At 67.2% G+C, this 108,380-nt stretch carries 116 protein-coding genes, 1 tRNA gene and 1 riboswitch (2 of these 118 running past the window's edge); of the genes, 52 read left to right on the top strand and 65 right to left on the bottom strand.

Features of this window, described 5'->3' with window-relative positions; all coding sequences use genetic code 11:
- Nucleotides 1–1,226 carry the 5' portion of a putative DNA modification/repair radical SAM protein gene (locus ACZ1H8_RS09310; protein WP_465181022.1) on the bottom strand. 22 nt of this gene lie to the left of the window's left edge, so the window shows 1,226 of its 1,248 coding nt (coding positions 1–1,226); the start codon lies at nucleotides 1,224–1,226; its stop codon lies beyond the left edge, outside the window.
- A 96-nt stretch (nucleotides 1,227–1,322) separates the two neighbouring features.
- Here ACZ1H8_RS09310 and ACZ1H8_RS09305 point away from each other — a divergent pair, with 96 nt between their 5' ends.
- Nucleotides 1,323–2,522, top strand: a complete 1,200-nt coding sequence (locus ACZ1H8_RS09305) for a hypothetical protein (protein ID WP_465181021.1) — start codon at nucleotides 1,323–1,325, stop codon at nucleotides 2,520–2,522.
- On the opposite strand, the gene ACZ1H8_RS09300 is transcribed toward ACZ1H8_RS09305, so the two are convergent.
- The 9 genes from ACZ1H8_RS09300 to ACZ1H8_RS09260 form a co-directional block, all read right to left on the bottom strand.
- Nucleotides 2,523–2,927: a hypothetical protein gene (locus ACZ1H8_RS09300; RefSeq protein WP_465181020.1), complete on the bottom strand. Its 405-nt coding sequence runs from the start codon at nucleotides 2,925–2,927 to the stop codon at nucleotides 2,523–2,525. It lies immediately after the preceding gene.
- Between the two features lie 62 nt (nucleotides 2,928–2,989).
- Nucleotides 2,990–3,526, bottom strand: a complete 537-nt coding sequence (locus ACZ1H8_RS09295; RefSeq protein WP_465181019.1) for a demethoxyubiquinone hydroxylase family protein — start codon at nucleotides 3,524–3,526, stop codon at nucleotides 2,990–2,992.
- A complete protein-coding gene (locus ACZ1H8_RS09290) occupies nucleotides 3,523–4,020 on the bottom strand; it encodes a disulfide bond formation protein B (RefSeq protein WP_465181018.1) in 498 nt (165 codons plus the stop codon). The genes ACZ1H8_RS09295 and ACZ1H8_RS09290 overlap by 4 nt, the downstream gene beginning before the upstream one ends.
- 3 nt (nucleotides 4,021–4,023) lie before the next feature.
- The gene (locus ACZ1H8_RS09285) at nucleotides 4,024–5,349 is read right to left on the bottom strand and encodes a S41 family peptidase (protein ID WP_465181017.1); all 1,326 of its coding nucleotides are present in this window, start codon (nucleotides 5,347–5,349) and stop codon (nucleotides 4,024–4,026) included.
- A 106-nt stretch (nucleotides 5,350–5,455) separates the two neighbouring features.
- A complete protein-coding gene (locus ACZ1H8_RS09280) occupies nucleotides 5,456–6,634 on the bottom strand; it encodes a murein hydrolase activator EnvC family protein (protein ID WP_465181016.1) in 1,179 nt (392 codons plus the stop codon).
- A gap of 4 nt (nucleotides 6,635–6,638) precedes the next feature.
- Nucleotides 6,639–7,061, bottom strand: coding sequence for a 23S rRNA (pseudouridine(1915)-N(3))-methyltransferase RlmH (locus tag ACZ1H8_RS09275; protein WP_465181015.1), 423 nt, complete (start codon nucleotides 7,059–7,061; stop codon nucleotides 6,639–6,641).
- Between the two features lie 24 nt (nucleotides 7,062–7,085).
- Nucleotides 7,086–7,466 carry a ribosome silencing factor gene (gene rsfS, locus ACZ1H8_RS09270; protein WP_465181014.1) on the bottom strand — a complete coding sequence of 127 codons (381 nt, stop codon included), beginning with the start codon at nucleotides 7,464–7,466 and terminating at the stop codon, nucleotides 7,086–7,088.
- 8 nt (nucleotides 7,467–7,474) lie between these two features.
- Complete coding sequence (locus tag ACZ1H8_RS09265; RefSeq protein ID WP_465181013.1) at nucleotides 7,475–8,104, bottom strand: nicotinate-nucleotide adenylyltransferase; 630 nt, start codon at nucleotides 8,102–8,104, stop codon at nucleotides 7,475–7,477.
- Nucleotides 8,101–9,360 carry a glutamate-5-semialdehyde dehydrogenase gene (locus ACZ1H8_RS09260; RefSeq protein ID WP_465181012.1) on the bottom strand — a complete coding sequence of 420 codons (1,260 nt, stop codon included), beginning with the start codon at nucleotides 9,358–9,360 and terminating at the stop codon, nucleotides 8,101–8,103. Before ACZ1H8_RS09260 ends, ACZ1H8_RS09265 begins: the two co-directional genes overlap by 4 nt.
- Before the next feature lie 47 nt (nucleotides 9,361–9,407).
- Here ACZ1H8_RS09260 and ACZ1H8_RS09255 point away from each other — a divergent pair, with 47 nt between their 5' ends.
- Nucleotides 9,408–10,448: a DUF3667 domain-containing protein gene (locus ACZ1H8_RS09255; protein WP_465181011.1), complete on the top strand. Its 1,041-nt coding sequence runs from the start codon at nucleotides 9,408–9,410 to the stop codon at nucleotides 10,446–10,448.
- A gap of 100 nt (nucleotides 10,449–10,548) precedes the next feature.
- Here the strand turns inward: ACZ1H8_RS09255 and ftsH are convergent, their stop codons facing one another.
- The 5 genes from ftsH to ptsP all read right to left on the bottom strand — a co-directional run bounded on the left by ftsH (nucleotide 10,549) and on the right by ptsP (nucleotide 17,890).
- A complete protein-coding gene (gene ftsH, locus ACZ1H8_RS09250) occupies nucleotides 10,549–12,522 on the bottom strand; it encodes an ATP-dependent zinc metalloprotease FtsH (protein WP_465181010.1) in 1,974 nt (657 codons plus the stop codon).
- 71 nt (nucleotides 12,523–12,593) lie between these two features.
- Nucleotides 12,594–13,583 carry a tRNA lysidine(34) synthetase TilS gene (gene tilS / locus ACZ1H8_RS09245; protein WP_465181009.1) on the bottom strand — a complete coding sequence of 330 codons (990 nt, stop codon included), beginning with the start codon at nucleotides 13,581–13,583 and terminating at the stop codon, nucleotides 12,594–12,596.
- Between the two features lie 15 nt (nucleotides 13,584–13,598).
- Nucleotides 13,599–14,531 (bottom strand): tetratricopeptide repeat protein, encoded by a 933-nt coding sequence (locus ACZ1H8_RS09240; protein ID WP_465181008.1) that lies wholly within the window; start codon nucleotides 14,529–14,531, stop codon nucleotides 13,599–13,601.
- A 64-nt stretch (nucleotides 14,532–14,595) separates the two neighbouring features.
- The gene (locus tag ACZ1H8_RS09235; protein WP_465181007.1) at nucleotides 14,596–15,504 is read right to left on the bottom strand and encodes a helix-turn-helix domain-containing protein; all 909 of its coding nucleotides are present in this window, start codon (nucleotides 15,502–15,504) and stop codon (nucleotides 14,596–14,598) included.
- Between the two features lie 103 nt (nucleotides 15,505–15,607).
- Nucleotides 15,608–17,890 (bottom strand): phosphoenolpyruvate--protein phosphotransferase, encoded by a 2,283-nt coding sequence (gene ptsP, locus ACZ1H8_RS09230; RefSeq protein WP_465181006.1) that lies wholly within the window; start codon nucleotides 17,888–17,890, stop codon nucleotides 15,608–15,610.
- Between the two features lie 149 nt (nucleotides 17,891–18,039).
- Here ptsP and ACZ1H8_RS09225 point away from each other — a divergent pair, with 149 nt between their 5' ends.
- Entirely contained in the window at nucleotides 18,040–18,381 is a 342-nt protein-coding gene (locus tag ACZ1H8_RS09225) for a PadR family transcriptional regulator (RefSeq protein ID WP_465181005.1), read from the top strand.
- Nucleotides 18,378–19,328, top strand: a complete 951-nt coding sequence (locus ACZ1H8_RS09220; protein ID WP_465181004.1) for an HAAS signaling domain-containing protein — start codon at nucleotides 18,378–18,380, stop codon at nucleotides 19,326–19,328. Before ACZ1H8_RS09225 ends, ACZ1H8_RS09220 begins: the two co-directional genes overlap by 4 nt.
- A 56-nt stretch (nucleotides 19,329–19,384) precedes the next feature.
- On the opposite strand, the gene ACZ1H8_RS09215 is transcribed toward ACZ1H8_RS09220, so the two are convergent.
- Nucleotides 19,385–20,404, bottom strand: a complete 1,020-nt coding sequence (locus ACZ1H8_RS09215) for an NAD(P)H-dependent flavin oxidoreductase (RefSeq protein ID WP_465181003.1) — start codon at nucleotides 20,402–20,404, stop codon at nucleotides 19,385–19,387.
- A 57-nt stretch (nucleotides 20,405–20,461) separates the two neighbouring features.
- Nucleotides 20,462–21,715, bottom strand: coding sequence for an aspartate kinase (locus ACZ1H8_RS09210; RefSeq protein WP_110150672.1), 1,254 nt, complete (start codon nucleotides 21,713–21,715; stop codon nucleotides 20,462–20,464).
- Nucleotides 21,716–21,773: 58 nt separating this feature from the next.
- Between ACZ1H8_RS09210 and ubiG the strand changes: the two genes are divergently transcribed.
- Nucleotides 21,774–22,505 (top strand): bifunctional 2-polyprenyl-6-hydroxyphenol methylase/3-demethylubiquinol 3-O-methyltransferase UbiG, encoded by a 732-nt coding sequence (gene ubiG / locus ACZ1H8_RS09205; RefSeq protein WP_110150671.1) that lies wholly within the window; start codon nucleotides 21,774–21,776, stop codon nucleotides 22,503–22,505.
- 21 nt (nucleotides 22,506–22,526) lie between these two features.
- Here the strand turns inward: ubiG and ACZ1H8_RS09200 are convergent, their stop codons facing one another.
- Both ACZ1H8_RS09200 and ACZ1H8_RS09195 read right to left on the bottom strand, forming a co-directional pair.
- Nucleotides 22,527–23,105, bottom strand: coding sequence for a carbohydrate binding domain-containing protein (locus ACZ1H8_RS09200; RefSeq protein WP_110150670.1), 579 nt, complete (start codon nucleotides 23,103–23,105; stop codon nucleotides 22,527–22,529).
- 98 nt (nucleotides 23,106–23,203) lie between these two features.
- A complete protein-coding gene (locus tag ACZ1H8_RS09195) occupies nucleotides 23,204–23,554 on the bottom strand; it encodes a GFA family protein (protein WP_110150669.1) in 351 nt (116 codons plus the stop codon).
- Between the two features lie 118 nt (nucleotides 23,555–23,672).
- On the opposite strand from ACZ1H8_RS09195, the gene ung reads away from it, so the two are divergent.
- Both ung and ACZ1H8_RS09185 read left to right on the top strand, forming a co-directional pair.
- Nucleotides 23,673–24,368 carry a uracil-DNA glycosylase gene (gene ung / locus ACZ1H8_RS09190; RefSeq protein ID WP_110150668.1) on the top strand — a complete coding sequence of 232 codons (696 nt, stop codon included), beginning with the start codon at nucleotides 23,673–23,675 and terminating at the stop codon, nucleotides 24,366–24,368.
- The gene (locus ACZ1H8_RS09185) at nucleotides 24,365–24,985 is read left to right on the top strand and encodes a hypothetical protein (RefSeq protein ID WP_110150667.1); all 621 of its coding nucleotides are present in this window, start codon (nucleotides 24,365–24,367) and stop codon (nucleotides 24,983–24,985) included. The genes ung and ACZ1H8_RS09185 overlap by 4 nt, the downstream gene beginning before the upstream one ends.
- A gap of 3 nt (nucleotides 24,986–24,988) precedes the next feature.
- Here ACZ1H8_RS09185 and ACZ1H8_RS09180 read toward each other — a convergent pair whose 3' ends face one another.
- Nucleotides 24,989–25,600 carry an LON peptidase substrate-binding domain-containing protein gene (locus ACZ1H8_RS09180; RefSeq protein ID WP_110150666.1) on the bottom strand — a complete coding sequence of 204 codons (612 nt, stop codon included), beginning with the start codon at nucleotides 25,598–25,600 and terminating at the stop codon, nucleotides 24,989–24,991.
- Nucleotides 25,597–26,508 carry a tetratricopeptide repeat protein gene (locus tag ACZ1H8_RS09175; protein WP_219994372.1) on the bottom strand — a complete coding sequence of 304 codons (912 nt, stop codon included), beginning with the start codon at nucleotides 26,506–26,508 and terminating at the stop codon, nucleotides 25,597–25,599. Before ACZ1H8_RS09175 ends, ACZ1H8_RS09180 begins: the two co-directional genes overlap by 4 nt.
- A gap of 191 nt (nucleotides 26,509–26,699) precedes the next feature.
- Between ACZ1H8_RS09175 and ACZ1H8_RS09170 the strand changes: the two genes are divergently transcribed.
- The 4 genes from ACZ1H8_RS09170 to ACZ1H8_RS09155 all read left to right on the top strand — a co-directional run bounded on the left by ACZ1H8_RS09170 (nucleotide 26,700) and on the right by ACZ1H8_RS09155 (nucleotide 29,327).
- Nucleotides 26,700–26,774, top strand: a tRNA-Gly gene (locus ACZ1H8_RS09170).
- A 57-nt stretch (nucleotides 26,775–26,831) separates the two neighbouring features.
- The gene (locus ACZ1H8_RS09165) at nucleotides 26,832–27,404 is read left to right on the top strand and encodes an Imm63 family immunity protein (RefSeq protein WP_465181002.1); all 573 of its coding nucleotides are present in this window, start codon (nucleotides 26,832–26,834) and stop codon (nucleotides 27,402–27,404) included.
- Nucleotides 27,405–27,515: 111 nt separating this feature from the next.
- Nucleotides 27,516–28,967, top strand: coding sequence for a S41 family peptidase (locus ACZ1H8_RS09160; protein ID WP_465181373.1), 1,452 nt, complete (start codon nucleotides 27,516–27,518; stop codon nucleotides 28,965–28,967).
- A 132-nt stretch (nucleotides 28,968–29,099) separates the two neighbouring features.
- The gene (locus ACZ1H8_RS09155) at nucleotides 29,100–29,327 is read left to right on the top strand and encodes a DUF2061 domain-containing protein (RefSeq protein WP_110150664.1); all 228 of its coding nucleotides are present in this window, start codon (nucleotides 29,100–29,102) and stop codon (nucleotides 29,325–29,327) included.
- Nucleotides 29,328–29,417: 90 nt separating this feature from the next.
- On the opposite strand, the gene thiC is transcribed toward ACZ1H8_RS09155, so the two are convergent.
- From thiC to ACZ1H8_RS09115, 8 genes are all read right to left on the bottom strand, one after another.
- Complete coding sequence (gene thiC, locus ACZ1H8_RS09150) at nucleotides 29,418–31,265, bottom strand: phosphomethylpyrimidine synthase ThiC (protein ID WP_465181001.1); 1,848 nt, start codon at nucleotides 31,263–31,265, stop codon at nucleotides 29,418–29,420.
- 42 nt (nucleotides 31,266–31,307) lie between these two features.
- Nucleotides 31,308–31,417: riboswitch (TPP riboswitch) on the bottom strand.
- A gap of 34 nt (nucleotides 31,418–31,451) precedes the next feature.
- Nucleotides 31,452–31,952: a DUF2569 family protein gene (locus tag ACZ1H8_RS09145; RefSeq protein ID WP_465181000.1), complete on the bottom strand. Its 501-nt coding sequence runs from the start codon at nucleotides 31,950–31,952 to the stop codon at nucleotides 31,452–31,454.
- Nucleotides 31,953–32,025: 73 nt separating this feature from the next.
- Nucleotides 32,026–32,904, bottom strand: a complete 879-nt coding sequence (locus ACZ1H8_RS09140; protein ID WP_465180999.1) for a MipA/OmpV family protein — start codon at nucleotides 32,902–32,904, stop codon at nucleotides 32,026–32,028.
- A 71-nt stretch (nucleotides 32,905–32,975) separates the two neighbouring features.
- Nucleotides 32,976–33,404: a DUF2141 domain-containing protein gene (locus ACZ1H8_RS09135; protein WP_465180998.1), complete on the bottom strand. Its 429-nt coding sequence runs from the start codon at nucleotides 33,402–33,404 to the stop codon at nucleotides 32,976–32,978.
- Nucleotides 33,343–34,119: a sterol desaturase family protein gene (locus ACZ1H8_RS09130; RefSeq protein ID WP_465180997.1), complete on the bottom strand. Its 777-nt coding sequence runs from the start codon at nucleotides 34,117–34,119 to the stop codon at nucleotides 33,343–33,345. The genes ACZ1H8_RS09135 and ACZ1H8_RS09130 overlap by 62 nt, the downstream gene beginning before the upstream one ends.
- Nucleotides 34,120–34,161: 42 nt before the next feature.
- A complete protein-coding gene (locus tag ACZ1H8_RS09125; protein WP_465180996.1) occupies nucleotides 34,162–34,752 on the bottom strand; it encodes a DUF2585 domain-containing protein in 591 nt (196 codons plus the stop codon).
- A gap of 1 nt (nucleotide 34,753) precedes the next feature.
- The gene (locus tag ACZ1H8_RS09120) at nucleotides 34,754–35,488 is read right to left on the bottom strand and encodes a hypothetical protein (protein WP_465180995.1); all 735 of its coding nucleotides are present in this window, start codon (nucleotides 35,486–35,488) and stop codon (nucleotides 34,754–34,756) included.
- Between the two features lie 45 nt (nucleotides 35,489–35,533).
- A complete protein-coding gene (locus ACZ1H8_RS09115) occupies nucleotides 35,534–36,073 on the bottom strand; it encodes a TetR/AcrR family transcriptional regulator (protein WP_465180994.1) in 540 nt (179 codons plus the stop codon).
- Nucleotides 36,074–36,194: 121 nt separating this feature from the next.
- On the opposite strand from ACZ1H8_RS09115, the gene ACZ1H8_RS09110 reads away from it, so the two are divergent.
- The 5 genes from ACZ1H8_RS09110 to ACZ1H8_RS09090 all read left to right on the top strand — a co-directional run bounded on the left by ACZ1H8_RS09110 (nucleotide 36,195) and on the right by ACZ1H8_RS09090 (nucleotide 41,106).
- On the top strand, nucleotides 36,195–36,821 hold the full coding sequence (locus ACZ1H8_RS09110; RefSeq protein WP_465180993.1) for a glutathione binding-like protein: 627 nt from the start codon (nucleotides 36,195–36,197) through the stop codon (nucleotides 36,819–36,821).
- A 127-nt stretch (nucleotides 36,822–36,948) separates the two neighbouring features.
- On the top strand, nucleotides 36,949–38,112 hold the full coding sequence (gene crtY / locus ACZ1H8_RS09105; protein ID WP_465180992.1) for a lycopene beta-cyclase CrtY: 1,164 nt from the start codon (nucleotides 36,949–36,951) through the stop codon (nucleotides 38,110–38,112).
- Nucleotides 38,109–39,587, top strand: coding sequence for a phytoene desaturase (locus ACZ1H8_RS09100; protein ID WP_465180991.1), 1,479 nt, complete (start codon nucleotides 38,109–38,111; stop codon nucleotides 39,585–39,587). The genes crtY and ACZ1H8_RS09100 overlap by 4 nt, the downstream gene beginning before the upstream one ends.
- Nucleotides 39,584–40,165 carry an LOG family protein gene (locus tag ACZ1H8_RS09095; RefSeq protein ID WP_465180990.1) on the top strand — a complete coding sequence of 194 codons (582 nt, stop codon included), beginning with the start codon at nucleotides 39,584–39,586 and terminating at the stop codon, nucleotides 40,163–40,165. Before ACZ1H8_RS09100 ends, ACZ1H8_RS09095 begins: the two co-directional genes overlap by 4 nt.
- Entirely contained in the window at nucleotides 40,162–41,106 is a 945-nt protein-coding gene (locus ACZ1H8_RS09090; protein ID WP_465180989.1) for a phytoene/squalene synthase family protein, read from the top strand. The genes ACZ1H8_RS09095 and ACZ1H8_RS09090 overlap by 4 nt, the downstream gene beginning before the upstream one ends.
- A 10-nt stretch (nucleotides 41,107–41,116) precedes the next feature.
- On the opposite strand, the gene ACZ1H8_RS09085 is transcribed toward ACZ1H8_RS09090, so the two are convergent.
- Nucleotides 41,117–41,353 carry a hypothetical protein gene (locus ACZ1H8_RS09085; RefSeq protein WP_465180988.1) on the bottom strand — a complete coding sequence of 79 codons (237 nt, stop codon included), beginning with the start codon at nucleotides 41,351–41,353 and terminating at the stop codon, nucleotides 41,117–41,119.
- 93 nt (nucleotides 41,354–41,446) lie between these two features.
- Here ACZ1H8_RS09085 and ACZ1H8_RS09080 point away from each other — a divergent pair, with 93 nt between their 5' ends.
- A complete protein-coding gene (locus ACZ1H8_RS09080) occupies nucleotides 41,447–43,282 on the top strand; it encodes an ABCB family ABC transporter ATP-binding protein/permease (protein WP_465180987.1) in 1,836 nt (611 codons plus the stop codon).
- A gap of 18 nt (nucleotides 43,283–43,300) precedes the next feature.
- Here the strand turns inward: ACZ1H8_RS09080 and ACZ1H8_RS09075 are convergent, their stop codons facing one another.
- Nucleotides 43,301–43,954: a glutathione S-transferase family protein gene (locus tag ACZ1H8_RS09075; protein WP_465180986.1), complete on the bottom strand. Its 654-nt coding sequence runs from the start codon at nucleotides 43,952–43,954 to the stop codon at nucleotides 43,301–43,303.
- A 96-nt stretch (nucleotides 43,955–44,050) separates the two neighbouring features.
- On the opposite strand from ACZ1H8_RS09075, the gene ACZ1H8_RS09070 reads away from it, so the two are divergent.
- Entirely contained in the window at nucleotides 44,051–44,989 is a 939-nt protein-coding gene (locus ACZ1H8_RS09070; RefSeq protein WP_465180985.1) for an alpha/beta fold hydrolase, read from the top strand.
- On the opposite strand, the gene ACZ1H8_RS09065 is transcribed toward ACZ1H8_RS09070, so the two are convergent.
- The 3 genes from ACZ1H8_RS09065 to ACZ1H8_RS09055 all read right to left on the bottom strand — a co-directional run bounded on the left by ACZ1H8_RS09065 (nucleotide 44,976) and on the right by ACZ1H8_RS09055 (nucleotide 47,719).
- Complete coding sequence (locus tag ACZ1H8_RS09065) at nucleotides 44,976–45,860, bottom strand: hypothetical protein (RefSeq protein ID WP_465180984.1); 885 nt, start codon at nucleotides 45,858–45,860, stop codon at nucleotides 44,976–44,978. The genes ACZ1H8_RS09070 and ACZ1H8_RS09065 overlap by 14 nt on opposite strands.
- Nucleotides 45,861–45,903: 43 nt before the next feature.
- Nucleotides 45,904–47,364: an ATP-binding protein gene (locus tag ACZ1H8_RS09060; RefSeq protein WP_465180983.1), complete on the bottom strand. Its 1,461-nt coding sequence runs from the start codon at nucleotides 47,362–47,364 to the stop codon at nucleotides 45,904–45,906.
- Between the two features lie 79 nt (nucleotides 47,365–47,443).
- Nucleotides 47,444–47,719 carry a GNAT family N-acetyltransferase gene (locus ACZ1H8_RS09055; protein WP_465180982.1) on the bottom strand — a complete coding sequence of 92 codons (276 nt, stop codon included), beginning with the start codon at nucleotides 47,717–47,719 and terminating at the stop codon, nucleotides 47,444–47,446.
- Between the two features lie 42 nt (nucleotides 47,720–47,761).
- On the opposite strand from ACZ1H8_RS09055, the gene recQ reads away from it, so the two are divergent.
- Genes recQ through ACZ1H8_RS09020 form a run of 7 tightly spaced genes read left to right on the top strand, consistent with a single transcriptional unit; the run spans nucleotide 47,762 to nucleotide 53,865 of the window.
- Nucleotides 47,762–49,531, top strand: coding sequence for a DNA helicase RecQ (gene recQ / locus ACZ1H8_RS09050; RefSeq protein ID WP_465180981.1), 1,770 nt, complete (start codon nucleotides 47,762–47,764; stop codon nucleotides 49,529–49,531).
- A gap of 1 nt (nucleotide 49,532) precedes the next feature.
- Entirely contained in the window at nucleotides 49,533–49,991 is a 459-nt protein-coding gene (locus tag ACZ1H8_RS09045) for a hypothetical protein (RefSeq protein WP_465180980.1), read from the top strand.
- Nucleotides 49,988–50,431 carry a hypothetical protein gene (locus ACZ1H8_RS09040; protein WP_465180979.1) on the top strand — a complete coding sequence of 148 codons (444 nt, stop codon included), beginning with the start codon at nucleotides 49,988–49,990 and terminating at the stop codon, nucleotides 50,429–50,431. The genes ACZ1H8_RS09045 and ACZ1H8_RS09040 overlap by 4 nt, the downstream gene beginning before the upstream one ends.
- A gap of 12 nt (nucleotides 50,432–50,443) precedes the next feature.
- On the top strand, nucleotides 50,444–50,872 hold the full coding sequence (locus ACZ1H8_RS09035; protein ID WP_465180978.1) for a protein tyrosine phosphatase family protein: 429 nt from the start codon (nucleotides 50,444–50,446) through the stop codon (nucleotides 50,870–50,872).
- Nucleotides 50,869–51,228 (top strand): hypothetical protein, encoded by a 360-nt coding sequence (locus ACZ1H8_RS09030; protein WP_465180977.1) that lies wholly within the window; start codon nucleotides 50,869–50,871, stop codon nucleotides 51,226–51,228. Before ACZ1H8_RS09035 ends, ACZ1H8_RS09030 begins: the two co-directional genes overlap by 4 nt.
- Before the next feature lie 41 nt (nucleotides 51,229–51,269).
- Nucleotides 51,270–52,217 (top strand): sterol desaturase family protein, encoded by a 948-nt coding sequence (locus ACZ1H8_RS09025; RefSeq protein WP_465180976.1) that lies wholly within the window; start codon nucleotides 51,270–51,272, stop codon nucleotides 52,215–52,217.
- Between the two features lie 40 nt (nucleotides 52,218–52,257).
- Nucleotides 52,258–53,865: a GMC family oxidoreductase gene (locus ACZ1H8_RS09020; RefSeq protein ID WP_465180975.1), complete on the top strand. Its 1,608-nt coding sequence runs from the start codon at nucleotides 52,258–52,260 to the stop codon at nucleotides 53,863–53,865.
- A 108-nt stretch (nucleotides 53,866–53,973) separates the two neighbouring features.
- Here ACZ1H8_RS09020 and ACZ1H8_RS09015 read toward each other — a convergent pair whose 3' ends face one another.
- The 5 genes from ACZ1H8_RS09015 to ACZ1H8_RS08995 all read right to left on the bottom strand — a co-directional run bounded on the left by ACZ1H8_RS09015 (nucleotide 53,974) and on the right by ACZ1H8_RS08995 (nucleotide 57,527).
- Entirely contained in the window at nucleotides 53,974–55,317 is a 1,344-nt protein-coding gene (locus ACZ1H8_RS09015) for an ammonium transporter (protein WP_465180974.1), read from the bottom strand.
- A gap of 14 nt (nucleotides 55,318–55,331) precedes the next feature.
- The gene (locus ACZ1H8_RS09010; protein WP_346247570.1) at nucleotides 55,332–55,670 is read right to left on the bottom strand and encodes a P-II family nitrogen regulator; all 339 of its coding nucleotides are present in this window, start codon (nucleotides 55,668–55,670) and stop codon (nucleotides 55,332–55,334) included.
- A gap of 145 nt (nucleotides 55,671–55,815) precedes the next feature.
- Nucleotides 55,816–56,022: a putative signal transducing protein gene (locus ACZ1H8_RS09005; protein ID WP_465180973.1), complete on the bottom strand. Its 207-nt coding sequence runs from the start codon at nucleotides 56,020–56,022 to the stop codon at nucleotides 55,816–55,818.
- Nucleotides 56,022–56,573, bottom strand: a complete 552-nt coding sequence (locus ACZ1H8_RS09000) for a pyridoxamine 5'-phosphate oxidase family protein (protein ID WP_465180972.1) — start codon at nucleotides 56,571–56,573, stop codon at nucleotides 56,022–56,024. The genes ACZ1H8_RS09005 and ACZ1H8_RS09000 overlap by 1 nt, the downstream gene beginning before the upstream one ends.
- A 24-nt stretch (nucleotides 56,574–56,597) precedes the next feature.
- Complete coding sequence (locus ACZ1H8_RS08995) at nucleotides 56,598–57,527, bottom strand: DUF5996 family protein (RefSeq protein ID WP_465180971.1); 930 nt, start codon at nucleotides 57,525–57,527, stop codon at nucleotides 56,598–56,600.
- Between the two features lie 63 nt (nucleotides 57,528–57,590).
- Between ACZ1H8_RS08995 and ACZ1H8_RS08990 the strand changes: the two genes are divergently transcribed.
- Nucleotides 57,591–57,836, top strand: coding sequence for a type II toxin-antitoxin system CcdA family antitoxin (locus ACZ1H8_RS08990; protein ID WP_465180970.1), 246 nt, complete (start codon nucleotides 57,591–57,593; stop codon nucleotides 57,834–57,836).
- Nucleotides 57,836–58,132, top strand: coding sequence for a CcdB family protein (locus ACZ1H8_RS08985; RefSeq protein WP_465180969.1), 297 nt, complete (start codon nucleotides 57,836–57,838; stop codon nucleotides 58,130–58,132). Before ACZ1H8_RS08990 ends, ACZ1H8_RS08985 begins: the two co-directional genes overlap by 1 nt.
- On the opposite strand, the gene tldD is transcribed toward ACZ1H8_RS08985, so the two are convergent.
- Nucleotides 58,133–59,560 (bottom strand): metalloprotease TldD, encoded by a 1,428-nt coding sequence (tldD, locus tag ACZ1H8_RS08980; RefSeq protein WP_465180968.1) that lies wholly within the window; start codon nucleotides 59,558–59,560, stop codon nucleotides 58,133–58,135.
- A gap of 16 nt (nucleotides 59,561–59,576) precedes the next feature.
- Nucleotides 59,577–59,813: a zinc-finger domain-containing protein gene (locus ACZ1H8_RS08975; RefSeq protein ID WP_465180966.1), complete on the bottom strand. Its 237-nt coding sequence runs from the start codon at nucleotides 59,811–59,813 to the stop codon at nucleotides 59,577–59,579.
- Nucleotides 59,814–59,877: 64 nt separating this feature from the next.
- Here ACZ1H8_RS08975 and ACZ1H8_RS08970 point away from each other — a divergent pair, with 64 nt between their 5' ends.
- Both ACZ1H8_RS08970 and nadB read left to right on the top strand, forming a co-directional pair.
- Nucleotides 59,878–60,801 (top strand): ABC transporter ATP-binding protein, encoded by a 924-nt coding sequence (locus ACZ1H8_RS08970; protein WP_465180965.1) that lies wholly within the window; start codon nucleotides 59,878–59,880, stop codon nucleotides 60,799–60,801.
- Nucleotides 60,794–62,380: an L-aspartate oxidase gene (gene nadB / locus ACZ1H8_RS08965; RefSeq protein ID WP_465180964.1), complete on the top strand. Its 1,587-nt coding sequence runs from the start codon at nucleotides 60,794–60,796 to the stop codon at nucleotides 62,378–62,380. Before ACZ1H8_RS08970 ends, nadB begins: the two co-directional genes overlap by 8 nt.
- An 8-nt stretch (nucleotides 62,381–62,388) precedes the next feature.
- On the opposite strand, the gene ACZ1H8_RS08960 is transcribed toward nadB, so the two are convergent.
- Genes ACZ1H8_RS08960 through hemC form a run of 5 tightly spaced genes read right to left on the bottom strand, consistent with a single transcriptional unit; the run spans nucleotide 62,389 to nucleotide 66,518 of the window.
- Nucleotides 62,389–62,913 carry a GNAT family N-acetyltransferase gene (locus ACZ1H8_RS08960; RefSeq protein ID WP_465180963.1) on the bottom strand — a complete coding sequence of 175 codons (525 nt, stop codon included), beginning with the start codon at nucleotides 62,911–62,913 and terminating at the stop codon, nucleotides 62,389–62,391.
- Nucleotides 62,913–64,097, bottom strand: a complete 1,185-nt coding sequence (locus ACZ1H8_RS08955; RefSeq protein WP_465180962.1) for an acyl-CoA dehydrogenase — start codon at nucleotides 64,095–64,097, stop codon at nucleotides 62,913–62,915. The genes ACZ1H8_RS08960 and ACZ1H8_RS08955 overlap by 1 nt, the downstream gene beginning before the upstream one ends.
- 33 nt (nucleotides 64,098–64,130) lie before the next feature.
- Nucleotides 64,131–64,970, bottom strand: a complete 840-nt coding sequence (locus ACZ1H8_RS08950; RefSeq protein ID WP_465180961.1) for a hypothetical protein — start codon at nucleotides 64,968–64,970, stop codon at nucleotides 64,131–64,133.
- Between the two features lie 31 nt (nucleotides 64,971–65,001).
- Nucleotides 65,002–65,664 (bottom strand): uroporphyrinogen-III synthase, encoded by a 663-nt coding sequence (locus tag ACZ1H8_RS08945; protein ID WP_465180960.1) that lies wholly within the window; start codon nucleotides 65,662–65,664, stop codon nucleotides 65,002–65,004.
- Complete coding sequence (gene hemC, locus ACZ1H8_RS08940) at nucleotides 65,661–66,518, bottom strand: hydroxymethylbilane synthase (RefSeq protein ID WP_465180959.1); 858 nt, start codon at nucleotides 66,516–66,518, stop codon at nucleotides 65,661–65,663. Before hemC ends, ACZ1H8_RS08945 begins: the two co-directional genes overlap by 4 nt.
- Before the next feature lie 97 nt (nucleotides 66,519–66,615).
- On the opposite strand from hemC, the gene tsaD reads away from it, so the two are divergent.
- From tsaD to ACZ1H8_RS08925, 3 genes are read left to right on the top strand one after another with little or no spacing between them, the layout of a single operon-like run.
- On the top strand, nucleotides 66,616–67,641 hold the full coding sequence (gene tsaD / locus ACZ1H8_RS08935; protein ID WP_465180958.1) for a tRNA (adenosine(37)-N6)-threonylcarbamoyltransferase complex transferase subunit TsaD: 1,026 nt from the start codon (nucleotides 66,616–66,618) through the stop codon (nucleotides 67,639–67,641).
- Nucleotides 67,638–68,615, top strand: a complete 978-nt coding sequence (locus ACZ1H8_RS08930; RefSeq protein WP_465180957.1) for an NAD(P)H-dependent glycerol-3-phosphate dehydrogenase — start codon at nucleotides 67,638–67,640, stop codon at nucleotides 68,613–68,615. Before tsaD ends, ACZ1H8_RS08930 begins: the two co-directional genes overlap by 4 nt.
- Entirely contained in the window at nucleotides 68,612–69,145 is a 534-nt protein-coding gene (locus ACZ1H8_RS08925) for a DUF1697 domain-containing protein (protein ID WP_465180956.1), read from the top strand. The genes ACZ1H8_RS08930 and ACZ1H8_RS08925 overlap by 4 nt, the downstream gene beginning before the upstream one ends.
- Here ACZ1H8_RS08925 and ACZ1H8_RS08920 read toward each other — a convergent pair.
- Nucleotides 69,142–69,306: a DUF1674 domain-containing protein gene (locus tag ACZ1H8_RS08920; protein WP_465180955.1), complete on the bottom strand. Its 165-nt coding sequence runs from the start codon at nucleotides 69,304–69,306 to the stop codon at nucleotides 69,142–69,144. The two genes, ACZ1H8_RS08925 and ACZ1H8_RS08920, sit on opposite strands and share 4 nt — an antisense overlap.
- A gap of 45 nt (nucleotides 69,307–69,351) precedes the next feature.
- On the opposite strand from ACZ1H8_RS08920, the gene ACZ1H8_RS08915 reads away from it, so the two are divergent.
- From ACZ1H8_RS08915 to purH, 4 genes are read left to right on the top strand one after another with little or no spacing between them, the layout of a single operon-like run.
- Nucleotides 69,352–70,623: an RsmB/NOP family class I SAM-dependent RNA methyltransferase gene (locus tag ACZ1H8_RS08915; RefSeq protein WP_465180954.1), complete on the top strand. Its 1,272-nt coding sequence runs from the start codon at nucleotides 69,352–69,354 to the stop codon at nucleotides 70,621–70,623.
- Between the two features lie 35 nt (nucleotides 70,624–70,658).
- Complete coding sequence (rpe, locus tag ACZ1H8_RS08910; protein ID WP_465180953.1) at nucleotides 70,659–71,318, top strand: ribulose-phosphate 3-epimerase; 660 nt, start codon at nucleotides 70,659–70,661, stop codon at nucleotides 71,316–71,318.
- On the top strand, nucleotides 71,315–73,048 hold the full coding sequence (locus ACZ1H8_RS08905) for a heparinase II/III family protein (protein ID WP_465180952.1): 1,734 nt from the start codon (nucleotides 71,315–71,317) through the stop codon (nucleotides 73,046–73,048). Before rpe ends, ACZ1H8_RS08905 begins: the two co-directional genes overlap by 4 nt.
- Before the next feature lie 50 nt (nucleotides 73,049–73,098).
- Nucleotides 73,099–74,688, top strand: a complete 1,590-nt coding sequence (gene purH / locus ACZ1H8_RS08900; RefSeq protein ID WP_465180951.1) for a bifunctional phosphoribosylaminoimidazolecarboxamide formyltransferase/IMP cyclohydrolase — start codon at nucleotides 73,099–73,101, stop codon at nucleotides 74,686–74,688.
- Nucleotides 74,689–74,760: 72 nt separating this feature from the next.
- On the opposite strand, the gene ACZ1H8_RS08895 is transcribed toward purH, so the two are convergent.
- From ACZ1H8_RS08895 to ACZ1H8_RS08875, 5 genes are all read right to left on the bottom strand, one after another.
- The gene (locus ACZ1H8_RS08895) at nucleotides 74,761–76,269 is read right to left on the bottom strand and encodes a lipopolysaccharide biosynthesis protein (protein ID WP_465180950.1); all 1,509 of its coding nucleotides are present in this window, start codon (nucleotides 76,267–76,269) and stop codon (nucleotides 74,761–74,763) included.
- Nucleotides 76,270–76,351: 82 nt separating this feature from the next.
- A complete protein-coding gene (polA, locus tag ACZ1H8_RS08890; protein ID WP_465180949.1) occupies nucleotides 76,352–79,108 on the bottom strand; it encodes a DNA polymerase I in 2,757 nt (918 codons plus the stop codon).
- A 58-nt stretch (nucleotides 79,109–79,166) separates the two neighbouring features.
- Complete coding sequence (locus ACZ1H8_RS08885; RefSeq protein ID WP_465180948.1) at nucleotides 79,167–79,862, bottom strand: 2OG-Fe(II) oxygenase; 696 nt, start codon at nucleotides 79,860–79,862, stop codon at nucleotides 79,167–79,169.
- Nucleotides 79,863–79,916: 54 nt separating this feature from the next.
- Nucleotides 79,917–80,945, bottom strand: coding sequence for a serine hydrolase (locus ACZ1H8_RS08880; protein WP_465181372.1), 1,029 nt, complete (start codon nucleotides 80,943–80,945; stop codon nucleotides 79,917–79,919).
- Nucleotides 80,946–81,238: 293 nt separating this feature from the next.
- A complete protein-coding gene (locus ACZ1H8_RS08875) occupies nucleotides 81,239–82,039 on the bottom strand; it encodes a DUF72 domain-containing protein (RefSeq protein WP_465180947.1) in 801 nt (266 codons plus the stop codon).
- A gap of 108 nt (nucleotides 82,040–82,147) precedes the next feature.
- Here ACZ1H8_RS08875 and ACZ1H8_RS08870 point away from each other — a divergent pair, with 108 nt between their 5' ends.
- Genes ACZ1H8_RS08870 through ACZ1H8_RS08860 form a run of 3 tightly spaced genes read left to right on the top strand, consistent with a single transcriptional unit; the run spans nucleotide 82,148 to nucleotide 85,144 of the window.
- The gene (locus ACZ1H8_RS08870) at nucleotides 82,148–82,612 is read left to right on the top strand and encodes a cupin domain-containing protein (RefSeq protein ID WP_465180946.1); all 465 of its coding nucleotides are present in this window, start codon (nucleotides 82,148–82,150) and stop codon (nucleotides 82,610–82,612) included.
- Nucleotides 82,609–83,772, top strand: a complete 1,164-nt coding sequence (locus ACZ1H8_RS08865; RefSeq protein ID WP_465180945.1) for a Gfo/Idh/MocA family protein — start codon at nucleotides 82,609–82,611, stop codon at nucleotides 83,770–83,772. Before ACZ1H8_RS08870 ends, ACZ1H8_RS08865 begins: the two co-directional genes overlap by 4 nt.
- Before the next feature lie 19 nt (nucleotides 83,773–83,791).
- Nucleotides 83,792–85,144, top strand: coding sequence for a Gfo/Idh/MocA family protein (locus ACZ1H8_RS08860; protein ID WP_465180944.1), 1,353 nt, complete (start codon nucleotides 83,792–83,794; stop codon nucleotides 85,142–85,144).
- A gap of 61 nt (nucleotides 85,145–85,205) precedes the next feature.
- Here the strand turns inward: ACZ1H8_RS08860 and ACZ1H8_RS08855 are convergent, their stop codons facing one another.
- Nucleotides 85,206–85,517 carry a hypothetical protein gene (locus ACZ1H8_RS08855; RefSeq protein WP_465180943.1) on the bottom strand — a complete coding sequence of 104 codons (312 nt, stop codon included), beginning with the start codon at nucleotides 85,515–85,517 and terminating at the stop codon, nucleotides 85,206–85,208.
- Nucleotides 85,518–85,636: 119 nt separating this feature from the next.
- On the opposite strand from ACZ1H8_RS08855, the gene ACZ1H8_RS08850 reads away from it, so the two are divergent.
- Nucleotides 85,637–85,921 (top strand): hypothetical protein, encoded by a 285-nt coding sequence (locus tag ACZ1H8_RS08850; RefSeq protein ID WP_465180942.1) that lies wholly within the window; start codon nucleotides 85,637–85,639, stop codon nucleotides 85,919–85,921.
- A complete protein-coding gene (locus ACZ1H8_RS08845) occupies nucleotides 85,922–86,251 on the top strand; it encodes a DUF6445 family protein (RefSeq protein ID WP_465181371.1) in 330 nt (109 codons plus the stop codon). It begins immediately after the preceding gene.
- Between the two features lie 26 nt (nucleotides 86,252–86,277).
- On the opposite strand, the gene ACZ1H8_RS08840 is transcribed toward ACZ1H8_RS08845, so the two are convergent.
- Nucleotides 86,278–87,507 carry a UbiH/UbiF/VisC/COQ6 family ubiquinone biosynthesis hydroxylase gene (locus ACZ1H8_RS08840; RefSeq protein WP_465180941.1) on the bottom strand — a complete coding sequence of 410 codons (1,230 nt, stop codon included), beginning with the start codon at nucleotides 87,505–87,507 and terminating at the stop codon, nucleotides 86,278–86,280.
- A gap of 114 nt (nucleotides 87,508–87,621) precedes the next feature.
- On the opposite strand from ACZ1H8_RS08840, the gene ACZ1H8_RS08835 reads away from it, so the two are divergent.
- The 4 genes from ACZ1H8_RS08835 to ribA all read left to right on the top strand — a co-directional run bounded on the left by ACZ1H8_RS08835 (nucleotide 87,622) and on the right by ribA (nucleotide 92,727).
- Nucleotides 87,622–89,955 (top strand): DNA translocase FtsK, encoded by a 2,334-nt coding sequence (locus ACZ1H8_RS08835; protein ID WP_465180940.1) that lies wholly within the window; start codon nucleotides 87,622–87,624, stop codon nucleotides 89,953–89,955.
- 81 nt (nucleotides 89,956–90,036) lie between these two features.
- Nucleotides 90,037–90,657: a LolA family protein gene (locus tag ACZ1H8_RS08830; RefSeq protein WP_465181370.1), complete on the top strand. Its 621-nt coding sequence runs from the start codon at nucleotides 90,037–90,039 to the stop codon at nucleotides 90,655–90,657.
- A gap of 238 nt (nucleotides 90,658–90,895) precedes the next feature.
- Entirely contained in the window at nucleotides 90,896–91,684 is a 789-nt protein-coding gene (locus ACZ1H8_RS08825) for an exodeoxyribonuclease III (RefSeq protein ID WP_465180939.1), read from the top strand.
- Nucleotides 91,681–92,727 carry a GTP cyclohydrolase II gene (ribA, locus tag ACZ1H8_RS08820; protein ID WP_465180938.1) on the top strand — a complete coding sequence of 349 codons (1,047 nt, stop codon included), beginning with the start codon at nucleotides 91,681–91,683 and terminating at the stop codon, nucleotides 92,725–92,727. Before ACZ1H8_RS08825 ends, ribA begins: the two co-directional genes overlap by 4 nt.
- A gap of 24 nt (nucleotides 92,728–92,751) precedes the next feature.
- On the opposite strand, the gene ACZ1H8_RS08815 is transcribed toward ribA, so the two are convergent.
- Together ACZ1H8_RS08815 and ACZ1H8_RS08810 are read right to left on the bottom strand one after the other, a co-directional pair.
- Nucleotides 92,752–93,414 carry an HAD family hydrolase gene (locus ACZ1H8_RS08815; RefSeq protein ID WP_465180937.1) on the bottom strand — a complete coding sequence of 221 codons (663 nt, stop codon included), beginning with the start codon at nucleotides 93,412–93,414 and terminating at the stop codon, nucleotides 92,752–92,754.
- Nucleotides 93,411–94,079: a YggS family pyridoxal phosphate-dependent enzyme gene (locus ACZ1H8_RS08810; protein ID WP_465180936.1), complete on the bottom strand. Its 669-nt coding sequence runs from the start codon at nucleotides 94,077–94,079 to the stop codon at nucleotides 93,411–93,413. The genes ACZ1H8_RS08815 and ACZ1H8_RS08810 overlap by 4 nt, the downstream gene beginning before the upstream one ends.
- 22 nt (nucleotides 94,080–94,101) lie before the next feature.
- Here ACZ1H8_RS08810 and ACZ1H8_RS08805 point away from each other — a divergent pair, with 22 nt between their 5' ends.
- The gene (locus ACZ1H8_RS08805) at nucleotides 94,102–94,608 is read left to right on the top strand and encodes a thiamine phosphate synthase (protein WP_465180935.1); all 507 of its coding nucleotides are present in this window, start codon (nucleotides 94,102–94,104) and stop codon (nucleotides 94,606–94,608) included.
- Here ACZ1H8_RS08805 and ACZ1H8_RS08800 read toward each other — a convergent pair.
- Nucleotides 94,605–95,291, bottom strand: coding sequence for a hypothetical protein (locus tag ACZ1H8_RS08800; protein ID WP_465180934.1), 687 nt, complete (start codon nucleotides 95,289–95,291; stop codon nucleotides 94,605–94,607). The genes ACZ1H8_RS08805 and ACZ1H8_RS08800 overlap by 4 nt on opposite strands.
- A 209-nt stretch (nucleotides 95,292–95,500) precedes the next feature.
- On the opposite strand from ACZ1H8_RS08800, the gene ACZ1H8_RS08795 reads away from it, so the two are divergent.
- From ACZ1H8_RS08795 to holA, 4 genes are read left to right on the top strand one after another with little or no spacing between them, the layout of a single operon-like run.
- On the top strand, nucleotides 95,501–95,932 hold the full coding sequence (locus ACZ1H8_RS08795) for a DUF3576 domain-containing protein (protein ID WP_465180933.1): 432 nt from the start codon (nucleotides 95,501–95,503) through the stop codon (nucleotides 95,930–95,932).
- A 21-nt stretch (nucleotides 95,933–95,953) separates the two neighbouring features.
- On the top strand, nucleotides 95,954–98,491 hold the full coding sequence (gene leuS / locus ACZ1H8_RS08790) for a leucine--tRNA ligase (RefSeq protein ID WP_465180932.1): 2,538 nt from the start codon (nucleotides 95,954–95,956) through the stop codon (nucleotides 98,489–98,491).
- The gene (lptE, locus tag ACZ1H8_RS08785) at nucleotides 98,488–98,982 is read left to right on the top strand and encodes an LPS assembly lipoprotein LptE (RefSeq protein ID WP_465180931.1); all 495 of its coding nucleotides are present in this window, start codon (nucleotides 98,488–98,490) and stop codon (nucleotides 98,980–98,982) included. Before leuS ends, lptE begins: the two co-directional genes overlap by 4 nt.
- Entirely contained in the window at nucleotides 98,979–100,001 is a 1,023-nt protein-coding gene (gene holA / locus ACZ1H8_RS08780; RefSeq protein ID WP_465180930.1) for a DNA polymerase III subunit delta, read from the top strand. Before lptE ends, holA begins: the two co-directional genes overlap by 4 nt.
- Nucleotides 100,002–100,025: 24 nt before the next feature.
- Here holA and ACZ1H8_RS08775 read toward each other — a convergent pair whose 3' ends face one another.
- The 6 genes from ACZ1H8_RS08775 to ACZ1H8_RS08750 form a co-directional block, all read right to left on the bottom strand.
- The gene (locus ACZ1H8_RS08775) at nucleotides 100,026–100,925 is read right to left on the bottom strand and encodes a ParB/RepB/Spo0J family partition protein (protein WP_465180929.1); all 900 of its coding nucleotides are present in this window, start codon (nucleotides 100,923–100,925) and stop codon (nucleotides 100,026–100,028) included.
- A complete protein-coding gene (locus tag ACZ1H8_RS08770; protein ID WP_465180928.1) occupies nucleotides 100,922–101,704 on the bottom strand; it encodes a ParA family protein in 783 nt (260 codons plus the stop codon). Before ACZ1H8_RS08770 ends, ACZ1H8_RS08775 begins: the two co-directional genes overlap by 4 nt.
- Nucleotides 101,701–102,324, bottom strand: a complete 624-nt coding sequence (gene rsmG / locus ACZ1H8_RS08765; protein WP_465180927.1) for a 16S rRNA (guanine(527)-N(7))-methyltransferase RsmG — start codon at nucleotides 102,322–102,324, stop codon at nucleotides 101,701–101,703. Before rsmG ends, ACZ1H8_RS08770 begins: the two co-directional genes overlap by 4 nt.
- Nucleotides 102,321–104,162, bottom strand: a complete 1,842-nt coding sequence (gene mnmG / locus ACZ1H8_RS08760) for a tRNA uridine-5-carboxymethylaminomethyl(34) synthesis enzyme MnmG (RefSeq protein ID WP_465180926.1) — start codon at nucleotides 104,160–104,162, stop codon at nucleotides 102,321–102,323. Before mnmG ends, rsmG begins: the two co-directional genes overlap by 4 nt.
- 95 nt (nucleotides 104,163–104,257) lie before the next feature.
- Nucleotides 104,258–105,538, bottom strand: coding sequence for a tRNA uridine-5-carboxymethylaminomethyl(34) synthesis GTPase MnmE (mnmE, locus tag ACZ1H8_RS08755; RefSeq protein WP_465180925.1), 1,281 nt, complete (start codon nucleotides 105,536–105,538; stop codon nucleotides 104,258–104,260).
- Entirely contained in the window at nucleotides 105,538–105,768 is a 231-nt protein-coding gene (locus tag ACZ1H8_RS08750; RefSeq protein ID WP_465180924.1) for a DUF6489 family protein, read from the bottom strand. The genes mnmE and ACZ1H8_RS08750 overlap by 1 nt, the downstream gene beginning before the upstream one ends.
- Nucleotides 105,769–105,828: 60 nt before the next feature.
- Here ACZ1H8_RS08750 and ACZ1H8_RS08745 point away from each other — a divergent pair, with 60 nt between their 5' ends.
- Complete coding sequence (locus ACZ1H8_RS08745) at nucleotides 105,829–106,281, top strand: methylated-DNA--[protein]-cysteine S-methyltransferase (protein ID WP_465180923.1); 453 nt, start codon at nucleotides 105,829–105,831, stop codon at nucleotides 106,279–106,281.
- Nucleotides 106,278–106,988 carry a dienelactone hydrolase family protein gene (locus tag ACZ1H8_RS08740; RefSeq protein WP_465180922.1) on the top strand — a complete coding sequence of 237 codons (711 nt, stop codon included), beginning with the start codon at nucleotides 106,278–106,280 and terminating at the stop codon, nucleotides 106,986–106,988. The genes ACZ1H8_RS08745 and ACZ1H8_RS08740 overlap by 4 nt, the downstream gene beginning before the upstream one ends.
- Nucleotides 106,989–107,008: 20 nt before the next feature.
- Here the strand turns inward: ACZ1H8_RS08740 and ACZ1H8_RS08735 are convergent, their stop codons facing one another.
- Entirely contained in the window at nucleotides 107,009–107,725 is a 717-nt protein-coding gene (locus tag ACZ1H8_RS08735) for a YjbE family putative metal transport protein (RefSeq protein WP_465180921.1), read from the bottom strand.
- Nucleotides 107,726–107,875: 150 nt separating this feature from the next.
- On the bottom strand, nucleotides 107,876–108,380 hold the 3' end of the coding sequence (gene rho / locus ACZ1H8_RS08730; protein WP_346247626.1) for a transcription termination factor Rho. It continues 752 nt past the right edge of the window; only the last 505 of its 1,257 coding nucleotides appear in the window; the start codon falls outside the window, past its right edge — the gene reads right to left on this strand; the stop codon is at nucleotides 107,876–107,878.

Genomic DNA, 108,380 nt, shown 5'->3' with positions numbered 1-108,380 from the left:
TGCTCGCGCTTCGGCGCGACCAGCGGGCGAAGGTCTGCCCGGTCCGACAGCGCGACCGGGCGCCAGTCGTCGGCGACCAGAAAGGGTCGAACCTTGGCGATCGACGCGGTCAGCCGCGCGACATCGGCGAGGCGCAGCCGACGCCAGCGCCGGGTCGCCAGGACCGCATCGACCGCCTTCACGCCCAGGCCCGGCACGCGGAGCAGCGCCTCGCGCGGGGCGCGATTGACGTCGACCGGGAAGCGATCGCGAAAGCGCAGCGCCCAGGCGAGCTTGGGATCGATGTCGAGCGGCAGCATGCCCGTCGCCGGATCCGCGGCATCCGCCACCTCGCTCGCCTTATAGTCATAGAAGCGCATCAGCCAGTCGGACTGGTAGAGCCGATGCTCGCGCATCAGCGGTGGGCGGCGCAGCGGAAGTACCGCGCTGGCATCGGGGATCGGGCTGAACGCCGAATAATAGACCCGACGCAGGTTGAACCGGCCATAAAGACCCGATGCGCGCTGGATGATATCGCCGTCGGTGGCGGCATCGGCCCCGACGATCATCTGGGTCGACTGGCCTGCCGGCGCGAATCGGGGCGCAGCCTTGTAGCGTTTCCGCGCATCGCCCAGATCCTCGATCGCGCTGCGCACGTTGCGCATCGCCCCCTCGATCCGCGGCGCCGATTTCTCGGGTGCCAGCCGGGTCAGGCCGGCAACGGTCGGCAGTTCGACATTGATCGACACCCGGTCGGCATAGAGCCCGGCCTGATGGACCAGTTCGGGATCGGCATCGGGGATCGTCTTGAGATGGATATAGCCGCGAAAATCGTGATCCTCGCGCAGGCTTTGCGCGACCCGGACGATCTGCTCCATCGTGTAATCAGGCGAGCGGATGATGCCCGAGGACAGGAACAGGCCTTCGATATAGTTGCGCTTGTAGAAATCGAGCGTGAGCCGGACGACTTCCTCCGGCGTGAACCGCGCCCGTCGCACGTTCGAGCTCTTGCGGTTGATGCAATAATGGCAATCGAACACGCAGCTGTTGGTCAACAGGATCTTCAGCAGGCTGATGCATCGGCCATCGGGCGCATAGGCGTGGCAGATGCCCATCCCCTCGGTCGAGCCGATTCCCTTGCCGCCCGCCGAATTGCGCTTGGTCGTCCCCGACGAGGCGCAGGACGCGTCGTACTTCGCGGCATCGGCGAGAATCGCAAGCTTCTGTCGGAGGTCGAGTTGCGCCATATGTTCTTTCTATGTTCTTGAAATTGCAATGTCCAGCCATGGTGGACGCGGCCCGGCGCACCGGCTAACCGAACGGTCATGGTGTGGGACCGGACGATGAAGCTGCTGATGCTCGCTCTGGCGCTGACCTGCGCCGCGGGATGGCTGTTCAAAACGCATTGCACCCCCGGCGGCTGGACGATGTCCGAGCAATATTCGACCGGCTGCTACAGCGACGCGGTGCCGTTCTGGGACGGGCGCGGCGTTTCGGCCGGCGCCCTGCCCTATTTCGACGCGCGGATGGAATATCCGGTGCTGACCGGCGGCCTGATCTGGGTCGAAGGGCAGGTCACAAGGTTGCTGTTCGGCGCGCGCGCCAATGCGGCGCATTTCCTGTTCGTCGTCACGCTGGTGAATGCGCTGATCGCGGCGCTGCTGCTGTTGTGGTTCCGGCGCGAAGGCATGGACGACCGGCGGCTCTGGGCCTGGGCGCTGGCGCCACCGCTGTTCCTCTATGTCGGGCATAATTGGGATTTGCTGGCGATCGGCTTCGCCGTCGGGGCGATGCTGCTGGCGCGGCGCACGGCACTGCCGGAGGCCGCGGCGGTGGCGGGCCTGGGACTGGCAGCCAAGCTCTACCCCGTGCTGATGCTGCCGCTGCTCGGGCTCGGTGCGTTGTTCAGGTCGAGGACGGGCTGGGTCCGGCGGCTGCGCGATGCGCTGCTGGTGACGATCGCCGCGGTTGGCGCCTGGGCCGCGGTCAACCTGCCGGTGATGGCCGGAGCGTTCGACAACTGGACCGAATTCTACCTTTTCTCGCAGGCGCGGTCGGGCACTGCCGCTTCGATCTGGGAGATCATGGGCGTCCAGGGATGGTGGGCGACGACGATAGCCGAGCGCAACCTCTATGCCGCGATCGCCTTCCTGATCGGTGCGGCGGCGATCATCGTCTTTGGCTGGCGGATGCATCGCGACCGACTGTGGATCCTGTTCACGCCGCTGCTCGCCTGGTTCATGCTGACCAACAAGGTCTATTCGCCGCAATTCGACCTGTGGCTCTACCCGATGCTGCTGATGACCGCGCCGCGGCTTCGCGCCGTGTGGATCTTCGTGGCCGCAGGGGTCGCGGCCTATTTCGCCGAATTCTGGTGGTTCGCCTCGACCGAGCAGGCATGGCCGTATTTCGTGGTGCCCGGCCATATCGCGATCGCCGCAGGCGTGCGGGCAGCGGCGATGATCTGGCTGATCGTCGAGATGGTCCGGCTGCCGCCGCCGCAGTGGATCCTGCTCGAGCCCGCCGCCGAAGCGGCGCGCTGATCAGGGCAGCGGCAGGACGTTGGCCGCTTCCGCGCGCTGACGCGCCTCGCGCCGAGCCTGGGTCGCCTGACGCACGAAGCAGCCGGTGGCGCTGTTGGCGCCGACCGTGCTGCAGCTGCCGGTGCCGATGTCGCCAGCGGTCAGCGCGTCCTGCTGCCGCACTGCCCAGCTCTCGCGCGCCTGGGGACGCACTTCGGCGTCGCGCAGGTTGGACGGGATGCGGAACCGCTCGGCCTCGTCCAGCCGCTGGCACACGACGATTTCCTCGCCGCTGCTGTTGGTCGGGCATTTGTCGTTGCCGTAGATCACCAGCACGCCGTTGGTCGACGCGTTCTGCGCCAACGCGGGGGCGGCCCAGAGCAGGGGCGCCCCGATCAGGGCGGCAAGGGTGATCTTGTTCAGCATCGCTCTTCCTCTTTGTCGCACCTCGGGACGATCTTGTGTCTCCCTAGTTGAACGACCGCGGATCAAATTCGTTTCGACAGCCCGATCGCCACCCGGCACCCCAGGCGGATCGCACCGGTCAGCAGCGCATAGGCGGGCGCCTGCTCCGCGCCGCCGGCGATCGCCGCATCCAGATGCTCGAGCTCCTCGTCGCGGAACTCGGCGACTGCCTGGCGCAGCTCGGGGTCGCTGTCGCCCAGCGTGTCCAGCTGCTGCTGGTAATGCCGGTCGATCTCGGTCTCGACCGCTGCCGTACAGGCCATCGCCGCCTCGGTCCCGATCGTCGCAGTGACCGCGCCCAGCGCGAAGCCGGCGACGTTCCAGAAGGGCTGAAGCGCGGTCGGGCGCACGCCGCGCCGCGCCATCATCGCATCGAAGAATGCGCGGTGGCGCTCCTCCTGCGCCGCCATGCCGGCAATCGCGCTGGCCGCCGGTGCGCGGTCGCCCATGATCGCCAGCTGACCGCCATAGATGCGGGTGGCGCCGAACTCGCCGGCCTGGTCGACCCGGATCATCGCCGAAACGCTTTCGCGCCGGTCGCCGGGCTTCCAGCCGCTCATGCCGGCAACCGCGGGCGACGCACCGCCAGCAGGAAGATGGCGATCGCGCCGCCGATCGACAGGATCGCATTATATCCGGCCATCGAGATGCCGAACAACGTCCACTGCGCCGCATCGCAGCGGACCATCGGTCCCTTGCGGATCTGGTCGATGATCGAGTCGGCGCTCATGCCCGGGGTCAACGACGAGGTGCAGCCGGTGATCCCCTGCCACCAATGATATTCGACGCCGGCGTGGAAGACGCCGATGCCGCCGCTGACCGCGATCAGCACCGCGGCGAACAGCACCAGGGTCATCAGCAGCGGACGATTGCGCGTGACCAGGAACGACGCCGCGGCGACCACCACCGCCGCGTAATGCGGCCAGCGCTGCCAGTGGCACATCTCGCACGGGTGCAGCCCGCCGAGATATTGCGAGCCGAGCGCGCCGGCCAGCAGCGCGAGCGGGAGCAGCAGCGCGAGGCCGCGGGCGAGGATCAGGCCGTCGGTGCGCATCGCCTACTTCTTCGCCATGCGGCCGGCGCCGCCGGTGCGCGCGATCGTCTCGATCGCATAATGGAGCTGGAAGTCCTCGATCCCCTTCTTCTTCAGCTCCTCCGCGGTCGCGGTGAAGCGCGGATCGTCCTTGCTGTCCTCTTCGAGCAGCTTGTCGTCGGCCTTGGCGGTGTTGATCAGGTGACGCCGCAGATCGGCCTCGCGCAGCACCGGCCGGCTCTTGTAGTCGGGGTCGGACAGCTGCGGCACCGCCAGGTCGGGCTTGATCCCGCCTTCCTGAACCGAGTGACCCGAGGGGGTGTAGTAGCGCGCCGTGGTCAGGCGCAGCGCGCTGCGCGGTCCCATCTGCAGGATCGACTGGACCGATCCCTTGCCGAAGCTGCGTTCGCCCATCACCACCGCGCGGTGATGATCCTGGAGCGCGCCGGCGACGATCTCGGAGGCCGAGGCGGTGCCCGCATCGACCAGCACGATCACCGGCAGCCCCTTGGCGAGATCGCCCGGCACCATCGATTCGGCATAATAGCGTTCGATATCGCTCTTCTCGCGTCCGCGCTGCGACACGATCTCGCCGCGGTCGAGGAAGATGTCGGACACGCCGATCGCCTCGCTCAGCAGCCCGCCGCCATTCTCACGCAGATCGACGACATAGCCGAGCGGCTTGTGGCCCAGCTTCTTCTCGATCTCGGCGATCGCGTTGCGCGTGTCGGTCGTGGTGGTCGCGGTGAAGGTGTTGATGTTGATATAGCCGACGCCCTCGCGGACTTCCCACTTCACCGGCTTGGTGACGATCACCTCGCGCACCAGGGCGAAGGTCATCGGCTTGTCCGCGCCCGGCCGGACGACGGTCAGCGTGATCTTGGTGCCCGGCTTGCCGCGCATCTGCTGGATCGCCTCGTCCAGCGTGCCGCCGACGATGAACTTGCCGTCGATATGGGTGATGAAGTCGCCCGACTTGATCCCGGCGCGCGCCGCCGGCGTGTCCTCGGTCGGGGCGATGACCTTCACCGCGCCGTCTTGCTCGGTCACGACCAGGCCGAGGCCGCCATATTCGCCCTCGGTCTGGATCTTCAGATTGTCGAAATCCAGGCCGTCGGCGAACGAGCTGTGCGGATCGAGCGCGGACAACATGCCCTGGATCGCACCGTCGACCAGCTTCTTGTCGTCGACCTTGTCGACATATTCGGCCTTCACCCTGTTGAAGACCTCCATGAAGATATCGAGTTCGCGATAGGTCGACGAATCGACCCCCGCCATCGCACTCGTCGCGATCGGAGCAAGCGCCAGGGCGCTGACGGCGGCGGTGACCTGAAGAAACGGACGGATCATGTACGCACTTTCGGTGGAAACGCTAACGGTGTCTTAGCGGGATATAGTGGCTTTTGGTGGGCGCGGCAAAGGCGGGAATGTCCCCGAGTCGCACAGGCGGGCCGCGTCAATCGAGCATGCGGGCGATGTCCATCGGCCGCCCCTGCCGCCGCAGCTCGACCGTCAGCCGCGGGGCATCGCCCCCGACCTGCCCCAGCGCGGCACCCGCAGCGATCGTCTGGCCCGGCTTCACCGCGATCCGCGCCAGCCCGGTGACCAGCGACGTCCAGCCCCGGCCATGATCGATGATGACGATTCCGCCATAGCCGCGGAACGGCTGGGCATAGAGCACTCGCCCGGCCGCAGGGGCGAGTGCCCTGGCATTTGCCGCCGGGATCAGCGTCAGGCCGCGCGCTCGGACGCCGGAGGGCGACAATTCGCCGAACCCCGTCTCGATCCTGCCGGCGACGGGCAGGCGATAGGCTGAGCAGTGGGCCGGCGCGGCGGCGCGCTCGCCCGGCTGGAGCGGTCGCGGCAGCGGGCCCGGCAGGGTCGCAAGGTCCTGCTCGAGCGCCTGGGCGTCGGTTCCCGCCTCGATCCGGTCGACCAGATCGCGCGCCTCCTCGCCCAGTGCGATAGCGCGGTCCGATTCGACCAGCGCGCTGCGGCCCAGCTGTCCGGCACGCAGGCGGTGGTCGGCCTCCAGCCGGACGAGCGCGATTCGCTGCTGTTCGACGCGCGCCCTGCCCTCGCGCAGACTGGCGACCGCGGCGACCGCCTCGCTGCGCAATGCCCGCGCCCGGCCGAGATCGGCGCGGACGGCCGCGGTGCGGCGCTCGACCACCGGCATGACCGTGCCGAGGACCGCGCGGACATGGACCATATCCTCGGTCGATCCGGGCTGGACCAGGGTCAGCACCGCCGGGCGGCGCGCCATCGACTGGAGCGCAGCGACCAGGCGGACCACCGTCCCCTGACGCTCGCCGAGCTTCTGTCGCTGCGCGGCGAGTTCGCGGTTCGCAATCGCGACCCGGGCCTGTGCCGCGGCGATATCCGCCTGGGCCGCCTTGATCCGCTCGGCCGCTGCCGCCTCGCTGGCGTGCGCTCGGGCGGCGGCATCGCGTTCGCCGGCTGCCTGGCGGTCGAGCTGTTCGGACCTCTGCTGGGCGGCGCGCGATGCGGCATCCGCCGCGGCCAGTCGCTGCCTCTGCTCGGTCAGGCTGGGGACCTGCGCGCTGACGACGGCGCCAAGCCCCAGCATCCCGGCGAGCGACGCGGCAAGCACGATGCTGCGCAACGGCCCCACCGGCTCAGCCTTCGCGGTGATAGGGGTGATTGGCGAGGATCGAGACCGACCGCCATAACTGCTCGGCCAGCATCGCCCGCGCCATCATGTGTGGCCAGGTGGCGCGGCCGAAGGACAGCAGCAGGTGCGCCTGGCTGCGCTCCTCGTCGCCGAACCCGTCCGCCGCCCCGATCATGAAGCGCGTCTCGCGAATGCCGTCGTCGCGCCACGCGCCGATCCTGGCGGCGAGCGCCCTGGACGGCAGATTCTCGCCCAGTTCGTCGAGCAGGACCAGACGCGCCGCCCCGTCGAGCGGCGGGATCTTGCCGCCCGTATCGGGCAGTTCGGTGACCCGCGTCGGCCAGTTGACCCGCTTCAGATAGCGGTCGACGAGCTCGGCCTCAGGACTGCGCCCGATCCGGCCGCGCGCGACGATATGCAGCAGCATCGGCGGCCCCGCCCCCGGTCGGGATCAGGCCTGGCCCGCGTCGCCGAACGCCCACATGCGCTCGAGATTGTAGAAGCTGCGCACTTCGGGCCGGAACAGGTGGACGATCACGTCCCCGGCGTCGATCAGCACCCAGTCCGCTGTCGGCAGGCCTTCGACCCGCGCGGAACGGCCGAACTCGGCCTTGATCTTCTCGGCCAGCTTCGTCGCCATCGAGGCGACCTGCCGGGTCGAGCGACCGCTGGCGATCACCATGTAATCGGCGATGCTGCTCTTTCCCGCGAGCGGGATCGAGACCGTTTCGACGGCCTGATCGTCGTCGAGCGACGAGAGCACGAGCTGATGCAGCGCCTCGACGCTGCCATCGGCATCGGGACCGTTCGTCGCATGGGGGTGTGTGGCCAAGAGGACTCCTAGGGGTTCGACCGGTGTGTGCCTTGTGATTCTGGAGACGGCGAAACATAACGCCGGTGCCAGGCGGGATCGGCAGCCCGAAGGCTTGTTGCCGAAGTCGGATCAGGGCGGAAGCGCAACAGCACGAGTGCCGGCAATCTCCAACGCGTCCAGCTCTTTGCCTGGCCTGCGGGCCGCACAGCGCGCCGCAGCCAACTCATCGCAACACTTGCGTGAGCATCGCCATCATAACCCGGACGGGCAATCACCGCAATCGGAACCTGCCGGGCAATATCGCGCCAGTCCCGCCACTTGTGAAACTGCGCCAGATTGTCCGCACCCATCAGCCAGATAAAGCGATGCTTGGGATAGATACGCGGCAATTTGCGCAGCGTGTCCGCAGTATATCGCGTCTTCAACCGTTTCTCGACCGCAGTCGCGCGGATCGGTGCATGACGCGCCATCCGCCGCGCAGATGCCAGCCGCGCCTCGAACGGCGCCATGCCCTTTTCGGGCTTCAGCGGGTTGCCCGGCGACACCATCCACCAGACCTCGTCGAGGCCCAGTGCGCGCAGCGCGTGGAGCGAGATCGCACGATGTCCCTTGTGCGCGGGGTTGAACGACCCGCCGAGCAGACCGACGCGCTTCAAGGCCGAATCTGACCCGTTCCCCGCACCACCCATTTATAGGTGGTGAGCCCTTCCAGCGCGACCGGACCGCGCGCGTGCAGCCGCCCGGTCGAGATGCCGATCTCGGCGCCCAGGCCGAACTCGCCGCCGTCGGCGAACTGGGTCGATGCGTTCCACATGACGATCGCGCTGTCGACGCCCGCCAGGAACCGCTCGGCGCGCGCCTCGTCGTCGGTGACGATCGCATCGGTATGGTGCGATCCGTGCGCAGCGATATGCGCCATCGCATCGTCCAGGCCATCGACCAGCTTCACCGCCAGGATCGAATCGAGATATTCGGTGTCCCAGTCGGCAGCATCCGCGGCCAGCGCGCGCGGCTCGATCGCGCGAACCTCGTCATCGCCGCGCAATTCGCATCCGGCATCGGCCAGCGCGGCCAGCACCGGTGCGGGATCGGCAAAGGCGCGATCGATCAGCAAGGTCTCGGTCGCACCGCAGATGCCGGTACGACGCATCTTGGCGTTCAGCGCGATCTCGCGCGCCATGGCGGGATCGGCTGCGCCGTCGATATAGCTGTGGTTGATCCCGTCGAGATGCGCGAGCACCGGAACGCGCGCCTCGGCCTGGACGCGGGCGACCAGGCTCTTGCCCCCGCGCGGCACGACCAGGTCGATCAACCCCTCCGATCGGAGCATCGCCCCCACCGCGGCGCGATCGGTGAACCCGACCAGCTGGATCGCGTGCGCCGGTGCGCCGGCCTCGCCCAGCCCGCGGGCGAGCGCCGCGTGGATGGCGCGATTGCTGTGGATCGCCTCCGAGCCGCCACGAAGGATCGCGGCATTGCCCGACATGAAGGCAAGGGCGCCTGCGTCCGCGGTCACATTGGGACGGCTTTCATAGATGATCCCGATCACCCCGATCGGCACCCGGACACGGGTCAGCACCATCCCGTTGGGCCGCTCGGCGCGGTCGATCACCTGCCCCACCGGATCGGCCAGGCCGGCCACCGCCTCGATCCCCGCAGCCATCGCCTCGACCCGACCGGCATCCAGGCGCAGGCGATCGAGCAGTGCGGGGGTCAGGCCATTCGCCTCGCCGGCCGCCATGTCGGTGGCATTCGCCGCCAGGATTGCGGCACTGTCGGCCCTAATAGCGGCGGCCGCGGCGCGCAGCGCCTGCGCCTTTTCCCTGCTCGGCATGGCGGCAAGACGCGTGGCGGCGGCGCGCGCACGCGTCGCCAGTTCGGTCATCAGCGACTGCGGATCGATCCCGGACATGGGGCTGGCCGCTAGCACGTCGCCGCCGAAGCTGGTAGCAAAAGCGCATGGGGGAATTCGAAGCTGCTGGCGAACTCGTCACCGGGGCCATGATCGGCCGCGCCGTGGAACCGCATTCGGGGGAAGGCCATGGCCATGACCCGCTCTGCCTCAACTGCGGCACCGCACTGATCGGCAATCACTGCCATCGCTGCGGCCAGCCGGGGCATGTCCACCGGTCGCTCGGCGCGATCGGGCACGAGATCCTGCACGGCGTGGCCCATTTCGAAGGCAAATTGTGGCGCACGCTGCCGCTGCTGTTCTGGCGGCCGGGCGAATTGACACGGCGCTATATCGCCGGAGAGCGGGCGCGCTTCGTGTCGCCGATGGCGCTGTTCCTGTTCTCGATATTCACCATGTTCGCCGTGTTCCAGATTGCCGGGATCCAGACCCCGACCGACCTTGGCAACATGAATGCCGGCACGGCGATTTCCGAATTGCGTGCCAAGGCGGTCGAGAACCGGGCGAACGCGATCGCCTCCCGCGACAAGCGGGCGGCCGACGATCCCAAACGCGCCAGATACGAGCAGCGCATTGCCGAAGCCGACGCGACCATCCGCCAGCTCGACGCAATCCCCCAGGAAGTCCGCAACGATGCGCCCGAAGTCCACACCAACATCAAGAGTTTCGACAAGGGAATCAGCAAATGGCGCCAAAACCCCTCGCTGATGCTCTACAAGCTCCAGACCAACGTCTATAAATTCTCCTGGCTGCTGATCCCGCTGTCGCTGCCGTTCGTATGGATCCTGTTCTTCTGGAAGCCCGAATATAGGCTGTACGATCACACGGTCTTCATCACCTATTCGATCGCGTTCATGTCGCTGCTGTTCATCATCCTGACGATCGCCAGCGCGATCGGGGTGCAGGCGGGGTGGATCATGGCGGCGGGACTGTTCGTGCCGCCGCTCCATATCCTGCGCCAGATGAAGCAGGCCTATCGGCTCGGCTGGGTTTCGGCCGTCATCCGCACCGTCATCCTGTGCTTCGGCATTACGCTGGTCGTCGGCATCTTCCTGACCATCCTCGTGACGCTCGGGTTGTTCGGCTGAGCGCACGAGCACGGGGCAGTCGAACACGCCGGATATGAAAAACCCCTCCGCGAGCCAGTCGCGGAGGGGTTTTTCAGTTCAGCATCGGATGGGGCCTGGATCAGGCGCCCTGGGGTGTCGGGTTGCCGAACGGTCCCGGACCCTTGGGCCGGCGGATCTTCGGAACCAAGGTGCCGCCCGCCGCGACCGGAGCGACCGGCGCACCCGGATCGCTGCGGCCGATTTCCTCGCCGGCGACCAGTCGCTTGATCTCGTCGCCGGTCAGCGTCTCATATTCGAGCAGCGCGTTGGCGAGCGTATGGAGCTGATCGATATGATCGGTCAGCACCGTCTTGGCGCGGTCCAGACCGCCCTCGACCAGCCGCTTGATCTCGGCATCGATCAGCTGCGCAGTCTCGTTCGACATCGCCGCCGGACGGCTCATCTGATAGCCGAGGTAGCTGTCGTCCGAACCGCCATATTCCAGCGGACCGACCGCGTCGGACATGCCCCAGCGCGTGACCATCGAACGCGCCAGACGCGTCGCCGACTGGATGTCGCCCGAGGCGCCCGAACTGACCCGGTCATAGCCGAAGATCAGTTCCTCGGCGACGCGGCCGCCCATCGCGATCGACAGATGCGCATACATCTGATCGCGATGCAGCGAGTGGCTGTCGCGTTCCGGCAGGCGCATCACCATGCCCAGCGCACGGCCGCGCGGGATGATCGTCGCCTTGTGGATCGGATCGGACGCCGGCTCGTGGATCGCGACGATCGCGTGGCCCGCCTCGTGATAGGCGGTCATGCGCTTCTCGTCCTCGGTCATGAGCATCGACTTGCGCTCGGCGCCCATCATGACCTTGTCCTTGGCCTCCTCGAACTCACTCATCGCGACGAGGCGCTTGCCCCGGCGCGCGGCGAGCAGCGCAGCCTCGTTGACGAGGTTGGCCAGATCGGCGCCTGAGAAGCCCGGCGTGCCGCGGGCGATGACCCGGGGATCGACGTCGGGTGCCAGCGGCACCTTCTTCATATGGACCTGAAGGATCTTCACCCGGCCCTCGATGTCCGGGGTCGGCACCACGACCTGGCGGTCGAAGCGGCCCGGACGCAGCAGCGCAGGATCGAGCACGTCGGGACGGTTGGTCGCGGCGATGATGATGATGCCCTCGTTCGCCTCGAAGCCGTCCATCTCGACCAGCAGTTGGTTCAGCGTCTGCTCGCGCTCGTCATTCTGGTTGCCGATGCCGCCGCCGCGCGAGCGGCCGACCGCGTCGATCTCGTCGATGAAGACGATGCACGGTGCCGACTTCTTGGCCTGCTCGAACATGTCGCGCACGCGGCTGGCGCCGACGCCGACGAACATCTCGACAAAGTCCGAGCCCGAGATGGTGAAGAAGGGCACGCCCGCCTCACCCGCGATCGCGCGGGCGAGCAGCGTCTTGCCGGTGCCGGGCGAGCCGACCAGCAGCGCGCCCTTGGGGATCTTGCCGCCCAGGCGGGCGAATTTGGTCGGGTCCTTCAGGAACTCGACGATCTCCTGCAGCTCCTCGCGTGCCTCGTCGATGCCGGCGACGTCGTCGAACGTGACCTTGCCTTCCTTCTGCGTCAGCAGGCGCGCGCGCGACTTGCCGAAGCCCATCGCGCCCGAGCCCGAATTCTTCTGCATCTGGCGCAGCACGAAGAAGGCGATGCCGAGGAACAGCAGGAACGGCAGCGACTGATAGAGCAGGATCATCCAGAAGCTGGGCGTCTCTTCAGGGCGCGCCGTGATCTGGACATTCTTCTTCAGCAGGCGGTCCACCAGCTGGGGATCGCCCGGGTTGATCGTCCGGAACTTGCTGTCGTCGCTCAGCGTGCCGCTGATCGAACGCTCCGCGATGCTGACGTCCTTGACCTGGCCACCATCGACCTTCTGGACGAAGGCCGAATAGCTGATGCCGGTACCCGCAGGCTGGGCCGCGCCGTTGCCGAACAGGTTCACGAACAGCGCGAGCGCCGCCAGGATTCCTACCCAGATCAGCAGGCTTTTCATCCAGGGGCTGCCGCCCGGAGTCTCGCCGCCGCCGCCGCCATTCTGCTTATCGTTGTCGTTCATTCGGTTCTGATACCTTCTGCGTCGACTTCAAGATAGGCACGAGACGGTCAATGGCAATGCAACAACGTCGATCAGTGTGATCGGTGCGGCGGGGCCGGCCGAAAATGCCAGCTGCCGCGCACAGCCCGCGCCTGGACTCCCGCAATCGTAGCGACCCCGCCTGACCGCAGCATGGCGATCAACCGATCCAGCCCCTGGTCGCGCCACGGCGCATGCGCGCCCCGCGCCGCGCGAACCTGATCGACCGCGCGGTGCGCCAGCCGCCGGCACAGCTCGCGCGGCAGGTCACCCGGGTCCAGCCACACCTCGCCGCCCTCCAGCCGCAGTCTAAGTTCCGCCTCGCGATCGGTCGCCCAGGCGATCGCTTCCTCGGCATCGCGCAAGTTGGTCGCCGAATGCGCCAGCCGCTGCGCCAGAAGCTCGGGGGTTGCGGCGATCAGCGCGCGCATCCGGCTGCGATCGAATCGCGGATCGTGGTTCGAGGGGTCCTCCGCGGCAACCAGGCCGGCCTCGCGCACCACCCGCGCCAGTTCGCATCGCGCCCAGCCCAGCAGCGGTCGAACGAGGCTCACGCCCTCACCCAGCGGCCGCACCGCGCGCATCGCCGCGAGGCCGCCGACACCCGCGCCGCGCCGTGCGCGCATGAGAAAGGTTTCGGCCAGATCGTCGCGCTGATGCGCGACCGCGACCCAGCGACTGCCGCCCGCTGCGGCCCAGTCGAGCAACGCCGAGTAGCGGGCGTCGCGCGCCCGTTCCTGGAGATTGCCCTGCGCCTGCCAGCCGGCCGGTAGCGACAGGGTCGAATGCGGGACGCCGAGCGCGGCGCACTGCGCTGCCACCGCCCTCGCCTCTTCGGCGCTTTCGGGCCTCAGACCGTGATCGACGGTCGCGGCGCGAATCGCATCCGGCCACGCTGCCGCAGCAAGCAGCAGCATCGCCAGACTGTCGGCGCCGCCCGACACCGCCAGCCCCAATGGGGCCGCGGCGGTCGGCGAACCGCCGGTCAGCGCTTCCAGATCGGTGCGGAACCGCGCGACCAGCCCAGGATCGGGCTGCGTCACGTCAGCCCCACCGGCTCACTTGCACTTGTGGCGGGTGCGGCCGGCGGCGACGCCCGACTTGATCTCGGCGGAAACCGAGCTGCCATAGCTTTTCTCGAGTTCGCCATAGACGCGGCAGATCTCCGCCGACGGCTTGTTGAGCTTTTCCAGCGCCTGGGCGAGGTAGAACAGGCTGTCCGGGGCACGCTCGCCCTTCGGGTTCTTCGAATAATTGTCGAAGAAGGTCTTGGCCGCCAGGCTCGGCGCGCCGGCATCGAGATAGGCACGGCCCAGCAGATTCAGCGCATAGCTGGCGCGGCGATGATTCGGATGGGCGGTCGCGACCGCCTCCAGCTCCTTGCGCGCCTCGGGATAGAATTTCGCCTCCCACAGGCGATAGCCATAGAGATAGCCATTCTCCGCGGGGTCGGCGCCATTGGGCTTCTGGATCGCCGCAAGCTGCTCGGCGCGCGCGCCGGTCGGCCGCGCGGGCGCGGGGACCGAGGGCGCCGCCACGCTGCCGCCGCCTGCATTTGCACCGCCGCCCGACATGCCGTCGCCGCCACCCTGAACGGGCGCTGCGGCCGCGGAACTCTCCAGCGCGCGGATTCGCGCGTCGGTGCTGCGCCTGTAATCGGCAAAGGCGTCTTCGAGCTGCCGGATACGATTCTGGTTCTGCTCGGTCTGGCCGGTCAGCGACTGAAGCTGGCTTTCCATCGCCGAGACGCGCTGGGTCAGGTCGGCGATCGGGCTGCTTGCGGGCACGCCGGGAAGCTCCGCGGGCGCCTGTTCGGGGCGGATCTGCGGCTCGACGGTCGCGCCGGCGCCGCCCGGGAACACCTTGCGCTGCACCGCGCGCATCTCACGCTCGAGACGGTCGACCCGGCCTTCGATCGACGACTGGGCATGAGCGGTGCCGGTAAGCCCGAGCACGGAAGCCAGTGCGGCGGCAGCAATCAGAAAACGCATCTTCACATCCCCGGGGGAGTATTCTGGAACAATGTCAATGGCATGGCCAAGCTGTCGCGGCGGTTTACGGCGCAGGCGTGGCTGCCGGCGACGGAGCGGCCGCCGGTACCGGCGCCACGACCACCGCCGGGCCGGAGGCAAGCGGCGGACGCGGCGTCGGCCGGGCGGCGGTCGGAGTCGGGCTGGCCGACGCCGCCCCGCCCTGACCGCGTGCCGACAGCGCAGCCGCGCTCACCTCGACCTCCACCGTTTGCGCCGTGGCGCTCAGCGGCGGGACGTTCGATCCGTTGAGCGTCACCTGGATCCGGTCGGGACGCGCGGTCCGCGCCCGCGGCTGCTGTGCGTCGGCAGGCACGTCGTACCGCTCGCCCTTAGCCATTTCCTTCTGGAACAGCACGTTGCCGCTGGCGTCGGTCACCTTCAGCCACACGGGATCGGTCGCGATCAGCGACACCTGACCGGCGCCGGACTGGACCGGTGCGGTCTCGTTCGCCGGCTCGGGCGCGGTATCGACCAGATTGTCGATCGTCTCCGGCGCCGGCGCGGTCGCGCGGAACAGGTCGGTGCCATAATAGAGGCCGGCCGCGACCGCGATTAGCACCGCGACGATGACCGTCACCCAGACCAGGCCATTGGGTGCGCTGCGCGTCGGATCGCGCATCTCGTAGGACGGAACGGTCGAGATCCGGTCATAGCTGGTATGCGTCAGTTCGCCGCGCAGGTCGCGCGCGATCGCCACCTCGTCGGCGCCGACGGCGCGGGCATAGGCCTTGGCGAAGCCCAGCGCATAGGTCGACGAGGGCAGCGATCCGTAGTTCGAGCTTTCGATCGCCTCGAGATGGCGTTGCGGGATGCGCGTCGCCGTCGCGACGTCGGAAAGACTCATGCCCTTCGCCTCGCGCGCGGCGCGCAGCTTCTCGCCCACGGTGGTGGGAAACAGCTGGGCCTGGGATTCGGGCTGCTCGCCTTCCATTCATCTCTCCGGCGGAAGGGGTTTCTGCTGCTCCGCCCTGGGGCGCGGTGTCACCCACGGGCACGCGGCTGTCAACGCCGCGTTCATCGGATCGGCCGTCGGTTCAGGCCAGTTCGACCGAATGGTCGGCGGCCCAGCCCTCGAGCGACTCGCGCAACGACCCCTGCGGCCGGGCCAGCGCATTTTCCATATGTTCGAGCAACTTGGCCCGGTCGAGCGAGCGGACCATTGCCTTGACCGGTCCGACCGCGGCGGGGCTGATCGACAGCCGGTCGATGCCGAGCCCGAGCAGCGCCATCGCCTCCAGCGGCCGCCCGCCCATCTCGCCACAGACCGCGACCTGAACGCCGGCCGCCTGCGCCTGCACCGTCACCCGCTTCATGAATCGCAGGATCGACAGGCTGAGCCAGTCGTAGCGCAGCGCCAGCCGGGGGTGCGCGCGGTCGGCCGCGAACAGGAACTGGGTGAGATCGTTGGTGCCGATCGACAGGAAATCGATCTTGGGCAGCAGGATGTCGAGCACCTCGGCCAGCGCCGGCACCTCGAGCATCGCGCCATAGCGGATCTCGGCCGGCATCTTGCGCCCGCGCGACGCCAGCCACAGCCGCTGCGCCTCGAACAGGGCATGCGCCTCCTCGAACTCCCAGGGCTCGGACACCATCGGGAACATGATGTTCAGCGTGCGGCCGGCCGCCGCCTCGATCAGCGCACGCGCCTGTGCCTTCATCAACCCGTCGCGCGACAGCGCCAGCCGCAGCGCGCGCCAGCCCATGGCGGGGTTCTCTTCCTCGCCATTCTCGTCATGGTTGAGATAGGGCAGCGCCTTGTCGCCGCCGATATCGACGGTGCGGAAGGTCACCGGGCGATCGCCCGCGGCGTCGAGCACCGATCGGTAGAGCTTCTGCTGGTCCTGCTGGCGCGGCAGCGTCGCCGAGACCAGGAACTGGAATTCGGTGCGGAACAGGCCGATCCCGTCGGCGCCGGTCAGGTCGAGCGCCGCGACATCGTCGCGCAGCCCGGCATTGACCATCAGCGTGACGCGGTGCCCATCTGCGGTTACCGGCGCCTCGCCGCGCAGCTGTGCGAAGGCCGCACGGCGCTTCTGGCTGAGTTCCAGCTTCGCCTCGAACGCCTCTTCGGTTGCCGCGGTCGGGCGGATGAACAGGCTTTCCTCGCCGACGTCGAGCAACAGCATGTCGCCCTCGGCGATCAGCTTCTTGACGTCACGTACCCGGCCCAGCACCGGAATGCCCATCGCACGTGCCACGATGGTGACGTGCGCGGTCAGCGACCCTTCCTCCAGCACCACGCCCTTCAGCCGCCGCCGGTCATATTCGAGCAGTTCGGCCGGCCCCAGGTTGCGCGCGATCAGGATCGAATCCTGGCGCAGCCCCATCTGTGCCGCAGTGCCCAGCTGGCCCGACACGATCCGGATCAGCCGGTTCGACAGATCCTCCAGATCGTGCATCCGGTCGCGCAGCAGTGGATCGTCGATCTCGCGCATCCGCATCCGGGTGCGCTGCTGGACCCGCTCGATCGCCGCTTCCGCGGTCAGGCCGGAATCGATCGCCTCGTTGATGCGACGGCTCCAGCCCTCGTCATAGGCGAACATCTTGTACATCTCGAGCACCTCGTCGTGCTCGCCGCCCACGCCGAATTCGGCCTGGCTCGCCATGCGGTCGATCTGCTCGCGCATCTTGTCGAACGCGGCATAGACCCGGTGGCGCTCGGCCTCGGTATCCTCGGCCACGGTATGCTCGATGACGATGCGCGGCTGGTGATAGACCGCGACACCGCTCGCCATGCCCTCGACGATGCGGAAGCCGGAAACCCGGACCGCCGCGGTCGACTGCATCCGCGTCGTCGCGCCGGTGCCGGAGGCCACGTCGATCAGGTCGGCATTGGCGATCAGCTCGGACAGCACCATCGCGACGGTCTGCAGCGCCTCGATCTCGACATCGTCATATTTGCGCGCGGCGGCATGCTGCACCGCCAGCACGCCCACCGCCCGTTCGCGCCGGATGATCGGGACGCCGGCAAAGCTGTGATATTTCTCTTCGCCCGTCTCGGGACGATAGGCGAAGTCGGGATGCGACGCCGCCTCGTCGAGGTTGAGCGTCTCGACATTGCCGGCGATCGTTCCGACCAGCCCCTCGCCCATCGCGAGCTTGGTGACGTGGACCGCCTCCTGCGCCAGGCCGCGCGTCGCGAAGAGTTCGAGCACGCCTTCGCGCAGCAGATAGATCGAGCAGACCTCGCTATCCAGAGCCTCGCCGATGATGTTGACCACGGCATTCAGCTTGGCTTGCGCGGGAAGACGCTTCGCCATCACGTCGTGAAGACGCGTGAGGATTTCGCGTGCGGAAGCGACTGCGCTCAGGGCCATGGCGGAAGCGCTAACAGATCATGTCGCCTGCTGCCAATGCGCCTGTTCGTTTCATGCAGATATGGCGCAATTCGCGCATGCTCCGGTCGGGCTTGCATCCTTATACTGTTTGTCATACAGTATGTGCTACACAGGATGCGAGACACAGCATGCCGATCGAGGAAGACCTTTTCGAAAAACTGCGCATCGAGCTGCGCCGCGGATCGCTGGTGATCGCGGTGCTCGGCGCGCTGCGCGAGGAACGCTACGGCTACACGCTGCGCCAGAGCCTGGAGGATGCCGGGCTGCCGATCGAGGAAAGCGCGCTCTATCCGCTGCTGCGGCGGCTGGAGGCACAGGGCCTGCTGACCAGCGAGTGGCGCGAGGAGGGCAAGCGCAACAAGCGTTTCTACCGACTGAACGCGGACGGGACCGAGGTGCTCGCCCAGCTTCTCGCCGAATGGAACGCGATCTCCACCTCGATCCTGCGTCTTACGGAGAAGGACCAATGACCGATCTTGTCGACCGCTATCTGTCGTCCGTCCGCCGCAACCTGCCCGCGTCGAAGGCGGACGATATCGTGGCCGAACTGCGTGACGTGCTGGCCAGCCGGATCGAGGATCGCGAGGCGGCGCTCGATCGCCCGCTGCGCAGGGACGAGGTTGCCGCGATCCTGAAGGACTTCGGCCATCCGCTCGCCGTGGCCGCGGGCTACAAGCCGAATCAATTTCTGATCGGGCCCGAGATCTTCCCCTTCTACCTGTTCACCATGAAGGTCGTCGGGGCGGTGGTCATCGCGCTGATGGTCGCGATGGGCGTTGGCGACCTCATATTCGGCAATGCCCCGGTGGTTCGCGCGCTCGTCCGGGCTGCGGCCGGTGTCGGGGATGCGGCGCTGTCGGCGGCGGCGATCGTCACGCTCGTCTTCGCCGTTCTGGAGCGCACGGGTTTCGCCGCCGACCATGTCCGCAACTGGCGCCCCGACCAGCTGCCGCCCGCCGACCGTCCCGCACCCGGCCGGTGGGAATCGGCGATCGAGATCGGCATCGGCATCGCCTTCATCCTGTGGTGGACGGGCAGCTTCGCCCTGCCGATCCCCGCCAATCGGGGCGGGCTGGTTCTGGAGGCAGCGCCGATCTGGGCCGACTATTACTGGCCGATCCTGGCGCTGGCAGTGATCCAACTGGCGATCGCGCTGGTCAAATGGCTACGGCCCGGCTGGCGCGTCGTCCGCCTCGTACTGGGCATGGTCAATGCGATCGCGACACTGATGCTGATCGCCGGCCTGCACCGCGCCGGCAGCTGGGTCGTCGTGCGGGCCGCCACGATGGACCCGGCCGAGGCCGCACGCGTGGCCGAAAGCGTCAATCTGGCGCTTGGCATCGGCATGGTCGCGGTGGCGGTGGTGATGATCGTCACCACGCTCGTCGATTTCCGGAAGGCGGCGCGCGGCCGCTAAGCACCGCAAAGTCCGGACGGCCCGCTCCTGAAACGGAGCGGGCCGTTCGTATCGGCTCAGGCCGCGCGCTTTTCCAGTGCGTGCGCGGCTTCCGCCATCAGCGTCGCCAGAATGTTGGCCAGCGGCTCTTCCTTCGTCACCATGCCGACCGACTGTCCCGCCATCAGCGAGCCATTGTCGACATCGCCGTCGATCACCGCGCGGCGCAGTGCGCCGGCCCAATAATGCTCGATCTGGAGCTGCGCTTCCATCATCTCGACCTTGCGCTCGTCCAGCGCCTGAGCGACCTCGCGCTGCTTGGCGGTAAACAATTCTGTCGAGGCATTCTTCAGCGCGCGAACCGGAATCACCGGCAATCGCGGATCGATCTGGACGCTGGCGACCGCGTCGCGCGCCGAGGCGCGGATGAACGCCTTCTTGAAATTGGGGTGGGCGATGCTCTCGCTGGCACAGACGAAGCGCGTGCCCAGCTGGACGCCGGCGGCGCCCATGTCGAGATAGCCGGCGATCGCCTCGCCGCGGCCGATGCCGCCGGCGACAAACACCGGGACCTGCGACGCGATGTCGGGCAGGATCTCCTGCGCCAGCACACTGGTCGAAACCGGGCCGATATGGCCGCCGGCTTCCATGCCTTCGACCACGAGCGCGTCGACGCCCGAGCGGACCAGCTTCTTGGCCAGGCTGAGCGCCGGGGCGAAGCAGATCAGCTTCGCGCCGTTCGCCTTGATCGCGTCGAGCGAGCCTGCGGGCGGCAGCCCGCCGGCGAGGACAATATGGCTGACCTGATGCCGGTTGCAGACCTCGATCAGGTCGAACAGCTGCGGGTGCATCGTGATCAGGTTCACGCCGAACGGCTTGTCGGTCAGCGCCTTGGTGCCGGCGATTTCCGCGTCGAGCAGCTCGGGCGTCATCGCACCGCATGCGATCAGGCCGAACCCGCCAGCATTGGACATGGCGGCGACGAGGTTGCGTTCCGACACCCACGACATCGCGCCGCACATGATCGCAACCTGGCTTCCCAGGAACTCGACACCGCGCGCCATCCGGCGCGTCAGTCTTTCTTGGCCGACACTCATTGCTTCATTCTAATCCCGTCATTGAAGTCCGGCTTTCGCCGGGATGACGGGAGGCCGTCAAGCCGCCGCGTCGTCAGCGTCCAGCCCATAGGCGGTGTGCAGCACGCGAACCGCCAGCTCGGTCTCGTCCTCGTGGATCAGCACCGACACCTTGATCTCCGACGTGGTGATCGCCTGGACGTTGATACCGCGGTCGCCCAGCGTCTTGAACATCGTCGCCGCGACACCGGCATGGCTGCGCATGCCCACGCCGACCACCGACACCTTCGACACGCGGGTATCGTGCAGCAGTTCGGCGAAGCCGATCGCCTCGCGCTGCTTCTCGAACACGTCCAGCACGCGGGCCAGTTCGGCCTGGGGCGCAGTGAAGGTCACGTCGGTCGACCCGGTCGAATGGGCGATGTTCTGGACGATCATGTCGACGTTGATGTTCGCCTCGGCAAGCGGGGTGAAGATCGACGCCACCGCGCCGGGCCGGTCGGGCACCGCGGTCAGCGTGATCTTCGCCTCGTTCTTGTCATAGGCCACGCCGGTGATGAGCTGGCGTTCCATGTCGTCAATCTCCTCTTCGCCGACGATCAGCGTGCCGGGTTCGCTGGCGCCATCGGCGTCGACGAACGAGGACAGCACCTGGACGCGGACTTTTTCCTTCATCGCGAGACCCACCGAGCGCGTCTGGAGCACCTTGGCCCCGACGCTGGCGAGCTCGAGCATCTCTTCATAGGTGACACGCTTCAGCTTGCGCGCGCGCGGAACGATGCGCGGGTCGGTCGTATAGACCCCGTCGACATCGGTGTAGATGTCGCAGCGATCGGCCTTCATCGCCGCCGCCATCGCCACCGCCGACGTGTCCGACCCGCCACGGCCCAGCGTGGTGACGCGCTCTCCGGCAGCCAGCCCCTGGAAACCGGGGATCACCGCCACCTCGCCCGCTGCCAGGCTGGCGTCGAGCGCGGTCGTGTCGATCTCGGCGATCCTGGCCGAGGCATGGCCGTCCGAGGTGCGGATCGGCAGCTGCCAGCCCAGCCAGCTGCGCGCCTTCACCCCGATCGACTGCAGCGCGATCGCCAGCAGGCCCGAAGTGATCTGCTCGCCCGACGAGACGACCACGTCATATTCGCGCGGATCGTAGAGCGACGAGGCTTCGCGGCAGAAATTGACCAGCCGGTCGGTCTCGCCCGCCATGGCCGAGACGACGACGGCGACTTCATTGCCCGCATCCCATTCGCGCTTCACGCGCGCGGCAACGCTGCGAATTCGCTCGATCCCCGCCATCGAGGTGCCGCCGAACTTCATCACGATACGTGCCATGGTCTGGTCTTGCTTCCGGGCCCTTGGGATCAGAGAGCCGGGCTGATAGGAGCGGGCCATGGCAAACGCAACCATAGCAACCATTGACCCGCGTGAAGCTGAGCATTTCGGCCGACTCGCCGCCGATTGGTGGAACCCCAAGGGCTCGTCGGCAATGCTGCACCGGCTCAATCCGGCGCGGCTCGCCTATCTGCGCGACGCGATCGACGATCATTGGGGCGGCGATACCGGCGGTTTCTCGCCGCTGGCCGGGCGCAGCGCGCTCGATGTCGGCTGCGGCGCCGGCCTGTTGACCGAACCGCTGGCGCGAATGGGCGCGCGCGCCACCGGGCTGGACGCTGCGCCGGAGAATATCGGCGCCGCCCGCGCCCATGCCGAGGCGGCCGGGCTCGAGATCGACTATGTCGCGGGGGGCATCGAGGCGCTGGCCGGGCGCAGCTTCGACCTGGTCGTGTCGATGGAAGTGATCGAACATGTCGCCGACGTGCCCGCCTTCGTTGCCGGGCTCGCAGGCGCACTTGCCGAGGGCGGGTTGATGGTGCTGTCAACACCGAACCGGACCTGGTTGTCGCGGCTGGCGATGATCACGATTGGCGAGGGCATTGGTGCGGTGCCAAAGGGAACGCATGACTGGGACCAGTTCCTCACCCCGGACGAGCTGACCGCCCATCTCGCCGATGCCGGGCTGAAGGTCATCGAAACGCGCGGGCTGCGCTTCTCGCCCGCGCGTGGGTTCGTCCTCAGCGAGGACACCAGCCTGGATTATCTGGTCACCGTCGTCCGGGCCTGAGGCCCGGACGCGCGGCACCGCTTATTTCTGTCCGTAGTCGAGCACCGCGACCGCGCCGATATCCAGCGTCTGCTTCGCCGTGTTCACGTGAAGCGCGACCGACAGCTCGCCCGCGGCATAATCGCGGTCGGCGCGGCCGACGATTTGGTACAACTTCCACTCGGACGTGACCTCGAACCCCTTGCCGAACAGCTGAGTATAGGGCGCCTGGCTCAGCTGGAGCTGTCCGTTGATCTTCGCGGTCGCGGCGCCATCCGGCGCCTTTTCGACGCGGGCGTAGAAGGCGACCAGCACCTTGTCGCCCTTCTTGACCTTAGCCGTCAGTGGCGAGTTGACGCCGACCGTCCAGGGATTGCCGCCGCCCGGTGTCTCGACCCGGATCGCCTTGCCGAACTGGACCTTCGGATCCTTGATATGCTTCGGCTGGGCGCCGCCGGGCAGGCCATAGACCTGCAGCGCCTCGGGAGCGGGATTGTTCATCACCGTCGGGTCGGCTGCGGCGGCGGGTGCGACGGGAGCCGTCTGGGCGTGCAGCGGCGCCGGGATCAGGGCGATCGACGCAGCGAGCGCCGACACCGCGAGAGCGATGCGAATGGTCATCAGAATATCCTCCCCACAGGTTATTATGCGAAGAGGCTATTCCTGGTTCGCGCCGGTTTCAAGCGGCAAAATGTCAGCGTTGTCGCATGCTCGCCCGGTCAGGCGCTGGCCCCGTCATAATGCTGGATCTGCAGGGCATCGAGATCGACACCGTCGGTGCAGCGCAGGTTGATCACGATCACTTCCTTGCCATCCGGTCCGGTACCGCCGCCAACGGGTGCGCAGCCGCAGGTTCGGCAGAATTGATGGTGGATGACGCCCTTGCCGAACCTGTAGTCCGTCATCGCATCGTCGGCCGCCGCGATGGTCACGGCCTCGGGCGTGGTGAAGTGGAGCAGATAGCCGCGGCGCTGGCAGATCGAGCAATTGCACGCCATCGCGCTGGTCGGCATCTCCTCGTCCAGCGTGTAGGCAACGGCGCCACAATGGCAGCTTCCGGTCACAGGCATTGCCGAATCCCCTCGTTCGTTGTTCTTCGAATGTTCTACCTCAATGCGCCGCCGTGCAGCAATCGGATTCGCATCCACAATTGACCTGTCCCGTCCTCCTGCCCCACCCTTGGCGGCGATGGCCGACGTAAAACTGCATCCCAGCTGGCTCGAACCGCTGCGCGAGGAATTTGCGAGCCCCTATATGGCGGCGCTGCGCGACTTCCTGACCGCGGAAAAGGCGGCGGGCAAACGCATCTTTCCTGCGGGAAGCGAGTGGTTTCGCGCGCTCGACCTCACCCCGCTGGAGGAGGTTCGCGTCGTGATCCTTGGCCAGGACCCCTATCACGGCCCGGGTCAGGCGCACGGCCTGTGCTTCTCGGTCAGGCCCGACGTTCGCGTGCCGCCCAGCCTGGTCAATATCTACAAGGAACTGGAGAGCGACCTCGGCATCCCGCGTGCGCGCCACGGCTTCCTCGAACACTGGGCGCAGCAAGGTGTGCTCCTGCTCAACGCCGTGCTCACCGTCCAGATGAGCATAGCGGCCTCGCACCAGGGGAAGGGCTGGGAGAAATTCACCGACGCGGTGATCCGCCTCGTCAATGCGAAGGCAGAGCCGACTGTGTTCCTGCTGTGGGGCAGCCACGCCCAGAAGAAGGCGGCGTTCGTCGATTCGGTCGAGCGCGGGGGCCGGCATCTGGTGCTCAAGTCCCCCCACCCCTCGCCCTTGTCCGCCCATTCGGGCTTTTTCGGCAATAATCACTTCTCCCGCGCGAACGCATTTCTCGAAGCGCATGGCCGCAAGCCGATCGATTGGGCGCTACCGCCGCTATGACCGCGATTCGCCTTGCCGCGCTGCTGCTTGCCTTGGCGCCCGTCCCCGCTTCGGCACAGCTGATCCAGGACCCGGATGCGGCGTGGCTCGTGAAGGTGCGCCCCGGCCCCAGGCAGCATTTCAGCGGAACCGCCTATGAGGGCCCCGGCAAGCGCCGCACGGAGTATGTCGTCGCGGGCGATTCGCTCGTCGCCTTGCGGACCCAGGATCGCTTCACCCTGGTCGTGCATGTCGGCAAGAAGGGCAGGCTGACGAGCGGCTGGATCGACAGCGGCGCGCTGAGCCGGGACGACCGACCGGCGGGCGATCCGTCCGCATGGCTGGGCGGCTGGACGGCGTGGGAGGGCAGGATCGACATCGCCCGCGGGCCCGAGCCGCGGGCGCTGCACGCCCAGGGCTTCGCGACCTGGGGCGCCCACCGCAAGGAAGCGGTCGCGCACGGCGTCAATTACGGCGAGTTCGACACGATCATCCGACCCGTCGATGGTCGCGTCGCGTTCAGCCCCATGGCGGGCTGCGACATCACATTGCGTCTGCTCGGCCCCTATCTGATCGGCAGCGATAATGGGGGATGCGGCGGCCACAACGTCACCTTCGGTGGCGTCTATCGCCGCTGATTCCTATTGCAGCGTGGCGGTTTCCTCGTCGCCATAGCGGCCATAGAAATGCATCAGCTGGACGATCAGCATCGCGCGATCCGCCAGCGAACTGGCCTCCAGCAACGCCTGTTTCGACGCGGCATCGAACGGCGCGACCTGCGCGATCCCGTTGACCAGCGATTCATCGTCGAGCCGCGTGACCGCTTCCCAGTCGACGGCATAGCCCTGCGATTCGGCAAAGCGGCGCGATTCGAGTTCCAGCGAGGCACGCTCGCCCAACGCCAGCGTCTCCGGCTCGGTCGCGGCCTCCAGCTCCGCCTCGATCTGGCGGAACGGCGTGGCGACCTCCAGCTCGCGCACCACTGTGAAGCGCGCCAGCCCTTCCAGCACGAGATTGAAGCGCCCGTCATCGAGCGCCTCGACATCCGCGATCCGGCCGACACAGCCGACATCGAACAAGGGCACCGGATCGCCTTCGCCGCGCGGCTGGATCATCCCGATCCGCCGATCGCGCGCCAGCGAATCGGTCACCATCGCACGGTAGCGCGGCTCGAAGATGTGCAGCGGCAGGTGCATCCGGGGGAGCAGCAGCGCCCCCGGAAGCGGGAAGATCGAAAGCCGGGTGACGGTCATCCGAACAGGATGGCGGACAGCTTGCGCCGCTGCGCCGATACCCAGGGATCCTCAAGGCCGACGACCTCGAACAGCTTCAGCAGCCGCTGGCGCGCCGCGCCGTCATTCCACTCGCGATCGCTCTCGATCATGCCCAGCAGCGTGGCAGCCGCACCGTCCCGGTCACCCGCCGCCATCTGGCCGCCCGCCAGTTCGTAGCGCGCATCCATGTCGTCGGGATTGGCGGCGGCATGCGCCGCCAGCCGCGACAGGTCGTCGACCGGCTTGGCCTCCTTCGCAAGTGCGATCGCCGAGCGGGCGCGCTCGACCTCGGACGCCTTGCTCACCTCGTCGGGCAGCTCGGCCAGGGCAAGCTCGGCCTCCTCGGTGCGGCCGAGCGCCAGCAGCGCGCGCGCCCGGCCGGCAATGATCGCCGGGTGATCGGGCGCCATCTCCGCGATCTGCTCGAAGATCGACAGCGCGCGCTCGGCATCGCCATCGGCAAGCACCTGCTCGCCCATCGCGATCAGCGGCTCGAGCTCGGCTTCCTGCTGCGCATCCTCGCTCTGGATCGGCAGCTGGCGCAGGATCTGGTCGAGCATCGTGCGCAGCTGGGTCTCGGTCCGGGCGGAGGTCAGGTCCGCGACCAGCTGCCCCTGGAACATCGCATAGACGGTCGGGATCGAGCGAACCTGGAATTGCGAGGCGATGAACTGGTTCTTGTCGACATCGACCTTGGCCAGCACCACGCCCTTCGACGCATAATCGGCCGACACCTTTTCCAGCACCGGCGTGAGCTGCTTGCACGGTCCGCACCATTCGGCCCAGAAATCGACGATCACCAGGCTGGTCATGGAGGGTTCGACGACGTCGCGGCGGAAGGCATCGACGGCTTCGCGTTCGGCAGTGGTCAGTCCGGCAGTGGCCAAGAGAAGCTCCCGAGTCTGAAGAGGGGGTGCAAAAGGATCGCGCCTATGTGGGGTTTCGGGTCGCGCAGGCCAAGCTTTTTCACATTGTGCGCTTTTCCTGCAAAATGGGGGTTGCCGCCCCCGGGGACCGATGCTAGTGGCCGCCGCCTTGACACGGCCCATGGGTCCTCCAGCGGGTCGGGAACGCCAGAGCGGGCGTAGCTCAGGGGTAGAGCACAACCTTGCCAAGGTTGGGGTCGAGGGTTCGAATCCCTTCGCCCGCTCCAGCGGTTTCAGTGTCGAGGATCAGCGATCCTCGACCACTTCCCAAACCCTCGATTATCTTGTGGCGCTTCGCCCTGACGGGCTGCGCGCCCGGTTCGAATCCCCTCGCCCGCTCCAGCGGTTTCGATGTCGAGGGTCAGCGATCCTCCGCCACTTTCGAAATTCATCGATCTTGCCCGACGGCTTTCGTTGCGCCACGAAGCGACATGCTGTTCGGACTGTTCAAGTCGCGTCCCGGGCTGCGGGAAATTCAGGCGCGGGTTCGCGAGCTGGTCGACCAGGTCGGTGCCCCGCCGGGCGACCCGGTGACCTATGGCAGCTCACGCCAGACGGGCACACCGCATATCGAGGTGGACAGCCGCTATCATTTCGTCGTGTGCGAGCGCGGCAACGAGTTCGAGCGGCGAACGACCGATGATCTCGACGAGCTGCTCTACTGGATTTTGGAAGGCGTGACCTTTTCGATGGCCTCGAACTTCGAAGTGAAGCACCGCCGCCCCGGCGAGGATTCCCGCCGCCAGCTGTTCGCCAAACAGATCGAGTATCTCGAACGCCTCTCTCCCGAATGGGCGGCGCGCCAGGACGCCGAACACGCGGAAATTCTCAGCAGGCACCCATTCGTCGACAGGTGAGTCGCGCTACCCTGCACCGATGCGAAGGAAGCGATGGCGCGATGTGCAAGTCGCTGATAGCCTTTCCGAAATTGAGTCGGGGGGATAGTCGTGAGGACAACGCGTTTCGGAATGCTGCTGAGCCTGGTCGCCATGCTGTCCGCCTGTGGCGGCGGGGGCAGCGGGTCGCTTACCACCGGCGGCGGGACGACCGGGGGCGGCACGCCGATCGGCGGGGGCGGGACGCCCACCCCGACCGCAGGGGGCTGCTCGCTGAGCGAGCGCAAGACCTGGGTCGCGAACCAGATGAACGAGTGGTACCTCTTCCCCGAGACGCTCCCGGCCAGCCTGAACGCGGCTTCCTATACGACCGTACAGGATTATCTCGACGCGCTGACCGCGACCGCGCGCGCGCAGGGCCGCGACCGCTATTTCACCTACATCACCTCGATCGCCGAGGAGAACGCCTATTATAATTCCGGATCGAGCGCCGGCTTCGGCTTCCGACTCGCCTATGATCCGTCGTCGCAGCGGATCGCGATCATCGAGGCGTTCGAGAATGCGCCCGCGCTCAACGCGGGCCTCGACCGGGGGACGGAGATCCTCGCGGTCGGCACCTCGGCCTCGACGCTGCAGGACGTGAGCGCGCTGGTGGCGGGCGGCGGCACCGACGCGGTGAGCCAGGCGCTGGGTCCCGACACCGTCGGCACTACCCGCGCGCTGCGCGTCGCCGATGGCGGCGGCACGCGGGTCGTGACGCTGACCAAGACCGACTTCACCCTGACCCCGGTATCGAGCCGCTACGGCGCGAAGATCATCACCGATGGGGGCCAGCGCTATGGCTATATAAACCTGCGCACCTTCATCAACACCGCCGAGACGCCGCTGCGCAACGCCTTTGCCGACTTCCGGGCGCAGGGGATCACCAATGTCATCATCGACGTGCGCTACAATGGCGGCGGCCTGATCTCGATCGCCGAGCTGATGGGCGACCTGATGGGTGCGAACCGCAGCACGTCCGACGTGTTCGACTACATGACCTTCCGCGCCTCCAAATCCTCGGAGAACGAGGTCAATTATTTCGCGCCCCAGCCCCAGTCGATCGCCCCGACGCGAATCGCCTTCATCGGCACCCGATCCAGCGCCTCGGCAAGCGAGCTCGTGATGAACGGCTTCATCCCCTATCTCGGCAGCAATACCGCGCTGGTCGGCACCAACACCTATGGCAAGCCGGTCGGCCAGATCGCGCTCGACCGGACCGCGTGCGACGACCGGCTACGCGTGATCGCCTTCGCCGTCGAGAATCGCGACCATCAGAGCAATTATTATAACGGCATCGCCAGCGTGATGCCGCGCACCTGCCAGGCCGCCGACGATATCAGCCGCCCGCTGGGCGACCCGACCGAGGCATCGACCCGCGCGGCGATCGACTTCCTGGCCGGACGAAGCTGCACCCCGATCGCAACGACCAGCCAGGCAAGGAATGCGCGCAGCGCCGCTGCCAGCACCACCCCGGACGGCCGCGACCTCCTCGCGCCCGCGCGGCCAAGCACCGCCCAGCGAGAGGTTCCGGGGCTGTTCTGAGCCGCGCGCCGGCCGGCGATCGCGGGGCCCCTTGATCGATCCTGACGATTACTGAGGTAACGACATCGCGTTACACATTGGTCGCATCGATCCTTATCTCGGCCTCGCGATGTTATCGAAAGGGCCGACGCAATGTCCCGCGACCTGATGAAGACTTTCACCTATCTGTCGATCCACCTGACGATCGGCTTCAGCGTCGCCTACGCCTTTACCGGGTCGGTCAGCATGGCCGGCGGCATCGCGCTGATCGAACCGTGCATCAACGCGGTCGCCTTCTTCTTCCACGAAAAGGCGTGGAAGCGCGTCGAACGGCAGGCCGAGGTCGACCCGTTCGTGCGCGACGCGGTGGCGCACGGCTGACCTGCATCCATCGCTTGCAGGATCCCGGCAGCGATGCGGACGGGACGCCGCGTGCTGCGGGCTGACCGCAGCACGCGCCGCCCGCGCCGATCACTCCGCCGCCGGCAGGTAGATCTCGCCACCCTTTTCGCGGAACTTCTCGCTCATCTCGGCCATCCCCGCCTCGGCGCTGTCGGCTGCCAGGAAGGTGTCGGCCGACTGATTCTGCCTGGCGGCGAAGTCGCGCACTTCCTGCGTGATCTTCATCGAGCAGAATTTGGGCCCGCACATCGAACAGAAATGCGCGGTCTTGGCGCCCTCGGCCGGCAGCGTCTGGTCGTGATACTGCTCCGCCGTGTCGGGATCGAGCGACAGGTTGAACTGGTCGCGCCAGCGGAACTCGAAACGGGCGCGGCTGAGCGCGTCGTCGCGGACCTTGGCCGCGGGATGCCCCTTGGCCAGGTCGGCCGCGTGCGCCGCCAGCTTGTAGGTCACCACGCCGACTTTCACATCGTCGCGGTCGGGCAGGCCGAGATGCTCCTTGGGCGTCACATAGCAGAGCATCGCCGTGCCGAACCAGCCGATCATCGCCGCGCCGATCGCCGAGGTGATGTGGTCATAGCCCGGCGCGATATCGGTGGTCAGCGGCCCGAGCGTGTAGAAGGGCGCCTCGCCGCACGCCTCCAGCTGCTTGTCCATGTTCGCCTTGATCTTGTGCATCGGCACATGGCCGGGGCCCTCGATCATGACCTGGACGTCGTGCTTCCACGCGACCTGGGTCAGCTCGCCCAGCGTCGCGAGTTCGCTGAACTGCGCCTCGTCATTGGCGTCGGCGATCGAACCGGGACGCAGGCCGTCGCCCAGCGAGAAGGCGATGTCATACGCCTTCATGATCTCGCAGATTTCCTCGAACCGGGTGTAGAGGAAGCTCTCCTGATGATGCGCGAGGCACCATTTCGCCATGATCGACCCACCGCGGCTGACGATGCCGGTGACGCGCTTCGCGGTCATCGGGATATAGGGCAGCCGCACGCCAGCATGGATGGTGAAATAATCGACGCCCTGCTCGGCCTGCTCGATCAGCGTGTCGCGGAAGATATCCCAGGTCAGGTCCTCGGCGATGCCGCCGACCTTCTCCAGCGCCTGGTAGATCGGCACGGTGCCGATCGGTACCGGCGAGTTGCGCAGAATCCATTCGCGCGTGTCGTGGATGTTGCGCCCGGTCGACAGGTCCATGACCGTGTCCGCGCCCCAGCGGATCGACCAGACCATCTTGTCGACTTCGCTGGCCACGTTCGATGCGACCGCCGAATTGCCGATATTGGCGTTGATCTTGACCAGGAAGTTGCGCCCGATCGCCATCGGCTCGCTTTCGGGGTGGTTGATGTTGTTCGGAATGATCGCCCGGCCGCGGGCGATTTCCTCTCGGACGAATTCGGGCGTCACGAAGTCGGGGATCGCCGCGCCGAAATCCTGCCCGTCGCGGATATATTCCGCCAGCCGGGCACGGCCGAGATTCTCGCGCTCGGCGACATATTCCATCTCGGGCGTGATGATGCCGCGCCGGGCATAGTGCATCTGGGTGACATTGGCGCCGGCCCTGGCCCGCAACGGGCGCTTGACGACGTTCGGGAAGGGCTGGACCCCGCCCGAGCGGTCGGGGCCGAGCTGGCCATTGTCCTCGGGGCGAATTTCGCGCGCATCGACTTCCTCGACATCGCCGCGCGCGCGGATCCAGGGATCGCGCAGCTTGGGCAGGCCGGCCATGATGTCGATCCGGGCATTGGGATCGGTATAGGGCCCTGACGTGTCGTAGACGCGCACCGGCGCCTCGCCCGATCCCGGTTCGAGCGAGATCTCGCGCATCGCCACCTTCAGCGGGCCGACATGGATCTTGCGCGATCCGCGGATCGGCCCGGTAGTGACACCGATTTCGGACTTGGCGGGAATGTCGGCCATGCGTCTTCGCTCCATTGTGCACGGAGCGAGATCACGGTTTCCGGGCGGACGCCGCTCCCTCCCTCCGCCGGTGTCAACCGGATCAGGTTCAGCGGGTCGGAGGCTCCAGCCTCCCTCTCAGCCGCGGTTCAGCGGCCCCCCGGGGATGACTCCTGATAGACGCGAAGCGGCGTCAGGGAAAGCGATTCAGTCGAACACCTCCGCCAGCGCATCCTCGTCGCCCCGCTCCGGATAGCGATAGGTATTCGCGACGCGTTCCGATTTGAGCAGATAGGCGGTCCAGATCGTGGCGTAGATCAGCGGTCGGACGAGCGAGAAGCCCATGGCGCCATAGAGCTGACCGAGTGGAAGCCCCAGCAGCCCAGCAACGATCAGAGGCTCGACAATCAACGTGACCGACGCGACCAGCCAGATGACGGCGATGCCGATCAGGACCGTGGTCCAGTTGCGGACGGCCAGGAACCGGTACACCGCGAACCACATGGCAAGACAGGCAATGGCGGCGATCGTCCATTCAGCGCGCAACACGGTCCCCCAGGCGTCGCCGAACGCGCTGGCCGTCTGCCCGTTGGTCATCAACATCAGCACCGAGATAACGGTCACCGCCGGACTGAACGCGCCGAGTGTCACCAGGAAGAAGGCGAGCCACCCGCCGACACCCCGCAATTCGCCGTCACTATAGGCCATCAGACTGCCCCCCACCCCATGAACCGGGGCCGGGCGCAGCCTAATCGAGTTCACACGGCACGCAAGCCGGCGATCAGAAGGTCCAGACGAGGCCGCCCATCGCGGTCCACTGGTCCTTCGAGCCGGCGAGGCTAGTCAGCGGGGAGCGCGCCGCATCCTCGAGCATGCGGCGGTACGACACCAGCCCCATCAGTCCCAGACCGCCGGTCAGGTCGCCGGTGAGCGAGACCACGCCGACGCCCGACAGCGTCCAGTCCTTCCAGCCTTTCTTCGCGTCGAACTGGGGCAGGCCGCTGGCCGCTGCCTCGGCCGGGCTGTTCACGCCGAAATAGGTGCGGGCATAGCCATCGCCGACATAATTGGCCGACAGGTTCAGCCCGACGAACGCCTTGGTGCTGAGCGGCGTGCCATAGTCGATCGAGGGGGTGATGACCTCGCTGCGGTGGATGCCGGCAATGTCATGGGTATAGGCGACCGAGACGGTCAGCTTGTCATAGTCGCTGGTGAAGACGCCCTGCTTGCCGATGCCGACATAGCCGCCGACCTCGACCGCCAGCTTGCGGATCGGCAGCGCCTGGACCCGCGGATCCTTGATCGTGCTGCGGCGGCTGCGGTTGAAATTGACGCTGACGATCGGACCTGCCTGGAAATCCCAGCCCGGGCCACCGTCGGTCGGGATCAGGTCGGCATAGGCGCGGTTGCCGCGCAGGCCGAAATTGATGCCCGAAACGCGCCCCTGGATGCCGGGGACCGCCGCGAAGACCAGATCGTCCGACCCTTCATAGCTGGGCGTGACGCCGGCGACGACGCCGATGCGCAGCGAATCGCCGTTCAGCTTCTCGGGGTCGATCCCGCCCGGGGCGGACGCCGGAGCCGGAGCGGTATCATCCTGCGCAAGGGCCGGTGCGGCGATCAGCAGGGCGGGCAACAGGAAAGCGGCACGATACGTCACAGGCGGGAGCCTCCCAGGGGAATGTTACCGGCGCGTAACGCCGTTTTCCTCTGTTGGCTCCGCAATTTTACTTACAACAGGTACCGAATCTTCACCTGCTGTTGCACGTTTGTCGCAGCGACGACGTCAAAGCTCGCCGAAGTGAAGCGCGGCGGGCCGAACCCGATGCCGGGATTGCGCGAGAAGCCGAAGCCTTCGCGCGGCATCCCCATGAAGGTGTCGAGCTTGCCGTTGTCATTCTCGTCATGGATGACCGCCAGCGCATAGGTGCCATGCGGGACGCCGTCGAATCGGACATGCGGGCTGGTCGCCGGCACGGTCTTGGCGATCCCCTTGCCCGACTTGCAGTCGGGAAACGCCTTCGCGTCGGTCGTCAGGCAGAAGCGCAGCACCCCCTTGGTCGAGCGCAGATTGGTGACCTCGATGTCCAGCGTGCCGCTAGTCGCCGGCGCCGCGGCCGGCAGCAGCAGCGCGACGGCCAGTGCGGCCGCGCCTTTCAAAACTGCCGATGCCCTTGTCGGTCCCGCAAAGCCGGTCCCAGAAACGGAAATAGAGGCCATAATTGCACTTATACTCGTCATGATGCCGCTGATGGTGGCTGGCCGTGATCAGCCATCCGCCCAATACCCCCCGCCACATGAACCGGGGGAAAAGCTCCCAGCCCATGTGATTCGTGACCCCCATAACCGTCATGGTGGCCAGAACGAAACCGAGGGCTCCCACGTGGATCGGGACCAGGAACACCAGCGCCGGGATCACGACCGCGCCGGTCAGCGCCTCGATCGGATGGAAACTCATCGCCGCCCAGGCGGTCGGCGGGCGACTGGCATGGTGGACCGCATGGGCGATTCGGAACCAGCGCGGCCGGTGCATCCAGCGATGCGTCCAGTAGAACCAAGTGTCGTGCGCGAACAGATAGAGCAGCACCGACAGCGGGAGATACCAGAGCGGCCAGTCGGACAGATCGGTGTAGATCCGGGTCCAGCCGTGATTCTGCCACCCCCAGGCGACGACGCCGGCGGGCACGCCATAGATCGCCGCGCTCGCCAGGCTCCAGCCAATCTCCTTGCGAATCTGCGGCGTCATCCCGGCATAGAGCCCGCGATGCTTCGCGCGCGTCGCCAGATCGAAGGCGCCGCTGACGATCAGGTAGCGCACGCCGACGATCAGCGTCATCGCAAGTGCGGACAGGATGATGGCCAGGGCGATGCTCATCCCCCTGCCCTACAGGCTGCGCTCGCCCGCGTCAGCCGCGATTCACCCCAGCAGCGGATGCGCCTGCCACGCCTTGATCGCATCGACCGGCCAGACCAGCATCAGCACGTTCAGCGTCAGATTGTCGCGGATCAGGATCAGCGTCAGCAGCTCGAACCCGATCGCCAGCGCGACGATGACCCGCGCCGGCAGCCGCATCGCGAGCCAGAAGCCGACCGCCATCCAGCCGATATCGGCCATCGAGTTGACGATGCTGTCGCCCGAATAGCCCAGCGCGATCGTCGCCTCGCGGTAGCGGTTGATGATGATCGGCGAATTTTCGAGAATCTCCCAGCTGCCCTCGATCAGTACCGCGAGCGGCAGCGCCCAGCGCCGCGCCTCTCCCCGCAATGCCAGATGGGCGAGGCCATAGAACAGGAAGCCGTGTATCACATGGCTGAAGCTGTACCAGTCGGCGAGATGCTGGCTGTTCTCGCTCGACTGGACCGTGCCGTGCCACAGCTTGACCGTGCCGCAGGCACAGATGGGCGGGCGGTCCATCGCAACGAGGACGATGAGAACCAGCACCGCGACCGCCAGCGCCGCGAGCAAGGCGGGACGCGGCGTCCGGATCGGTTCTCGGACAGCCGTCATGCTAGAGCCTGCTCACCAGCCCCTGCGGATCGAACTCCATCCCGTCGCCCACCTGATCGATCGTCAGCAGCGGGCCGGGGGGCAGCCGCGACCAGATGGTCTTGTCCTTGTCGCTGTCGATCGAGCCGCGCGAAATCTGCACGCGCCGGGTCAGATAGTTGATGCTCAGCTTCGCCGTCTCGCCGGTATTGCGCTGGATATTGGAGTAATCGAAGCCGATCAGGCGAAGCGCATTGTCCTGCCAGCGGAAGATATAGTCGGTGGCGCCCATGCTCCATCCGCCCGCGCTCATGAAGCGGCCGAGGCGCACGCGGACCGTACCGCGCTCCAGCGTCAGCCCGCCGCCACTCTCGCCGTCCGAATCGAACCAGTCATCGGCACAGCTATTGTCGTAGCGTGGCACCAGCGTGTGGTTCTGCACGACCAGGCGATAGCCGCCGCCGCGCTGCGCGAGGGCGACGGCCAGCAGGCGCGGGTTCGTATCGATCCTGTCCCGACACATCGCCCGGTTCGGCAACAGGTTCGCCGGATCGGTCTGCTTGAGCGCCAGCGCAAGGTCAGGCAGCCCGTCGCCATTCAGATCGCCGGACGCACGCGTCTCCAGCTTCCAGCCCTTGGGAACGAACCCCGCAGCATCGGCCGCAGTGGCGGGCAGGTCGGGATAGGTGACCGGAGGAAGGTCCTGTGATGCCGTGGACAGCAACAGGATCGAAGCGGACAGCAGCATCTGGATCATGCCGCATGTGTGCCGGGCCGCCGCCGGCAGGGCAATGGGGCTCGCTCAGCGACGCGGCGCGAGCAGGTCGATGCAGCTTGCCGCCACTGCCTCCAGTTCCTCGCGCGGGCGACCGCTGCGGGCGCGGATGCTCAGTGCCTGGAGCACGCTGACCGCGACCTGCGCATGCGCCGCCGGGGTTGGGCTGCCCGCCTGTTCGAGCAGGGCAGTCACCATCCGGTCCTCCAGCGCCAGGATGCGCGACAATGCCGCGCGGATCTCGGGATCGGTCACTGCTTCGGCAACCGCGGTGTTCAGCGCGATGCAGCCCGAGGGACCGAACTCGCCCCCGAGATAGAGGTTGATCGAAAAGCCGAACATCCGCTCCAGCATCGCGCGCAGCGGCAGGTTGGCGGCGTGCAGCGCTCCGAAACTCTCGGTCAGCCAGGCATGGGTCCGGTCGAGCGCAGCCAGATACATCGCCCGCTTGTCGCCGAACGCAGCCGCCAGGCTGGGCCGGGCAACCCCCGTCGCCTCGGCGAGCTCGTCGAGCGAGGTGCCGGAGAAACCGCGGCTGCGAAAGCGCGCCGACGCCGTGGTCAGCACTGCGTCCCGATCGAAATTGCGCGGTCGTCCTCTGGGACGCGAACTGTTTTCTTTGCGAGTTTGCATAAAATTCCTTGACCCGAAGATTTTCATGCGGAATCGTAAAGAAATCAAGTCAGCGGTGTCCGCGACCATGAAACTCTATTTCAAGCCCTTTGCCTGCTCGCTCGCCGCGCGGATCGCACTGGAGGAAGCCGGGCTCGATGCCGATTATATCGCAGTGCCCGCGGACGGCCGGCTGCCCGATGGCCGGCACTTCAGCGAGATCAGCCCGATGGGCTATGTCCCGGCGATCGAGACCCCCGCCGGCTTCGTGCTGACCGAGGGGCCGGCGGTGCTGACCTATATCGCCGAGCTCGCGCCCGAAGGTGCCCTGTCCTTCCTCAACTTCTCCGACGCGCATTACCGGATGATCGCCTGGCTCAACTTCATCTCGACCGAGCTGCACAAGGCGGTGTTCGCCCCCTTGCTGGGCAAGAGCGCCGGCCCCGAGGAGCGCGCCGCCGCGATCGCCCATGCGCCCAGGCCGCTCCAGCGGCTCGAACGCCACCTCGCCGGCCAGGCTTATCTCGAGCAGCGCTTCACCGTCGCCGACGCCTATCTGCTGGCCGTGCTCAACTGGGTCGAGACGGCGGGCCTGACGCTCGCCTCCTACCCGGCGCTGGACCGCTACCGCGCAGCGCTGCGCACCCGCCCGTCGGTGGAACGCGCGATGCGCGACGAATGGCCGCTGCTCGAGGCGGCATGATGCAATCCTTGTGGAGTTGGGCAGCATCTCGCCCCGCTCCCACCTTCCTGCCCCTCCGGCCCGGCCTCGACTGCCGGTACCGGAGGGGGCATTTGTCAGCGCCCGGCCATTGGGCTAGGCGCCGGGCATGCCCGCCATTCATTCCTGTGACGTTGCGATTGTCGGCGGCGGCCTTTCGGGCACGCTCATCGCGCTGGCGCTGGCGCGCAAGCGGCCCGACCTGCGGCTCAAGCTGATCGAGCGCGGACCGGCCCTTGGCGGCAATCATCTCTGGTCCTTCTTCGCCAGCGACATCGCGCCGGCCGATCGCTGGCTGACCGCGCCGCTCGTCTGCCACGGGTGGAAGGGCTATGACATCGCCTTTCCGGCGCACCGGCGCACGCTCGACTCCGCCTATTATTCGATCGAGAGCGAGCGGCTGGACCGCTATGCGACCGAGACGCTTGCCCCGGGCACGGTGCTGACCCGCCGCCAGGTTGCCGATCTGAGCAACACCACCGTCATCCTTGCCGATGGCGACCAGGTCGAGGCCCAGGGGGTGATCGATTGCCGGGGCGCGGGCGATCTCTCGGCGCTCGACACGGGGTGGCAGAAATTCCTCGGCCGCGAACTCGCGCTGGCCGACCCGCATGACCTGCCCCGCCCGATCGTGATGGACGCGACCGTGGAGCAGATCGACGGCTATCGCTTCATGTACGCCCTCCCCTTCGCGGCGACGACAATGTTCCTCGAAGACACCTATTACAGCGACGGCCCCGAACCCGACGCGGCCGGCATGCGCGAGCGGATCGACGCCTATGCCGCGGCGCATGGCTGGCCGGTCGAGTGCGTGGTTCGCGAGGAGATCGGATCGCTGCCAGTGGTGATGGGCGGCGATTTCCAGGCTTATTGGGCGCGCAGCGGCAACGATATCGCCAAGGCGGGCGTTCGCGGCGGGATGTTCCACCCGCTGACCAGCTATTCCCTGCCCGACGCGGTGCGCACCGCGGCGCTGGTGGCCAAGGCCAGCGACCTGTCGGGCGCGGGGCTGCACGACCTGCTGTATCGCCACGCGCGCCAGTGCTGGCGCGACCGCGGCTTCTACCGGATGCTGACCGCGATGCTGTTTCGCGCCGCCGAGCCCGCAGAACGCTATCGCGTGCTCGAACGCTTCTATACGCTCGATCCCGGACTGATCGCGCGATTCTATGCCGGCCAGTCCACCCTGTTCGATCGGCTGCGCGTCCTGTCCGGCAAACCGCCGGTTCCGATCGGGCGGGCGATTTCGGCGATTCGGAGTATGAGAAGGTGAAACGGGCAATCGTCGTGGGTGCCGGATTCGGGGGGTTGGCGCTGGCCATCCGCCTGCAGTCCGCAGGGATCGAGACCGTCGTGATCGAGGGTCGGGACAAGCCGGGCGGGCGCGGCTATTTCTGGGAACGCGACGGCTTCACCTTCGATGCCGGGCCGACGGTGATTACCGCGCCCGACACGCTGCGCGAGCTGTGGCGCCTGTCGGGCCGCGACATCGGCGAGGATGTGAAGCTCGTCCCCGTCACGCCCTTCTACCGCCTGTCCTGGCCCGACGGGACGCAGTTCGACTATTCGAACGACGACGTCCAGCTGCGAGCCGAGCTTGCCCGGCTGTCGCCCGAGGATGTCGAGGGCTATCGCCGCTTCCTGGCCTATTCGGCCGGAGTCTATGAGGACGGCTATGTGAAGCTGGGCCAGGTCGCGTTCCTCGACTTCAAGTCGATGATCAAGGCGGCGCCCTCGCTGATGCGGCACCAGGCGTGGCGGTCGGTCTATTCGGTCGTCTCCAGCTATGTGAAGAACGAGAAGCTGCGCGAGGCGCTGAGCTTCCACACGCTGCTGATCGGCGGCAATCCGATGAAGTCGAGCTCGATCTATGCGCTGATCCACAAGCTGGAGCGCGACGGCGGCGTGTGGTGGGCGATGGGCGGCACCAACCGGCTGATCGCCGGCATGGTCGCGCTGTTCGAGCGGCTGGGCGGCACGATCCGCCTGGGCGATCCGGTCGAGGCGATCGATACGCTGGGCGAGCGCGTCACCGGCGTGCGTACCCGCAGCGGCGAGCAGTTCGAGGCCGATGCGGTCGCGACCAATGCCGATGTCGTCCACAGCTATCGCGAGCTGCTGAAGGGATCGCGCAGCGCCCAGCGGACCGCGTCGCGCATGGAGGCGAAGCGCTTCTCGCCGTCGCTGTTCGTCGTGCATTTCGGAGTGCGCGGGACCTTCCCCGATATTCCGCACCATTCGATCCTGTTCGGCCCGCGCTACAAGGGGCTGCTCGAGGACATTTATGACCACGGTGTGGTGAGCGAGGATTTCTCGATCTATCTCCACCATCCGACGGCAAGCGATCCGGCAATGGCGCCTGAGGGGCATTCGACCTTCTATGCGCTGGTACCCGTGCCGCATCTCGGCAAGTTTCCGGCGGACTGGGCCGAGGTCGGACCAGTGCTGGCACAGCGCGTCCTGGCCGAGGTGGCCAAGCGGCTGATCCCCGACCTGCAGGAGCGGATCGTCACCAAATTCCATTTCGCGCCGACCGATTTCGTGAGCGAGCTCAACGCGCATCTCGGCTCCGCCTTCAGCCTCGAGCCGATCCTGACGCAGAGCGCCTATTTCCGGACCCACAATCGCGACGACGCGATCTCGAACCTGTATTTCGTCGGCGCGGGCACCCATCCCGGCGCCGGCATCCCCGGGGTCGTCGGGAGCGCCAAGGCGACCGCGGACCTGATGCTTGGAGACCTGAAGTGAAGCGTATCGCCGTCTATTGCGGATCGGCCACCCCCGCGGACCCCGTCTATATCGAGGCGGCGCGCATGGTCGGCCACGGTCTGGCGAAACGCGGGATCGGCGTCGTCTATGGCGGCGGGCGGCTGGGCCTGATGGGCGCGGTCGCCGACAGCGCGCTGGCGGCGGGCGGCGAGGTGATCGGCGTGATCCCGACCGCGCTGGTCAATGCCGAGGTCGCGCATCACGACCTGACCGCGCTGGAAGTCGTAGAGACGATGCACGAGCGCAAGGCGCGTTTCACCGAACTGGCCGACGGGTTCATCAACCTGCCCGGCGGCACCGGCACGATGGACGAATTGTGGGAAGCGCTCAGCTGGGCACAGCTGGGCTATCACAGCGATCCGATCGGGCTGCTCAACATCGCCGGCTATTATGACAAGCTGGTCGAGTTCTGGGATCATATGGGCCAGGTCGGTTTCGTCCGGCCACAGCATCAGAAGCTGCTGCTGGTCGACGACACGCTCGACGGACTGCTCGAGCTGATGGCGAATGCCGGTCCGACGGTTCCGATCATCCATATGAAGCGCGACGATCTGTGAGCCAGACCTTCCCCTCACGTGCCGCGATCGTTGCGACCGCGGGGGAATCGATCGCGCGCGGATCGCGCAGCTTCGCCGCCGCCAGCCGGCTGTTCGACCGGCGCACGCGTGAGCGCGCCTGGCTGCTCTATGCCTGGTGCCGCGCCTGCGACGATCTGGCCGACGGACAGGATCACGGCCATGACATGATCCGCGTCGAGGATCCCGAAGCGCGGCTGGCGACGATCCGTAATCGGACCCGCGCGGCGCTGGACGGCGAATGGGTCGGCGATCCCGCCTTCGATGCGCTGCGCATCGTCGTGGAGGAAACCGGCATGCCGCATCGTCTCGTTTGGGACGTGATCGACGGCTTCGCGCTCGATGCGGCCGACTGGCGCCCGCGCAGCGAGGAGGACCTCCACCGCTATTGCTATCATGTGGCCGGCGCGGTCGGATGCATGATGGCGGTGGTGATGGGGGTCAGCCCCGACGACGAAGAGACGCTCGACCGGGCCTGCGACCTGGGCCTCGCCTTCCAGCTGGCCAATATCGCACGCGACATCGCCGAGGATGCGCGGGCCGAGCGCTGCTACCTGCCGATCGAATGGCTGGTCGAGGTCGATATCCCGCCCGGCGAACAGCTCAAGCCGCCCTTCCGGCAACGGCTGACGATGCTCGCACGGCGCCTGACGAGCCAGGCGGAGGCCTATGAGGCAAGTGCGCGGTCAGGCACGCCGGCGCTCAGTTTCCGCTCCGCCTGGGCGGTGCTTGCGGCGGCACGGATCTATGGCGGTATCGCCCGCAAGGTGGCCAAGGCGGGCGATCATGCCTGGGATCACCGCGTCTCGACATCGGCGATGGAGAAGCTGGCTGCGATCGGCCGGTCCTTCTACGAGGCACGGCGCCGAGCGGCACTCTATCCTCCCACGCCGCGCGACGGGCTGTGGACCCGCCCGCGCTAGGCCGGATCGGTCAGCCGCCGGACTGCGGGGTGGTGCGATTCCGCTCGGCGACACGGCCGCCCTGCGCCTGGCAGGATGCACCAACCATCGGGAAGTCCAGGTCGGTCTGGCGGGGCAGGACGCTGTCGATCGCCGCCTGGCATTTCGCGGCATTTTCGTAGCGCACCGGCTCGATCCGGGCCTGGCGGCAGGCCATGCCGTCGTCGCTGCATCCCAGGATCGCCATCACGAAATAGACAGGCTCCATCGCCTCGCTCCTTCAGGATAAGAAACGTGCCTGGCGGCCTGCCGTTCCGCCCAACCGTTGCATTGCCGCGCCAGGCGTCCCAAATGCCGCTTGATGCCTCCGCAAAATTATGAACCGGGCCCGGAACGACCGCTCTGGGGCACGCTGAAACGCTTCCTGCCCTATCTGTGGCCGCGCGACGCTGCGGCGCTGCGGCTGCGCATCGTCATTGCCCTGACGCTGGTCGTCCTGTCGAAGGTCGTCCAGGTCTATGGCGCGCCGTTCGCACTGCAGGGCGCGATCGACCGGATGGCCGCCGGATCGCGCGACGCGCTGTGGCTCGTGGTCGCGCTCGTCGCCGGCTATGCGCTGGCGCGATTCGCCACCACCTTGTTCGACAATCTGCGCAACGCGGTATTCGAACGCGTCGGACAGGATGCGACCCGGCGGCTTGCCGCCGACGTGTTCCGCCACCTCCACCGCCTGTCGCTGCGCTTCCATCTGGAGCGGCGCACCGGTGCAGTGACCAAGGTGATCGAGCGCGGGACGAAGAGCATCGACACGATGCTGTATTTCCTGCTGTTCAACATCGCGCCGACGATCCTCGAACTCGGCATGGTGCTGGGCATCTTCTGGACGCGCTTTTCCGGCTGGCTGGTGATCGGCACTGTCGCGATGGTGGTGGTCTATATCGCCTTCACCCGCTGGGTCACCGACTGGCGCGCCAAGCTGCGCGCACAGATGAACGACCTCGATACCGGCGCGGTCGCGCACGCGGTCGATTCGCTTCTGAATTTCGAGACGGTGAAATATTTCAACGCCGAGGTCCGCGAGGCGAAGCGCTACGAAGATGCCGTCACCGCCTATGCCAAGGCAGCGACGGTCAGCGAGAATTCGCTCGCCTGGCTCAATATCGGCCAGGCGTTGATCACCGGCACGATGCTTGCCGCCGGCATGGGGCTGATCGTCTTTGGCTGGTCGACCGGCCAGTTCAGCCCGGGTGACGTCGTGCTGGTCTCCACCCTGCTGACCCAGTTGTTCCGGCCGCTCGACCTGCTCGGCATGGTCTATCGCACGATCCGCCAGGGCGTGATCGACATGGGCAGCATGTTCGACCTGATCGACACCGATGCCGAGGTGAAGGACGCGCCCGACGCCCGGCCGCTCAGCGTCACCAGCGGTCATGTCAGGTTCGAGAATGTCCGCTTCGGCTATGACCCCGATCGCGAGATCCTGAAGGGCATCGACCTCGACATCCCGGCGGGCAGTACCGTCGCGGTGGTCGGGCCCTCGGGCGCCGGCAAGTCGACGCTCGCGCGGATCCTGTACCGTTTCTACGACCTGACCGGCGGGCGCGTCACGATCGACGGTCAGGACATCGCCCAGGTCAAGCAGGACAGCCTGCGCGCCGCGATCGGCATCGTTCCGCAGGACACGGTGCTGTTCAACGACACGATCGGCTACAACATCGCCTATGGCCGCGAAGGCGCGACGCCGGAGCAAGTTGCCGCCGCCGCGCGCGGCGCCGCGATCGCCGGCTTCATCCAGGCGCTGCCCGAGGGGTTCGACACGCGCGTCGGCGAACGCGGGCTGAAATTGTCGGGCGGCGAGAAGCAGCGGGTCGCGATCGCCCGGACCCTGGTCAAGGATCCGCCGATCCTGATCCTGGACGAAGCGACCAGCGCGCTCGACAGCCGGACCGAGGCCGATATCCAGGCCACGCTGGAGGCGATCGAGCGCGGCCGCACCACGATCGTCATCGCCCACCGCCTGTCGACCGTGGTCCATGCCGACCGGATCATCGTGCTGGAAAGCGGGCGCGTCGCCGAACAGGGCACGCATGCCGAACTGCTGCGCCGCGACGGCCTCTATGCCGAGATGTGGGCGCGCCAGGCGCAGGAGCAGGCGGATGGCGACGAGAGCGCCGACCCGGTCGAAATGCCCGCCTGAACCGTCAGGGGCGCCCGCTCAATCGCGATCGGGCGCACCGAGCGGGAAATAATGGCGGTACTTTCGCCCCTCTTCCATCGCCCGCGCAAAGGACGGGCGTTGCAGCAATCGCGCGCGATAGGCGCGCAGCCAAGGATAGGCGTCACCGATCGGATTGACCCAGTCGGCATAGAAAAGCGACGGTGCCGCCGCGCAATCGGCGAGCGAGAAACCGTCGCCAGCTGCCCATTCGCGTCCCGCGAGCCGGCGCTCCAGCCAGCCATAGGCAATGTCGAGCGAGGCGATCGCCTTCTGCCTGATCTCGTCGAGCCGGTCCGGTTCCGGTCGCAGCGCTTCGCTGACCGGCAGCGTCGTCACGTTCATGACATAGGAATCGAAGAAGCGGTCGAGCAGCCTTACTTCCAGCGCGGCCACGGGATCGTCCGGCAGGAAGCGCACCGCGCCGCGATGCTGCTGGTCGAGATGCTCGATGATGATGCTGGTCTCGACGACCGTCCGGCCGCCGTCGACGAGCACCGGGAATTTCCCGATCGGCCACAAAGCCGCCAGTTCCTCGCCCGCACCCGGCTCCTCCATGTGGCGATAGGCGAAGGGCGTGTCATTCTCCCACAGCGCCATCAGCACCTTCTGGCAATAGGAGGAAAAGGGATGGGCATAGAGGGTCAGGGACATGATCGCTCTCCGTGGTTGCCGCCACGCTTGCAGGCCGCGGCGTTCGAGTCCACCCTGTGCCGAAGCGCCGTCAGCGCGCGGACAAGGGAGAGGCGAATGGCCGCACTGATCTGGATCCTGGGGATCGTCGTGCTGATCCTGGCCGGACTCGCCTGGTGGGCCGGTCATGTAGCGCGCGGGGTCGAGAAGCTCATTCCCGCCGACGGCACGACCGTCGACCTCGGCAATGCGAGAATCCACTATACCGATCAGGGATCGGGCCCGCCGATCGTCATGATCCACGGTCTGCTGGGCCAGCTGCGCAATTTCGCCGATCTCGCGGAGCGGATGGCGGTCGATCACCGCGTCATCGTGATCGACCGGCCCGGCTGGGGCCATTCGACCATGATCAGTCCCCGGCCCGACATCGAAGCGCAGGGCGAGATCGTCGCTGCCTTCATCCGCAAGCTGGGCCTGGAGAAGCCGGTTCTGGTCGGCCATTCGATGGGCGGCGCGGTATCGCTCGCGGTCGGCATCGCCCATCCCGAACTGATCCGCGGGCTCGCGCTGATCGCGCCCTATACGCACCCGGCCGAGCGACCGCCCGAGGTGTTCAAGCCGATGCATGTTCCCTCCCCGCTGCGCACGCCGCTTGCCTGGACGATCGCGACGCCGATCGGGATGCGCACCGGCGCCGCCCGAACCGCGCGGGTCTTCGCCCCCGATCCGGTCCCTGCCGACTTCGGAACGCGCGGCGGCGCTGCGCTGTCGCTGCGCCCGCGCAGCTTCCAGTCGGGGTCGTTCGAGCTGGGCATGGCCGGCGCATCGATGACGCGCCTTTCCCAGCGTTACGGCACGATCGAGGTCCCGGTCGCGATCCTCTATGGCTATGGCGACGAAGTGCTCGACCCCGAGCTCCACGGGTCCGACACAGCGGCAGCGATCCCCGGCGCAACGATCGACCTGGTCGAGGGCGGCCATATGCTTCAGGTCGTCTATCCGGCCGAGACCGAGGCGTGGCTGCGCCGGTCCATCGCACGCTTCAACGGCAGCTGAGCGTCACCGTCTTCGCCCGCTTGTCGAATATGATCGACGAGCAGCGGTCGAGCGCGTCGCGGCCGATCTCCAGCCGCAGCTCGCGCTTCTTCATCTTCTTCGTGCCGGTCACGACGATCTCGTCGGGGTCCGGCTCGGGCTGATCGCCCTCCGGAATACCCGCGGCGTTGCCGAAATCGGCGGTGCGGACCATCAGCCCCTCCAGCATGATCGCACCGACGGTCAGCGGATCGGCGAGCTTCATGTGGCGCACCGGTCGAACCACCTCCAGCCGGATCGGCATCGACTCCGCCGGCCGATCGAACGCGCCACGATGTGCGCCTGCGATCAACGCACCGGCACTTGCGGTCGCGACGCTATACTCGCGCTCCGGCGTGAAGCGCACGACCAGCGGCTGCCCGCCGACATCGACCCGCACACCCATGCCGCTCCAGCCGAAATCGGCCAGCGGCAGGCTGACCTGGCGCTCGTCCGGCTGCGCGGCGCGAAGCTGGAACCGGACGATCGCGGCGGGCATGCCGCCGGGGCCGATCGTTCCGTCCGCGCCCTCGACCCAGCGTGCATCGAACCAGCTTGCCCGGCGGTCGAACGGCCCACTTCCGGCCAGGTCGAACGACAGGACCGAGGATTTGCCGGTCAGCCTGACCGGTCCGATCGAGACACGGGGCGACAGCAGCCCGCCATTCACGCCGGCCCGTGCCGCCAGATCGGGGTTGATTACCGGCATCGACGGCGCACCCGGATCGATCCGGATCCGCGCAGGCACGCCGCGTACGACCGCGTCATAGGTGCGATCCCCCTCGACGGTCAGCGGCGCCGCGTCGGCAGCAACCAGCGGCACCAGGGCGAGCGCAGCGAGCGAGCGGATCATTGCGCCAGCGTGACGAGCGATCCCGGCAGGATCGCGGCGAAACTCAGGCGACGTCGGACGGCTGGGTGGTCCATCCCAGTCGCGGGATGGTGATCGATCGCTTGCCCGACAGGTCGGTGCGCAGCACGAACAGCTCGCGGCTTTCGATATAGGCGATCAGCCGGCGGACGCGACCGAGCGAACTGGTGCCATAGCTGGCCGCCAGTTCGGTATCGCTGGGACAGGGTTCGCCGTCGCGCGCCGCACGCGCGACCAGCAGGAACGGCCCGAGCATGTCGTCCGGCAGCGCCCGCGCCGCTTCCAGCGCCTCGGCCCACTCGCCCTCGGGCTCGCCATGAATGCCGGCGCGCGCCGCCGACAGCCGCCGCACGAACTGGGACAGGTTCAGCGGCGGGCGCGTCAGCCCGACCATCCGGCAGCGAACGAGGAAATCCTGATAGAGGACCGACGACGAGCGCAGCGTCGACTCGCTGTCCTCGACGATATCGCGCAGCACATCGGCAATTGCCGTCGCCACTTCTTCGGGATCGCGCTCCGGCTCGGGCTCGGCGCGCGACGGCACCGACGCCGCAAGCGCCTCGAGCAGGGTGTCCGACGCGAGCCTGGGCGCGACCGGCTCGGCCGGCGGCGGTGGCGGGCTCCAGCTCGGCTCTGCCGGGGCGAGGAGCAGGTCCTTCAATTCCTCGCTCGGCGCTTGCGGAAGCGGCACCAGCTTCGGGCTGGAGCTGCGCGCGCTGGTCTCGACCGCGCCGATCCGGATCGAGACCGGCCGGCGCGACACGGCAGGGCCGAGCGCCAGGAAAACGCCGCGCTGAAGGTCGCGGATCTGTTCGGCTTGGCGGCGCTCCATGCCCAGCAGGTCGGACGCGCGCGCCATGTCGATGTCGAGGAAAGTGCGGCCCATCAGGAAGTTCGACGCTTCCGCCGCGACATTCTTGGCCAGTTTCGCCAGCCGCTGCGTCGCGATCACACCCGCCAGCCCGCGCTTGCGGCCGCGGCACATCAAATTGGTCATCGCCGACAGCGAGGCGCGGCGCACCTCCTCGGCCACTTCGCCGCCGCCGGCGGGAGCGAACAGCTGCGCCTCGTCGACCACCACCAGCGCGGGATACCAGTGATCGCGCGGCGCATCGAACAGCCCGTTGAGGAAGGCGGCGGCGCAGCGCATCTGCCCCTCGGCCTCGAGCCCTTCCAGGCTGAGCACGACCGAGGCACGATGCTCGCGGATCCGCTGGGCGAAGCGGACGACCTCGCGTTCGGAATAGTCGACCGCCTCGATCGCGATATGGCCATAGCGGTCGGCAAGCGTGACGAAGTCGCCCTCGGGATCGATCACCACCTGCTGGACATGGCCGGCGCTCTTTTCGAGCAGGCGGCGCAGCAGGTGCGACTTGCCCGATCCCGAATTGCCCTGGACGAGCAGGCGGGTGGCGAGCAGCTCCTCGAGATCGATCGGCACCGGCGCGCCCGATGCGTCCTGCCCCATGTCCACGCTCACCGTCATCGCGGGAAGCCTTGGGGGAAGGCGGGGCGACAGGGCAAGAGCTTCCGTGCCCCGCTCGTCGATAAACTGGGGATTGTGGTTACGCGACCAGGTCGCGATATTCGGGATGCTTCTCGATATAGGCGGCGACGAACGGGCAGCGCGGCACGACCTTCAGCCCGCGCGAGCGGACGTCGTCAAGCGCATGGCGGATCAGGCGCGAGGCGATCCCGCGTCCGCCCAGCTCCTCGGGCACGATCGTGTGGGTGAAGGTGACGACATCGTCGGCCACCGTATAGGCGGCATAGGCAGTGATGCCGTCGACCACCGTCTCGTAGCGACTCGCGGCCGCATTGTTCGTGATTTCGCTGTCCATCGGGGGTTGGCTAACATGGCCAACCGCGCCTAGGCCAGCATCGTGACCCGCGATCCCCTCGACATTCTCCATGAAACCTTCGGCTTCCGCAGTTTTCGCGGAGTGCAGGACCAGGTGGTCGGCCGCGTGCTGGACGGGCGCAACACGCTGGCGGTGATGCCGACCGGCGCGGGCAAGTCGCTCTGTTACCAGCTGCCCTCGCTCGCGCTGGACGGCACCTGTCTGGTCGTGTCGCCGCTGATCGCGCTGATGCACGACCAGCTGCGCGCCGCCGAGGCGGTGGGCATCCGCGCCGCCACGCTGACCAGCGTCGATGAGAATCGCGACGAAACGATCGCCCGGTTCCGCGCGGGCGAACTCGACCTGCTCTATGTCGCGCCCGAACGCGCCTCGAACGAGAGCTTCCGCAACCTGCTGCGGCAGTCGAAGCTGGCCCTGTTCGCGATCGACGAGGCGCATTGCGTGTCCGAATGGGGCCATGATTTCCGCCCCGACTATCGCCTGCTGCGACCGCTGCTCGACAGTTTCCCCGAGGTGCCCCGGCTCGCGCTGACCGCGACCGCCGACGCGCATACGCAGGCGGACATTCTCGAGCAGCTCGGCATCCCGCGCGACGGACTGATCGTCGCCGGGTTCGACCGGCCGAACATCCGCTACGCCATTACCCCGCGCGAGAACACCAATGCGCAGGTCGCCGAGTTCATCGCCGGGCAGCAGGGACCGGGTATCGTCTATGCCCAGACGCGTGCCGGCGTCGAGAAACTTGCCGAGCGGCTGAGCGGCGCCGGCCGGCCGGTCCTGCCCTATCATGCCGGGCTCGATCCCGAGATCCGGCGCCGCAATCAGGCGGCGTTCGTCGCCAGCGAGGACATGGTGATCGTCGCGACGGTCGCGTTCGGCATGGGGATCGACAAGCCCGATGTCCGCTTCGTCGTTCATGCCGGTCTGCCCAAGTCGATCGAGGGCTATTATCAGGAAACCGGTCGCGCCGGCCGCGACGGCGATCCGGCGGTCGCGCAACTATTCTGGGGCGCCGACGACTTCGCCCGCGCCCGCCAGCGGATCGGCGAGGTCGAAGCCGCGCGCCAGCCCGGCGAGCGTGCCCGGCTGACCGCACTCGGCGCGCTGGTCGAGACCGCTGGGTGCCGCCGCCGCATCCTGCTGAAGCATTTCGGCGAGGACGCGCCCGAGACTTGCGGCAATTGCGACAATTGTCTCAGCCCGCCCAGCGCGATCGACGCGACGGTGACGGCGCAGAAATTCCTGTCGGCGGTCTTCCGCACCGGCATGATGTACGGCACCGGCTATATCGAGGCGATCCTGCTCGGCCAGTCGAGCGAGCGCAGCCTGATGAACGGTCACGAGTCGCTGTCGGTATTCGGCATCGTCGAGGGTGACGAGGTCGCGCTGGTGAAGCCGGTCGCCCGCGCCTTGCTGCTGCGCGACGCGCTGCGCACCAATGCCCATGGCGGGCTGGAATTCGGTCCCGAGGCGCGGCCGATCCTGAAGGGTGAAAAGACGCTGTCGCTGGTCCTGCCGCCCAAGCGCGAGCGGCGGCGGCGCGGCAAGGCGGGCGGTGAGCCCAATCCGGTCGGCGATCCGCTGTTCGAGGCGCTGCGCGCGAAGCGGCGCGAGCTGGCACAGGAGGCGCAGGTGCCGCCCTATGTCATCTTCCACGATTCGGTGCTGCGCGACATGGCGTCCGCCCGGCCGCGGTCGATCGGCGAGCTCGGCCGCATCTCGGGCGTTGGCGCACGCAAGCTCGAGGCCTATGGTTCGGCCTTCCTCGACGTGATCCGGGAGGCTGCCTGACATGCGACGGTTCGGAGCGCTGATCCTTGGTGCCGCCGCCTGTCTCCTGACGGGCGGGGGCGACGTGCCGAAGGCCCCTTCGGGATCGATCGAGGTCAGCATCTCGTCCTGGGGGCATCCGGTGTCGGTCTGGACGATCGACCGGAAGGGCCAGGTCACCTACCGCAGCTCCACGCTGGAGCGCCGGACCGAGGTCCGCACGACCAGCTTCAAGGTCGGCGCGCGCGGCTATGCAAAGATCCGCGCCCTGCTCGCGCCGGCACGGCGACATGCCGGCGAGACGCTGAGCTGCGCCGAGCGGATCACCGACCAGCCCTATGGCAACGTGATCTGGCATGAGCCGCGCGGCCCGGCCGAGCTTCGCTTCGATTTCGGCTGTCGTGACGCCGCAACCCGCCCGATCGTCGAGCGGCTGATCGCGGCAGATGGCCAGATCCGCCAATGGGACGAGCGCAAGTGAAGCGTGCGGTCCTGTTGCTCGCACTTGCCTGCACCGCCTGTGGCGGCGGCGGAAGCGTGGTCGTCGGCAACGAGGCTCCCACCAATGTCGCGGCACCTGCCCTGCCCCTCGCCGCGCCGGCACCAGCGCCTGCGCCCGCCGCCCCGGTCAATGCGACCGAGACCGCAATCGACCCGGGCCTGAACGAGACCGAGCTCCAGACCTATCCCGAGGCGCGCGGCCTGCCGGCCGATGTGCAGCGATACCTGGTCCGTCATGCCGACTGCGAGCATTGGGCGGGTGAGGAACCCTATGATGCCGAGCGCCGCGCCCAGATCGAGACCAATGTCGCGCAAAGCTGCACCGGGCTCGACGCCGCCCGCGCCGAGCTGCTGACCCGCCACCGTTCCGAACCGGCCGCGCACGATGCGCTCAGCCGGCTCGACTCCATCGGCATGTAAAGGAAAAATCCTATGATCCGCACCATCGACGACAGCATCTCGGTCGCGCCCCAGATCCAGCCCGAGGACGTCGCCGATCTGGCCGCTTCAGGCTTCACCGCGATCGTCAACAACCGCCCCGATGGCGAGGAAGCCGGCCAGCCCGAGGGTGCCGAGATCGAGGCGGCGGCCAAGGCCGCGGGGCTCAGCTACGTCGCGATTCCCGTGACCCATGCCGGCTTTTCCGCGCCGCAGGTCGAATCGATGGCGGCAGCACTGGCGAGCGCGTCGGGACCCGTTCTGGCCTATTGCCGTTCGGGCACCCGCTCGTGCAATTTGTGGGCGCTTGCCTCGGCCAGCGTCGGTGGCGACCCCGACACGCTGACCGCCAAGGCGGCGGGCGCGGGCTATGACCTGAGCGGCATCCGCCCGCTGCTTGACACGCTGTCCGCGCGGGGATGAGCCCGCTGGCGATGATCGCCGGCTCGGTCGGGGCGGTGTTCATGCTGGCAGGTGCCGCATGGGCACTCCGGCTGGGCGGGGCGAGCATCGCCGATGCCGATGAAGCGGCGCACAGCGCCGAGGACATCGTCTCCGGCTTCGAGGCCGATCGCGCGGTCGTTGCAGACGATGGCCAGGCGGCGATCGTCCATGGCCGCGACGGCAGCGTCGTGCTGCTAAAGGTGCACGGCGCGCGGATCGCCGGACGCAGGCTTGCCAAGCCGATCCAGACAATCGAGGGCGCCGAAGGTCTGCGCATCGCCACCGGCGAACGCCTGTTCGGCACAGTCCTGCTGCGCGGTATTCGCGACCTCTGAGCGCGGTTGCGAGTTACTTACATCAGTGTCAAGATAAGCGGATGGAGCTGCCCGATCCGGTCACCTTGGCGATCCCCGTCTTCGTGGCGCTGGTGCTGGCCGAGATGCTGGTCGCCTGGGCGCGGGACCGGAGGCGTTACTGTCCACGCGACACGCTGACCTCGCTGGCGCTGGGCACCGGCAGCACCGTCGCGGGGCTGCTCACCGGCTGGATCGTCTATGCGATGGCGGTCTGGCTCTACCAGTTCCGCCTCTTCGACATCGGCTGGGCCTGGTACTGGTTCGCTTTGTGCTTCGTCATCGACGACCTGGCCTATTATGTCTTCCACCGCTCGGCCCACCGCGTCCGCTGGTTCTGGGCCAGCCATGTCATCCATCATTCCAGCCAGCATTATAATCTGGCGACCGCGCTGCGGCAGACCTGGACCGGCTTCATCTCGCTCGGTTTCATCTTCCGCATCCCGCTGTTCCTGATCGGTTTCCCGCGGGAGATGGTGCTCTTCGTCGGCGGACTGAACCTGATCTATCAGTTCTGGATCCACACCGAGGTGATCGGCCGCATGCCGGCTTGGTTCGAGGCAGTGATGAACACGCCGTCGCATCACCGCGTCCATCACGCGACCAATCCGCGCTATCTCGACCGCAACTATGCCGGGGTGTTCATCGTGTGGGACAGGATGTTCGGCACCTTCGTGCCCGAGCGCGACGACGACCGTCCGCGTTATGGTATCGTCAAGGATCTCGGCAGCTTCAACCTGCTCTGGGCCGCCTTCCACGAATGGGTCGGCATGGCGAAGGACGTGTGGCAGGCGCCCGACCTGCGCGCGAGGTGGAACTATATCGCCCGCCCGCCCGGCTGGAGCCACGACAACAGCCGCGACACCAGCGAGACGATCAGGGCACGCTGGGAAGCGCGCCGGCAGCTGAATTATACGACCGTACAACAGTCTGAAATGCGGGACGTCCCGGGAATCGCGCAAGCCAAATAGCCTTGCGACCCGGCGGACCCGAATAATGGAGGAGGGGATTATGGGGGAGCAGGCGCGCGCGGCGGACGAGGCCGATATCGTCGTGATCGGATGCGGGTCGGGCGGCAGCGCTGCGGCGGGTCGGCTGAGCGAGGACAGCAAATACCAGGTGACGGTGCTGGAGGCAGGCGGGCGCAACACCGGCCTGAAGACGATCATGCCCGGCATGATGCCGTTCCAGGCGGAGCGGACCAATTGGCGGTTCGAGACGGTGCCGCAGCCCGGGCTCAACGGTCGGCGCGGGTACCAGCCGCGCGGGCGCGGCATGGGCGGGTCGAGCGCGATCAACGCCATGCTCTACCTGCGTGGCCATGCCCAGGACTATGACGAGTGGCGCGACCTGGGCTGTACCGGCTGGGGCTGGGACGAGGTCCTGCCCGTATTCAAGCGGTGCGAACATAATGTCCGCGGCGCCGATGCCTATCACGGTGACAGCGGGCCGCTCTGGGTCAGCGACCAGGACTGGGCCAATCCCGGATCGCATGCCTTTCTCGAGGCGGCGGCGGCGCTGCAGATGCCGATCAATCCCGACTTCAACGGCGCGAAGCAGGACGGGATCGGCCTCTATCAGGTGACCCAGCGCAAGGGCGAGCGCTGGAGTGCCGCGCGCGCCTATCTGGGCGACGGGCGTCCGCATCCCAATCTGCGGATCATCACCGATGCCCTGGTCGAGCGGGTGGTGTTCGAGGAAGGGCGGGCGTCCGGCGTCGCCTATCAGGTCGGCGGCGAAACCCGGATCATCCGTGCCCGCCGCGCGGTGGTGATGGCCGGCGGCGCGTTCCAGACGCCGCAATTGCTGATGCTGTCGGGCATCGGGCCCGGCGCCCATCTGCAGGAGCAGGGCGTGGCAGTGCAGGTCGATGCACCCGGCGTCGGTGCCGACCTGCAGGACCATGTCGACTATGTCGCTGCGTTCGAGACGAAGGGCGTGCCGTTCCTCGGCAGCTCGCTGGGCGGCACCTTCCGCGCGCTGGGCGGGATCGCCCGGTGGCTGGCGACCCGCACCGGTCCGATGACGACCCCCTATGCCGAGGCGGGCGGGTTCGTCACGACCGATCCGGCGCTGGCCCGGCCCGACGTCCAGCTCCACTTCCTGGTCGCGATCGTCGACGACCATGGTCGCAACAAGGTGAAGGGCCATGGCTATAGCTGCCATGCCTGTGTACTGAGGCCGTATAGCCGCGGCACGGTGCGGCTGAACTCGCCGGACCCGCGCGAGGCGCCACAGATCGATCCGAACTTCCTGGCCGACCAGCGCGATGTCGAGACGTTGAAGCGCGGGACGCGCGCAATGTACCGGATCCTGGAGACGCCGCCGATGACCGGCTTCAACGGCCGCGATCGCTATCCGGTCGACCTGACCGACGATGCCGCGCTGGAGCAGCTGATCCGCAATCGGGCGGACACCGTCTATCATCCGGTCGGCACCGCGCGGATGGGGTCGGATTCGAGCGCGGTGTGCGACCTGCGGCTGAAGGTTCGCGGGGTCGACGGCCTGTATATCGCCGATGCCTCGATCATGCCGCGGCTGGTCGGCGGCAACACCAATGCGCCCAGCATCATGATCGGCGAACGCTGCGCCGACTTCGTCCGCCAGGATCTGAGCTGACAAAAAAAGGGCCGGTGACGAGGTCACCGGCCCAGTATGTCCGCAGGAGGAACCCGGGGAGGGCACCGCACCCTTTTTGGAGAGGTGCGGATGCGGTGCCCAAACTTCTCAGGGGTTATAGGCGCGCTCGCCATGCTCACCGAGGTCGAGGCCTTCCAGCTCGACTTCGGGGGTCACGCGGCCACCCGTCACCGCCTTGGCGATCAGGATTGCGATGCTCGTGCCGACGGCCGCCCAGATGATCGTGACGCCGACGGCCTTGAACTGCACCAGCAGCTTCGCGCCCATCACATAGTCGGCGGCGCCGGGGCCACCGAGCGAGGGCGAATAGACGACCGCAGTACCGATCGCGCCGACGATGCCGCCCACGCCGTGAATGCCGAAGGCATCCAGCGAGTCGTCATAGCCGAGCTTCGGCTTCACCACGGTCACGAACAGGAAGCAGACGATCGAGGCGACCGCGCCGAGGATGATCGCGCCGAACGGGCCCGAATTGCCCGCCGCCGGGGTCACCGCGACCAGGCCGGCGATAATGCCCGAGCAGAAGCCCAGTGCCGATGCCTTGTGCCCGGCTGCACGCTCGGCGAGCATCCAGAACAGGGCGGCGGAAGCGGTCGCGACGAAGGTGTTGATCATCGCCAGTGCGGCCGAACCATTGGCCTCGAGCGCCGAACCGGCGTTGAAGCCGAACCAGCCCACCCACAGCAGGCCGGTGCCGACGAAGGTCAGCGTCAGCGAGTGCGGTGCCATGCGCTCGGTCGGATAGCCAATGCGCTTGCCGATGAAGAAGGCTGCGACCAGTGCCGAGACGCCCGCATTGATGTGAACGACGGTGCCGCCGGCGAAATCGAGCGCGCCTTCCTTGAAGAAATAGCCGCTCGCCGCCCAGACCATGTGCGCGATCGGGAAATAGACGATCGTCAGCCAGATCAGCGCGAAGACCATCACCGCCGAGAACTTGATCCGCTCGACCACCGATCCCAGCACCAGCGCGATGGTGATCGCAGCGAAGGTCATCTGGAAGCTGATGAAGACATATTCCGGGATTTCGTTGCCCGGCGTGAAGGTCGCGGCCTGCGACGCGGCGGTCACGCCCTTCAGGAACAGCTTGTCGAAATTGGAGACGACGTTGCTCAGGCCGCTCGAATAGTCGGGGCCGAACGCCATCGTGTAGCCCCACATCACCCAGACGAGCATCGCCAGGCAGGCGACCGCGCCGACCTGGGTCATGACCGACAGCATGTTCTTGGTGCGGGCGAGGCCACCATAGAACAGCGCCAGGCCCGGCAGGATCATCGCGAGGACCAGGACGGTCGAGGTCATCATCCAGGCGACGTCGCCCTTGTTGACGGTGGCGGCGGGTGCCGCCGCAGCGGCATCCTGGGCCCAGGCGGGCAGCGCCGCGAACAGGGCGAGGCCGGTGCCGGCCGCAATCTTCAAAGCGTGCTTCATGTTGCTCCCCCTTCTCACAGCGCGGTTTCGTCGGTCTCGCCGGTGCGGATCCGCACGGCCTGACCGAGGTCGAGCACGAAGATCTTGCCGTCGCCGATCGCACCGGTGCTGGCCGCGGCCTGGATGGCCTCCACCGCGCGGTCGACCAGGTCGGCCCCGCACGCGATCTCCAGCTTGATCTTGGGCACCATGTTGGTGCTGTATTCGGCGCCGCGGTAGATTTCGGTCTGGCCCTTCTGCCGCCCGAACCCCTTGACCTCGGTCACCGTCATGCCGGTGATGCCCACCCCCGTGAGCGCCTCGCGAACCTCGTCCAGCTTGAACGGTTTGATGATGGCGATGATCAGTTTCATGCCGCCCCCTCTTGCGCGTTGTCCCGGGGAGCATCTGAGCAAGGGGCGTGCCAGAGCGCGAAAAGGCGGGATTCCCGCGATTCCTGCGGCAATCCGCTGGGTGGATAGTTGAGAATTTGTGCAGTCGCAAACGACTGCTTAAAAATCAGGCAGGTTTAGACAGCACCGCGCGAGCCGCGTCCAGATCCTCGTCATCGACCATCACCCGGACCGGGATCAGGAACGAAAGGCTGCCCTCGACCACGCTGGAACCGGCATCGAAGGCGAACGCCATGATGCCCTCGTCCTCCAGCCGGCCGACGATGATATGCGCCTCGGGGAAATCGAAACGGCCGAGTTCGACCAGCGCCATCAGCCGGCGGCCACGGTCGGGTTGCGGACCGGCAGGCCATCGATGCTGTGGGTCCGGATCGCATATTTGCCGAACCGCTCGGCGTCGCTGGAGCCGGCATGATAGCGGCTGAGCGTATCGCGCTCCCGCTCCAGCGTCATGTGCGGCACGCCCCAGCCGCACGACGCCTGGACCGAGTCGATTTCGATCTCGAAGATCTGGCGCGTGCCGGGCAGCAGCGTGAAGTGTGCGGCCAGCGCCGCCCAGTCGGCATCCTGGGGGAGGATCGGGCGGCCGCGGCCGTAGAGGCGCAGGATCAGCGCGGGATTGTCGAAGGCGCAGAACATGATCGTGATCCGCCCGTCGGCCACCAGATGGGCATGCGTCTCGTTGCCCGATCCCGCGACGTCGAGCCAGGCGACGCGGCGGTCGCCGAGCACGCGGAAGCTGTCCATGCCCTTGGGGCTGAGGTTGATCCGGGCAGCCTCGGCCGCGGTCGCGACGAAGAAGACCGGCTGGCGCGCGATGAAGTCGCGATGCTGGTCCTCCAGCGCGTCGAAGAATTTGGCCATGGATCCCTCCCCTCGCCTCGCGGACTAGACGATGCGCGGCCGGCCGGGAATCCCCGGCGCGCAGTCGAGCGCCGCGCGGTCCCAATGGCCGAGATCGGCAGCCGCCTCATAGGTGGCCTGGAGGAAGTCGAGCAAAGTCGCCTCGGGATCGGCGGCGGTCCGCACCGCGTCATAGTCCAGCAGGAACTCGCCGAGCGTACCGTCGAAATAGCCCGGTGCCGGGATCGTCTCCTCGGCATAGCCCTTAGGCGCCGGATAGGCATAGGCGTAGAAAGCCGGTCGCGGAAACGCGTCGCTGCCGGGCCAGAAGCCGGCGCTCGCCACCTCATGACTATAGGCCTCGCGCGTTACATCGTCGGGGAGGCCGGGAATACCGCCCGGGTGGCGCGGTGCCTGCCGCCCCGAGAAGCGCGTGACCGCCAGATCGAAGCTGCCCCAGAAGAAATGCACCGGACTCGACTTGCCGAGAAAGCCGGTACGGAACAGCTTGAACACATGGTCGATCCGCGCCAGCGCGGCATGAAACGCCTCGACCGAGGCGCGATCATAGGGCCGGACGGCATGGTCGTCGGGAAAGCGGACCGGATCGGGCATCTCGTTGGGCAGCGTCTTGATCGTCACGCTGACGCCCAGATCGCCCAATGCCTGCATCACCGCGGTGTGGAAGTCGGCGATCGTCCCCTCGCCCAGCGGCAGCGTGCGCGTCTCCCCGCTGATGCACGCGATGCGCAGCTCGTGACGCTGGAAATCAAAGTCGATCTCGAACGCCCCCGCACCCGACGGGATCGGCGAGCTGCCCAGCCCGCGCGGCGTGACATAGAGCGGGACATGCCAGCCATGGTTGAGCCAGGGCGTGAGCGCGATGCGGACCTTGCCGACGATCTGCGTCATCAGCTGGAGATGGATCGCGGTATCGCGCCATGCAGACCAGTCGAGGCGGGGCCAGTCGGTCATGGAAATCTCCCGGACAGGTTCAGCGAAATTGACGCGCAGACGATGTGCGCATATTTCCTGCGCATGAAACATGACTCTGTCTCATCTGGCAAGCGCAAGGCGGTCAACATGTCATTGGACACGGGCGTGGTGGCTGCGGCGCGCGAGGCCGGCTTGAACTTGTCGCAGGTCTGCGAAGCAGCGCTACGGGATGCCAGCCAAGCTGAGCGCGAGCGCCGTTGGCAGGCAGACCATCAAGAGGCGATCGAGGCGAACAACGCGTGGGTAGAGGCGAATGGCCTGCCCCTCGCCAAATATCGCATGTTCTGATGGCGAAATTCGATGTGCATCGATTGCCGGACGGAGCGATCGTTGTGGATTGCCAGAGCGATTTGCTCAGACAGCTTAGTACACGGCTCGTGGTACCGCTCGCGCCCACTGACGCGTCGCCATCGATCAGCTTGAGGCTGACGCCCATCCTTCAGGTTGCAGGGCAAGAGATGCGAATGCTGACCCATCTCGCAGCCGCGGTCCCAGTCACAGCTCTAGGCCGACCTATGACCTCGGTCGCAGATCAAGACTTCACTATATCCAACGCCATCGACATGCTGTTCAGCGGCTGCTGATCAGGCTGCCGTTCCGCCAACCGTCAGTCCATCGATCAGCAAGGTCGGCTGGCCAACGCCGGCCGGGACCGACTGGCCGCCCTTGCCGCACATGCCGATGCCCTCGTCGAGCGCGAAGTCGTTGCCGATGCCGGTCACCTTGTTGAGCACGGTCGGTCCGTCGCCGATCAACGTCGCGCCCTTGATCGGCGCGCCCAGCTTGCCGTTCTCGATCCGGTAGGCCTCGGTGCAGGAGAAAACGAACTTGCCCGACACGATGTCGACCTGGCCGCCGCCGAAGGACTTGGCGAAGATGCCCTTCTTCACCCGGCTCAGCAGCTCGGCGGGATCGTCGTTGCCGCCGGTCATGAAGGTATTGGTCATGCGCGGCATCGGCGCGTGCTGGAAGGATTCGCGGCGGCCGTTTCCGGTCGGCGCGACGCCCATCAGCCGGGCGTTGAGCCGATCCTGGATATAGCCCTTCAGGATGCCGTCCTCGATCAGGATATTTTCCTGGGTCGGCGTGCCCTCATCGTCGATCGAAAGCGATCCGCGGCGCTCGCCCATCGATCCGTCGTCGACCACGGTCACACCGGGTGCGGCGACCCTCTGGCCGATCCGGCCCGAAAAGGCGCTCGTGCCCTTGCGGTTGAAATCGCCTTCCAGGCCGTGGCCGACCGCCTCGTGCAGCAGCACGCCCGGCCAGCCGGGGCCGCACAGCACGGTCATCTCGCCCGCCGGCGCATCCTCGGCGTCGAGGTTCACGACCGCCTGCGCCAGCGCCTCGTCGATCGCGCGGTTCCAGGTCGCCGGCTCGAACAGCCGGTCATAGAGTGCGCGGCCGCCGGTGCCGAAGGTGCCGGTTTCGCGGCGACCGTTCGATTCGACGACGATCGAGACGTTCAGCCGGACCAGCGGCCGGACATCGGTGGCGATGAAGCCGTCGGGGCGGAGGATCTCCACCACGCTCCACTGGCCGGTCAGGCTGACCGACACCTGCACCACGCGCGGATCGCGGGCGCGGGCGGCGGCGTCGATCGTCTGGCACAGATTCACCTTGTCGGCGAAGGGCACCAGGTCGAGCGGGTCGGCATCGGTATAGAGGTGGCGGTTGTTCAGCCGCGGCGGCGGGGCCTTGGCGCCCTTGGCCGGATCGATCAGCGCCATCGTCTCGGCCGCGCGGCGGATCGCCTCGGGCGTGATCTCGTTGGCATGGGCGAAGGCGGTGGTTTCGCCCGACACGGCGCGCAGGCCGAACCCCGACTGGGTATCGTAGCTGGCGGTCTTCAGCCGACCGTCGTCGAAGCCGAATGCCTCGGTCTTGCGATACTGGAGATACAGTTCGCCATCCTCGGCATTGCCGAGTGCCTCGGCGGTCAGCCGGGCGGCGGTTTCTGGGTCGAGCGTGTCGCGGTAGATGAAACCGCGCGGATCGGTCGGAAGGCTCATGCCCTCCGATATAGGCTCACTGCGGGCTGGCGCCAGACGCGATGTCGGGAAGCAGCGACGGATCGACCCCGTCGGCGGGTCCGCCGATCAGGATGAAGCGCCGGTCGCAATAGCCGCAATCGACATAGCCATGCTCGTCGATCTGGAGGAACACGCGCGGGTGGCCGAGTGCCGCGCCGCCCGGAATGTCGGTTGCGCCGTCGCAAGCGACACGGGTGGTGGTGACTCGGGAGACTTCGGGCGGTGCGATCATGTCCTGCGCCTAGCAAAGCCAAATGCGGCTCGCAATCATGTCCCGCCGGTCCTATGCGCGTGACATGACGAATGCGGCGATTAGGATCGAAGGTCTGTGCAAGACCTATCAGGGCGGCAAGCGGGCACTGGACGGCGTCAGCTTCGATGTGCCGCAGGGGTCGGTATTCGGACTGCTGGGTCCCAATGGCGCGGGCAAGTCGACGCTGATCAACATCCTGGCGGGACTGGTCAACAAGACCGACGGCCGCGCGTCGATCTGGGGGTTCGACATCGACGACCATCCCCGCAACGCCAAGGCGAGCATCGGCATCGTCAACCAGGAGATCCTGTTCGATCCATTCTTCAGCCCGCTCGAGACGCTGGAGATCCAGGCCGGGCTGTACGGCGTGCCCAAGGGCAAGCGCCGATCGATGGAGCTGCTGCGCGCGGTCCATCTTGAGGACAAGGCCAATGCCTATGCCCGCACGCTGTCGGGCGGGATGAAGCGCCGGCTGATGGTGGCCAAGGCGATGGTCCATTCGCCGCCGGTGCTGGTGCTGGACGAGCCGACCGCGGGCGTCGACGTCGAATTGCGCCAGCAGCTCTGGGCCTATGTCCGCGAGCTCAACCGCGGCGGGGTGACGGTGGTGCTGACTACCCATTACCTCGAGGAAGCCGAGGAGCTGTGCGACCGGATCGCGATCATCAACCACGGCACGCTGATCGCGAACAAGCCGACGCGCGAGCTGGTCGGCATGGCGCAGGAAAAGGTGGTCGAGGTCACCGTCGACCGCGACATCGCCGCGGCACCCGATGCGGTCTGCTTCCAGAAGATCGAGGTGAAGGCCGACCGCACGCTGGTCATCACCTATCGCAAGGACGAGGCAAATGCCGGCCAGGTGCTGGCGGCGGTCCAGCAGGGCGGGTTCGGCATCGTCGACGTGTCGACGCGCGAGGCCGATCTGGAAGACGTGTTCCTCAATCTGACGCGCGCCGCGAATGGCTGACCCGCATAGCGCCGACATCCTGATCATCGGATCGGGCGCGGCCGGGCTGACGGCGGCGCTGAACCTGGCCAGCCGGTACAGGGTGACCGTCCTCGCCAAGGGAGCGCTGAACGAAGGCGCGACCGCCTGGGCGCAAGGCGGCGTGGCAGCGGTGCTGGAGCCGGGCGACACGTTCGAGAGCCATATCGACGACACGATGATCGCCGGTGCCGGGCTGAACGATCGCGGCGTCGTCGAGTTCGTGGTGGAGAATGCGCCGGCGGCGATCGAGCGGCTGGGCAAGCTGGGCGTGCCGTTCAACCAGGATGGCGACACGCTGCACCTGACGCGCGAGGGCGGGCACAGCCATCGCCGCATCGTCCACGTCGACGATGCGACCGGCTGGGCGGTGCAGGAAGCGCTGCTGAAGGCGGCGCGCGAGAATCCGAACATCACGCTGGTGCCCGACATGGTCGTGATCGACCTGGCGACCAGCCGGCACGAGACGCGCTATTCGGGCGCAGGCAATGTCTGGGGCGTCTATGCCTTCAACCGCGCGACCAACCGGGTCGAATTGTTCACCGCGCGGGCGACGGTGCTGGCGACTGGCGGCGCGGGGCGCACCTATCTGTTCTCGACCGCGCCGCGCGGGGCGACGGGTGACGGCATCGCGATGGCGTGGCGCGCGGGCTGCCGCATCTCCAACATGGAATTCATGCAGTTCCACCCGACCTGCCTGTACAATCTGGAGGTCAAGAATTTCCTGATCACCGAGGCGGTGCGCGGCGAAGGCGGGCATCTCAAGATCCCTGGCACCGGCCACCGCTTCATGCCCGAATTCGATCCGCGCGAGGAGCTGGCGCCGCGCGACATCGTCGCCCGCGCGATCGACCACGAGATCAAGCGCCTGGGCCTGGACTATGTCCATCTCGACATCAGCCACAAGCCGGCCGAGTTCGTGAAGGGGCATTTCCCGAACATCTACGACAAGCTGATCGGGCTGGGCATCGACATGACCCACGATCCGATCCCCGTGGTTCCGGCACAGCATTATACCTGTGGCGGGATCGTCATCGACCGCGACGGGCGGACCGACCTGCCCGGCCTCTATGCCGCGGGCGAATGCACCCAGTCGGGGCTGCACGGCGCGAACCGGCTGGCCAGCAACTCGCTGCTCGAATGCTTCGTCTTCGGCGAGGCCGCAGCGAACCACATCACCGCCAACTGGGACGCGCTGAAGCCCCCGCCCGCAATTCGGCCCTGGGACGAAAGCCGCGTGACCGACTCGGACGAGGAGGTGGTGATCAAGCAGAACTGGACCGAGATCCGCCGGTTCATGTGGAATTATGTCGGCATCGTCCGCTCGACCAAGCGGCTGGAGCGCGCCGCGCACCGGATCAAGATGCTGGGCGAGGAAGTCGCCGACTATTACGGCCATTTCCGGGTGACGCCCGACCTAATCGAGCTGCGCAACCTGCTCGAATCGGCCAATCTGATCGTGCGATCGGCGCTGCACCGCAGGGAAAGCCGCGGGCTGCACTATACGATCGACTATCCCGAGACGCTGCCCGAGGCGGTCGACACGATCCTGGTGCCGTAGGAAAAATCCTACGCGGCCGGGCTCTCGCGGCGGATCTCGTAGACGATCTGGCGCGCTGGACCGGCGCCGTAATCGACGAAGCGGGTCTCGGCGCGGCGGACGCCGCCGATCTTCTCCATCGCGCGTTGCGAGCGCAGATTGCCCTCGCCGACGACGAACACCGCAGTTTCGAACCAGCGATGGATATGCGCAAGCATCAGCCGCTTGGCCTCCGCGTTGTAGCGCCCGCCCCAGTGGCTGCGCGCCAGAAAGGTGTAGCCGAGCTCGATCTCGCCGCGCTCGGGTGCGGGATTATAATAGCGGCTGGCGCCGATCACCACGCCGCTTGCCTTGTCGACAATCGTGAGGGCGCCGCCCGAGGCAAGCGCCTGATCGAAATAGACGCGGAAGACGGGTTCCTGCCACCGGTCATGCGCCGGATGGATCTCCCAGATCAGCGGATCGCTCGCCACCGCGAACAGTGGCGCCCAATCCTCCGGCACGGTCGGTCGGAGGATCAGCAGATCGCCGACTAGGGTCGGCTGAAGGTCCATCAGAAGGCGGCGATGCCGGTGATGGCGCGGCCCAGGATCAGCGCATGGACGTCATGCGTGCCCTCATAGGTGTTGACCGTTTCGAGGTTGATGGCGTGACGGATCACGTGGAATTCGGCCGAGATGCCGTTGCCGCCATGCATGTCGCGCGCGACGCGGGCGATATCGAGCGCCTTGCCGCAATTGTTGCGCTTGATGATGCTGATCGCCTCGGGCGCCAGCGTGCCGTCGTCGAACATGCGGCCCGCGCGTAGCGCTGCCTGAAGGCCCAGTGCGATCTCGGTCTGCATGTTGGCGAGCTTGAGCTGGACGAGCTGGTTCGACGCAAGCGGCCGGCCGAACTGCGCGCGGTCGAGCGTGTACTGGCGCGAGGCCTCCATACAGGCCTCGGCCGCGCCCATCGCGCCCCAGGCAATGCCGTAGCGGGCGCGGTTGAGACAGCCGAACGGGCCCTTGAGCCCCTGGATGTCGGGGAGCAGCGCATCTTCGCCCACTTCGACCCCGTCCATCACGATTTCGCCGGTGACCGAGGCACGCAGGCTCAGCTTGCCCTCGATCTTGGGCGTGCTCAGCCCCTTCATGCCGCGTTCGAGCACGAAGCCCTTGATCCCGCCGCCATGCGCGTCCGACTTGGCCCACACCACCATCACGTCCGCGATCGGCGAGTTGGTGATCCACATCTTGGTGCCGGTCAGGCGATAGCCGCCATCGATCTTCTCGGCGCGCGTGCGCATGCCGCCGGGGTCGGAGCCGGCATCGGGCTCGGTCAGGCCGAAACAGCCGACCCATTCGCCGGTCGCGAGCTTCGGCAGGTATTTCCGCTTCTGCTCCTCGGTGCCATAGGCGTTGATCGGGTGCATCACGAGGCTCGACTGGACCGACATGGCCGAGCGATAGCCCGAATCGACCCGCTCGACCTCACGCGCGACCAGGCCGTAGGCGACATAGCCCAGGCCGGCGCCGCCATAGGTTTCGGGGATGGTCGCGCCGAGCAGGCCGAGGGCGCCCATCTCGCTCATGATCTCGCGGTCGAAGCGCTCCTCGAGATAGGCGCTCGTCACGCGGGGCAGCAATTCGCCCTGTGCGTAGTCGCGCGCGGCGTCGCGCACCATCCGCTCTTCGTCGGTCAGCTGCGCGTCGAGCGCGAACGGATCCTGCCAGTCGAACCGGCCCATCTCTGCCATGGTGTTTCCTGCGTCCTGTCTGTTTTGGTTTTATTATGAAGTCTGGCGGTTGACCGCCGGTGGGGTGTCCATCGCCGCCTGCTCGATCTCGTTCAGCGCCGAACGGGCAGCGATGTAGCGCTTGGCATTGTTCACCCAATTCTCGGCATCGGCCGCGCCGGGCATCCGCGCGACTTCGGCAAGTGCCGCCTCGACATTGCCGGCGGCGAGCAGCCGCTGCGCCTCGCGGAGCCGGGCGGAGGCACGCGGATCGGGCGTATCGACGCGGCGCAGCACCACCAGGTCGCCGATCATCGCGCGGAACCGGGTCCAGGGACCCGCATCGGGCGCGACCAGCAGCCGCGGCGCGATCGTTTCCAGCGCGACGCGAAGGTCCTGAAGCAGCACCGGCTGGGCAGCCGACTGGATCACCGTGCTCACCGCCTCGCCATGCGCCTCGCCGAAGCGACGGCGCAGCTGCGCCTCGAGCGGGCCCAGCGCCTGGCCGCGCTCGATCGCACGGCGCGCGGCGAAGGCGATCAGCAGCCGCTCGGCCTGGCTGGCATAGCTGGAGGCAGTGCGCGCGCTGCCTTCGGTATCGCGCAGCCGCAGGTCAAGCAGGTCGAGTCTGGCGGCCAGCGCCTGTTCGCGCGCGGCGAGCGTGGCGACGTCGGTACCGGGCGGCAGGGCACGCACCGGCGCCGGCTGTTCCTGCACCACCGTAGGGGTCGGCGCGGGCTGCGCCGGCGTGGTCGTACCCGAATGGGTCCACCAGTTGAAGGCGGCCATCCCCGCAACGCCGGCAACGAACGCGATCACCGCGACCAGGAGGGTTCGCACCAGCGGGCTCGGCCCGCGGACCGGCTCCAGCGCAAGTGGCTCGTCGGAATTCATGCCCGCCTTATCCTCGTGCGCATCCGCAGGGTCAATCGGCGAGCGCGATCGCGGCATCGACCAGCGCGGTGCCGGTCACCCCGCCGGGTATCACGACCTGCTGCCAGCCGGTGCCCGCGGCATCCGCGGCGCCGTCGCTGACCGCGACCAGCACGGTATGCGCCTTGTCGCCGACCAGCGTGCGCACCCGCTCCCCCGCACGCGCCGACTGGACGAGCAGGATCGCACCGTCGAGCTGTGCCGCCGCCTCGGGCGCGATCTCGCGCGGCTCGCTGGCATAGACGGTGAGGATATCGGCGACGATGCCGCCGGGCTCGACCGTCCGCTCGCGTCCCGCCAGGTGCAGCGCGCGGCGCACGCCCGCCGCCTCGGCCATGGCGAGCAGCTTCGCCGATCCGGCGTCCCCGGTTCCCGCGACGGTAAAGCCATTGCGCCGCGCCGCCTCGGCAGTGGCGGCGCCGACCGCCCAGACCGGCAGGTCGAGCAGCCGGACGAGCCCGGTCCCGCCGTGGCGAAAGGCGTTGGCGCTGGTGACGATCAGCGCGTCATAGCCGGTCGCATCGGGTGCCGCCCACGCGACCGGCCGCGTCTCGAACAGCGGCAGGCGGATCGTGCGATGGCCCTGCGCCTCGATCGCGATCGCGGTCACCCGGTTGCCCGGTTCGGGGCGCAGCACCGCGATCGGGCGGCTCATGCCGCGAACAGCCGGCGGACGGGCTCGGGCGCGCGATCCAGCAGGTCGAGCGCCACAGCGCGGGGGAGCTCAGGATCGTCGGGTGCGCCGGCCTGCTGGGCATGGACATGATAGGCGCCGTCCTCGGACAGCAGCTCGGCGCTGAGCGTCAGGATCGCACCTTCGAGCGTCGCCAGCGCGCCGACCGGAGAATGACAGTCGGCCTGCAGCGTGGCGAGCAGGCCGCGCTCCGCCCGCAGGCAGGCATGCGTTTGCACATCATCGATCGCGGCCAGCAGCGTCATGACGTCATGATCGTTCGCCCGCGCCTCGATCCCCACGATCCCCTGGGCTGGGGCGGGCAGCAGCAGCTCGATCGGGATGGCGACGCCGATATCGGGACGCTCCAGCCGCTCCAGCCCGGCGGCGGCCAGCAATGTCGCGTCGGCCTCGCCCGCCGCCAGCTTGGTCAGGCGCGTGTCGATATTGCCACGGAACAGCACGATTTCGAGATCGGGGCGCAGGCGCTTCATCTGCGCAGCGCGGCGCGGCGAACTGGTGCCCAGGACCGCGCCCTCGCGCAACGCCTCGATCGACTCGGCGCCGATCAGCCGGTCGCGCACATCGGCACGCGGCAGCACCGCAGCGATGGCGATGCTGTCCGGCCGGACCGTCTCGACATCCTTCATCGAATGGACCGCGCAGTCGATCTCGCAGTCGAGCAGCGCCCGGTCGAGCTCCTTGGTCCACAGCGCCTTGCCGCCGATCTCGGCAAGCGCGCGGTCCTGGACCCGGTCGCCCGTGGTCTTGACGGTGACGATCTCGACATCGTCGATGTCCCAGCCATGGGCGGCGACCAGCGCGTCGCGAACCATGTGCGCCTGAGCGAGTGCGAGCGGGGAACCCCGCGTACCAAGTCGGAAGGAAGGCATGGCGGGTTGTGCTAGCGATGCATCGCCCTAGATGGAAGCGATGGCGTTGATCCTTGGCCTTGAATCGAGCTGCGACGAGACCGCAGCCTCGCTCGTCACCAGCGACCGGCAGATCGTCGCGCACTGCCTTGCGCGGCAGGATGCGGCGCATCGCCCCTATGGCGGGGTGGTGCCGGAGATTGCGGCGCGCGCGCATATCGAGGCGCTGGGGCCGCTGATCGAGCAGGCGCTGGCCGAAGGTGGCGTGCGGCTCGACCAGGTCGACGCGATCGCCGCGACCGCGGGCCCCGGGCTGATCGGCGGGGTGATGGTCGGGCTTGTCACCGGCAAGGCGCTGGCGCTGGCGGCGGGCAAGCCGCTGATCGCGGTCAACCATCTCGAAGGCCATGCGCTGTCGCCGCGGCTGACCGATCCGGATCTTGCCTTCCCCTATCTGCTGCTGCTCGTATCCGGCGGCCATTGCCAGCTGCTGCTGGTCGAGGGTGCGGGCCGCTATCGCCGGCTGGCAACGACGATCGACGATGCCGCGGGCGAAGCGTTCGACAAGACCGCCAAGCTGCTCGGCCTGGGCTTTCCCGGCGGCCCGGCGGTGGAGAAGGCGGCGGAGGCCGGAGATCCCAAGGCCGTTCCCCTGCCCCGCCCGCTGAAAGGATCGGCCGAGCCGCATTTCTCGTTCGCCGGACTGAAGGCAGCGGTTGCGCGGGCGGCACCCCATCATCCCGCGGCCGATGTCGCCGCCTCGTTCCAGCAGGCCGTGGTCGACTGTCTGGTCGATCGCACCACCCGCGCGCTGCGCGGCGTCGAGGCGACCGCGCTGGTCGTCGCCGGCGGCGTTGCCGCAAATCGCGCGGTGCGCGGTGCACTCGAACAGGTCGCGGCACAGCACGGGCTGCGCTTCGTCGCCCCGCCCTTGTGGCTGTGCACCGATAATGCGGCGATGATCGCCTGGGCCGGCGCCGAGCGCTTCGCCGCCGGGTTCAGCGATCCGCTCGACACGCCGGCGCGCGCGCGGTGGCCGCTCGATCCCGATGCGGAAAAGGTTCGCGGGGCAGGAGTGAAGGCATGAGGATCGCGGTGATCGGAGGCGGCGCCTGGGGCACCGCGCTGGCGCAGGTGGCGGCGCGCGGCGATGCGGCCGTGACGCTGTGGGCGCGCGAGCCCGAGGTGGTCGAGAGCATCAACACCGCGCACGAGAACAGCCTGTTCCTGCCGGGCATCGCGCTGTCCCCGAGCATTCGCGCGACCGGCGACCTGGCGGAGCTGCGCGACGCCGATGCGCTGCTGGTCGTCGCCCCGGCGCAGCATGTCCGCTCGGTCCTGTCGCAACTGGGTCCGACCGGCATCCCGCTGGTGCTGTGCGCCAAGGGGATCGAGGCGGGCAGCAAGCTGCTGGTCGGCGAGGTCGCGCATCAGGTGCAACCCGACGCGCCGATCGCGGTGCTGTCCGGACCGACCTTTGCCCATGAAGTCGCCAAGGGGCTGCCGACCGCCGTCACGCTGGCCTGCGAGGATGACGCGTTGCGCGCCCGGCTGGCCGATCGGCTCGCGGGTCCGGCCTTCCGCACCTATGGCTCGGCCGACGTCATCGGTGCCGAGATCGGTGGCGCGGTGAAGAATGTGCTCGCCATTGCCTGCGGCGTGGTCGAGGGCGCCGGGCTGGGGCTCAACGCCCGCGCCGCGCTGATCGCGCGCGGTTTTGCCGAGATGACTCGCTTCGGCCTGGCCCGCGGTTCGCGTGCGGAAACACTGGGCGGCCTGTCCGGGCTCGGCGATCTGGTGCTGACCTGCTCCTCGACCAATTCGCGCAACTTCTCGCTCGGCGTCGGCCTGGGCCAGGGCAAGAGCGCCGCGGAGTTGCTGTCGGACCGCCGCACCGTCGCTGAGGGCGCCTTCACCGCGCCGGTCCTGGCCGAGGCGGCGGCCGACGCCGGGATCGAGATGCCGGTGACCCAGGCGGTCTGCGCGCTGCTCGACGGCACTCCGATCGCTGCGGTGGTCGAGGCGCTGCTGAGCCGCCCCTTGCGCGAAGAAGTGCAGTGACGCGCTGGGCCGCGCTGCTGCGGGGCGTCAACCTCAATGGGCGCAAGCTGCCCTCCGCCGACCTGAAGGCGATCGTCGAGACGCTGGGCTATGGCGATGTCCGCACGCTGCTGGCGTCGGGCAACGTCCTCTTCACCACCGAGGAGGCCGAGGATGCGATCGTCGACCGACTCGAAGCGGCGCTAGCCGCTTATGGACTCAGGACTGACGTGATGCTGCGCGACCGCGCCGGGATCGAGGCGGCAATCGCCGCCAACCCGTTCGTCGAGGAAGCGGCCGACCATCCCAGCCACCTGCTGGTCATCTTCCACCGCGAGCCGGTTCCGCTTTCGGCGCTCGAGCGGATCGTCGATCATCATCAGGGGCCCGAGCGCATGCAGGCGGTCGGTCGCGAGCTCTATATCGACTATCTCGGGTCGGAGACGATGCGCGAATCGAAGCTCGACCAGGCGATGCGCAAGGCGCGCTTTCCGACGGTCGCGACGGGACGCAACTGGAACACCGTCGGCAAGTTGCTCACCCTGCTCTAGAAGTCGATCGCGATCCCTTTTCGCTCCCAGTCGCCGAAACGGGTTGGATCCTGGCCCAGCGGATCCTCGCCGCGATCCTCGGGCAAGGGCTCGGGTTCGGGCACCGGCTGGGTCGGCGTCAGATATTCGGGCGGCTTGAGATGCGGCGGTCGCTGGCCCATGGGCGTTGTCTTCCTGAACGTTGCGCCCCAGATCGGGGTTCGAAGATGCGAGGTCAAGTGAACCGCAAGCCCCAAGCCGATCCCCCCGGCGTTCCCGCACGCCGCGCCGCGCTGCGCGTCCTCGACGGCGTGCTGCGCCGTGGCCTGGCGCTGGAGTCGGTGCTGGAAAGCGCCGCCCAGGGCCTGGCACCCAATGACCGCGGGCTCGTCCACGCGATCGCGGCCGAGACGCTGCGCCGCCTCCCCGATCTCGATGCGATGATCGACAGCGCCACGCGCCAGCGCCTTCCCGACGACGCCAAGGCAAGATTCGCGCTGCGCATCGCGCTGGTCCAGGCGTTCGCGCTCGGCACGCCGCCGCATGCCGCCATCTCGACCGTGCTGCCGCTGGTCGAGGGCGGACCGCGCAAGCTGGTGCACGGGGTGTTCGGCACGTTGAGCCGTGCCAACAAGGGGCTGCCCGACCAACCCACCCTACCCGATCCCGTCGCGATCCGCTGGCACGCCGCCTGGGGCGATCAGGGGATCGAGGATGCGGAGCGGGCGATCGCCTCGCCCCCGCCGCTCGACCTGACGCTGCGCGAGCCGTTCGATCTGGACGACGCGGTCTCGCTGCTGCCCAATCATCTGCGCCTGCCGGCCGGCACCGGCGTGACCGAGCTGCCGGGTTTCGCCGAGGGCAAGTTCTGGGTCCAGGATCTCGCCGCCTCGCTGCCGGCGCGCTTCATCGGCCGCGGCACGGGACGCGCGCTCGACCTGTGCGCGGCACCAGGGGGCAAGACGCTTCAGCTCGCCTCGGCCGGGTGGGATGTCACTGCAGTCGACCTGTCGGAAACCCGTCTGGCGCGACTTCACGAGAATCTCGAGCGCACCGGGCTGACGGCAAAGGTCATCGCCGCCGACCTGCTCGACTGGACGCCCGAAGCGCCCGCCGACGCGGTCCTGCTCGACGCGCCGTGCAGCGCCACCGGCATCTTCCGCCGCCATCCCGACGTGCTCCACCGCGTCCGCCCCTCGCTGATCGCGGAGATGGCCGAGCTTCAGGGCCGGCTGCTCGACCGCGCGGCCGACTGGGTCCGTCCGGGCGGGACACTGGTTTTCGCCACCTGCTCGCTCGAGCCCAGGGAAGGCGAGGCGCATCTCGCACCCTTCCTAGCGGCGCATCCCGAGTTCGCGGTCGATCCGGTCCGCGGCGACGAATTGCCGACCGGCGTTGCCCCGCTGGAAAACGGCACGGTGCGCACGCTGCCGGGCATGATTGCCGACGCGGGTGCGCTGGACGGTTTCTTCATCGCGAGATTCCGCCGTCGCGCGTAGTTGCGTGCGAGTCGGTGCGTGCTAATGACCCGGTCATGTCTGCCGTCCGCATTGCACCGTCGATCCTCTCCGCCGATTTTGCCCGCCTGGGCGAGGAAATCCGGGCGATCGACGAGGCTGGCGCCGACTGGATCCATGTCGATGTGATGGACGGGCATTTCGTGCCCAACATCACGATCGGCCCGGGCGTGGTGAAGGCATTGCGCAAGCACACCGCCAAGCCGTTCGACGTCCATCTGATGATCGCCCCGGTCGATCCCTATCTCCAGGCCTTTGCCGAGGCGGGGGCCGACTGCATCTCGGTCCATCCCGAGTCCGGGCCGCATCTCCACCGCACGCTCCAGACGATCAAGGGGCTGGGCAAGCGCGCCGGCGTCGTCCTGAATCCGGCGACGCCGGTCGATGTGCTCGATCATGTCATGGACCTGATCGACCTGGTGCTGGTGATGAGCGTCAACCCCGGTTTCGGCGGCCAGAAGTTCATCGAGAGCCAGTTGCCGAAGATCAGCGAGCTTAGGCGCCGGATCACCGCATCCGGCCGCGCGATCGACCTCGAGGTCGATGGCGGCGTCGACCGCAGCAACGCCGCACGGGTCATCGCCGCCGGTGCCGATGCGCTGGTCGCCGGCACCGCCACCTTCGAGGGCGGACCGTCACGCTATGCCGACAATATCGCGGCACTGCGCGGCCAGTGAGTGATGATCGTTACGATCCCGCCGCCGACGGGGTCGATCAGGGCAAGCGGCTGGTACGCATTGGCGGCGATCGCGGTCTCTCGCTCGCCGACCGGGTGGCGGAGCGGCTCCAGCGGCTGACCTGGCGCACGCCGCTGCATTCGATGCGCCTGCGCGGTCGCTATCCGCTGAAGCTGATCGCGGTGGCCGACGATCCGTTCATGGGCGATGTCGAGCGCGGCCACGCCCTGCTGGACGGTACGATGCTGTTCCGCGGCGAGGAACGCGCGATCACCGCGCTCGATTTTGCACGGCCCGACTTCTCGCGCGCCTTTTCCGACCATGTCCACAGCTTCGCCTGGCTGCGCGACCTGTCGACCGTCACGACCCGCGCGGGCGGCGCACCGATCGCCGAGATGATCACGGCCAAATGGCTGGCGGTTCACGGCGAGAAGGTTTCCGACCCGGCATGGCGCGCCGACCTGTGGGGCCGCCGCATCCTGTTCTGGATCGCGCATGCGCCGCTGATCCTGTCGAGCCCCGACCTGATCTATCGCTCCAACGTGCTGCACGCGATCGCGCGCGGCGCGCGACATCTCGATCGCACCGCCGACCGGGTGCAGATCGGCACCCCGCGCATCGCGGCGTGGTGCGGCGTGCTGGTTGCCGGCCTGATGATTCCCGGCGGCGACCCGCGCCGCGCGGCAAGCGAGGCGGGTCTGAACCGGGCACTGGCCGCGTCGGTCTTTTCCGATGGCGGCACCGTTGGTCGCTCGCCCGCCGGGCTGCTCGAGTCGATCCAGCTGCTGGCGATGCTGTGCGAATGCTATGATGCCCGCCGGCTGGAGCCGCCCGCCTTTGTCGAGACGACGATGGCGAAGATGGTGACCGCGCTGCTCGGCATGTGCCACGGCGATGGCGGGCTGGCGAGCTGGCAGGGGTCGGTGCCGATTCCGGGCGACGTCGTCGAACAGTCGGTCGAGGCGACCGGCATCCGCACCCGCCCGCTCAAGCAGGCGCGAGACTGGGGCTATCAGCGACTGTCGGCACAGGGCACCGTCCTGATCATGGACGCCGCGCCGCCGCCGCTCGCCCGGCTGGTCGAGGGTGGCTGCGCCTCCACACTCGCCTTCGAACTGTCCGACGGGCCGCATCGTATCGTGGTCAATTGCGGCGGTTCGGCCATGGCCGATTCGCGCCTGCCCCGCCAGCTGACCGAGGCGCTGCGCAGCACCGCGGCGCATTCGACGCTGACGATCGACGACAGCAACTCGACTGCGATCCACGCCGACGGAACGCTTGGCCGCGGCGTCGGCGAGGTCGAGCTGAGCCGCCAGGAGACCGATACCGCCAGCCGGATCGAGGCGAGCCATGACGGCTATGTCCGCCGCTTCGGCTTCATCCATCGCCGCGCCATCTCGCTGGGGCCCGACGGCAAGGATGTGCGCGGCGAGGACATGCTGCTGCCAGCCGACCATCGCCGGCAAAAGGGTGGCACCGGCTTCGCCATCCGCTTCCACCTGGCGCCGGGGATCGAGATCGCGCCGACCGCCGACGCGCTGGGGGCCTTTCTGCGCCTGCCTTCGGGCGCGGTGTGGCAGTTCCGCGCGCGCGGCGGCCTGCTTGCGGTCGAGGAAAGCATCTGGATCGACGGCAAGGGCCGGCCGGTCACGACGCAGCAACTGGTCGTGACCGCAGACACGCCGCCCGGCGGCGCCAACGTCACCTGGGTCTTCCATCGCGCACGCTGAGCGCAAACAGGGGTTGCGCTGAGGCACCGCATCCGTAGAGGGGCGGGCTCATGGATCAGGTCAAGATTGCCCGCGCACTGCTCTCGGTCTCCGACAAGAGCGGCATCATCGAACTCGGTCAGGCGCTCGCCCGCCACGGCGTGGAGCTGGTGTCCACCGGCGGCACCGCGACGGCACTGCGCGACGCGGGGCTGTCCGTCCGCGACATATCCGAGCTGACCGGCTTCCCCGAGATGATGGACGGGCGGGTCAAGACGCTGCACCCCAAGGTCCATGGCGGCCTGCTGGCGGTGCGCGACGATGCCGCGCATGTCGCGTCGATGGCGGAGCATGAGATCGGCGCGATCGACCTGGTCGTGGTCAACCTCTACCCCTTCGCCCAGACCGTGGCCAAGGGTGCGGACCGCGACACGATCATCGAGAATATCGATATCGGCGGGCCGTCGATGGTCCGTTCGGCGGCGAAGAACCACGCCTTCGTGACGATCGTCACCGATCCCGGCGACTATGCCGAGCTGATCGGCGAGATGGACGCAAGCGACGGCGCCACCAGCCTTGCCTTCCGCAAGCGCCTGGCCGCGCGCGCCTTTGCCGCGACCGCGACCTATGACGGGATGATCGCCAGCTGGTTCGGCTTCGCCGACCAGGGCCAGATGTTCCCGGAGACGATGCCCGTCACGCTCAAGCACGGCTCGACGCTGCGCTATGGCGAGAATCCGCACCAGAGCGCAGCATTCTATACCGCTACCGGTCCGCAGGCGAAGGGCATCGGCCAGGCCCGTCAGGTCCAGGGCAAGGAACTGAGCTACAACAACCTCAACGACGCCGACGCGGCGCTCGAGCTGGTCAGCGAGTTCCGCGACGCAGAGCCCAGCGTCGTGATCGTGAAGCATGCCAATCCGTGCGGCGTCGCCACCGCGGCAACGCTGGAGGAAGCCTATGCCGCGGCCTTTGCCTGCGACACGGTGTCGGCATTTGGCGGGATCATCGCGCTCAACCGCACGCTGGACGAGGCGACCGCGCGCGCCATTGCCGGGATCTTCACCGAGGTCGTCGTCGCGCCCGATGCCGATGAAGCCGCACTGGCGGTGTTCGCGGCGAAGAAGAATCTGCGCCTGTTGCTGACCGGCGAACTGCCCGATCCCAAGCGCAGTGGGTTCCAGGCCAAGTCGATCGCTGGCGGCTGGCTGGTCCAGTCGCGCGACAATGGTTCGGTGACCGAGGCCGATCTGAAGGTCGTGACCAAGCGGGCACCGACCGCGCAGGAACTCGCCGATTGCCGCTTCGCCTGGACCGTCGCCAAGCACGTCAAGTCGAACGCCATCGTCTATGCCAAGGACGGTTCGACCGCCGGCATCGGCGCAGGCCAGATGAACCGCCTCGAATCCGCCCGCATCGCCGCCTGGAAGGCCAAGGACGCCGCCGACAAGGCAGGCTGGGGCACGCCGCGCACGATCGGGTCGGCGGTCGCATCGGACGCCTTCTTCCCCTTTGCCGACGGCCTGCTGGCTGCGGTCGAGGCAGGCGCCACCGCCGTGATCCAGCCGGGTGGGTCGATCCGCGACGAGGAAGTCATTGCCGCAGCCGACGAGGCCGGCCTGGCGATGGTCTTCACCGGAATGCGCCACTTCCGCCACTGATCGGGCGCGGCCGATTGCCGCACTCCAACGTTTGATCGGCCGGTACCGCCCACGCGGTGCCGGCCGTTTGCGTCAGGGGACGTCGTCGATCGCGGGCTGTTGTTCCTTGGGCATCTTGCGGAACAGAGCCTTGTCCTCGGGTCCGAAGGCGAGCTTGAGCAGCACCGCGAAATAGGCGGCGAGCATCAGCGGGATGCCGATCGTCAGCTGGAGCCATTCGGGGAATTTGCTGATCAGCACCCCGACCGCGGCGGCCGCGACCATCGCCGCGAGCATGCCCCAGCGCAGCGCCGAGATGCGCCGCTTCAGCAGACGCGACAGAAGCCAGGTCTTCACGATCGACCCGATCAGCAGCGACAATGCGAGGGCGAGTGCGGGACCGACCGCCTGATAGGCAATGGGGTAGCCGAACTCGCGGATCACGATGATGAAGACGAAGCTCATCACCGCCTGGAAACACAGCATCCCGGTCGAGATCATCAGGTTGCGGGTGCGCGCGATATAGACCAGCCCGCCCTCGGCGATCGCGCCGGGTGCGGCCAGCACCTCGGCGCTCAGCAGGATGCACAGCGCACCGGCACCCGCGACGAAACCGGCACCGAGCAGGCCCATCACGCCGTCGGAGGTGATGCCGATGGCTATGGCGATCGCCGCCTGGACCGCCATCACCCAGAAGGCGACCTGACGCACCTGCTTGGCAACCGACTCGGTATCGCCCACCGCCAGGCTGCGCGTCACCACCGGGCCGAGGATCGGGTCGAAGCTGGTCTTCAGCCGCTGCGCCGGCGAGGCGACCTGCTGTGCCATATAATAGATGCCGACCACCGCGGGCGTGAACATCAGGCCCAGGATGAAGCGGTCGATGTTGCGCGATCCCCATTCCAGCGCGTCCGCACCGGCCAGCGGCGCGTTGATCCGCGCCATCCGCCGCAGCCGGAACGGCTCGGGTCGCCAGCCGCGGGGCACGCCGTACATCTTGTACAGCGGCACCATCGCCGCGATCAGCATGGCGAATTCGGCGATGACATAGGAAATGATCAGCCCGTCACGCGACGACAGATAGGACAGGATGAAGGCAGCGATGCTGATCGTCCAGGGCTCGACGATCGCGCGCGCGGTCACCGACGCGCCGACATTGTGATTATAGGCCAGCGCCGAAAAGGCGACATCGGACCAGGCGAGCGCGAAGACGATGCTGGGCAGCAGCCACTCCAGCCCGGTCACCTGGCTGTTGGGGAACATCACCTGCGGGAACATGCCCAGCAGCACGCTGGCGGTGATCGAGGCGAGCAGCGCGACCATCAGTGCGTCGGCGACGACGTGATTATGCGGCCGCCCGGTGGTCGACAGCGCCTGAGCCAGTCCGCGCTTCAGTCCCAGCGTTGCCAGCAACGCAGCGATCTCGATCACCAGCACCGCCAGCGCGAAGCGGCCGACGATCTCCGGACCATAGGTGCGGCCAGCGATGAACAGGAACGGCAGGCGTCCGGCCAGGCGGATCACGAAGCCGAGGATGTTCGTCCGCCCGCCCTTGGCGAGCTGCGCGATGTCGTCGGCCTTGGCCGTGGAATCGTCCGTCATGCGCGACCGCTGTCCATGGTGCGCCGGCCCCTCACCTGTTCAGCCACCGGAATAGGGCGGGGACGCCAACAAGCCAATCGACTCAATGCGCTGCGCCCCAGCTCGGGCCGACGCCGATCTCCACGCCCAGCGGCACGCTGAGCTTGACCGAGGGCTCGGCGGCGGTCGCCATGACGCGCTCGATCACCGGACGTGCCGCCTCGACATCGCCCTCGGGCAGTTCGAACACCAGTTCGTCATGGACCTGCATCAGCATGCGGACATTGGGCAGGCCGGCCTCGGCCAATGCGGGACCCATCCGGACCATTGCCCGCTTGATGATGTCGGCGCTGGTGCCCTGGATCGGCGCGTTGATCGCAGCACGCTCGGCGCCCTGACGCTCGTGCTGGACGCTCGATTTCAGCCGGGCGAAATGCGTCTTCCGGCCGAACAGGGTGGTCGTGTAGCCCTTCTCCTTGGCCTCGGCGATCGTGTCGGCGATATAGCGGTTGATGCCGGGGAAGCGGTCGAAATAGCGGTCGATCATCGACTGCGCCTCGTCCGCGGTGACGTCGAGCCGGCCGGCAAGTCCCCAGCGCGAGATGCCGTAGAGGATCGCGAAGTTGATCGTCTTGGCCCGGCCGCGCGTGTCGCGATTGACCTCGCCGAACAGTTCCTGCGCGGTCATGTTGTGGATGTCGTCGCCGCGCTCGAACGCCTCGCGCAACTGCGGCACGTCGGCGATATGCGCCGCCAGCCGCAGCTCGATCTGCGAATAGTCGGCCGCGAGGATGACGTTGCCCGGTTCGGCCACGAACGCGTCGCGGATCTGCCGCCCCACCTCGGTGCGGATCGGGATGTTCTGCAGGTTCGGGTCGGTCGAGCTCAGCCGGCCGGTCTGGGCGCCGGTCAGCGAATAGCTGGTGTGGACGCGACCGGTTTCGGGATTGATCTGCGCCTGGAGCGCGTCGGTATAGGTCGATTTGAGCTTGGTGAGCTGGCGCCAGTCGAGCACCTTCGCGGCGATCACCCGGCCGGGAGAATCCTTGTCCGCCGCGATCCGCTCCATCTCGTTGACGTCGGTCGAATAGACGCCCGACTTGCCCTTGCGGCCGCCCTTGATCCCCATCTTCTCGAACAGCACGTCGCCCAGCTGCTTGGGGCTACCGATGGTGAACTTGAACCCGGCGATGCCGTGGATTTCCTCTTCCAGCGCCGCGATCTGGTGCGAGAATTCGGTCGAGAGCCGGGCCAGCGCGGCCGAATCGACCTTCACCCCGGCGCATTCCATGCCGGCGATCACGCTGACCAGCGGCCGGTCGACCGTCTCGTACACCCGCGTGACACTCTCATAGGCCAGTCGCGGCTTGAACCGCCGCCACAGCCGCAGCGTGACGTCCGCATCCTCGGCCGCGTAGCGCGTCGCCGCCTTCAGATCGACCTGGCCGAAACCGAGCTGGCTTTTCCCGGTGCCGACCACGTCCTTGTAGGCGATGCAGCTGTGCGAGAGGTGCGTCGCCGCGAGTTCGTCCATGCCGTGGCCGTGCAGCCCGGCATCAAGGTCGAAGCTCATCACGATCGTATCGTCATAGGGCGTGACCGAAACGCCCAGCCGCGACAGGACGATCATGTCGTATTTCAGGTTATGGCCGATCTTGAGGACCGCGGGATCCTCCAGCAGCGGCTTCAGCTTGGCGAGCACGGTCTCCTGCGCAATCTGCGGCGGCTTCTCGGCGAACATGTCCGTGCCGCCATGGCCGACGGGCACGTAACAGGCCTTGTTCGGCTGGAGCGCGATGCTGACCCCGACCAGCTCGGCACGCGTCGCATCGACGCCCGTCGTCTCCGTGTCGATCGCGAGCCAGCCCTGGTGCCGCGCCTCGGCGATCCAGCGATCAAGTTCCGCCTCGTCGACGACCGTCTCATAGCCGTCATGGTTGCAGGGCGGATCGTCCTGCAGCGGCACCGGCTCGGGGCTGTCGACCGGCGCATCGGCCACCGCCGACAACCGGTTCAGCAGGGTGCGGAAGCCGTGATGCTCGAGGAACGCGCGCAGCGGCGCGTCGGGAATGCCCTTGAGCTCCAGTTCCTCCAGCGGATCGGGAAGCGGCACGTCGCAGGCAAGCTCGACCAGCTTGCGCGACAGCCGCGCCTTGTCGGCATGCTCGATCAGATTCTCGCGCATCTTCGACGGCTTCATCGATGGCGCCGCCTCCAGCACCGCGTCGACCGTGCCATATTCAAGGATGAGCTTGGCGGCGGTCTTGGGCCCGATGCCCGGCACGCCCGGGACATTGTCGACGCTGTCGCCCATCAGCGCCAGCACTTCGCCCAGCTTCTCCGGCCCGACGCCGAACTTCTCGACCGTCGCCTCGGGTCCCAGCCGGCGATTGTTCATCGTGTCGAGCATGTCGACGCTGGGATCGGTCATCAGCTGCATCAGGTCCTTGTCGGAACTGACGATGGTGACCTGCCACCCCTGGGCGAGCGCGGCCTTGGTATAGCTGGCGATCAGGTCGTCCGCTTCCCAGCCCTGTTCCTCGATGCACGGCAGCGAGAAGGCGCGGGTCGCGTCGCGGATCATCGGAAATTGCGGGACCAGATCCTCGGGCGCAGGCGGACGGTGCGCCTTGTACTGGTCGTACATCTCGTTGCGGAAGGTGTGCTCCGACTTGTCGAGAATCACCGCCATATGGGTCGGGCCGTCGGCCTTGTGCAACTCGTCGGCGAGCTTCCACAACATGGTGGTATAGCCATAGACTGCGCCGACCGGCTCGCCATGCTTGTTGGTCAGCGGCGGCAGCCGGTGATAGGCGCGAAAGATATAGCCGGAGCCGTCGACGAGATAGAGATGGGGCATCGCCGCGGGATAGCCGAGCGGCGGGGCCGCACCAAGCCCCAACCGCGCCGATGGCAGCTCACGCGGCGTCGTGAAAGATCAGCCCGAGCATGTGGCGTCGTCCCGACCGGAGCGTGGAGACGCCGTGGCGCATCGCCACGCGATATTCGCCGCGCGTGCCCGCCACCGGCCGCTGGTTCACCGCGAAGATCACTGCATCGCCGCGCATGAGCGGCACCACCTCCGCCCGCGACTGCATCCGCGGCCGCTGCTCGGTCAGGACGAAGTCGCCGCCGGTAAAGTCCTCGCCCGGCTGCGACAGCAGCACCGCCATCTGCAGCGGGAAGACATGCTCGCCATACAGGTCCTGGTGAAGGCAATTGTAATCGCCTGCCCCGTAGCGGAGCAGCAGCGGCGTCGGGCGTGCCTGGCCGGCGACATGGCATTGGTCGAGAAACGCGGGGAGGCGGTCGGGGAAGCGACGGGTCAGTCCCATCCGCTCGTGCCAGCGATTGGCGGTCGGAACGAGCGCGGCATAGATCTGCTCGCGCAACTCGGCGACGATCCCGGGCAGCGGGTAGGCGAAGTACCGATATTCGCCGCGGCCGAAGCCGTGGCGCGCCATCGTTACCGTGCTGCGGAACCGGTCCGACGAGTCGTACAGCGCGGCGATCCGAGCGCAGGTCTCCGGATCGAGCAGGCGGGGCAGCATTGCCCAGCCCTGGCGATCCAGAACGGGCTCAATCGCGGTCAGGTCAAAGGGGTCGAAGCTCATGGCGCGATCGTGCCCGACAACGAACCGCCGGGCATCCCGCCGCTTGCGCTCGAACTAGCGGTGGTTCGCGACCAGCGCGGTGACGACCGCCTGCATCAGCCCCTGCCGCTCGGGGATCGGCCGCTTCGTGTCGCCGATCATGACCGCAACCGAATAGGTACGGCCATCGGGCGCGACCAGCAGGCCGACATCGTTATAGCCCGCCGTGCGTCCGCGCAGATCCTGGCCGGTCCCGGTCTTGTGCCCGAACTGCCAGCCCGGCGGCACCGCGCCGCGCAACCGCTGGCGGCCGGTGTGCGAGGATTGCATCACCGAAATCAGCCATGACGTCGACGAGGGCGACAGCAATTCGCCCTTGTGCAGCCGGGCCAGCGCCGCGGCGATCGCGCTGGGCGCCGCGCCGTCGACCGGATCGGCGACATAGGATTCGAACGCGGCCAGCCGGACGTTGGGTGACAGCTTCGACCGGGCGAGCGCGAAGGCATTGCCGCGCGAATATTCGGGCTTCCACTCGAGCCCGGCGGTTCCGGCCTGGAGCAGCCGTTCGCCCGGACCGAAGCGGATCGCGCCGAGCTGCTTGCGCTGGATGAACGACCGCACCGCCTGAGGCCCGCCGACCAGCCGCAAGAGCTTGTCGTTGCACGTATTGTCGCTCATCGTCATCGCGCGGCGGATGATCTCGCGCACGGTCGAGCGATAGCCGACATCCTTCTTCACCAGGGCAGCGATCGGCTGGTGAAAGACGGTGAAGTCCGACTCGGTGATGGTCAGCGGATCGTCGAGCCGAATCCGCCCCTGGTCGACCGCGTCGAGGACGGTCATCGTTACCCACAGCTTGCTGACGCTTTGCTGCGGCATGCGGGTGTTGCCATTGGCGGACACCATCCAGCCATCGTCGACCCCAATGACCGAAACGCCGACCTTCCCGCCGAAATTGCGCACCAGCCGGTCGATCGTCTCCGACAGCGCCCGGGGCGCCGGTGCATCGAAACGACTGACATGCGCCGGTGCCGGGGCGGCGGCACTGCCATGCGCCGGGATCACGAGGACGCTGTGCGCGCTCCCCGCAACGGCGCAGCCCATCAGCAGGGCGGGACCGAGCCCGCCGAGCGTAAGGGCGCGCTGAATGTCGGTGAAGCCGGGCTGATCCGCCCACCAGAGACGCGCACGCTGGTGGAGGGGGAGTCCCTTGATGCCTGCGTTTCGCCGCAGGGTCGCAAGTTGCGAAAAATTCGTCACGTTTACCGCCCTTTGCCCGGATCGAGCATGCGTGCAACCTGCGGCACGAAAAAGGCACTCCCTCGCCAAGCTGCGACGAACGATTCCCTAGCTGCGACGAACCGTGTTACTTCATATCCTCCGCAGCCTTTCCGGCCCTAGGCGAACTGCCGGATCATCTCCTGGGCTGCGGCGGGCGCACGAACCTTGCCGCCGTGAATGAAGAAAATGAAGGTTTCCCGAGTTCGCACGGCAGGCGGTTCGGCGCTGACATAGGGCAGGCTCGGACCCTCCGGCTTGCCGCCCGCCGCCCAGGTCCGTGCAGCCTCGGTCCATGCCGCCAGGTCGGGCTCCGGATAGCAGAGCGGGTTATCGTCCGCGCCGCTTTCGAGCCGGGCATAGACGAAGTCGCCGGTGATGTCGGCGATCGCCGGATATTGCGGTGAATCGGCGAAGACGATCGCGACCCCCGCCGCCCGGCACATCGCGATGAAGGCCGGGTCGCGGAAACTGTCGTGGCGCACCTGGACCGCATGGCGCAGCGCCACCCCCTCCTGGCTGCCGGGCAGCAGCTTGAGGAAGGCGCCGAAATCGTCCGCGTCGAACTTCTTGGTCGCCATGAACTGCCACAGGATCGGGCCCAGCTTGTCGCCCAGTTCGACGATCCCCTGCCCCACGAAGCGCGCGACCGACTCGCCCGCCTCGGCCAGCACCTTGCGGTTCGTGCAGAAGCGCGACGCCTTCACGGTGAACATGAATCCGTCCGGCGCGGTCTTCGCCCAGCCTTCGAAGGTCGCCGGCTTGAAGGTCGAATAATAGGTGCCGTTGATCTCGATCGCGCTCAGCGCGCGCGATGCGAATTCCAGTTCCTTCTTCTGCGTCAGCCCCTCCGGATAGAAGGTGCCCCGCCAGGGTTCGAAGGTCCAGCCGCCGATGCCGACTCGTATGGGTGCGCTCATGACCCCCATGCTAATCCAGTTCGATATGGCGACGAAGCCCCTCGACAGTCGATCGCGATCCAGATAGCCTGCCTTAACTCGTACAAATAGACGAGAGGGAGAGGGCCGATGCGGTTCGGACGCAGGGACATGCTCGTCGCCGGAGTGGCGGCCGTCATCGGCGCATCGGCGGCGACGGCGTCGCAGGGCGCGCCGGAGCGGTTGGGGCCGTCGGTCTGGAACTGGCAGGCGATGGCGGAGCGACCGACCGATGTCGGTGCCGTCCGCGACCTGGTGCGACAGCCCACCGCCACGCTCGACGAACTCGAGATGCATGTTACCACACTGAATGCCGGCACGAGTTCTCACCCGCCGCACACCCATCCCAATGAAGAGCTGGTGATCGTGCGTGAGGGCACGGTCGAGGTGCTGAACGGGGGCGCCTGGAAGCGGCTGGGCCCGGGCTCGGTCGTCTTCAACGCGTCGAACTCGCCGCATGCGTTGCGCAATGTCGGGACGGGACCAGCGACCTATCACGTCATCAACTGGAAGACGCCGGCGACGCCGCGCAGCGCGGGCAAGGAATCCTCATGACCGACATCGACCGTCGCCTGGTCCTGGCCGGGGCCGGCATCGCCGGACTGGCCGCGACCTTCGCTCATGATGCGCTGGCGCAGTCGGCGAGTCAGGGCAATGCGGTGGGCGAACAGGCCGCGCCAACCGGCCCCGCGCCCGAGGCGAAGCACCGGATCCGCTTTGCCGTGATCGGTCTGGACCATGCGCATATCTATTCGATGACCGACGCGATGATCCGCGGCGGCGGCACTCTGGTCTCGTTCCATGCCACCGATCCGAAGCAGATCGAGACCTTCCGCCGACGTTATCCCCAGGCGATTCTCGCGCGCGGCGAGGCGGAGATCGTCGAGGATCGCTCGATCCAGCTGGTCGCCGCGGCCCCCATCCCCGACCTGCGTGCGCCGCTGGGCATCCGGGTAATGCGTGCGGGCAAGGATTATCTGTCCGACAAGCCAGCGATCACCACGCTGAAGCAGCTGGCCGATGTCCGCCGCGCGGTGAAGGAAACCGGCCACAAGTTCGCGATCATGTATTCAGAACGGCTCGAGGTGCGATCGGCGGTGATGGCCGGACAACTGGTCCAGCAGGGCGCGATCGGCAAGGTCGTCCAGACGGTCAATCTGGCGCCGCACCGCGTCGGCGCACCGAGCCGGCCCGACTGGTTCTGGGACAAGGCGCGCTATGGCGGCATCCTGACCGATATCGGCAGTCATCAGGCCGATCAGTTCCTGTTCTACACCGGCAGCCGTCGCGCGAAGGTTGTCGCCTCGCAGACCGGCAATCTCGCCTGGCCCGACCGCCCGAAATTCGAGGATTTCGGGGACATGACGATGACCGGCGACGGCGGCACCGGCTATGTCCGCGTCGACTGGTACACGCCCGACGGACTCGCCACCTGGGGCGACGGCCGGTTGTTCATCCTGGGCACCGAGGGGTTCATCGAGCTGCGCAAATATATCGACGTCGCGGGGCGCAGCGGCGGCAACCACCTGTTCATCACCGACCGCAAGGGCAGCCGCTACATGGACTGTTCGCAGGTGCCCCTGCCCTTCGGTCCGCAATTCGTGACCGACATCGTCGAGCGCAGTTCGATCGCGCAGGACCAGGACCAGGCGCTGCTGGCGGCGGAGCTGGTCCTCATCGCGCAGAGGAATGCCACGCGCCCGATCCTCGCCTGACATCGAAAGGGGCCCGATCATGCACTTGACCCGACGCGGAGCGATGAAGGCAGGGGCGGCGCTGGCCGCGCCGATGATCGTGCCCGCCAGCGTGTTCGGGCGCAACGCGCCGTCGAACCGGATTACCGTCGGCGCGATCGGGGTCGGGCGGATCAGCCGGATCCACGACATCAAGGAAACGATGAAGCATGACGACGCGCAGGTCGTCGCGGTGTGCGACGTCGATATCCGCCGGCTGGGCGCGGGACAGCAGCTTGTCGACGATCGCTACACCGCCAAGCTGGGCAAGGACTATTCGGGCACGCGCGGCTATACCGACTATCGGGAGCTGATCGCCGCGCCCGACATCGACGCGGTGCTGATCTCGACCCCCGATCATCAGCATGCCCCGCTGGCGATCCAGGCCGTGCGCGCGGACAAGCATGTCTATCTTCAGAAACCGGCCTCGCTGACCATCGCCGAGGGCCGGGCGATGGCCGATGCCGTCAAGGCGTCGGGCCGAATGCTCCAGATAGGATCGCAGCAGCGCGGATCGACGCCCTGGCCGCAATTCCGCCGCGCCTGCGAACTCGTCCGCAACGGCCGGATCGGCGCGCTGAAGCATGTCGAGATCGGCCTGCCCGGCGATCCCGCCGGCCCGGACGCGCCGGCGATGCCGATCCCGCCTGGCCTGAACTATGATGCATGGCTGGGGACCACGCCCGAGGCCTATTATACCGAGATGCGGGTCCATCCGCAGACGTCGTTCGAGGATCGTCCGGGGTGGCTGCGCGTCGAGCAGTTCGGATCGGGAATGATCACGGGCTGGGGCGCGCACCATATCGACATCGCCCATTGGGGCATGGACATGGAGCATTCCGGTCCTGTCGAGATCTGGGGCAAGGCCGAATTCCCCCGGAGCGGCCTGTGGAATGTGCACGGCCCGTTCGAAACGCATGCCCGCTATGCCAATGGCGTCACCATGACCGTGTCCGGCGCGTTGCCCAACGGGGTGAAGTTCATCGGCGACAAGGGATGGATCTTCGTGACGCGAAGCGGCGCCGTCACTGCCAGCGATCCGTCGGGCCCACAGATCGATCCGCTTCAGGCCAGCGATCCCACGATCCTGTCGAGCGTGATCGGGGCGAACGAGGTCCGGCTGCTCGACGCGCCCGAACAGCATCGCAACTGGCTGGACGCGATCCGCACCGGCGCGCCGCTGAGCGCCCCGGCGGAGATCGGGCACCGCGCCTGCTCGACCTGCCTGCTTCACTGGATCGCGATGAAGACCGGGCGCAGGCTGCGCTGGGATCCGAAGGCCGAGCGCTTCATCGGCGACGAGGAGGCCAACCGGATGCTGAGCCGCCCGCAGCGCGCAAAATACGCGGTCTGACCCCCGACCGCACATCCTGGGGACCCGATCCGCGACGCGGACGGGTCCCGATTTTTCATCCTCAGCGATCGCCCTGCCCGTCCCGCCAGCGACGCACCGCCTCGCTTACCGCATCGCCCAGCGACGCGGTCAGGTTGCGCCCCTTCCAGGGCGAATTGCTCTCGCGCACGATCGGCGCGCTATAGTGGATGTCGTGGCTCAGCCGGTCGAGATAGCTGCGTCCCTCGGCCCGGAATTGCGCACGCTCCGCGCCGTCGAGCGCGATCAGGACCGAATAGTCGATGAAGCTGTGGCTGCAATGCGCGTCGAGATAAAGCGTGTCGCCCTCCTCGAGCAGGAACCAGCGATAGGGCTCGTGATCCAGAACCTTCATTCTCTCACCCTCCGCGCCGATTCCTTACGGGCGGCTGCCGAGAAGTCGATGCCGCCAGTGCCCCCGGACCTCAATGGTTAAGATTTTGACCATCGCCATGCCGCTGTTAGGCAGAGTCTATGGCGCCATCGCTGATCATCATCGACGACTTCCTGTCGGACCCGCACGGCTTTCGCCAGAAAGCGCTAGACCTCGACTATGATCCCGGATTCAAGGGCGGCAATTATCCCGGGCTCATTTCGACCGCGCCGCTACCGATCACGGGGTTGGACGGCGAGGCAAGCAAGCGCGCGGGCTTCGCACTGCAGGCGGCCCCTGGCACGACGCACCAGCATTGTCGCCTGACGCTGAAAGGCGACAAGGGCGCGAGCGGTGTTCATGTCGATCCGTGCGCCTATTCGTGAATCCTCTATCTCAGCCTGCCCGAACAGTGTCGCGGCGGCACCGACTTCTTCCGTCACCGCCCGACCGGACTGGAGCGAATTCCCCAGACGGCGGTCGAACTCGCCGCCAGCGGCTATTCGGACGTCAATCGGCTGATCGAGGAAGTCGTCAACCGCGACACGCTGAAGCCAGCGCGCTGGGAACGGACGATGACGGTCCCGATGCGGTTCAACCGGCTGATCCTGTTCAGCCCCTGGATGTTCCACAACTCCGCGGCCGGCTTCGGCGACCGGCCGGAAAACGGACGGCTGGTCCATCTGATGTTCTTCGCCGCCGCCGCCTCGGGGTGAATCGGCCCGAGCGCGACGAGCGCGGTTCAGACCTTCAGGCCCTGGAGCAGTTTCGGGACGTCGCCGCTCTCGCCGCGTGCCTCCGCCATGAAGGCGCGCTTGAGCGGGGGGATCCGGTCGACCGCCGACAGGCCAAGGCGGCGGACCTTCGACACCGTCCGTCCGGGGATGCCGAACAGCCGGGTCAGCCCGTCGGTCGCCGCAGCGACCATGAAGGTATCGAGCCCGCGCCAGCGCTGATAGCGAGCGAGCAGTTGCGGATCGCCCAGGTCCATGCCCAGCCGCTTGCCGTCCACCAGCACCTCGACCAGCGTCGCGACGTCGCGGAAACCGACATTGACCCCCTGCCCCGCGATCGGATGGATGCCGTGCGCGGCGTCACCGACCAGCGCGAGCCGGTCCGAGGTGATCCAGGCAGCGTGATGAAAACCGAGCGGATGGCTGAAGCGCGACCCCAGCCGGCTGAGCGTCCCGAGGAAACCGCCCATCCGCTTTTCCGCTTCGTGCAGATAGGCGCGGTCGGACAGCGCCAGCATGCCCGGAGCGTGCGCCGCATTCACCGTCCAGACGATCGCCGAGCGATGTCCATGCTCGTCGTCGAGCAGCGGCAGGATCGCGAACGGGCCGTCGGGATAGAAGATCTCGTAGGCGATATTCTCGTGGCTGCGCTCGTGATGGAGCGAGATCACCATCGCGGCGTGATCGTAGCTCCAGCGCGCGACCTTGAGCCCCGCCGTTTCGCGCGTCGGCGAGTTGCGCCCCTCCGCCGCGATCAGCAGCGATGCGGTCACCGTCGCGCCCGAATCGAGCTGCGCGGTAACGCCGTGCGGGCCGCGATCGACCGAGAGCGCACGGGTCTTCATCCGAACATCGGCCAGCGGTGCCGCCTGCGCCGCCTCGAGCAGGGCGCGGCGCAGCGCGCGGTTCTCGAACATGTGCCCCAGCGCGCCGTCATCGGCATCGGGTTCGAAATCGAGCTTCCCGGGCTCCAGCCCGTCGGACACGCGAATTCCCTCGATCGGGCAGCCCAGCCCGGTCAGCCGGTCGGCGACTCCGATCGCCTCGAACATGCGATAGGGCGCGCTGGCGATCGCCGAGGCGCGGCCGTCGAACGACGCCGCCAGGATCGTCTCGGGATCCGCCGGATCGACGACGATCGATGACAGGCCGTGCGCGTCCAGCGCAGTCGCAAGCGCGCTGCCGACCAGCCCGCCGCCGAGGATGAGGACGTCTGCCCGATCTCTTGCGCGTTCCATGGTCCCAGCCCGTAGCGCGCGATGCCCGGCCTGCCAATGCACGGCTTGACGTCGGACTCCCGCCAAGCGATGATTTCCGGGCACCCCCTGAAATTTTTAGCCGGAGGCTGGACCATGGCGTCCCGCGCACCTGCGCCGCACTGGCGCGACACGATGAAGGCCGGCGTTCGCCGCAGCGGCGCGCTGATCGGCGGCATTGCCCTGTTCCTCGGGGTGATGGCGCTGATTCTCGCGCTGATCAGCTATCATGCCCAGGATCCGTCGCTGAACACGGCGGCGGCCGGCCCGGCGCGCAACCTGATCGGCGGCGGCGGTGCCTGGGCGGCGGATATCCTGTTCTCGGTGCTCGGCGCTCCGGTCTGGTTGTTGATGCCGATCGGCCTGGTCGCGGTGAACCGGCTGCTGCAGGATCGGCCGCTGGCCGGCATGGGCGCGATGCTGCGCTGGGGTGCGTTCGGCGCGCTGTTGTTCGCGATCAGCCTGGCGTTCGTGCCGATCGATTCGACCTTGCCCGCCGGGCGCGCCGGGCTGATCGGGCTGATGGTGGCCAAGGCGATTCGCGCGTTGCTGGCGCTGACCGGCGATCCCGTGATCGCAACCTGGGCCGGGCGGGTGATCGCCGCGATCCTGGGGATATCGGGATTGTGGATCTGGTGGCGCGCGCTGGATTTCCGGCTGCCCGATCCGCGCAGCTGGGCGATTCCGCAGCTGCCGTTCAAGGCGCCGCGCCCGGCGCGGGATGCGCTGGACGACGGGCTGGATGACGAGGACGATTTCGCCGCACCGCCCCTGCGCGGTGGCGACGACGAACCGCGCCCGGCCCCGCGCAAGGTCGCGATGCCCGAAACGCGGCCCGGTCCGGTCATCGCCGACCGCACGGTCGCGCCGCGACCGGCCAGCGGTAAGCCGCCGACCCAGACCAGCCTCGATTTCAAGGACAGCTATGCCCTGCCCCCGCTCGACCTGCTGAAGCCGGCGGCTCCGGGCAGCGGCAATGTCGTCGACAAGGCGGCGCTGGAGCGCAATGCCCGGCTGCTGGAAAGCGTGCTCGACGATTTCCATGTGAAGGGCCAGATCGTCGAGGTTCGCCCCGGCCCCGTCGTGACGATGTACGAACTCGAGCCGGCGAGCGGCATCAAGGCCAGCCGCGTCATCCAGCTGGCCGACGACATCGCGCGCAACATGTCGGCGATCTCGGCGCGCGTCGCGACGATCCCGGGCCGCACCGTGATCGGCATCGAGCTTCCCAACGCAAAGCGCGAATCGGTCAACCTCCACGAGTTGATCGGCAGCCAGAGCTTCGAGGACCAGGGCGCGACGCTGCCGCTGGTGCTGGGCAAGAACATCTCGGGCGATCCGATCATCGCCGACCTGGCGCCGATGCCGCACCTCCTGGTCGCCGGCACCACCGGCTCGGGCAAGTCGGTCGGGCTGAACTGCATGATCCTGTCGCTGCTCTACCGGCTGACGCCGGACCAGTGCCGGATGATCATGATCGATCCCAAGATGCTGGAACTCAGCATGTACAAGGGAATCCCCCACCTGCTGGCCGAGGTGGTGACCGATCCGCCCAAGGCGGTCCGCGCGTTGAAATGGGCGGTCGAGCAGATGGAGGACCGCTACCGGATGATGGCGTCGGTCAATGTCCGCAGCCTTGCCAGCTTCAACGACAAGGTGCGCCAGGCCAAGGCCAAGGGACAGAAGCTCGGCCGCAAGGTCCAGGTCGGCTATGACGAGAATGGCCGCCCGATCCACGAGGAGGAGACGCTCGATCTGCAGCCGCTGCCGCAGATCGTGATCATCGTCGACGAGCTTGCCGACCTGATGATGACCGCCGGCAAGGAAGTCGAATTCCTGATCCAGCGGCTAGCGCAGAAGGCGCGTGCCGCCGGCATCCACCTGATCATGGCGACGCAGCGCCCCTCGGTCGACGTGATCACCGGCGTCATCAAGGCGAACCTGCCGACGCGGATCAGCTTCCATGTGACGTCGAAGATCGATTCGCGCACGATCCTGGGCGAACAGGGTGCCGAGCAGCTGCTGGGCAAGGGCGACATGCTCTACATGCCCGGCGGCAAGCAGCTGGCGCGCGTCCACGGACCGTTCGTCAGCGACGAGGAAGTCCAGGCGGTCTCCGACTTCTGGCGCAGCCAGGGCGAGCCCGATTACATCACCGCTGTTACCGAGGAGCCCGAGGATGGCGGCTTCGCGCTGGAGGGCGGCCCCGACGGCGAGGACACGCCGGAGGAGCAATCCTATCGCCGCGCGGTCCAGCTGGTCGCCGAAAGCCAGAAGGCATCGACCTCATGGCTGCAGCGCCAGCTGCGCGTCGGCTACAACACCGCCGCCCGCCTGATCGAGCGGATGGAGCGCGAGGGCCATGTGTCCCGGCCCGACCATGTCGGCCGCCGAGAGGTGCTGATGGATACCGACGGACGGCCGCTCTAGGGATCGATTCGCGCCGGTTGAGGGTTCACGGCGTATTCAAGCCGCGCCTGCCATGCGCGATATCCACGCTATTCGGAGAATATTGTGTACCGACTGCCGACGCTCCTGACTCTCGCGCTCGCGACGCCTGCCCTGGTGGCGGCCGCGCCGCAGCAGAATGATCTCGCGCAGGTCCAGAGTCACCTCCAGGCGGTTTCCAGCATGACCGCCAATTTCAGCCAGACCGATCGCGCCGGAAAGACGCTGAACGGTACGATGACGCTGAAGCGCCCGGGCAAAATCCGCTTCCAGTATGAAAAGGGCGTGCCGCAGCTGATCGTCGCCGACGGCAGCTCGTTCTATTTCATCGATTATCAGGTTCGCCAGGTCGAGCGCTGGCCGATCGGCAACTCGCCGCTGGCGGTCCTGCTCAACCCGAAGCGGGATATCACCCAGTTCGCCAAGCTGGTCCCGACCGGCGATTCGCGCGTCGTGTCGGTCGAGGTGCGCTATCCCAAGCATCCCGAATATGGCCGGATCACCATGATCTTCCAGCGCAGTGCGGGGTCGCCCGGCGGGCTGATGCTCCAGGGTTGGGTCGCGCTGGACAGCCAGAACAATCGCACCACGATCCGCCTGTCGAATCAGCGGTTCAACGCAGCAATTGCCGACGGAACGTTCCGTTGGAACGACCCGCGGAGGTCGAGCGGTCCGCGCCGCTGAATCCGTTCATCTAGCGTGCAGGTTACTCAGACTAGAAGCTGTCTTGCGGATGTGGGGCGTACCCGGGATTTTTCCCCCTGTTGCCTGGGATACCCACCTCCCGCCTGCGTGACGAACGCCAGGTCGGCCCTCGCTCCAATGCCCCCGGAGCGGGGGCCTTTCCGTTGTGGCACCCGTGTGGATCGTGATCGCGAGTGGCGGGCTGGAATCGCCCCGTGAACGCGCTACATGCGACGCAATGACGACGACGATCGCTTCGTGGAACATCAATTCGGTGCGGTTTCGCATCGATATCGTCCAGCAATTCCTGCGCGAGGAATCGCCCGACATCCTGTGCCTGCAGGAAACCAAGGTGATCGACGGCGACTTCCCCGCCGCCCCGTTTCGTGCGCTGGGCTATGACCATGTCATCATCCACGGCCAGCGGATGCACCACGGCGTCGCGATCATCAGCCGTGTGCCGATCGTCGAGGACGATCGACTCGACTGGCAGGCAAATGGCGAAGCCCGCCATGTCGGCGTGCGACTGCCCAATGGGGTTCGCCTGGAAAATGTCTATGTCCCCGCCGGCGGCGACGTTCCTGACCGCGAGGTGAATCCGAAATTCGGCCAGAAGCTCGACTTCATCCAGCGGATGACCGACTGGTCCGCAGCGCTCGACGTGCCGACGATCCTGACGGGCGACTTCAACATCGCGCCGCTGGAATGCGATGTGTGGAGCCACAAGCAGCTGATCGACGTGGTCAGCCATACGCCGATCGAGATCGAGGCGCTTGCCCGGATGCAGGCGGCACATGGCTGGATCGACCTCGGGCGCCGCTTCATTCCCGCTCCGGAGCGCTGCTTCACCTGGTGGAGCTACCGGGCGAAGGACTGGGAGGCATCCGATCGCGGCCGGCGGCTCGACCATATGTGGGCCAGCCCGGCAATCGCCGATACCGCCCGCGCGCACCGCGTGTGCGAGCCGTGCCGAAGCTGGCTCAAGCCGTCCGATCATGTCCCGATCGTCACCGAGTTCGACTTTTGAGCGATCCGCGCGCTGCCGCCCGAGCCATCGACGCGCTGCGGCGCGGCTGGCCGGTCGCGATCGAAGGTGTGGCGCTGCTCGCGGTGGAGACCGCGGACGGCGAACGACTGGCTGCGTTCGATCCTGACGCCAAGGCGCCGTTACTGCTGTCGGCCGGTCGGGCCTGGACGCTCAAGCTCGCCAACCAGCGCGACGCGGCGGTGCCCGACAATCCTGTGCTGATCGACCGGTCTCCGTGGCTCGACTTCGACACCGCGACCGCACTCGCCGATCCGCAGCTCGACCTCGCCACCCCGCTGAAGGGGCCATTTCGCGCGATCGAGCTGGACTGGCCAGAGGTCGCGGGTGCCGCACTGCGCCTTGCCCGCATCGCCGGCGTGCTACCCGCATTCTTCGCGCGCGCCGCTGCTGACGAACCCGCAATCACGATTGCCGACATCGACGCGCATGAGGATGCCGACCGGCTGAGGATCGTCGCTCGCGCACGGCTGCCCGTCGCCGGCGCCGAGGACAGCGAGATCGTCGCCTTCCGCACCGATGAGATGCCGGGCGAGCATGTCGCGCTGATCATCGGTCAGCCCGATGGCAATGCGCCGCTGGTCCGGCTGCACAGCGAGTGTCTGACCGGCGACATGCTGGGCAGCCTGAAATGCGATTGCGGGCCGCAACTCCACGCCGCGGTGCAAGCGATCGAGGCCAGCGGCTGGGGCATCCTGCTCTATCTGCGCCAGGAAGGGCGCGGCATCGGCCTGATCAACAAGCTGCGCGCCTATGCGCTGCAGGATCAGGGGTTCGATACGGTCGACGCTAATGTCCGGCTGGGCTTTGCAGTCGATGCGCGCAATTTCCGGGTGGCGGCGCGGATGCTGACCCTGCTGGGCCAGCCGGCGATCCGGCTGCTCACCAACAATCCGGACAAGGTCGCCGCGCTGGAGGGCGCGGGCGTTTCGGTGACCGAGCGGGTACCACACAAGCTGCCGCCCAACCCGCACAATGCGCGCTATCTCGACACCAAGCGCGACCGGACCGGCCACCAGCTCTGACGCGGGTGGCGCGCGTTTTGCGCTTCAGGCGATCAGCCGCGCGACCTCGTCGAAATCACTCGCAATCTCGGTCACGCCCAGCGCGCGCAGCCGGTCGGCATGACCCAGCGCGCAGTGGCGTCCGGCGCACAGACCGATGACATGCGCGCCGGAGGCGACCGCACCGGTCACGCCCACTGGCGAATCCTCCAGGATCACGCTGCGCTCGATATCGATCCCGATCGCCCGGGCGGCGTGGAGATAGATGTCCGGCGCCGGCTTGCCGCGCGTGACATGTTCCTTGCCCGAGAAGATTCGCCCCTCGAACAGGTCGCCAATCCCCATATGGTTCAGGTGGGTCTGGATCCAGTGCGTGCTGCTCGACGAGGCGATCGCCCGCGGCAGATCGGCCGGCAGCGAACGCACGAACTCGATCGCGCCGGCGACGGCTTCCAGCCCTTCTTCGAGGACCCGGTTATTCTCGACCTCGCGCTCGGCGTGGAAGTCGTCCGGCACGGTGCGCCCGATCCAGCGCTCGATCGCGCCGATGAAATCGGCGCCAGACAGACCCATGAAATTGGCGATCGAATCCTCGGCGCTGGTCGGGTGCCCGATGCGCGTCAGATACTCGGCGATCTGGATGTTGCCGGCATATTCGCTTTCGAGGAGGACGCCATCGAAGTCGAAGATGATCCCCTGATACTTCATCCGCGTGCCCCGAACAGCGCGCTGCCGATGCGAACATGAGTTGCGCCGAGCCAGATGCCCGCCTCGTAATCGCCCGACATGCCCATGCTGAGCCCGGTCAGGCCGTTGTCGCGGGCCAGCTTGGCCAGCAGCGCGAACCAGGGTGCGGGTTCCAGATCCTGCGGCGGCACGCACATCAGGCCCGCGACCGGCAAATCGGCCGAACGCGCCTCGGCCAGAAGCGCCGGAAGATCGCCGATGGCACAGCCGCCCTTCTGCTCCTCCTCGCCAATATTGACCTGGATGAAGCAATCGGGGCGCTTGCCGGCCTTGTCCATCGCGCGGGCAAGCGCGCCAATCAGCGACCTGCGATCGACCGAATGGATCGCATCGAACAGCGCGACGGCTTCCTCGGCCTTGTTCGACTGAAGCTGTCCGACCAGGTGAAGGCGAAGATCCTGCGTCTCGTCACGCAGTACCGGCCATTTGGCGGCAGCCTCCTGCACGCGATTCTCGCCGAAGACCCGCTGGCCGGCGGCGATCAGCGGGCGGATCGCCTCGACCGGATGGGTCTTCGAAATCGCTATCAGTTCGATCGCGGCAGGCTCGCGGCCCGCGGTCCTGGCGGCGCGGGCAATCTTCTCGCGAAGATCGGCGAGGCGGGTCTTGGCATCGTCGGATGGCATGGGCGACGCTATAGGAGGGGGGATGCGCCGCCGCCACCCCTCCCTGCCCGCAATCTGGCTGATGACCGATCCGCGCATGGGCGATGCCTTATGGACAGCGCTCGAGCGATTGCCGCGCGGCAGCGGCGTCGTCTTTCGCCATTATGGGCTTCCCGCGCGACAGGATCTGTACCACCGCGTCGCGAAGATCGCGCGCCGTCGCGGGCTGTTGCTGGTCGCTGCCGATCTCCCTGGGAGCCGCCATGTGCATAACGGGCGTCATCGCGAGCCGGGCATCCGCACTGCCGCGGCACATTCGCGGCGCGAGGCGATTCAGGTGATCCGCGCGGGCGCCAACCTGCTGTTCGTCTCGCCGGTCTTCGCAACGCGTTCGCACCCGGGCGCGCGAACGCTTGGCCGGGTGCGGTTCGGTTTGCTGGTGCGCGGCCTGAAGGTCCCGGTCATCGCGCTGGGCGGAATGACTGCCGCGCGCATGCGGGGGCTTCCCGGCGCGCGCGGTTGGGCAGCGATCGATGCCTGGTCGGGTTAGAAGCGGAATGCCGTCCCGACATAGACCGCCTGGCTGTCGCGGCGGTTGTCGGTCAGGTTCGGGTCGATCCGCTCGCGCTCGCTCTTGTAGCGAACACCGGCGGTCACATCGAGGTTGCGGGTCAGCGAGTAGCTGCCGCCGACATCGAGCGAATAATTGGGCTGATCGCCGGTGATCGCGGGCGCATCGATGAGCGGACGATCGACACTGGCGATCATGCTCTTGGTGCTACGCTTGCCGGTATCGACGATACCCAGATCATTGCGGTCACGGCCGACCGGCTGCGTCACCGCAACCGGATTGATCCGTGCGACATCGGTCGAGATCGCGAACTTCTTCCAGCCGACCGAGGTGCCGAGATTATAGGCAATCGGGGCGACGCTGACCGACGGCGTGATTACCGTGGCGCGATCGACGACGGCATTGGCGCGGCTGGCGGTCGCGCGAACCGCGACCAGAACCGAGCGATTGCCGGTGCTGCGCGCATCCGACGGCGTGAAGCGGAAGCCGGTGTCGGGCATGCCGCTCTTCGACAGGACGGCGGCCAGCTTCGGATCGGCGGCTGCCGGCGTGAAAATACCGATGCGAATCGGATCGCGGTTGGCGGGTGCCGCCATCGCCCGATTCTCGCTGGCCTGGAGCGCGGGCGTGACGAAGATCGCGGCAGCGGCAAGCGCTCCCACACCAATCCCCGTCAAGACTCGTCCGACTCGCATTTTCATCCCCTGTCAGATGGCAACTTCTACCCCGGAACAAAAGACTGGTTCCAGTCCCCCGACCATTTTCCGAGTCAGGTGTTGCCGTGGGTCCACAGATTCCTGCCGCCTTGCTCCCGCCACATCAGCCTCTATAGATGCTCGCCTTGCCTTTTTCTGCCTTTAGGATGTTGTCGATGAACCGCCTGTTGCGCTGCGCGATCCTCGGGTCGCTCATCCTTCCCCTCGTTGCGTGCGGCGGCCGGGAGCGGCCCAAGACCGATCTCGCTGCATCCAAGGTGACCACGATCGGGGTGAACGCCTATCTGTGGCGCGCATCGCTCGACACGATCAGCTTCATGCCGCTGCTCCAGACCGATTCCAATGGCGGCGTCATCGTCACCGACTGGTACGTCAATCCGAACGTGCCGACCGAGCGAGTCAAGATCACCATCACGATCCTCGACCAGGATCTGCGCGCCGACGCGCTTCGCGTCGCGTCGCTGCGCGAAGTGAACCGCAACGGCCAGTGGGTCTCCGCACCGGTTCAGGCCGCTACCGTCCAGAAGCTCGAGGACATCATCCTCACCCGCGCCCGCGATCTTCGCCGCGCGGCGCTCGTCGATTAACCCAGACAGGAAGCCTATCCTATGGCGTCGCGCTTCAACGCGCTGAAGGCGGACGCGGCGTGGCAAAAGGTGTGGGACGAGTCCCGCACCTTTTGCGCGCGTGACGATTCGCCCAAGCCCAAATCCTATGTGCTCGAGATGTTTCCCTATCCGTCGGGACGCATCCACATGGGTCATGTCCGCAACTACACCATGGGCGACGTCCTCGCCCGGTTCCGGCGGATGCAGGGCATGGAAGTGCTCCACCCGATGGGATGGGACGCGTTCGGCATGCCGGCCGAGAATGCGGCGATGGAGAAGAAGGTCCATCCCGGCGCCTGGACGCGCGAGAATATCGCGACGATGAAGGCGCAGCTGAAGCGGCTCGGCTTCGCGCTCGACTGGAGCCGCGAGCTCGCCACCTGCGAACCCGATTATTACGGCCATGAGCAGGCGCTGTTCCTCGACCTGCTCAAGGCGGGGCTGGTCTATCGCAAGGAATCGGCGGTCAACTGGGATCCGGTCGACATGACCGTGCTCGCCAACGAGCAGGTGATCGACGGACGCGGCTGGCGTTCGGGCGCGCTGATCGAGCGGCGCAAGCTGAGCCAGTGGTTCCTCAAGATCACCCAGTTCGCCGACGAGCTGCTGGAGGGCGTCCAGGCGCTCGAACATTGGCCCGACAAGGTCAAGCTGATGCAGGAAAACTGGATCGGCAAGTCGGAAGGGCTGAAGTTCCACTTCGCGCTGGATTCGGACGCCGGCGGCGCCGACCAGGTCGAGGTCTTCACCACCCGCCCTGACACGATCTTCGGGTCGAGCTTCGTCGCGATCGCAGCGGATCATCCGATCGCGCAGCGCCTGGCGGCGGACAGTGAAGACGTGGCGGCGTTCGTCGAACAGTGCAAGCTCGGCGGCACCACCGCGGCCGAGCTCGAGACTCAGGAGAAGCTGGGCTGGGACACCGGCCTTCGCGCCACGCATCCCTTTGATTCAGAATGGAAATTGCCGGTCTACATCGCCAATTTCGTATTGATGGATTATGGCACTGGCGCGGTGTTCGGCGTGCCGGCGCACGACCAGCGCGATTTCGAGTTCGCGACCAAATATGCGCTGCCGATTCGTCGCGTGGTCTCGGACGGCGACAGGACCGATCCGGCCTTCCACGAGGACGAGGCCTATACCGGCCCGGGCACGTTGGTGAACTCGCACTTCCTCGACGGGATGGACGTGGCCGACGCCAAGCGCGCGGTGATCGTCCGTGCCGAGGAAGGCGGCTGGGGCACCGGCACGACCGTATGGCGCCTGCGCGACTGGGGCGTTAGCCGCCAGCGTTACTGGGGCACGCCGATCCCGGTGATCCACTGCGAAAGCTGCGGCGTGGTCCCCGCCCCGCGCGACAGCCTGCCGATCGTGCTGCCCGAGGATGTCAGCTTCGACATTCCCGGCAATCCGCTCGACCGTCATCCGACCTGGCGCGATGTCGACTGCCCCAGCTGTGGCGGCCCCGGTCGCCGCGAGACCGATACGCTCGACACGTTCGTCGACAGCTCCTGGTATTTCATCCGCTTCGCCAGCCAGCCGGACGACAAGCCGTTCGACAAGAGCGTGGCCGAGCAGTGGCTGCCGGTCGGCCAATATATCGGTGGGGTCGAGCATGCGATCCTCCACCTGCTCTACGCCCGTTTCTGGACCCGCGCGCTGCGTCATATGGGCAAGCTCGACGTGGCGGAGCCGTTCGCCGGCCTCTTCACCCAGGGCATGGTGACGCACGAGACTTATTATCGCGGCGAGGGTACCGAGCGGGTCTGGTACAATCCCGAGGATCTGGACATCGCCGGCAACGGCGCGACGCTGAAGGCCGATGGCGCCCCCGTCGATATCGGCCGCATCGAGAAGATGTCCAAGTCGAAGAAGAACACGGTCGATCCGACCGGCATCGTCGACCAATATGGCGCCGACGCCGTGCGCTGGTTCATGCTGTCGGACTCACCGCCCGAGCGCGACCTGGAATGGACCGAGAACGGCATCGAGGGTGCCTGGCGCTTCGTCCAGCGCCTGTGGCGTCTGTTCGATCAGCTGGCCGAGCAGAAGGATGCCGCCGGCGATGATCTCGCGCTCGACAAGAAGCTGCACCGGACGATCGCCGGCGTGGCCGAGGATGTCGAGGCGCTTGCCTTCAACAAGGCAGTTGCGAAGCTGTATGAGCTGACCGGGGCGATCGAGAAGGCTTCGCCGTCCGCGTCGCGGACGACGGCAATCCGCACCCTGGCACGAATCGTCGCGCCGATGGTTCCCCATCTTGCCGAGGAAGCCTGGGCGCTGATGGGGAATGACGGCCTGATCGCCGACGCCCCCTGGCCCGAGGTCGATCCGGCACTGCTGGTCGACGACGAGGTCACGATTGCCGTGCAAGTGAATGGCAAGCTGCGCGATACGCTGGTACTGGCAAAGGGTGCCGCAAAGGACGTCGCCGAGGCCGCAGCGCTGGCTTCCGAGAACGTCCAGCGCATCCTCGAAGGAAAGGCGCCCCGCAAAGTGATCGTCGTCCCCGATCGACTGGTGAACATCGTCGCATGATCCGCGCGGCCGCCCTGCTCGCCCTTTCCGCTGTCGCCCTATCCGGGTGCGGGCTGCGGCCACTGTACGGCGGCGGCGTCGCCGGGCCGGTGCAATCGACGCTCGCCGCGGTTCAGGTCGGCCCGATCGAGGGTGAATCGGGCTGGTTCGTCTCGAACGCGCTGCGCGACCGGCTGCGTGCCGGAGATACGGCAACGCCGCGCTATCGCCTCGACGTCCGTCTCGACGACCAGATCGCCGGCCTTGGCGTCCGCCGCGACGATTCGGTATCGCGCGAACGGCGTACGCTGCGCGCGCGCTATCAGCTGGTCGATCTGTCCAACGGGCAGGTGGTGCTCGACGCGACCGCAGGATCGGACGCAGGAATCGACGTGGTCGGGTCCGAATATGCGACGATCGCAGCGGAACGCTCGGCGCTCGAGCGCCTGTCGCAGATCGTTGCCGATCAGATCGTGGCGCGCGTCGCCCGGTACGCGCAAAGCGGCAAGTGAAGGCAACTGCGCCGCAGATCCGGGCGGCGATGGATGCGCCGAAGCCGGACACGCGCCTCTATCTTTTCCACGGACCCGATGAGGCCGGCGCCGCCGAACTGGCGGCGCGGCTGAGCCGGGCGATGGGACCCGATGTCGAGCGGATCGACATCGATGCCAAGGAACTGCGCAGCAACCCCGGACGCCTGGCGGACGAAGCGGCGTCGATGTCGCTGTTCGGCGGCGCCCGGCTGATCCGGGTGATGGCCGCGGACGAATTCACGGTCGAGGCTTTCTCGCTGCTGTTGAACGCCGATCGCGCGGGCAATCCGGTCGTGGCGATCGGGCCCGGGCTGAAGACCAGCGGCAAGCTGGTGAAGCTGGCCATCGCCAGCGCCGCCGCGATGGCGCATGCCTGTTACGTGCCAGAAGGCGCTGGTGCGGTTCAGCTGGTCCAGATGATCGGGCGCGAGCATGGACTTCGCATTGCCACCGACGTCGCACAGCGCCTCGCCCAGGCGTCGAACGCCGATCGTGCGATACTCAGCCGCGAGATCGAGAAGCTTGCCCTGTATCTGGACGCGGCGCCGGACCGGCCGCGCGATGCCGATGCCCGGGCGCTGGACGACATCGGTGCCGATATCGGCGAGGACGGCATGTTCGGCGCGATCGAGGCGATCGTCGACGGGCGGACGGCGGATATCGGGTCCGAACTGACCGCTGCGAGCGAGGGCATGGGATCGGCGATTCCGCTCCTGCGCAGCCTCGCACGCCGTCTGGTGACGCTGTCGGAACTGCGCGCCGAGGTCGAGGCCGGATCGAGCATCGACGACGTGATCGAGAAGCACCGTATCTTCTTCAAGGAACGCGGATCGACCGCGAGGGCGCTACGCCGCTGGAATGCCGCCCAACTCGCGCGCGCCATCGACCGGACCCGTCAGGCCGAACGGTCGATGATGAGCGGCGGCAGCGCGGGCGAGGTGCTCGCCGAGGCCGAGTGCGTCGCACTGACCCGAGCAGCCGCTCGCTTCCGCAACTAACCCCTGCCCCGCGCTGGCGAGGCGTCAGATTCGCTCGCCGCTCAGTCGCTGACAGACCATGTCGAGCTGATCGAGCGTGGAGTAGTTGAGCACCAAGGTTCCGCCCTTTGCGCCATGCTTGATGCGGATGTTCAGCCCCAGCACGTCGCCCAGCTGTCCCTCCAGCGCGCTGATGTCGGGATCGCGATAGGCCGCCTCGCCCTTGCGCTTGGGCTTGGCGTCGCGGGCGAGCTTCTCCGCCTCGCGGACCGTCAGCCCCTTGTCGGCAATCAGACGCGCCAGCTTTTCCGCGTCGGGGACGCCGATCAGCGCGCGGGCATGGCCCATCTCGATCTCGCCATCGACCAGCAACTGGCGGACGCCTTCAGGCAGGTCGAGCAGCCGCATCAGGTTCGCGACATGGCTGCGCGACTTGTGGACGATCTTGCCCAAAGCTTCCTGGGTGTGGCCGAACTCCTTGATCAGCCGGGCATAACCATCGGCCTCTTCGATCGCGTTCAGGTCCTGACGCTGGATATTCTCGATCAGCGCGATCTCGAGCGTTTCGGAATCGCTCAGATCGCGGACGATCACCGGAACCTCGTGCAGCCGCGCCCGCTGCGCCGCGCGCCAACGGCGCTCGCCGGCGACGATCTGATAGCTGTGACCGTGGGGTCGCACGAAGATCGGCTGGATTACGCCCTTCGACGCGATCGACTTGGCCAGCTCCTCGAGCGCGTCCTCGTCGAAATGACGCCGCGGTTGCAACGGGTCGGGGGCCAGCGAGCTGACTGGCAGCATCCGAATGCCCGAACCCGGCTCGCTGGAGCCATCGACCGGCTCTTCGCGGGTCGTATCCCCCAGCAGGGCGGAAAGGCCCCTGCCCAGCCCCGGACGGGGCTTGCGGGCGGCGGCGGGCGTTGCGGTCGGGTCTTCCTTGGTCATGCGGCCTTCTTGAGCTTGGGCAGACGGTCGATCACCTCGCGGGCGAGCGCGATATAGGCTTCGGATCCGGAGCAGCGATGATCGTAGATCAGCGCGGGAAGCCCGTGGCTGGGCGCCTCGGACAGGCGGACGTTGCGCGGAATCACCGTGTCGAACACCACGCGGCCGAGCACGGCGCGGACATCATCGGAGACCTGGTCCGACAGGCGGTTGCGGCGATCATACATGGTCAGCAGCACACCCAGGATCGACAGGCCGGGATTGAATCGGCTGCGGATCCGCTCGACCGTGTTGAGCAGCTGGCTGAGCCCTTCGAGCGCGAAGAACTCGCACTGGAGCGGGACGAGCAGCGCATGTGCGGCGACCATCGCATTCACCGTCAACAGCCCGAGCGAGGGCGGGCAGTCGATCAGGATGACGTCCCACCGCCCTGGCCCCCGCGCGATCGCGGTGTCGAGGCGGTGCGTACGGGCATCGAACTCGATCAGCTCGATCTCCGCGCCGGACAGGTCCTGGGTCGCAGCGACGATGTCGAGATTGGGTACCTTGGTCGGTCGCGCGACCTGTTCGAGCGTAACGCCGTCCGAAAGAAGCAGGTCGTAACTGGACTGATCCCGCTCCGAGCGACCGACGCCAAGCCCCGTCGACGCGTTACCCTGCGGATCGAGATCGATCAGCAGGACGCGCTTGCCGATCGCAGCGAGCGCCGTCCCGACATTGATGGCGGATGTGGTCTTGCCGACTCCGCCCTTCTGATTGGCGATGGCGATAGCGATCATCTTGGACGAACTCCTCGTGCGACGACGATCCCGGAGTCGTCGGCCGTCAGGCTGCGTTCCACGTGAAACACACCCTGCCATTTCCGGCGGGCATCATCCACCTCCGAGTGGACGTTGCGTCCCTTTGGCAGGATCCACACTGTGGATAAGTCTGTGCAATGAATTGTGGATGAAAAGAGCTTCGACAGCTCCGCGACCGCGCGCGCGGAAACCACTGACGCTGGCGCTGTCGGGTGATAGGTCTCGATCTTGCTGTGAACCACTACCACCTGGGCTTCCAGGCCAAGCGCCGATGCTGTCTCGCGAAGAAACTCCACGCGCTTGCTTCGTGGTTCGACGAGGACTACTCGCCGATCCGTAAGGACCGCGACCACCATTCCCGGTAAGCCCGCCCCTGCCCCAACATCGATCCAGCTGCCCGACCGAGCTTCGGCTGCGCAGGGGATCAACTGGGCAGAGTCGAGGAGATGTCGCTCCCACAGGTGAGGCACCGTGGACGCGGCAATCAGGTTCTGACGCTCGGATTCCTCGACGAGGATTGTCGCGAACTGCGCCAGTCGTGTTTCACGTGCAACACCGAACCGGCCGCTGATCCACTGCCGCGCTTCATCTTCGGTCATGCTGCGACCTTGCGCCGGGCATGAAGCAGAATTGCTGAAAGCGCTGCCGGCGTGATCCCGCGAATACGCGAAGCAGCACCGATCGTTTCGGGCCGTGCCGCGCCAAGCCGCTCGACCATTTCATTCGAAAGTCCTGGGATCGCGTCATAGGCCAGATCACGATCGAGCCGCACCGCATCGTTCGCTCGAAGCTGTGCGACCTCAGCCTCCTGCCGATCGAGATAGGGCGCGTAGCGCTGGTCCTCGATATATTCCGCAAGGAGCGCCTCGTCAGTGGCCGGAATTGGTCCGTCGGTCACATAGCGCAATTCGACGCCGGGGAAACGAAGCCATTCGCGGGCGGAACGTCGCGCACCATCCTGCGCCACGGGTGCGCCGCGGTCCCGCAAGGTGCTGGCGGTAACCGAGGATGAGAAATGCCGGTCCAGCGTGTCGCGCATCTGTCGACGCTCTGTGAGGCGTGTCCGCCGCGCATCACCCAGGCAACCAAGCGCTTCCGCGATCGGTCCAAGCCGGGTTTCGGCATTGTCGGCGCGCAACCGCAGGCGATATTCGGCGCGCGCGGTCAGCATGCGATAAGGCTCGGTCACGCCCTGAAGCACCAGGTCGTCGACCATGACGCCGAGATAGCTTGTTGCCCGATCGAGGATCAACGGCTCGATCTCTAGCGCGTGGGCGGCGGCGTTGATGCCGGCGATCAGGCCCTGCCCCGCCGCTTCCTCATATCCGGTCGTTCCGTTGATCTGGCCTGCGCAGAACAGGCCAACGATCTGCGGCAGCCCCAATGTCGCATCCAGCGCGCGCGGATCGATATGGTCATATTCGACCGCATAGCCCGGCGTGACGATCTCCGTCCGCTCGAGGCCCGCGATCGACTGGACCATCGCGACCTGGATGTCGACCGGCAAGGATGTCGACATGCCGTTCGGATAGATCAGGTTGGTATCCAGTCCCTCGGGCTCCAGAAAAATCTGGTGGCCGTCCCGGTCGCCGAAGCGATGGATCTTGTCCTCGATCGACGGGCAGTAGCGCGGTCCCTGCGCGCCGATCGCGCCGGTGAACAGCGGAGACCGGTCCAGGCCCGATCGGATCGCGTCATGGGTCGCCTCGCTCGTGCGCGTGACGCCACAGTGAAGCTGGGGTAGCACCCGGCGCGTCGACACCGGGGACATTGTCCAGAAATCCGCGTCCGACGGCTGTTCCTCGACACGAGCCCAATCGACGGTGCGTCCGTCGAGACGCGGCGGCGTTCCCGTCTTGAGGCGCGCCATCGGCAGGTCGAGCGATCGCAACTGCTGCGCCATCCGGTGCGACGAGGCTTCGCCGATCCGCCCGCCATCCAGACGCTCCTCGCCGCGATAGATCCGCCCGCCCAGAAACGTACCGGTGGCCAGGACCACGGACCGCGCCTCGATCCTGCTGCCGTCGGCAAGCTCGATGCCCGCCACGGCCGCACCATCGAGGATCAGCGCGGCCGCCTCCCCCTCGATCAGCTCGAGCACGGACTGTGCGGCGATCATCCTTTGAATGGCGGCCGCATAGGCCCGGCGATCCGCCTGGACGCGTGGCCCCTGGACGGCGGTACCCTTGCTCCGGTTGAGCATGCGGTAATGGATCGCAGCGGCGTCCGCGGCGCGAGCGATCAGACCATCGAACGCATCGACTTCGCGAACCAGATGCCCTTTGCCCAGACCGCCAATGGCGGGGTTGCAGGACATGGCGCCGACCTTGTCGAGATCGAAGCTGACCAGCGCCGTGCGCGCGCCACGACGCGCAGCAGCGGCCGCTGCCTCGGTTCCGGCATGGCCGCCGCCGATCACGATCACATCGAAATGCATTTCAGTCCGATACTGGAGCGGACGCGCCGGGTCAAAACCGTTCCACGTGAAACATCGACTTACTGGCCTTGACTAGTGTTCCACGTGGAACAACGCTATTTTCCGATACAGAACCGGCTGAACAAAGCGTCGAGCATCTGTTCGACCCCTGCCCGGCCCGTAACCGCATCAAATGCGCGCAGCGCTGACCGGAACCCCTCCGCGACCAGCAGAAGATCGCGCTCTCTGGAAGCCGCGTTCAATGCATCTGCCGCCGCTTCCGCGAGCTCTCTCTGCCTGCGGTTCAGGACCAGCTGGTCCTCGGGCGGAAGCAACGCCCGTGCACGCTCCGCCATATGCGACCAAAGGACATCGACTCCTTCCCCCGTTGCAGCGGAGACGCCTAGTCGCCCTTCGGGCACCTGGCGTCGCCCATCCTCATCAACGCGCGAGTGGACCGCGATCACCACGTCATGTTGCGGCGCAACATCGTCGCCGAGCCAGAGCAGCATATCGGCACGCGCAATCGCGTCCTCGGCACGCGCGACACCGATGCGCTCGACGACATCGCTTGTCTCGGTCAGCCCCGCCGTATCGATGAGCAGCCAGGCCACGCCATCGCGCACCACCGGCGCCTCGATCCGGTCCCGCGTCGTTCCCGCAATCGGGGATACGATCGCGGCCTCTCGATCGACCAAGGCATTCAGCAGAGTCGATTTTCCGGCATTGGGCGGACCGGCCAGCACCACGCGAATGCCGTCCTTCAGCCGCTCGACCGACGGGCGCCGGGTGACCGCTTCGATCTTCTCCGCCAGCCGCATCGCAGCAGCGCGGATGGCGGGAACCGGATCCGACGTCCCGACGACGTCATCCTCGTCCGAATGGTCGAGCAGTGCCTCGATACCGGCGGCGATCCCCAACGCCTCGCTCGTCCATGCCTCGACCTCGCGACGGACCGCGCCTTCGGCCGAGCGGAGCGCCGCGCGCCGCTGGGATTCGGTCTCCGCCATCAGCAGATCCCCCAGCCCCTCCGCCTCGCTGAGATCGATCCGGCCATGGGTCAGCGCACGGCGGGTGAACTCGCCGGGCTCGGCACTGCGCAGGCCCGGCATGCTCGCAAGTGCCGCTTCAACGGCGCGGACTACCGCCCGCCCGCCGTGAAGATGAAGTTCCGCCAGATCCTCGCCTGTCGCCGAGTTCGGACCGGGGAACAGCAGCACGAGCGCTCGGTCGAGCAGCTCGCCGTCGTGGCGAAGCGCCCGCACTACGGCTCGCCGCGGCTCCGGCAGCGTGCCTGCCAGTGCCCTGACGGCGTCGAACGCCCCCGCCCCGCTGATCCTCATCACTGCGATCGCCGCCGGAGGCTGGCCGGTCGAAACCGCGAAGATCGTCTCCATCAGCTCTTCTTGGTCGCGGTCTCGAACAGGCTGCGCCACATGTTCATGCCGGCTTCGCCCATCGGCGACCAGGCGCGCGTCATCGTCTCCAGCAATTCGGGAGTGATCCCCTTCTCCATCGCGTCGGTCACCATCTGGATATAGCGATCATGCACCGGCGTCAGGTCGGGCAGGCCGATCGCGCGACGGGCTTCCTCGGGCGTGCAATCGACTTCGACGTTGATCTTCATGCTTCTTCTCCGCAGCGCCCATGCTAGACGATTGCCATGGCTTATGCGCGCGACTGGGGCGTGGTGACAACGCCCATCGGCTCGATCCGGATCGACGGCGATGATCGCTATCTCGATCGAATCGCCATCCTGACCGAGCCAGAGCACGCCCGCAGGCCCGACCGTCCGGCACTGCTTGCCGCCGCCGAACAGCTGGAAGCGTTTTTCGAGGGCGCGCTCCGCGATTTCGACCTGGCACTCAAGCCCGCTGCGACGCCCCGTGGATGCGAATTGCGCCAAGGGCTGGTCGATGTCCGTTTCGGGTCGACGATCAGCTATGGCGGGCTTGCACGGGCGCTGAACTCCAGTCCGCGCGCGATCGGCCAACTGTGCGCACGCAATCCGTTCCCGATCGTCGTGCCGTGCCACCGGATCCTCGCAACCGGCGCCATCGGCCACTACAGCGCCGGTGCCGGCGTCCCCACCAAGCAATGGCTGCTCGATCATGAGCGACGCCTTGGAGACCTTCGATGACCAAATTGACCGTGACCACCCTCGACGGCGACGCGAGCTTCGACGCCTATGTCGCCACGCCGGACCAGACACCGCGCGCGGCGATCATCGTGATCCAGGAGATTTTCGGCGTGAACGAGGGGATCCGCCGCAAGTGCGACAGGCTGGCCGCGGAGGGCTATCTGGCGATCGCCCCCGACCTTTTCTGGCGGCTCGAGCCGGGGATCGAGCTGGACCCCGACGTGCCGGATCAGCTGCAGCAGGCCTTCGGCTTCATGAACCGGTTCGATCAGGATCTGGGCATTCAGGACATCGAGGCGACGATTCGTGCCGCGCGGCAGCAACTGGCCGATGCCGGCGTCACCAATGGCAAGGTCGGTGCGGTCGGCTACTGCCTGGGCGGACGGCTCGCCTATATGACCGCGTCGCGCACCGACGTGAATGCCAGCGTCGGCTATTATGCAGTCGGCATCGACGGCCTGCTGGGCGAGCAGCACGCCATTGCCCATCCCCTGCTCCTGCACATCGCCAAGGACGATCATTTCGTCGATGCCGATGCTCAGCAGCGCATGCATGAGGGGCTGGACGACAATCCCAAGGTCACGCTGATCGACTATCCCGGTGTCGATCACGGCTTCGCGACCGAGATGGGCGATCGCCGCAACGATATCGCGGCGGAACAGGCGGACCGGAATACTGCGGACTTCTTCGCCAAGCATCTTGGCTGACGCCATCGCGGGCGCCGGGGTCAGCTGAACAGGCTGAGGATCCCCGGCGTCTCCGCGGTCCCGACGGTCCCCTCATAGATCATGCGCAACGCGACGAGCAGGATCACGCCCAGACCGAGATAGGCGATCCAGCGGTGCCGATCGATGATCCGCGCGATCAGGTTGGCGGCGACACCCATCAGCGCGACCGAAAGCAACAGGCCGACGATCAGGATGCCGGGATGGTCGCGCGCCGCCCCCGCCACCGCCAGGACATTGTCGAGGCTCATCGACACGTCGGCGACTGCCACGGAGGCCGCAGCCGCGGCAAAGCTGCGCGGGGGTGCGATCCCGGAACGCGCCGCGTCGGGACTGCCCCCGATCGATCCGCAGCGCAGTTCGCGCCAGAATTTCCAGCTGACCCACAGCAGCAGCAGTCCGCCGGCAAAGACCAGCCCGACAAAGCCCATCACCCAACTGACGATGAGGGCGAAGGCGATGCGCAGCACCAGCGCCGCGGCAATGCCGATCAGGATGACCTGGCGCCGCTGTTCGGGCGGCAGGCCGGCGGCTAGCGCACCGACGACGATCGCATTGTCGCCTGCCAGCACCAGGTCGATCATCAGCACCTGACCGAAGGCGGCGAGCGCCTGCGGATCGGTCAGATTCGAGAAGTCGGTGACGATCTGCTGCCAGATTTCCGCAAGGGATCCCAGGCCCTGCGTCGCGGACGCGGCTGCGGCAAGCGTCTCGATCATCGATCAAAGCCCCTCATGACATGGTGCGGGCGGCGGCACCGTCCGGCCCCCTGAACGCCAAAGGCGGCACGGGGTTGCCCGCGCCGCCTTCGCTCATGTCCGGTCCGAAGCCGGGCGACGGTCGTCGCGCCGCTCCGGTCGATCGCAAGCTTACTGGTTCATCGAGTCGAAGAAGTCTTCGTTGGTCTTCGAATCCTTCATCTTGTCGAGCAGGAACTCCATTGCGTCGATCGTGCCCATCTGCATCAGGATGCGGCGCAAGACCCACATCTTGGACAGCTTGGCCTTGTCGACCAGCAACTCTTCCTTGCGGGTGCCCGACTTGCCGACGTCCAGTGCCGGGAAGATGCGCTTGTCCGCCACCTTGCGATCGAGGACGATTTCCGAGTTACCGGTGCCCTTGAACTCTTCGAAAATGACTTCGTCCATGCGGCTGCCGGTATCGATCAGCGCGGTGGCGATGATCGACAGCGAACCGCCTTCCTCGATGTTGCGCGCCGCACCGAAGAAGCGCTTCGGACGCTGCAGCGCATTGGCGTCGACACCGCCGGTCAGCACCTTGCCCGAGCTGGGCACGACGGTGTTGTAGGCGCGGCCGAGGCGGGTGATCGAGTCGAGCAGAATCACCACGTCCTTCTTGTGCTCGACCAGACGC

The sequence above is a fragment of the Sphingomonas sp. BL-S-25 genome (genome assembly GCF_055521555.1).
Note: the sequence above shows the minus strand (reverse complement) of the source record. Positions and strands in the feature narration are given on the sequence as shown.

Excerpts from the sequence above, each read along its gene's own strand:
- ACZ1H8_RS09305 (WP_465181021.1), top strand. The coding sequence starts at position 1,323 with ATGAAGCTGCTGATGCTCGCTCTGGCGCTGACCTGCGCCGCGGGATGG.
- ACZ1H8_RS09300 (WP_465181020.1), bottom strand. The coding sequence starts at position 2,927 with ATGCTGAACAAGATCACCCTTGCCGCCCTGATCGGGGCGCCCCTGCTC.
- ACZ1H8_RS09295 (WP_465181019.1), bottom strand. The coding sequence starts at position 3,526 with ATGAGCGGCTGGAAGCCCGGCGACCGGCGCGAAAGCGTTTCGGCGATG.
- ACZ1H8_RS09290 (WP_465181018.1), bottom strand. The coding sequence starts at position 4,020 with ATGCGCACCGACGGCCTGATCCTCGCCCGCGGCCTCGCGCTGCTGCTC.
- ACZ1H8_RS09285 (WP_465181017.1), bottom strand. The coding sequence starts at position 5,349 with ATGATCCGTCCGTTTCTTCAGGTCACCGCCGCCGTCAGCGCCCTGGCG.
- ACZ1H8_RS09275 (WP_465181015.1), bottom strand. The coding sequence starts at position 7,061 with ATGCTGCTGCATATCGTCGCGCGCGGCCGGATCGGGCGCAGTCCTGAG.
- ACZ1H8_RS09260 (WP_465181012.1), bottom strand. The coding sequence starts at position 9,360 with ATGTCCGGGATCGATCCGCAGTCGCTGATGACCGAACTGGCGACGCGT.
- ACZ1H8_RS09255 (WP_465181011.1), top strand. The coding sequence starts at position 9,408 with ATGGGGGAATTCGAAGCTGCTGGCGAACTCGTCACCGGGGCCATGATC.
- ftsH (WP_465181010.1), bottom strand. The coding sequence starts at position 12,522 with ATGAACGACAACGATAAGCAGAATGGCGGCGGCGGCGGCGAGACTCCG.
- ACZ1H8_RS09240 (WP_465181008.1), bottom strand. The coding sequence starts at position 14,531 with ATGCGTTTTCTGATTGCTGCCGCCGCACTGGCTTCCGTGCTCGGGCTT.
- ACZ1H8_RS09235 (WP_465181007.1), bottom strand. The coding sequence starts at position 15,504 with ATGGAAGGCGAGCAGCCCGAATCCCAGGCCCAGCTGTTTCCCACCACC.
- ptsP (WP_465181006.1), bottom strand. The coding sequence starts at position 17,890 with ATGGCCCTGAGCGCAGTCGCTTCCGCACGCGAAATCCTCACGCGTCTT.
- ACZ1H8_RS09225 (WP_465181005.1), top strand. The coding sequence starts at position 18,040 with ATGCCGATCGAGGAAGACCTTTTCGAAAAACTGCGCATCGAGCTGCGC.
- ACZ1H8_RS09220 (WP_465181004.1), top strand. The coding sequence starts at position 18,378 with ATGACCGATCTTGTCGACCGCTATCTGTCGTCCGTCCGCCGCAACCTG.
- ACZ1H8_RS09215 (WP_465181003.1), bottom strand. The coding sequence starts at position 20,404 with ATGAGTGTCGGCCAAGAAAGACTGACGCGCCGGATGGCGCGCGGTGTC.
- ACZ1H8_RS09210 (WP_110150672.1), bottom strand. The coding sequence starts at position 21,715 with ATGGCACGTATCGTGATGAAGTTCGGCGGCACCTCGATGGCGGGGATC.
- ubiG (WP_110150671.1), top strand. The coding sequence starts at position 21,774 with ATGGCAAACGCAACCATAGCAACCATTGACCCGCGTGAAGCTGAGCAT.
- ACZ1H8_RS09200 (WP_110150670.1), bottom strand. The coding sequence starts at position 23,105 with ATGACCATTCGCATCGCTCTCGCGGTGTCGGCGCTCGCTGCGTCGATC.
- ACZ1H8_RS09195 (WP_110150669.1), bottom strand. The coding sequence starts at position 23,554 with ATGCCTGTGACCGGAAGCTGCCATTGTGGCGCCGTTGCCTACACGCTG.
- ung (WP_110150668.1), top strand. The coding sequence starts at position 23,673 with ATGGCCGACGTAAAACTGCATCCCAGCTGGCTCGAACCGCTGCGCGAG.
- ACZ1H8_RS09185 (WP_110150667.1), top strand. The coding sequence starts at position 24,365 with ATGACCGCGATTCGCCTTGCCGCGCTGCTGCTTGCCTTGGCGCCCGTC.
- ACZ1H8_RS09180 (WP_110150666.1), bottom strand. The coding sequence starts at position 25,600 with ATGACCGTCACCCGGCTTTCGATCTTCCCGCTTCCGGGGGCGCTGCTG.
- ACZ1H8_RS09160 (WP_465181373.1), top strand. The coding sequence starts at position 27,516 with ATGCTGCTGAGCCTGGTCGCCATGCTGTCCGCCTGTGGCGGCGGGGGC.
- ACZ1H8_RS09155 (WP_110150664.1), top strand. The coding sequence starts at position 29,100 with ATGTCCCGCGACCTGATGAAGACTTTCACCTATCTGTCGATCCACCTG.
- thiC (WP_465181001.1), bottom strand. The coding sequence starts at position 31,265 with ATGGCCGACATTCCCGCCAAGTCCGAAATCGGTGTCACTACCGGGCCG.
- ACZ1H8_RS09145 (WP_465181000.1), bottom strand. The coding sequence starts at position 31,952 with ATGGCCTATAGTGACGGCGAATTGCGGGGTGTCGGCGGGTGGCTCGCC.
- ACZ1H8_RS09130 (WP_465180997.1), bottom strand. The coding sequence starts at position 34,119 with ATGAGCATCGCCCTGGCCATCATCCTGTCCGCACTTGCGATGACGCTG.
- ACZ1H8_RS09125 (WP_465180996.1), bottom strand. The coding sequence starts at position 34,752 with ATGACGGCTGTCCGAGAACCGATCCGGACGCCGCGTCCCGCCTTGCTC.
- ACZ1H8_RS09120 (WP_465180995.1), bottom strand. The coding sequence starts at position 35,488 with ATGATCCAGATGCTGCTGTCCGCTTCGATCCTGTTGCTGTCCACGGCA.
- crtY (WP_465180992.1), top strand. The coding sequence starts at position 36,949 with ATGCCCGCCATTCATTCCTGTGACGTTGCGATTGTCGGCGGCGGCCTT.
- ACZ1H8_RS09085 (WP_465180988.1), bottom strand. The coding sequence starts at position 41,353 with ATGGAGCCTGTCTATTTCGTGATGGCGATCCTGGGATGCAGCGACGAC.
- ACZ1H8_RS09080 (WP_465180987.1), top strand. The coding sequence starts at position 41,447 with ATGCCTCCGCAAAATTATGAACCGGGCCCGGAACGACCGCTCTGGGGC.
- ACZ1H8_RS09075 (WP_465180986.1), bottom strand. The coding sequence starts at position 43,954 with ATGTCCCTGACCCTCTATGCCCATCCCTTTTCCTCCTATTGCCAGAAG.
- ACZ1H8_RS09070 (WP_465180985.1), top strand. The coding sequence starts at position 44,051 with ATGGCCGCACTGATCTGGATCCTGGGGATCGTCGTGCTGATCCTGGCC.
- ACZ1H8_RS09065 (WP_465180984.1), bottom strand. The coding sequence starts at position 45,860 with ATGATCCGCTCGCTCGCTGCGCTCGCCCTGGTGCCGCTGGTTGCTGCC.
- ACZ1H8_RS09060 (WP_465180983.1), bottom strand. The coding sequence starts at position 47,364 with ATGACGGTGAGCGTGGACATGGGGCAGGACGCATCGGGCGCGCCGGTG.
- ACZ1H8_RS09055 (WP_465180982.1), bottom strand. The coding sequence starts at position 47,719 with ATGGACAGCGAAATCACGAACAATGCGGCCGCGAGTCGCTACGAGACG.
- ACZ1H8_RS09045 (WP_465180980.1), top strand. The coding sequence starts at position 49,533 with ATGCGACGGTTCGGAGCGCTGATCCTTGGTGCCGCCGCCTGTCTCCTG.
- ACZ1H8_RS09035 (WP_465180978.1), top strand. The coding sequence starts at position 50,444 with ATGATCCGCACCATCGACGACAGCATCTCGGTCGCGCCCCAGATCCAG.
- ACZ1H8_RS09030 (WP_465180977.1), top strand. The coding sequence starts at position 50,869 with ATGAGCCCGCTGGCGATGATCGCCGGCTCGGTCGGGGCGGTGTTCATG.
- ACZ1H8_RS09025 (WP_465180976.1), top strand. The coding sequence starts at position 51,270 with ATGGAGCTGCCCGATCCGGTCACCTTGGCGATCCCCGTCTTCGTGGCG.
- ACZ1H8_RS09020 (WP_465180975.1), top strand. The coding sequence starts at position 52,258 with ATGGGGGAGCAGGCGCGCGCGGCGGACGAGGCCGATATCGTCGTGATC.
- ACZ1H8_RS09015 (WP_465180974.1), bottom strand. The coding sequence starts at position 55,317 with ATGAAGCACGCTTTGAAGATTGCGGCCGGCACCGGCCTCGCCCTGTTC.
- ACZ1H8_RS09010 (WP_346247570.1), bottom strand. The coding sequence starts at position 55,670 with ATGAAACTGATCATCGCCATCATCAAACCGTTCAAGCTGGACGAGGTT.
- ACZ1H8_RS09005 (WP_465180973.1), bottom strand. The coding sequence starts at position 56,022 with ATGGCGCTGGTCGAACTCGGCCGTTTCGATTTCCCCGAGGCGCATATC.
- ACZ1H8_RS09000 (WP_465180972.1), bottom strand. The coding sequence starts at position 56,573 with ATGGCCAAATTCTTCGACGCGCTGGAGGACCAGCATCGCGACTTCATC.
- ACZ1H8_RS08995 (WP_465180971.1), bottom strand. The coding sequence starts at position 57,527 with ATGACCGACTGGCCCCGCCTCGACTGGTCTGCATGGCGCGATACCGCG.
- ACZ1H8_RS08990 (WP_465180970.1), top strand. The coding sequence starts at position 57,591 with ATGAAACATGACTCTGTCTCATCTGGCAAGCGCAAGGCGGTCAACATG.
- ACZ1H8_RS08985 (WP_465180969.1), top strand. The coding sequence starts at position 57,836 with ATGGCGAAATTCGATGTGCATCGATTGCCGGACGGAGCGATCGTTGTG.
- tldD (WP_465180968.1), bottom strand. The coding sequence starts at position 59,560 with ATGAGCCTTCCGACCGATCCGCGCGGTTTCATCTACCGCGACACGCTC.
- ACZ1H8_RS08975 (WP_465180966.1), bottom strand. The coding sequence starts at position 59,813 with ATGATCGCACCGCCCGAAGTCTCCCGAGTCACCACCACCCGTGTCGCT.
- ACZ1H8_RS08970 (WP_465180965.1), top strand. The coding sequence starts at position 59,878 with ATGACGAATGCGGCGATTAGGATCGAAGGTCTGTGCAAGACCTATCAG.
- nadB (WP_465180964.1), top strand. The coding sequence starts at position 60,794 with ATGGCTGACCCGCATAGCGCCGACATCCTGATCATCGGATCGGGCGCG.
- ACZ1H8_RS08960 (WP_465180963.1), bottom strand. The coding sequence starts at position 62,913 with ATGGACCTTCAGCCGACCCTAGTCGGCGATCTGCTGATCCTCCGACCG.
- ACZ1H8_RS08955 (WP_465180962.1), bottom strand. The coding sequence starts at position 64,097 with ATGGCAGAGATGGGCCGGTTCGACTGGCAGGATCCGTTCGCGCTCGAC.
- ACZ1H8_RS08950 (WP_465180961.1), bottom strand. The coding sequence starts at position 64,970 with ATGAATTCCGACGAGCCACTTGCGCTGGAGCCGGTCCGCGGGCCGAGC.
- ACZ1H8_RS08945 (WP_465180960.1), bottom strand. The coding sequence starts at position 65,664 with ATGAGCCGCCCGATCGCGGTGCTGCGCCCCGAACCGGGCAACCGGGTG.
- hemC (WP_465180959.1), bottom strand. The coding sequence starts at position 66,518 with ATGGTTCGCGACGCGCTGGTCGCCGCCCATGGCTGGGACATCGACGAT.
- tsaD (WP_465180958.1), top strand. The coding sequence starts at position 66,616 with ATGGCGTTGATCCTTGGCCTTGAATCGAGCTGCGACGAGACCGCAGCC.
- ACZ1H8_RS08930 (WP_465180957.1), top strand. The coding sequence starts at position 67,638 with ATGAGGATCGCGGTGATCGGAGGCGGCGCCTGGGGCACCGCGCTGGCG.
- ACZ1H8_RS08920 (WP_465180955.1), bottom strand. The coding sequence starts at position 69,306 with ATGGGCCAGCGACCGCCGCATCTCAAGCCGCCCGAATATCTGACGCCG.
- ACZ1H8_RS08915 (WP_465180954.1), top strand. The coding sequence starts at position 69,352 with ATGCGAGGTCAAGTGAACCGCAAGCCCCAAGCCGATCCCCCCGGCGTT.
- rpe (WP_465180953.1), top strand. The coding sequence starts at position 70,659 with ATGTCTGCCGTCCGCATTGCACCGTCGATCCTCTCCGCCGATTTTGCC.
- purH (WP_465180951.1), top strand. The coding sequence starts at position 73,099 with ATGGATCAGGTCAAGATTGCCCGCGCACTGCTCTCGGTCTCCGACAAG.
- ACZ1H8_RS08895 (WP_465180950.1), bottom strand. The coding sequence starts at position 76,269 with ATGACGGACGATTCCACGGCCAAGGCCGACGACATCGCGCAGCTCGCC.
- polA (WP_465180949.1), bottom strand. The coding sequence starts at position 79,108 with ATGCCCCATCTCTATCTCGTCGACGGCTCCGGCTATATCTTTCGCGCC.
- ACZ1H8_RS08885 (WP_465180948.1), bottom strand. The coding sequence starts at position 79,862 with ATGAGCTTCGACCCCTTTGACCTGACCGCGATTGAGCCCGTTCTGGAT.
- ACZ1H8_RS08880 (WP_465181372.1), bottom strand. The coding sequence starts at position 80,945 with ATGGGCTGCGCCGTTGCGGGGAGCGCGCACAGCGTCCTCGTGATCCCG.
- ACZ1H8_RS08875 (WP_465180947.1), bottom strand. The coding sequence starts at position 82,039 with ATGAGCGCACCCATACGAGTCGGCATCGGCGGCTGGACCTTCGAACCC.
- ACZ1H8_RS08870 (WP_465180946.1), top strand. The coding sequence starts at position 82,148 with ATGCGGTTCGGACGCAGGGACATGCTCGTCGCCGGAGTGGCGGCCGTC.
- ACZ1H8_RS08865 (WP_465180945.1), top strand. The coding sequence starts at position 82,609 with ATGACCGACATCGACCGTCGCCTGGTCCTGGCCGGGGCCGGCATCGCC.
- ACZ1H8_RS08860 (WP_465180944.1), top strand. The coding sequence starts at position 83,792 with ATGCACTTGACCCGACGCGGAGCGATGAAGGCAGGGGCGGCGCTGGCC.
- ACZ1H8_RS08855 (WP_465180943.1), bottom strand. The coding sequence starts at position 85,517 with ATGAAGGTTCTGGATCACGAGCCCTATCGCTGGTTCCTGCTCGAGGAG.
- ACZ1H8_RS08850 (WP_465180942.1), top strand. The coding sequence starts at position 85,637 with ATGGCGCCATCGCTGATCATCATCGACGACTTCCTGTCGGACCCGCAC.
- ACZ1H8_RS08840 (WP_465180941.1), bottom strand. The coding sequence starts at position 87,507 with ATGGAACGCGCAAGAGATCGGGCAGACGTCCTCATCCTCGGCGGCGGG.
- ACZ1H8_RS08835 (WP_465180940.1), top strand. The coding sequence starts at position 87,622 with ATGGCGTCCCGCGCACCTGCGCCGCACTGGCGCGACACGATGAAGGCC.
- ACZ1H8_RS08825 (WP_465180939.1), top strand. The coding sequence starts at position 90,896 with ATGACGACGACGATCGCTTCGTGGAACATCAATTCGGTGCGGTTTCGC.
- ACZ1H8_RS08815 (WP_465180937.1), bottom strand. The coding sequence starts at position 93,414 with ATGAAGTATCAGGGGATCATCTTCGACTTCGATGGCGTCCTCCTCGAA.
- ACZ1H8_RS08810 (WP_465180936.1), bottom strand. The coding sequence starts at position 94,079 with ATGCCATCCGACGATGCCAAGACCCGCCTCGCCGATCTTCGCGAGAAG.
- ACZ1H8_RS08805 (WP_465180935.1), top strand. The coding sequence starts at position 94,102 with ATGCGCCGCCGCCACCCCTCCCTGCCCGCAATCTGGCTGATGACCGAT.
- ACZ1H8_RS08795 (WP_465180933.1), top strand. The coding sequence starts at position 95,501 with ATGAACCGCCTGTTGCGCTGCGCGATCCTCGGGTCGCTCATCCTTCCC.
- leuS (WP_465180932.1), top strand. The coding sequence starts at position 95,954 with ATGGCGTCGCGCTTCAACGCGCTGAAGGCGGACGCGGCGTGGCAAAAG.
- lptE (WP_465180931.1), top strand. The coding sequence starts at position 98,488 with ATGATCCGCGCGGCCGCCCTGCTCGCCCTTTCCGCTGTCGCCCTATCC.
- ACZ1H8_RS08775 (WP_465180929.1), bottom strand. The coding sequence starts at position 100,925 with ATGACCAAGGAAGACCCGACCGCAACGCCCGCCGCCGCCCGCAAGCCC.
- ACZ1H8_RS08770 (WP_465180928.1), bottom strand. The coding sequence starts at position 101,704 with ATGATCGCTATCGCCATCGCCAATCAGAAGGGCGGAGTCGGCAAGACC.
- rsmG (WP_465180927.1), bottom strand. The coding sequence starts at position 102,324 with ATGACCGAAGATGAAGCGCGGCAGTGGATCAGCGGCCGGTTCGGTGTT.
- mnmG (WP_465180926.1), bottom strand. The coding sequence starts at position 104,162 with ATGCATTTCGATGTGATCGTGATCGGCGGCGGCCATGCCGGAACCGAG.
- mnmE (WP_465180925.1), bottom strand. The coding sequence starts at position 105,538 with ATGGAGACGATCTTCGCGGTTTCGACCGGCCAGCCTCCGGCGGCGATC.
- ACZ1H8_RS08750 (WP_465180924.1), bottom strand. The coding sequence starts at position 105,768 with ATGAAGATCAACGTCGAAGTCGATTGCACGCCCGAGGAAGCCCGTCGC.
- ACZ1H8_RS08740 (WP_465180922.1), top strand. The coding sequence starts at position 106,278 with ATGACCAAATTGACCGTGACCACCCTCGACGGCGACGCGAGCTTCGAC.
- ACZ1H8_RS08735 (WP_465180921.1), bottom strand. The coding sequence starts at position 107,725 with ATGATCGAGACGCTTGCCGCAGCCGCGTCCGCGACGCAGGGCCTGGGA.